107 protein-coding genes, 1 tRNA gene and 1 pseudogene (1 of these 109 cut by a window edge) are annotated in these 112,008 nt (G+C 66.5%); 61 read left to right on the top strand and 48 right to left on the bottom strand.

The annotated features are described in order from the left end of the window. Positions 1–763 carry the 3' portion of a cobaltochelatase subunit CobS gene (gene cobS / locus C7I55_RS05615; RefSeq protein ID WP_106511924.1) on the top strand. It extends 242 nt beyond the left edge of the window, so 763 of the gene's 1,005 nt are visible here — the last part of the coding sequence; the start codon falls outside the window, past its left edge; the stop codon is at positions 761–763. After that, a complete protein-coding gene (gene cobT / locus C7I55_RS05620) occupies positions 764–2,596 on the top strand; it encodes a cobaltochelatase subunit CobT (protein ID WP_106511925.1) in 1,833 nt (610 codons plus the stop codon). Between the two features lie 123 nt (positions 2,597–2,719). Here the strand turns inward: cobT and C7I55_RS05625 are convergent, their stop codons facing one another. Next, positions 2,720–3,172, bottom strand: coding sequence for a glycine zipper 2TM domain-containing protein (locus tag C7I55_RS05625; protein ID WP_106511926.1), 453 nt, complete (start codon positions 3,170–3,172; stop codon positions 2,720–2,722). 180 nt (positions 3,173–3,352) lie between these two features. Between C7I55_RS05625 and C7I55_RS05630 the strand changes: the two genes are divergently transcribed. Next, on the top strand, positions 3,353–4,312 hold the full coding sequence (locus tag C7I55_RS05630; RefSeq protein ID WP_158266299.1) for an esterase-like activity of phytase family protein: 960 nt from the start codon (positions 3,353–3,355) through the stop codon (positions 4,310–4,312). 123 nt (positions 4,313–4,435) lie between these two features. Here C7I55_RS05630 and rpmB read toward each other — a convergent pair whose 3' ends face one another. Then, a complete protein-coding gene (gene rpmB, locus C7I55_RS05635) occupies positions 4,436–4,732 on the bottom strand; it encodes a 50S ribosomal protein L28 (protein ID WP_106511928.1) in 297 nt (98 codons plus the stop codon). A gap of 168 nt (positions 4,733–4,900) precedes the next feature. Here rpmB and C7I55_RS05640 point away from each other — a divergent pair, with 168 nt between their 5' ends. After that, positions 4,901–5,134 carry a hypothetical protein gene (locus C7I55_RS05640; RefSeq protein ID WP_106511929.1) on the top strand — a complete coding sequence of 78 codons (234 nt, stop codon included), beginning with the start codon at positions 4,901–4,903 and terminating at the stop codon, positions 5,132–5,134. 41 nt (positions 5,135–5,175) lie between these two features. Beyond that, positions 5,176–5,628 (top strand): nucleoside deaminase, encoded by a 453-nt coding sequence (locus tag C7I55_RS05645; RefSeq protein WP_199192741.1) that lies wholly within the window; start codon positions 5,176–5,178, stop codon positions 5,626–5,628. A 116-nt stretch (positions 5,629–5,744) separates the two neighbouring features. Here the strand turns inward: C7I55_RS05645 and C7I55_RS05650 are convergent, their stop codons facing one another. Beyond that, the gene (locus C7I55_RS05650) at positions 5,745–6,431 is read right to left on the bottom strand and encodes an OmpA family protein (protein ID WP_106511930.1); all 687 of its coding nucleotides are present in this window, start codon (positions 6,429–6,431) and stop codon (positions 5,745–5,747) included. A gap of 140 nt (positions 6,432–6,571) precedes the next feature. Here C7I55_RS05650 and C7I55_RS05655 point away from each other — a divergent pair, with 140 nt between their 5' ends. Then, positions 6,572–7,897 (top strand): hemolysin family protein, encoded by a 1,326-nt coding sequence (locus tag C7I55_RS05655; protein WP_106511931.1) that lies wholly within the window; start codon positions 6,572–6,574, stop codon positions 7,895–7,897. A 103-nt stretch (positions 7,898–8,000) separates the two neighbouring features. On the opposite strand, the gene C7I55_RS05660 is transcribed toward C7I55_RS05655, so the two are convergent. From C7I55_RS05660 to purD, 4 genes are all read right to left on the bottom strand, one after another. Beyond that, positions 8,001–8,516 carry a hypothetical protein gene (locus tag C7I55_RS05660; protein ID WP_106511932.1) on the bottom strand — a complete coding sequence of 172 codons (516 nt, stop codon included), beginning with the start codon at positions 8,514–8,516 and terminating at the stop codon, positions 8,001–8,003. After that, on the bottom strand, positions 8,513–8,701 hold the full coding sequence (locus tag C7I55_RS05665; protein ID WP_106511933.1) for a hypothetical protein: 189 nt from the start codon (positions 8,699–8,701) through the stop codon (positions 8,513–8,515). Before C7I55_RS05665 ends, C7I55_RS05660 begins: the two co-directional genes overlap by 4 nt. An 11-nt stretch (positions 8,702–8,712) precedes the next feature. Next, positions 8,713–9,144, bottom strand: coding sequence for a hypothetical protein (locus C7I55_RS05670; RefSeq protein WP_106511934.1), 432 nt, complete (start codon positions 9,142–9,144; stop codon positions 8,713–8,715). 65 nt (positions 9,145–9,209) lie between these two features. Next, complete coding sequence (gene purD / locus C7I55_RS05675) at positions 9,210–10,505, bottom strand: phosphoribosylamine--glycine ligase (RefSeq protein WP_106511935.1); 1,296 nt, start codon at positions 10,503–10,505, stop codon at positions 9,210–9,212. Between purD and xseA the strand changes: the two genes are divergently transcribed. Next, complete coding sequence (xseA, locus tag C7I55_RS05680) at positions 10,504–11,934, top strand: exodeoxyribonuclease VII large subunit (protein ID WP_106511936.1); 1,431 nt, start codon at positions 10,504–10,506, stop codon at positions 11,932–11,934. The two genes, purD and xseA, sit on opposite strands and share 2 nt — an antisense overlap. A 65-nt stretch (positions 11,935–11,999) precedes the next feature. Continuing rightward, positions 12,000–12,200 carry a DUF2093 domain-containing protein gene (locus C7I55_RS05685; RefSeq protein ID WP_106511937.1) on the top strand — a complete coding sequence of 67 codons (201 nt, stop codon included), beginning with the start codon at positions 12,000–12,002 and terminating at the stop codon, positions 12,198–12,200. A 293-nt stretch (positions 12,201–12,493) separates the two neighbouring features. On the opposite strand, the gene C7I55_RS05690 is transcribed toward C7I55_RS05685, so the two are convergent. After that, on the bottom strand, positions 12,494–13,027 hold the full coding sequence (locus C7I55_RS05690; protein WP_146150935.1) for a hypothetical protein: 534 nt from the start codon (positions 13,025–13,027) through the stop codon (positions 12,494–12,496). A gap of 246 nt (positions 13,028–13,273) precedes the next feature. On the opposite strand from C7I55_RS05690, the gene C7I55_RS05695 reads away from it, so the two are divergent. The 4 genes from C7I55_RS05695 (at position 13,274) to C7I55_RS05710 (ending at position 21,273) form a co-directional block, all read left to right on the top strand. Then, positions 13,274–16,492: a TonB-dependent receptor domain-containing protein gene (locus C7I55_RS05695; RefSeq protein WP_106511939.1), complete on the top strand. Its 3,219-nt coding sequence runs from the start codon at positions 13,274–13,276 to the stop codon at positions 16,490–16,492. 121 nt (positions 16,493–16,613) lie between these two features. Continuing rightward, positions 16,614–18,623 carry a tetratricopeptide repeat-containing sulfotransferase family protein gene (locus C7I55_RS05700; protein WP_106511940.1) on the top strand — a complete coding sequence of 670 codons (2,010 nt, stop codon included), beginning with the start codon at positions 16,614–16,616 and terminating at the stop codon, positions 18,621–18,623. Then, positions 18,620–19,777, top strand: coding sequence for an aspartyl/asparaginyl beta-hydroxylase domain-containing protein (locus C7I55_RS05705; RefSeq protein WP_106511941.1), 1,158 nt, complete (start codon positions 18,620–18,622; stop codon positions 19,775–19,777). Before C7I55_RS05700 ends, C7I55_RS05705 begins: the two co-directional genes overlap by 4 nt. Then, on the top strand, positions 19,774–21,273 hold the full coding sequence (locus tag C7I55_RS05710; protein ID WP_233222068.1) for a putative 2OG-Fe(II) oxygenase: 1,500 nt from the start codon (positions 19,774–19,776) through the stop codon (positions 21,271–21,273). The genes C7I55_RS05705 and C7I55_RS05710 overlap by 4 nt, the downstream gene beginning before the upstream one ends. A 53-nt stretch (positions 21,274–21,326) precedes the next feature. On the opposite strand, the gene clpB is transcribed toward C7I55_RS05710, so the two are convergent. Together clpB and C7I55_RS05720 are read right to left on the bottom strand one after the other, a co-directional pair. Further along, positions 21,327–23,930: an ATP-dependent chaperone ClpB gene (clpB, locus tag C7I55_RS05715; RefSeq protein ID WP_106511942.1), complete on the bottom strand. Its 2,604-nt coding sequence runs from the start codon at positions 23,928–23,930 to the stop codon at positions 21,327–21,329. Between the two features lie 67 nt (positions 23,931–23,997). Continuing rightward, a complete protein-coding gene (locus C7I55_RS05720; protein WP_106511943.1) occupies positions 23,998–25,608 on the bottom strand; it encodes a M28 family metallopeptidase in 1,611 nt (536 codons plus the stop codon). Between the two features lie 102 nt (positions 25,609–25,710). Here C7I55_RS05720 and C7I55_RS05725 point away from each other — a divergent pair, with 102 nt between their 5' ends. After that, positions 25,711–28,740: a M16 family metallopeptidase gene (locus C7I55_RS05725; RefSeq protein ID WP_408640583.1), complete on the top strand. Its 3,030-nt coding sequence runs from the start codon at positions 25,711–25,713 to the stop codon at positions 28,738–28,740. Between the two features lie 50 nt (positions 28,741–28,790). On the opposite strand, the gene C7I55_RS05730 is transcribed toward C7I55_RS05725, so the two are convergent. Next, a complete protein-coding gene (locus C7I55_RS05730) occupies positions 28,791–29,858 on the bottom strand; it encodes a 5-(carboxyamino)imidazole ribonucleotide synthase (protein ID WP_106511945.1) in 1,068 nt (355 codons plus the stop codon). Further along, entirely contained in the window at positions 29,855–30,331 is a 477-nt protein-coding gene (purE, locus tag C7I55_RS05735) for a 5-(carboxyamino)imidazole ribonucleotide mutase (RefSeq protein ID WP_106511946.1), read from the bottom strand. The genes C7I55_RS05730 and purE overlap by 4 nt, the downstream gene beginning before the upstream one ends. A 184-nt stretch (positions 30,332–30,515) precedes the next feature. Here purE and C7I55_RS05740 point away from each other — a divergent pair, with 184 nt between their 5' ends. Then, positions 30,516–31,100, top strand: a complete 585-nt coding sequence (locus tag C7I55_RS05740) for a GGDEF domain-containing protein (protein ID WP_106511947.1) — start codon at positions 30,516–30,518, stop codon at positions 31,098–31,100. Positions 31,101–31,112: 12 nt separating this feature from the next. Here the strand turns inward: C7I55_RS05740 and C7I55_RS05745 are convergent, their stop codons facing one another. The 4 genes from C7I55_RS05745 to C7I55_RS05760 form a co-directional block, all read right to left on the bottom strand. After that, positions 31,113–33,350, bottom strand: coding sequence for a xanthine dehydrogenase family protein molybdopterin-binding subunit (locus C7I55_RS05745; RefSeq protein ID WP_106511948.1), 2,238 nt, complete (start codon positions 33,348–33,350; stop codon positions 31,113–31,115). After that, the gene (locus C7I55_RS05750; RefSeq protein WP_106511949.1) at positions 33,350–34,336 is read right to left on the bottom strand and encodes an FAD binding domain-containing protein; all 987 of its coding nucleotides are present in this window, start codon (positions 34,334–34,336) and stop codon (positions 33,350–33,352) included. The genes C7I55_RS05745 and C7I55_RS05750 overlap by 1 nt, the downstream gene beginning before the upstream one ends. Continuing rightward, entirely contained in the window at positions 34,333–34,854 is a 522-nt protein-coding gene (locus tag C7I55_RS05755) for a 2Fe-2S iron-sulfur cluster-binding protein (RefSeq protein WP_106511950.1), read from the bottom strand. The genes C7I55_RS05750 and C7I55_RS05755 overlap by 4 nt, the downstream gene beginning before the upstream one ends. 203 nt (positions 34,855–35,057) lie before the next feature. Next, positions 35,058–36,173 (bottom strand): hypothetical protein, encoded by a 1,116-nt coding sequence (locus tag C7I55_RS05760; RefSeq protein WP_106511951.1) that lies wholly within the window; start codon positions 36,171–36,173, stop codon positions 35,058–35,060. Positions 36,174–36,387: 214 nt separating this feature from the next. On the opposite strand from C7I55_RS05760, the gene C7I55_RS05765 reads away from it, so the two are divergent. Both C7I55_RS05765 and C7I55_RS05770 read left to right on the top strand, forming a co-directional pair. Further along, positions 36,388–39,081 carry a TonB-dependent receptor gene (locus C7I55_RS05765; protein ID WP_233222069.1) on the top strand — a complete coding sequence of 898 codons (2,694 nt, stop codon included), beginning with the start codon at positions 36,388–36,390 and terminating at the stop codon, positions 39,079–39,081. 3 nt (positions 39,082–39,084) lie between these two features. Beyond that, positions 39,085–40,173: a Ca2+-dependent phosphoinositide-specific phospholipase C gene (locus tag C7I55_RS05770; protein ID WP_233222070.1), complete on the top strand. Its 1,089-nt coding sequence runs from the start codon at positions 39,085–39,087 to the stop codon at positions 40,171–40,173. A 178-nt stretch (positions 40,174–40,351) separates the two neighbouring features. Here C7I55_RS05770 and C7I55_RS05775 read toward each other — a convergent pair whose 3' ends face one another. Next, positions 40,352–41,521 (bottom strand): Yip1 family protein, encoded by a 1,170-nt coding sequence (locus tag C7I55_RS05775; RefSeq protein ID WP_233222071.1) that lies wholly within the window; start codon positions 41,519–41,521, stop codon positions 40,352–40,354. Positions 41,522–41,752: 231 nt separating this feature from the next. Between C7I55_RS05775 and C7I55_RS05780 the strand changes: the two genes are divergently transcribed. Beyond that, positions 41,753–43,339, top strand: coding sequence for a Na+/H+ antiporter (locus C7I55_RS05780; protein WP_106511952.1), 1,587 nt, complete (start codon positions 41,753–41,755; stop codon positions 43,337–43,339). 18 nt (positions 43,340–43,357) lie between these two features. Here C7I55_RS05780 and C7I55_RS05785 read toward each other — a convergent pair whose 3' ends face one another. Genes C7I55_RS05785 through C7I55_RS05800 form a run of 4 tightly spaced genes read right to left on the bottom strand, consistent with a single transcriptional unit; the run spans position 43,358 to position 46,148 of the window. Next, positions 43,358–43,708: a YbaN family protein gene (locus C7I55_RS05785; RefSeq protein ID WP_106511953.1), complete on the bottom strand. Its 351-nt coding sequence runs from the start codon at positions 43,706–43,708 to the stop codon at positions 43,358–43,360. Positions 43,709–43,753: 45 nt separating this feature from the next. After that, a complete protein-coding gene (gene gpmA, locus C7I55_RS05790) occupies positions 43,754–44,440 on the bottom strand; it encodes a 2,3-diphosphoglycerate-dependent phosphoglycerate mutase (RefSeq protein WP_106511954.1) in 687 nt (228 codons plus the stop codon). Then, the gene (locus C7I55_RS05795) at positions 44,440–45,573 is read right to left on the bottom strand and encodes a M14 family metallopeptidase (RefSeq protein ID WP_106511955.1); all 1,134 of its coding nucleotides are present in this window, start codon (positions 45,571–45,573) and stop codon (positions 44,440–44,442) included. Before C7I55_RS05795 ends, gpmA begins: the two co-directional genes overlap by 1 nt. Further along, positions 45,570–46,148: a DUF4136 domain-containing protein gene (locus C7I55_RS05800; RefSeq protein WP_106511956.1), complete on the bottom strand. Its 579-nt coding sequence runs from the start codon at positions 46,146–46,148 to the stop codon at positions 45,570–45,572. The genes C7I55_RS05795 and C7I55_RS05800 overlap by 4 nt, the downstream gene beginning before the upstream one ends. 97 nt (positions 46,149–46,245) lie before the next feature. Between C7I55_RS05800 and galE the strand changes: the two genes are divergently transcribed. From galE to C7I55_RS05825, 5 genes are all read left to right on the top strand, one after another. Further along, a complete protein-coding gene (gene galE, locus C7I55_RS05805) occupies positions 46,246–47,250 on the top strand; it encodes a UDP-glucose 4-epimerase GalE (protein ID WP_106511957.1) in 1,005 nt (334 codons plus the stop codon). Between the two features lie 139 nt (positions 47,251–47,389). Then, complete coding sequence (gene ykgO, locus C7I55_RS05810) at positions 47,390–47,515, top strand: type B 50S ribosomal protein L36 (protein ID WP_006833921.1); 126 nt, start codon at positions 47,390–47,392, stop codon at positions 47,513–47,515. Positions 47,516–47,587: 72 nt separating this feature from the next. Then, the gene (locus C7I55_RS05815) at positions 47,588–48,247 is read left to right on the top strand and encodes an HAD family hydrolase (RefSeq protein WP_233222072.1); all 660 of its coding nucleotides are present in this window, start codon (positions 47,588–47,590) and stop codon (positions 48,245–48,247) included. A gap of 33 nt (positions 48,248–48,280) precedes the next feature. Then, positions 48,281–49,045, top strand: a complete 765-nt coding sequence (locus tag C7I55_RS05820; RefSeq protein WP_106511958.1) for a histidine phosphatase family protein — start codon at positions 48,281–48,283, stop codon at positions 49,043–49,045. Beyond that, positions 49,042–49,920 carry an NAD(P)H-hydrate dehydratase gene (locus C7I55_RS05825; RefSeq protein ID WP_106511959.1) on the top strand — a complete coding sequence of 293 codons (879 nt, stop codon included), beginning with the start codon at positions 49,042–49,044 and terminating at the stop codon, positions 49,918–49,920. The genes C7I55_RS05820 and C7I55_RS05825 overlap by 4 nt, the downstream gene beginning before the upstream one ends. Before the next feature lie 104 nt (positions 49,921–50,024). Here the strand turns inward: C7I55_RS05825 and pyk are convergent, their stop codons facing one another. Beyond that, positions 50,025–51,524 carry a pyruvate kinase gene (pyk, locus tag C7I55_RS05830; RefSeq protein ID WP_106512443.1) on the bottom strand — a complete coding sequence of 500 codons (1,500 nt, stop codon included), beginning with the start codon at positions 51,522–51,524 and terminating at the stop codon, positions 50,025–50,027. 124 nt (positions 51,525–51,648) lie between these two features. On the opposite strand from pyk, the gene C7I55_RS05835 reads away from it, so the two are divergent. The 13 genes from C7I55_RS05835 (at position 51,649) to pal (ending at position 61,089) form a co-directional block, all read left to right on the top strand. Continuing rightward, positions 51,649–51,891 (top strand): DUF2312 domain-containing protein, encoded by a 243-nt coding sequence (locus C7I55_RS05835; protein ID WP_106511960.1) that lies wholly within the window; start codon positions 51,649–51,651, stop codon positions 51,889–51,891. Positions 51,892–52,026: 135 nt separating this feature from the next. After that, positions 52,027–52,770 (top strand): YebC/PmpR family DNA-binding transcriptional regulator, encoded by a 744-nt coding sequence (locus C7I55_RS05840; protein ID WP_106511961.1) that lies wholly within the window; start codon positions 52,027–52,029, stop codon positions 52,768–52,770. A gap of 148 nt (positions 52,771–52,918) precedes the next feature. Further along, on the top strand, positions 52,919–53,416 hold the full coding sequence (gene ruvC, locus C7I55_RS05845) for a crossover junction endodeoxyribonuclease RuvC (protein ID WP_106511962.1): 498 nt from the start codon (positions 52,919–52,921) through the stop codon (positions 53,414–53,416). Next, positions 53,413–54,015: a Holliday junction branch migration protein RuvA gene (gene ruvA / locus C7I55_RS05850; RefSeq protein ID WP_106511963.1), complete on the top strand. Its 603-nt coding sequence runs from the start codon at positions 53,413–53,415 to the stop codon at positions 54,013–54,015. The genes ruvC and ruvA overlap by 4 nt, the downstream gene beginning before the upstream one ends. Beyond that, a complete protein-coding gene (locus C7I55_RS05855; RefSeq protein WP_106511964.1) occupies positions 54,012–54,359 on the top strand; it encodes a hypothetical protein in 348 nt (115 codons plus the stop codon). The genes ruvA and C7I55_RS05855 overlap by 4 nt, the downstream gene beginning before the upstream one ends. Continuing rightward, a complete protein-coding gene (gene ruvB, locus C7I55_RS05860; protein WP_106511965.1) occupies positions 54,356–55,378 on the top strand; it encodes a Holliday junction branch migration DNA helicase RuvB in 1,023 nt (340 codons plus the stop codon). Before C7I55_RS05855 ends, ruvB begins: the two co-directional genes overlap by 4 nt. A 17-nt stretch (positions 55,379–55,395) precedes the next feature. After that, positions 55,396–56,583: a DUF3089 domain-containing protein gene (locus tag C7I55_RS05865; RefSeq protein WP_106511966.1), complete on the top strand. Its 1,188-nt coding sequence runs from the start codon at positions 55,396–55,398 to the stop codon at positions 56,581–56,583. A 79-nt stretch (positions 56,584–56,662) separates the two neighbouring features. Beyond that, a complete protein-coding gene (locus C7I55_RS05870) occupies positions 56,663–57,115 on the top strand; it encodes a YbgC/FadM family acyl-CoA thioesterase (RefSeq protein WP_106511967.1) in 453 nt (150 codons plus the stop codon). 2 nt (positions 57,116–57,117) lie between these two features. After that, entirely contained in the window at positions 57,118–57,807 is a 690-nt protein-coding gene (gene tolQ, locus C7I55_RS05875; RefSeq protein WP_408640584.1) for a protein TolQ, read from the top strand. Positions 57,808–57,809: 2 nt separating this feature from the next. Further along, entirely contained in the window at positions 57,810–58,253 is a 444-nt protein-coding gene (locus C7I55_RS05880; protein ID WP_106511968.1) for an ExbD/TolR family protein, read from the top strand. Further along, positions 58,253–59,200, top strand: coding sequence for an energy transducer TonB (locus C7I55_RS05885; protein WP_106511969.1), 948 nt, complete (start codon positions 58,253–58,255; stop codon positions 59,198–59,200). Before C7I55_RS05880 ends, C7I55_RS05885 begins: the two co-directional genes overlap by 1 nt. Next, positions 59,197–60,531, top strand: a complete 1,335-nt coding sequence (gene tolB, locus C7I55_RS05890) for a Tol-Pal system beta propeller repeat protein TolB (RefSeq protein ID WP_106511970.1) — start codon at positions 59,197–59,199, stop codon at positions 60,529–60,531. The genes C7I55_RS05885 and tolB overlap by 4 nt, the downstream gene beginning before the upstream one ends. A 21-nt stretch (positions 60,532–60,552) precedes the next feature. Continuing rightward, positions 60,553–61,089 (top strand): peptidoglycan-associated lipoprotein Pal, encoded by a 537-nt coding sequence (gene pal / locus C7I55_RS05895; protein WP_106511971.1) that lies wholly within the window; start codon positions 60,553–60,555, stop codon positions 61,087–61,089. A 109-nt stretch (positions 61,090–61,198) separates the two neighbouring features. Here the strand turns inward: pal and C7I55_RS05900 are convergent, their stop codons facing one another. Next, positions 61,199–62,044 (bottom strand): S1/P1 nuclease, encoded by an 846-nt coding sequence (locus tag C7I55_RS05900; RefSeq protein ID WP_106512445.1) that lies wholly within the window; start codon positions 62,042–62,044, stop codon positions 61,199–61,201. Between the two features lie 71 nt (positions 62,045–62,115). Further along, a complete protein-coding gene (locus tag C7I55_RS05905; RefSeq protein WP_106511972.1) occupies positions 62,116–63,042 on the bottom strand; it encodes an isoaspartyl peptidase/L-asparaginase family protein in 927 nt (308 codons plus the stop codon). 143 nt (positions 63,043–63,185) lie between these two features. Between C7I55_RS05905 and C7I55_RS05910 the strand changes: the two genes are divergently transcribed. The 6 genes from C7I55_RS05910 to C7I55_RS05935 all read left to right on the top strand — a co-directional run bounded on the left by C7I55_RS05910 (position 63,186) and on the right by C7I55_RS05935 (position 68,831). Beyond that, entirely contained in the window at positions 63,186–64,097 is a 912-nt protein-coding gene (locus C7I55_RS05910; RefSeq protein WP_106511973.1) for an SPFH domain-containing protein, read from the top strand. A gap of 7 nt (positions 64,098–64,104) precedes the next feature. After that, entirely contained in the window at positions 64,105–64,323 is a 219-nt protein-coding gene (locus C7I55_RS28720) for a toxin-antitoxin system HicB family antitoxin (protein ID WP_106511974.1), read from the top strand. A gap of 79 nt (positions 64,324–64,402) precedes the next feature. Further along, positions 64,403–65,545, top strand: a complete 1,143-nt coding sequence (gene ispG / locus C7I55_RS05920) for a flavodoxin-dependent (E)-4-hydroxy-3-methylbut-2-enyl-diphosphate synthase (protein WP_106511975.1) — start codon at positions 64,403–64,405, stop codon at positions 65,543–65,545. After that, positions 65,542–66,186 carry a cation transporter gene (locus tag C7I55_RS05925; protein WP_332888410.1) on the top strand — a complete coding sequence of 215 codons (645 nt, stop codon included), beginning with the start codon at positions 65,542–65,544 and terminating at the stop codon, positions 66,184–66,186. The genes ispG and C7I55_RS05925 overlap by 4 nt, the downstream gene beginning before the upstream one ends. Positions 66,187–66,278: 92 nt before the next feature. Then, complete coding sequence (locus C7I55_RS05930) at positions 66,279–67,676, top strand: M20/M25/M40 family metallo-hydrolase (RefSeq protein WP_106511976.1); 1,398 nt, start codon at positions 66,279–66,281, stop codon at positions 67,674–67,676. Between the two features lie 36 nt (positions 67,677–67,712). Continuing rightward, positions 67,713–68,831 carry a YihY/virulence factor BrkB family protein gene (locus tag C7I55_RS05935; RefSeq protein ID WP_106511977.1) on the top strand — a complete coding sequence of 373 codons (1,119 nt, stop codon included), beginning with the start codon at positions 67,713–67,715 and terminating at the stop codon, positions 68,829–68,831. Between the two features lie 15 nt (positions 68,832–68,846). On the opposite strand, the gene C7I55_RS05940 is transcribed toward C7I55_RS05935, so the two are convergent. Continuing rightward, positions 68,847–71,288 (bottom strand): ligase-associated DNA damage response DEXH box helicase, encoded by a 2,442-nt coding sequence (locus C7I55_RS05940; protein ID WP_269845197.1) that lies wholly within the window; start codon positions 71,286–71,288, stop codon positions 68,847–68,849. A gap of 65 nt (positions 71,289–71,353) precedes the next feature. After that, positions 71,354–71,539 carry a hypothetical protein gene (locus C7I55_RS05945; protein WP_106511978.1) on the bottom strand — a complete coding sequence of 62 codons (186 nt, stop codon included), beginning with the start codon at positions 71,537–71,539 and terminating at the stop codon, positions 71,354–71,356. Positions 71,540–71,605: 66 nt separating this feature from the next. Between C7I55_RS05945 and C7I55_RS05950 the strand changes: the two genes are divergently transcribed. Beyond that, entirely contained in the window at positions 71,606–72,607 is a 1,002-nt protein-coding gene (locus C7I55_RS05950) for a ligase-associated DNA damage response exonuclease (protein ID WP_106511979.1), read from the top strand. Between the two features lie 31 nt (positions 72,608–72,638). Here the strand turns inward: C7I55_RS05950 and C7I55_RS05955 are convergent, their stop codons facing one another. From C7I55_RS05955 to C7I55_RS05970, 4 genes are read right to left on the bottom strand one after another with little or no spacing between them, the layout of a single operon-like run. Continuing rightward, complete coding sequence (locus C7I55_RS05955; RefSeq protein ID WP_106511980.1) at positions 72,639–72,884, bottom strand: hypothetical protein; 246 nt, start codon at positions 72,882–72,884, stop codon at positions 72,639–72,641. Continuing rightward, on the bottom strand, positions 72,884–74,266 hold the full coding sequence (gene pgmG / locus C7I55_RS05960) for a phosphoglucomutase/phosphomannomutase PgmG (RefSeq protein WP_106512448.1): 1,383 nt from the start codon (positions 74,264–74,266) through the stop codon (positions 72,884–72,886). Before pgmG ends, C7I55_RS05955 begins: the two co-directional genes overlap by 1 nt. Positions 74,267–74,295: 29 nt before the next feature. Next, on the bottom strand, positions 74,296–74,715 hold the full coding sequence (locus C7I55_RS05965) for a J domain-containing protein (protein WP_106511981.1): 420 nt from the start codon (positions 74,713–74,715) through the stop codon (positions 74,296–74,298). Positions 74,716–74,723: 8 nt separating this feature from the next. Next, positions 74,724–75,530, bottom strand: a complete 807-nt coding sequence (locus C7I55_RS05970) for a division plane positioning ATPase MipZ (RefSeq protein ID WP_106511982.1) — start codon at positions 75,528–75,530, stop codon at positions 74,724–74,726. A gap of 87 nt (positions 75,531–75,617) precedes the next feature. Here C7I55_RS05970 and panC point away from each other — a divergent pair, with 87 nt between their 5' ends. After that, the gene (gene panC / locus C7I55_RS05975; protein ID WP_106511983.1) at positions 75,618–76,475 is read left to right on the top strand and encodes a pantoate--beta-alanine ligase; all 858 of its coding nucleotides are present in this window, start codon (positions 75,618–75,620) and stop codon (positions 76,473–76,475) included. Positions 76,476–76,593: 118 nt separating this feature from the next. Beyond that, positions 76,594–76,893 (top strand): SEL1-like repeat protein, encoded by a 300-nt coding sequence (locus C7I55_RS05980; protein WP_106511984.1) that lies wholly within the window; start codon positions 76,594–76,596, stop codon positions 76,891–76,893. 9 nt (positions 76,894–76,902) lie between these two features. On the opposite strand, the gene C7I55_RS05985 is transcribed toward C7I55_RS05980, so the two are convergent. Beyond that, the gene (locus tag C7I55_RS05985; protein WP_106511985.1) at positions 76,903–77,589 is read right to left on the bottom strand and encodes an alpha/beta fold hydrolase; all 687 of its coding nucleotides are present in this window, start codon (positions 77,587–77,589) and stop codon (positions 76,903–76,905) included. Next, positions 77,576–78,835, bottom strand: coding sequence for a serine--tRNA ligase (gene serS / locus C7I55_RS05990; protein ID WP_106511986.1), 1,260 nt, complete (start codon positions 78,833–78,835; stop codon positions 77,576–77,578). Before serS ends, C7I55_RS05985 begins: the two co-directional genes overlap by 14 nt. 230 nt (positions 78,836–79,065) lie before the next feature. Here serS and C7I55_RS28035 point away from each other — a divergent pair, with 230 nt between their 5' ends. The 3 genes from C7I55_RS28035 to C7I55_RS06000 all read left to right on the top strand — a co-directional run bounded on the left by C7I55_RS28035 (position 79,066) and on the right by C7I55_RS06000 (position 81,519). Beyond that, positions 79,066–79,212 carry a hypothetical protein gene (locus C7I55_RS28035; RefSeq protein WP_158266300.1) on the top strand — a complete coding sequence of 49 codons (147 nt, stop codon included), beginning with the start codon at positions 79,066–79,068 and terminating at the stop codon, positions 79,210–79,212. Positions 79,213–79,295: 83 nt separating this feature from the next. Further along, positions 79,296–80,891, top strand: a complete 1,596-nt coding sequence (locus tag C7I55_RS05995) for a PAS domain-containing protein (RefSeq protein ID WP_106511987.1) — start codon at positions 79,296–79,298, stop codon at positions 80,889–80,891. 214 nt (positions 80,892–81,105) lie between these two features. Then, positions 81,106–81,519, top strand: a complete 414-nt coding sequence (locus tag C7I55_RS06000) for a hypothetical protein (RefSeq protein ID WP_106511988.1) — start codon at positions 81,106–81,108, stop codon at positions 81,517–81,519. A 43-nt stretch (positions 81,520–81,562) separates the two neighbouring features. On the opposite strand, the gene C7I55_RS06005 is transcribed toward C7I55_RS06000, so the two are convergent. The 6 genes from C7I55_RS06005 to C7I55_RS06030 form a co-directional block, all read right to left on the bottom strand. After that, a complete protein-coding gene (locus C7I55_RS06005; RefSeq protein WP_158266301.1) occupies positions 81,563–83,257 on the bottom strand; it encodes a glycoside hydrolase family 36 protein in 1,695 nt (564 codons plus the stop codon). Further along, positions 83,254–84,228, bottom strand: coding sequence for a Gfo/Idh/MocA family protein (locus tag C7I55_RS06010; protein ID WP_106511990.1), 975 nt, complete (start codon positions 84,226–84,228; stop codon positions 83,254–83,256). Before C7I55_RS06010 ends, C7I55_RS06005 begins: the two co-directional genes overlap by 4 nt. Further along, a complete protein-coding gene (locus C7I55_RS06015; protein WP_106511991.1) occupies positions 84,225–85,277 on the bottom strand; it encodes a zinc-dependent alcohol dehydrogenase in 1,053 nt (350 codons plus the stop codon). Before C7I55_RS06015 ends, C7I55_RS06010 begins: the two co-directional genes overlap by 4 nt. Beyond that, positions 85,274–86,530: an MFS transporter gene (locus C7I55_RS06020; RefSeq protein WP_106511992.1), complete on the bottom strand. Its 1,257-nt coding sequence runs from the start codon at positions 86,528–86,530 to the stop codon at positions 85,274–85,276. Before C7I55_RS06020 ends, C7I55_RS06015 begins: the two co-directional genes overlap by 4 nt. Beyond that, positions 86,527–87,849 carry a glycerate kinase type-2 family protein gene (locus C7I55_RS06025; RefSeq protein WP_233222113.1) on the bottom strand — a complete coding sequence of 441 codons (1,323 nt, stop codon included), beginning with the start codon at positions 87,847–87,849 and terminating at the stop codon, positions 86,527–86,529. The genes C7I55_RS06020 and C7I55_RS06025 overlap by 4 nt, the downstream gene beginning before the upstream one ends. A 121-nt stretch (positions 87,850–87,970) precedes the next feature. Then, positions 87,971–88,876, bottom strand: coding sequence for a LysR substrate-binding domain-containing protein (locus tag C7I55_RS06030; protein ID WP_106511993.1), 906 nt, complete (start codon positions 88,874–88,876; stop codon positions 87,971–87,973). Positions 88,877–89,034: 158 nt separating this feature from the next. Between C7I55_RS06030 and C7I55_RS06035 the strand changes: the two genes are divergently transcribed. The 4 genes from C7I55_RS06035 (at position 89,035) to C7I55_RS06050 (ending at position 95,353) form a co-directional block, all read left to right on the top strand. Continuing rightward, a complete protein-coding gene (locus C7I55_RS06035) occupies positions 89,035–91,536 on the top strand; it encodes a TonB-dependent receptor (protein WP_106511994.1) in 2,502 nt (833 codons plus the stop codon). 58 nt (positions 91,537–91,594) lie between these two features. Then, entirely contained in the window at positions 91,595–92,863 is a 1,269-nt protein-coding gene (locus C7I55_RS06040) for an MGH1-like glycoside hydrolase domain-containing protein (protein WP_106511995.1), read from the top strand. 47 nt (positions 92,864–92,910) lie between these two features. Further along, entirely contained in the window at positions 92,911–93,453 is a 543-nt protein-coding gene (locus C7I55_RS06045; protein WP_146150937.1) for a hypothetical protein, read from the top strand. 706 nt (positions 93,454–94,159) lie between these two features. Then, positions 94,160–95,353, top strand: coding sequence for a GGDEF domain-containing protein (locus C7I55_RS06050; protein ID WP_106511997.1), 1,194 nt, complete (start codon positions 94,160–94,162; stop codon positions 95,351–95,353). A 105-nt stretch (positions 95,354–95,458) separates the two neighbouring features. Here the strand turns inward: C7I55_RS06050 and C7I55_RS06055 are convergent. Next, positions 95,459–95,551 (bottom strand) — tRNA-Ser (locus C7I55_RS06055). Between the two features lie 193 nt (positions 95,552–95,744). Here C7I55_RS06055 and C7I55_RS06060 point away from each other — a divergent pair. Then, complete coding sequence (locus tag C7I55_RS06060; RefSeq protein WP_106511998.1) at positions 95,745–96,485, top strand: DUF1134 domain-containing protein; 741 nt, start codon at positions 95,745–95,747, stop codon at positions 96,483–96,485. Between the two features lie 51 nt (positions 96,486–96,536). On the opposite strand, the gene C7I55_RS06065 is transcribed toward C7I55_RS06060, so the two are convergent. The 4 genes from C7I55_RS06065 to C7I55_RS06080 form a co-directional block, all read right to left on the bottom strand. After that, a complete protein-coding gene (locus C7I55_RS06065; RefSeq protein WP_106511999.1) occupies positions 96,537–98,135 on the bottom strand; it encodes a cisplatin damage response ATP-dependent DNA ligase in 1,599 nt (532 codons plus the stop codon). Positions 98,136–98,192: 57 nt separating this feature from the next. Further along, positions 98,193–100,157, bottom strand: a complete 1,965-nt coding sequence (locus tag C7I55_RS06070) for an alpha/beta hydrolase family protein (RefSeq protein WP_106512000.1) — start codon at positions 100,155–100,157, stop codon at positions 98,193–98,195. A gap of 62 nt (positions 100,158–100,219) precedes the next feature. Next, on the bottom strand, positions 100,220–100,786 hold the full coding sequence (locus C7I55_RS06075; protein ID WP_146150938.1) for a TMEM165/GDT1 family protein: 567 nt from the start codon (positions 100,784–100,786) through the stop codon (positions 100,220–100,222). Positions 100,787–100,790: 4 nt separating this feature from the next. Beyond that, positions 100,791–101,123 (bottom strand): hypothetical protein, encoded by a 333-nt coding sequence (locus C7I55_RS06080; RefSeq protein WP_106512002.1) that lies wholly within the window; start codon positions 101,121–101,123, stop codon positions 100,791–100,793. Positions 101,124–101,318: 195 nt separating this feature from the next. On the opposite strand from C7I55_RS06080, the gene rpmG reads away from it, so the two are divergent. Beyond that, positions 101,319–101,486, top strand: coding sequence for a 50S ribosomal protein L33 (rpmG, locus tag C7I55_RS06085; RefSeq protein WP_106512450.1), 168 nt, complete (start codon positions 101,319–101,321; stop codon positions 101,484–101,486). A gap of 116 nt (positions 101,487–101,602) precedes the next feature. On the opposite strand, the gene C7I55_RS06090 is transcribed toward rpmG, so the two are convergent. From C7I55_RS06090 to C7I55_RS06100, 3 genes are read right to left on the bottom strand one after another with little or no spacing between them, the layout of a single operon-like run. Beyond that, complete coding sequence (locus C7I55_RS06090) at positions 101,603–102,268, bottom strand: glutathione S-transferase family protein (RefSeq protein ID WP_106512003.1); 666 nt, start codon at positions 102,266–102,268, stop codon at positions 101,603–101,605. Between the two features lie 10 nt (positions 102,269–102,278). Next, positions 102,279–103,019: a DUF899 domain-containing protein gene (locus tag C7I55_RS06095; protein ID WP_106512004.1), complete on the bottom strand. Its 741-nt coding sequence runs from the start codon at positions 103,017–103,019 to the stop codon at positions 102,279–102,281. Next, positions 103,019–104,266, bottom strand: coding sequence for a serine hydrolase domain-containing protein (locus C7I55_RS06100; protein ID WP_106512451.1), 1,248 nt, complete (start codon positions 104,264–104,266; stop codon positions 103,019–103,021). Before C7I55_RS06100 ends, C7I55_RS06095 begins: the two co-directional genes overlap by 1 nt. 84 nt (positions 104,267–104,350) lie before the next feature. Here C7I55_RS06100 and C7I55_RS06105 point away from each other — a divergent pair, with 84 nt between their 5' ends. After that, positions 104,351–104,818, top strand: coding sequence for a MarR family winged helix-turn-helix transcriptional regulator (locus tag C7I55_RS06105; protein WP_106512005.1), 468 nt, complete (start codon positions 104,351–104,353; stop codon positions 104,816–104,818). A gap of 235 nt (positions 104,819–105,053) precedes the next feature. Here C7I55_RS06105 and C7I55_RS06110 read toward each other — a convergent pair. Beyond that, positions 105,054–105,413: pseudogene (locus tag C7I55_RS06110) on the bottom strand (response regulator); the annotation flags it as partial. A 16-nt stretch (positions 105,414–105,429) separates the two neighbouring features. Here C7I55_RS06110 and C7I55_RS06115 point away from each other — a divergent pair. Genes C7I55_RS06115 through C7I55_RS06145 form a run of 7 tightly spaced genes read left to right on the top strand, consistent with a single transcriptional unit; the run spans position 105,430 to position 111,553 of the window. Further along, entirely contained in the window at positions 105,430–105,696 is a 267-nt protein-coding gene (locus C7I55_RS06115; protein WP_106512007.1) for a DUF3572 domain-containing protein, read from the top strand. Beyond that, a complete protein-coding gene (locus C7I55_RS06120; protein WP_106512008.1) occupies positions 105,693–106,346 on the top strand; it encodes a hypothetical protein in 654 nt (217 codons plus the stop codon). Before C7I55_RS06115 ends, C7I55_RS06120 begins: the two co-directional genes overlap by 4 nt. After that, on the top strand, positions 106,343–107,104 hold the full coding sequence (locus tag C7I55_RS06125) for an SDR family NAD(P)-dependent oxidoreductase (RefSeq protein WP_106512009.1): 762 nt from the start codon (positions 106,343–106,345) through the stop codon (positions 107,102–107,104). Before C7I55_RS06120 ends, C7I55_RS06125 begins: the two co-directional genes overlap by 4 nt. Before the next feature lie 33 nt (positions 107,105–107,137). After that, positions 107,138–107,599 (top strand): RidA family protein, encoded by a 462-nt coding sequence (locus C7I55_RS06130; protein ID WP_106512010.1) that lies wholly within the window; start codon positions 107,138–107,140, stop codon positions 107,597–107,599. After that, entirely contained in the window at positions 107,571–108,314 is a 744-nt protein-coding gene (locus C7I55_RS06135; RefSeq protein ID WP_106512011.1) for a glycerophosphodiester phosphodiesterase family protein, read from the top strand. The genes C7I55_RS06130 and C7I55_RS06135 overlap by 29 nt, the downstream gene beginning before the upstream one ends. Beyond that, entirely contained in the window at positions 108,307–109,449 is a 1,143-nt protein-coding gene (locus C7I55_RS06140; protein WP_106512012.1) for a GNAT family N-acetyltransferase, read from the top strand. Before C7I55_RS06135 ends, C7I55_RS06140 begins: the two co-directional genes overlap by 8 nt. Before the next feature lie 28 nt (positions 109,450–109,477). Next, positions 109,478–111,553, top strand: coding sequence for an alpha/beta hydrolase family protein (locus C7I55_RS06145; protein WP_106512013.1), 2,076 nt, complete (start codon positions 109,478–109,480; stop codon positions 111,551–111,553). 37 nt (positions 111,554–111,590) lie between these two features. Here C7I55_RS06145 and C7I55_RS06150 read toward each other — a convergent pair whose 3' ends face one another. Further along, positions 111,591–111,983 (bottom strand): acyl-CoA thioesterase, encoded by a 393-nt coding sequence (locus C7I55_RS06150; RefSeq protein ID WP_106512014.1) that lies wholly within the window; start codon positions 111,981–111,983, stop codon positions 111,591–111,593. Positions 111,984–112,008 lie beyond the last annotated feature (25 nt).

Raw genomic sequence — 112,008 nt, forward strand, 5'->3', positions numbered from 1 at the left:
CGGCACCGGCAAGTCGACCCACATCGAGCAGGTCGCGGCCCGTCTCAACTGGCCGTTGATCCGGATCAACCTCGATGCGCATATCAGCCGCATCGATCTGATCGGTCGCGACGCCATCGTGCTTCGCGACGGGCAGCAGGTCACCGAATTCCGCGAAGGCCTGTTGCCCTGGGCGCTGCAGACCCCGACCGCGCTGGTCTTCGACGAATATGATGCCGGCCGGCCGGACGTTATGTTCGTTATCCAGCGCGTGCTGGAAACCGAGGGCAAGCTCACCCTGCTCGATCAGAACCGGGTGATTCGCCCGCACCCCTATTTCCGCCTGTTCGCGACCACCAACACGGTCGGCCTCGGCGACACGACCGGCCTCTATCACGGTACCCAGCAGATCAATCAGGGCCAGATGGACCGCTGGAACATCGTCGTCACCCTGAACTATTTGCCGGCCACGATCGAGGCGCGGATCGTGCTCGCCAAGTCCGGCGAATATGATCACGAAGGCGGCCGTCAAGAGGTCGAGCGGATGATCAAGGTCGCGGAGCTCACCCGCGCAGGCTTCATGAACGGCGACATCTCGACCGTGATGAGCCCCCGCTCGGTGATCAGCTGGGCGCAGAATGCTTTGATCTTCAACGATGTCGGCTTTGCCTTCCGTGTGACCTTCCTCAACAAGTGCGACGAGGCGGAACGGCCGATGATCGCCGAATATTACCAGCGCGTGTTCGGCAAGGATCTGCCGGAAAGCATCGTCGGGAAGGCGTGATTGCCACACAATGATTCCCCTCTCGAAGCCTTCCGCCAAGCGCTGAACGGCACCGCGCGGGCGATCGCGCGCGAGCCGGAGCTTGAGCTCGGCTTCACCGCCGATCCGCCCGGCACGGTCGGCAAGTCGGTCAAGGTGCCGATGCCCGGCCGTACCCTGCCCGAGCGCGATGTCGCGGAAGCACGCGGCTATGCCGATGCGGCAGCGCTGAAGCTGCGCCACCACAATGCCGGCGTGCATGCCCGTCATGCACCCGCCGATGATATCGCGCGTGCCGTGTTCGACGCCGCCGAGCAGGCGCGGGTCGAGGCGCTCGGTTCGCGCGGAATGGACGGCGTCCGGGCGAATCTCGGTTCCATGGTTGAGATGCGGATGCGCACCGATCCGATCACCCGCGCCCGCAACCGTGCCGAGGTGCCGCTCGGCACCGCACTCGGCCTGATCGTGCGCGAACGCCTGACCGGTCAGGCGCCGCCCGAAGCCGCCCGCGAGGGGCTGAAGCTCGTTTCCGAGTGGATCGAAGCCAAGGCCGGCAAGGATCTCGATGCGCTGGGGCTGGTGCTCGACGATCAGGCGGCGTTCGCCGCCCTGGCAACGCGGGTGCTCGAGGATCTCGAGCTCGTCGAGAAAGACGTCGAAGCGGAACGAGACCCCGAAGGCGATCTCGAGTCCGAGGGCGATCAGCAGGATCAGGGCGACGAGAGCGAGAACCAGGACGAGGATCAGGATGGCGGCGGCGAGGGCGAAGCCGACATCCGGGTCGAGCAGGGCGATGCCGAGGGCGAGCAGACCGAGAGCGACTTCACCGAGGAGGAGATGGCCGAAGGCGAGGATGGCCTCGGTCAGGACGGCGAAGACGGGATGATGCCGGTGCGGCCGAATCGGCCGCTCTCGGATCTTCCGCCCCATTTCGACTATCGCACATTCACCGACAAATATGACGAAGTCGTCGAGGCGACGGAGCTTTGCGACGACGCCGAGCTGACCCGGCTGCGGGCCTATCTCGACCAGCAGCTCACCCACTTGCAGAGCGCGGTGACCAAACTTGCCAATCGCCTTCAGCGCCGGCTGATGGCGCAGCAGTCGCGAAGCTGGGATTTCGATCAGGAAGAGGGCATCCTCGATGCCGCGCGGCTGGCACGGGTGATCGTCAACCCGGCCCATTCGCTGTCCTACAAGATCGAGCGGGACACCGATTTCCGCGACACCATCGTCACCCTGCTGATCGACAATTCGGGTTCCATGCGGGGACGGCCGATCTCGATCGCCGCAATCTCCGCCGACATCCTTGCCCGCACGCTCGAACGGTGCGGGGTCAAGGTCGAGATCCTGGGCTTCACCACCCGCGCCTGGAAGGGCGGGCAGGCGCGCGAGCAATGGCTTTCCGCCGGTCGTCCGGCGACGCCCGGGCGGCTCAACGATCTCCGGCACATCGTCTACAAGCAGGCGGACGAGCCCTGGCGGCGCGCTCGCAAGAATCTCGGCCTGATGATGCGCGAAGGCCTGCTCAAGGAGAATATCGACGGCGAAGCCCTGCTCTGGGCCCACAATCGCCTGATCGCCCGTCCCGAGGAGCGCCGCATCCTGATGGTGATCTCCGACGGCGCTCCGGTGGACGATTCGACCCTGTCGGTTAATTCCGGTACCTATCTGGAGCGCCACCTGCGGCAGGTGATCGGGTGGATCGAGGATCGATCACCGGTCGAGCTGATCGCCATCGGCATCGGCCACGACGTCACGCGTTACTATCAGAGGGCGGTCACCATCATGGATGCCGAGCAGCTCGGCGGGACGATGATCGAGCAACTTGCCGGATTGTTCGACACGGCCTGAGCGCGCGGTGCGAATCGCGGTCGCAAAGCCGGCGATTGCGAAAAGGCCGCATGGAAAAGGCCGGTGCTCCCTTTCGGAAGCACCGGCTGCCCTCGCTACGCTACAGGAGGGAACGCAAGCGGCTTAGCGGTAGTAGCGATTGTCGCAGCTGGACTTGTCGACAGCCCGGCCCGCGAGCGCACCAAGCGCACCACCGATGATCGCGCCGGTCGTGCCGCTGTCCCGCCGGCCCCAACGGCCGCGGTCGCTGCGATCGATCGCGCGGCCGGTCAGAGCGCCGGCGACGCCGCCGATGATCGTTCCGGTGGTGCCGCTGCATCCGCGGTCCCCACGATAGCCGTAGCGGTCACCGCGGCGGTAGCGGCGATCATAATTGTCGTAGCGATCGTAGCGGCCGTAGCGATCACCCCGCTCGTAACGATCGTAGCGGTCACCGCGATCGTACCGGTCGTCATAGCGCGAGCTGTAATAACCATCATTGTAATAGCCGCCGCGAGGCCGCGCTTCGGCGGCGGCGGGGATGGCGCTCAGCGCGGTCACAGCCGCAACCGCGGCGAGAGTGGCTTTCCTGAACATGATCGAACTCCTTTCGACTGCTTCGGTCGGCGCGTCGCTTTCGGTAAGTCGCCAGCGCCGGCCCTTGGTCGTTGAACGCTTTATGCCCCGATTCGTTTGAGCCGGTCCTGAATGGAGGTGTCAGCCAAGGTTCAGGCAAAAAGCGGGTGCCGTGGGCGCGCTTGGGTTCTAGAATGAACCGTGCGTATTCTGTTCTGCCTCGTGGCACTCCTCCTTCTTGGCACCTTCGCGCCGATCCGGATCACGCCTCCCGCACCGCCGCCGCTGGTCAGCCTGATCGATTTCCAGCCCGTTCCTGTGGAAGCGGGACGGCCCGGCGACGTGTCCGTGGGCAAGCTGGTGTTCCTTGCCGGCTGGAACATGGAGAGCAACGATTGGCGCTTCGGCGGCATTTCGGCGATGCATGTCGAGGGTGACAGGGTGATCGCGGTCAGCGATTCGGGCTGGCTGGTCCGCTTCCCGGTTCCTTCGGGAGCAGGCACCCGCCGGGCGAGTGTCCAGCCGGTGCGAACGGGATCCGGCGCCCCCGTGAACAAGGCGCAACGCGACGTCGAATCATTGATCGTGAACGGCAGAACCGCCTGGGTGGGGCTTGAGCGCCAGAATGGCGTGTGGCGATTCGCACTTCCGGAGTGGCGTGAGCTCGGTGGCGGCCGTCCAGCCGCAATGCGCCAATGGGAGGAGAATAATGGGCCGGAAGCGATGGTGCGGCTTCCCGACGGCCGTTTCATCGTCTTCTCCGAAGGAGACGGCGGAACGACCGACGTCCTGATGTTCCCGGGCGATCCTTCAGTGCCGGGAGCACGTGCGCTCAGGATGCGCTACCGTCCCCCGGCCGGATATCGGATCACCGACGCGACACTGCTCCCCGACGGGCGCCTGCTGCTGCTCAACCGCCGGATCAGCTTCGTTTCCGGCATGAAGGCGAAGCTCGCGATCGCCCCGGTGCCGCCGCCGCGCGCCGGGTTCCTGATCCAGCCGCAGGAGATTGCTGCCTTCGCGCCGCCGCTCACCGTCGACAACATGGAGGCGGTGAGCGTGACCCGGGAGAACGGCCGGACCATCGTTTGGCTCGCCTCCGACGACAATTATATGCCGCTCCAGCGAAGCCTGCTGCTCAAGTTCGCGCTTGAGGCGTGAACCCGGCGACGTGCTGCGATGCCAGAACATCAAAACATATTGCCAACGCCGAAAGCGTCGCCGCACGATGTGCAGCGACGCTTCAGAAGCTCGAACGCGGGGACGGCCTTTCGGCCGTCCGGTTCAGGCTGCGACGGTTTCCGAGACCTTCTTGGCGATTTCGCGCTTCAGGCGACGCGCCTTCAGGCTCAATTTCTCGTCCGAGGTCTTGGTCAGCCAGTTGTCGAGGCCGCCGACATGCTCGACCGAGCGCAGGCCATTCATCGACACGCGCAGCTTGACGCCGCGGCCGAGCGAATCGGAAATCAGCGTAACGTTCTGCAGGTTCGGCAGGAAGGTACGCTTGGTCTTGTTGTTGGCGTGGGAAACATTGTGACCCACCTGCCGGCCCTTGCCGGTCAGTTCGCAAATGCGCGACATAGTCTCTCGTCCTGATTGATGCGGGGAGACATGTCCCCGGAAAACCGGGCGGCGGATAACCTTGGAGGCGCTTTCAGTCAACCCGATTCCCGGTCTCACCCGATCGTTGCGGATGTGCAACCGATTTGCCGGACGTCCGTTATCGAGCAATTGGAGGAAGCATAACCCATGTTGCGCGCGATCCTGATCATCGTCGCCCTGATCATTCTGGTTCTTATCGGAATGACTGCGACCGGCTGGCTTACCTGGTTCCAGACGCCGAACGGCCAGACCACGAGCCTTAACCCCAAGGTCAACGATCTTGAGGTCGGCACGACGACGGCCAACGTTCAGGTGCCGAACGTCGGCACCACCACCAAGCAGGTGGATGTTCCGGTCGTGACCGTCGACAATCAGCAGTAACCCGCTTCCGGCCGCCACCGCCGCCTTGTAGCAGGAGCGGCATGGTCCGGCCGTTCACCGATCCGATGCATGCCGCGCTCGAGGAAGCGCGCGCGGCCGCGCAAGCGGGCGAGGTTCCGGTCGGCGCCGTGGTGACCCGCGCGGGCGAGATCGTTGCGCGCGGCCGTAACCGCATGCGCGAAGGCGCCGATCCCACCGCGCATGCCGAGATGGTCGCGATTCGCGCCGCCGGCGCTGCCCTTGGGACCTCGCGTCTCGATCAGTGCGATCTGTGGGTCACCCTGGAGCCATGCGCGATGTGCGCCGGCGCGATCGCCCTTGCCCGTATCAACCGGCTCTATTTCGGTGCGGGCGATCCCAAGGGCGGGGCCGTGCTGCACGGCCCGCGATTGTTCGGCCAGCCGACCTGCCACCACGCACCCGAAGTGTTCCCAGGCATTGCCGAAGACGCGTCCGGCGACCTGCTCCGCACCTTCTTCCGCGACCGCCGGTAAGCAAGCTTGGGGAGGTGGACCGCAGGAATGCGGTGGAGGGGCCGCCGTCATTGGCCCCTCCGCCATCCGATGACCCGCCGACGGGAGCGCCATGATCAGGCGCTCCCCGGCTCAGCTCACGCCCCTTGCTGCTCCAGCGGGACGATCCGGATCTCGACCCTGCGGTTGGCCGCACGTTCCGATTCGGTGGCGTTGGTGTTGCCCTGAAGCGGCCTGCTCGATCCGAAGCCCTGGGTGGCGATCCGCTGCATCTGAACGCCGCGCTGGCCGAGATAGCCCGCCACCGATTGCGCCCGCTGCTGCGACAGCGGAATATTGATCGCGTCGCCGCCCGAGGGATCGGTATGGCCGTAGACGTCGATCAAAGTCGAGGGATAGGACGACAGGGTCTGCGCGACCTGGTCGAGCGTTGTGTGGAATTGGGGCTGAATCTGCGCGCTGTTGACCGGGAAGGTGATTCCGGACGGCATCGTCAGCAGCAACTCGTTACCCTGCCGATCGACCTCGACGCCGGTGCCGGCAGTGTCCTCGCGAAGCTTCTTTTCCTGCCGATCCATATAGGTGCCGACCGCGCCGCCGGCGACGGCGCCGATGCCGGCGCCGACGATCCGCTCGGTGCGATCGCGCTTGCCGCCGATCACGTCACCGGCAAAATAGCCGGCAACCGCGCCGAGTACGCCGCCGATCGCCCCCTTGGTCGAAACCTGCCGTTCGCCGGTTTCCGGATTGGTGACACAGGCCGCGGTGCTGCTGAGCAGGGCCGCGGCGGCAAGGCTGCCGCACAGCCGTTTGGAGATACGCATACGCATTCCTTTCCCTGAAAGGGGTTGAATGGCGTTGTGAACCGCTCGGCGCAGCGGGTTGTTCCCTAGGGGACGTTGCGACCCTCTGCGCGGAAGAGGTTGTGGGACCTTGGGATATGCGGCTATGGGGAGCGCGCGCTATGCCGCCTTCCGCGCTCTCCCCCTTTCCGTGGATCGACGTGATCGTCATCCTCCTGCTGATCGCGCTCAACGGCGTGTTCGCGATGGCGGAGCTTGCCATCGTCTCGTCGCGCAAGCCGCGGCTGCGGGCGATGGCGAAGGCCGGTCGGCGAGGCGCCCAGACCGCACTCGATCTCGCGGCCGATCCCGGCCGGTTCCTGTCCGCCGTCCAGATCGGAATCACCCTGATCGGCATCCTGGCAGGCGCCTATTCGGGCTCCAGCCTCGGCGGCCCGGTCGGCGAGCGGATCGCCCGGCTCGGAATTGCCCCCGAGACCGCTGCAACGATCGGCTTCAGCATCGTCATCCTGATCACCACCTACGCGTCGCTTGTGATCGGCGAATTGGTGCCCAAGCAATTCGCGTTGCGCGCGCCCGAGCCGATCGCCGCCGCAATGGCGACGCCCATGCTGTGGATCGCGCGGATCACCGCGCCCTTGGTGTGGCTGCTCGATCGCACCAGCGCCCTCATCTTCCGCCTGCTCCGCCTCCGCCGCGAGGAATCGAACAAGGTCACCGCCGAGGAACTCCAGATCGTCGTCGCCGAGGCGCACAGCGCCGGGGTGCTCGAGGAATATGAGCGCGCCTTGATTTCCGGCGTGGTGCGGCTGGCCGATCGCCCCACGCGCGAGGTGATGACACCGCGCACCGATGTCGACTGGATCGACGTCGATTCCTCCACCGAGGAATTGCGCGAGGCGCTTCGCAACGCGCAGCACAGCCGGCTTCCGGTGGCGGAAGGGTCGGTCGACACATTGCTCGGCGTCGTTCAGGCGCGCGACATCGTCGCCGCCTTCATCGACGATCGCGCGCTCGATCTTCGCGCCTTGGTTCGCGAGGCGCCAGTCGTCGCCGATCAGATGGACGCGATGGATACCCTCGCGGTGCTGCGCGATGCCGATGTGCCGATGGCGTTCGTTCATGACGAATATGGCCATTTCGAAGGCGTCGTCACCCCGGCCGACCTGCTCTCCGCGCTCGCCGGCGTGTTCGCTTCGAACTTCGATCCCGGAAGCGAGGCGCCGCTGGTCGAGCGCGAGGACGGCAGTTGGTGGGTGTCCGGATCGCTGCCCGCCGACGCGATGTCGGACCGCCTCGGCATCAATCTTCCTGAAGATCGCGACTATGCCACTGCGGCGGGGTTCGCGCTCTCCGTGCTCAAGCACATTCCTGAGGTCGGCGAACGCTTCTCCTTCGGCAGCTGGCGCTTCGAGATCGTCGACATGGACGGCTTCAAGATCGACAAACTCCTCGCCAGCGAAGTCGTCCGCGGCCGCAGAGGGTAATCGGCAGCTCTCCAGCGAAAGAGTGGCGGGGCCAGACCGCGAAGCTTGAAGTGGAGCCTGAACTCCTGCGCTCACTCTCCAAACGTGCCGGAGAGCATCGGGATCAGGCGGTCCCGCCCAATTTCCCGAATTGCGCTTCGAACCCGTCGGTGTCGCCGCGTGCCAGATAGGCGGCCTGATCGCCGACCCGGTCGCGGGCGAGGCGGCCCTTGAACGCACCCATGCGGTCGTCGAGAAGCGCAAGCTCGTTGGCCGACAGCCGGGCAAGCTGGTCGAAGCGGGTGATCCCTGCGGCGTTCAGCTGGGCGGCGAGCTTCGGACCGACTCCCTTCAGCTGCTGGAGATTGTCCGGTGGACCGCTCGCTTCGGAGACGATCGGATGGGCCTCGACGCCAAGAATCTCGCCAGCGACATCCTTCGCCGCGGCTGCGCCCTCGTCGGCGACCCCGCGTCCCTCCGCGAGGTCGATCGCGCGCGCCGTGGTTGCTGCCACCGGACGCGCATCCTGCTGGGTGACCTGCACGCGCTGTTTGGAGCTGCGCGCGATCAGGATGATTGCGAGCACGAGCAGGACGAGCGCGCCGGCGATGATCAGCAGGGTGTTGGTGTCGAGGTTCATGGCAGCGGCGTCTCCGTATCGTTCGTGTGCGGCCGATCTTCGGCGCTGGTGGCGCTTTGGCCGACGCTGCCGTCGCTCTCGGGCGGGAGCCTCCGTCCCAGCTTGAAGACCCAGAAAGCGACGACGAGGCCGATCAGCAGCCCCAGACCCAGCGCAATGAGATTGGAATTGGCGACGAACAGCATCGGTCTATCCTTCAGTCGAGGAAGCTCTGGCGCTTGCGCCTGCCGAAGATCAGGGCCCCGATCACGAGGCCTGCGAAATAAGCCAGCGCGACCACGATCAGGGTCTCGGCGAGCAGCGGCAGGCCGTTGCCGCCCGGCTCGTCGTCCCAGCGCACGCGGGCGACGCCGGGCACGGCGCGGACATAATCCTTGATGCCCCATTGGCTGCCGAGGCCTTCGCGCTGGAGATCGTTGGCGGTGCCGCTGACGATTACGGTGCGGCTTAGCGGCTCCCGCACCATGCGCACGGAAATACCGGGCAGCTCCGCTTGCGCCGCTGCCGCTTGCGCCGCCCGCTCGATCCCGCCGACCAGGGCGTCACCCTGGCCACCCGGTCCGTGCCAGATCCACCCCATCGCCAGCGCGGCAAGCAGCCCGATGAGGATTTTCACATGTGTCTTCATGTCGCCTCCTCCTCCCCAAAACCTAGTCTATGGCAGAAAGCTCCGCTGTCCAGCGCTCCCGGCGCTCAGGCGTTGGTCCCGCCGTGGCCGCGGAGCCGCGCGATTTCTCGCCAGCCGATGTCCTTGCGGCAGAAACCGGTCGGAAAGTCTATCTGCGCAAGGGCGGCATAAGCCGCGTCGCGCGCCGCCGCGACGTCCCCCCCGAGCGCGGTCACCGCGAGTACGCGGCCGCCGTTCGCGACGAGCTTGCCGTCTCGGACGGCAGTGCCGGCATGGAAGATCTTGACCGCCCCGGTTTCCGCCACGTCGAGGCCGGCGATGGTACCGCCCTTGTCCGGAGTGCCGGGATATCCGTCGGCCGCCATCACCACCGTGAGTGCGGCCTCCTTCCGCATCCGGGGCGGGACGACCTCTTCGAGACGGCCGCGCGCAACCGCCTCGAGCAGTTCGAGCAGATCAGTTTCCAGCCGCATCATCAGCACCTGGCATTCGGGGTCGCCGAACCGCGCATTATACTCGATCAGCTTGGGGCCGTCGTCGGTAAGCATCAGGCCGGCGAAGAGCACGCCTGAAAAGGGGGCGCCGCGCTCCGCCAGCGCCGCGACAGTCGGGCGGATGATTTCGTCGATCACCCGCGTTTCCAGCGCGGGGGTGAGGATCGAGGCCGGGCTGTAGGCGCCCATGCCGCCCGTATTGGGGCCGGTGTCGCCGTCGCCGACCCGCTTGTGATCCTGCGCCGAGCCCAGCGGCACGATCGCCTTGCCGTCGGTCAGCACGAAGAAGCTGACCTCCTCGCCGGTCATGAACTCCTCGATCACCACCGATGCGCCGGCACCTCCGAAGCCGCCCTGGAACATCGAATCGAGCGCCGCCTGGGCCTCGGTGTCGGTTTCCGCGATGATCACACCCTTGCCGGCGGCAAGGCCGTCCGCCTTGATCACCACCGGCAGCGTGAATTCCGGCAAAGCGGCCTCGGCGGCGAGGCGGTCGGACGCGCGGACGTAGCGTGCCGTCGGGATGCCGTAGCGCGCGCACAGATCCTTGGTGAAGCCTTTCGAGCCTTCCAGCTGGGCCGGCACCTTGTTCGGCCCGAACACGGCGTAGCCCATCGTGCGAAGATTGTCGGCGAGGCCGTCGACCAGCGGCGCCTCGGGCCCGATCACGATCAGCTCGATCGCTTCCTTGCGGCAGAAATCCACCACGGCGCGATGATCTGCGGCATCGAGGTCGACCAGGGCGGCATGGTTCGCTATGCCCGGATTCCCGGGCGCGGCGAACAACTTGCCGAGCCGCGGCGATTGCGCGAGCTTCCAGGCGAGCGCATGCTCGCGGCCGCCCGAGCCAAGCAGCAGGACATTCATGGACGATTTCCCTCCAAGCGGCCCCGGATTTCCAGGTGAGGGGGGGCTCCTAGCAACTGAGGCGCCGGGCGACAACGCACCAGCCATGACCGTGTCGGACCTGTCGATGCGCCTGAAGCGCACCGTCGAGGACGCGTTCGGCTTCGTTCGGGTCCGCGGCGAGATAAGTGGCTGGAAACGCGCCGCCTCCGGCCATTGCTACCTTTGCCTCAAGGACGACAAGTCGGTGATCGACGGCGTCCTGTGGAAGGCCAATGCGGGGGCCCTGCAATTTCGGCCCGAAGATGGCGTCGAAGTAATCGTCACCGGCAAGCTCACCACCTTCCCGGGGCGATCGCGCTACCAGATCGTGATCGAGCGCATGGAGCTTGCCGGGCAGGGCGCCCTGATGGCGCTGCTCGACAAGCGCCGCCGGGCCCTCGCCGCCGAGGGGCTGTTCGACGCCGCCCGCAAGCAGCGCCTGCCGTTCGCGCCGCGGGTGATCGGTGTCGTGACCTCTCCGACCGGCGCCGTGATCCGCGACATCCTCCACCGTCTCGAGGATCGCTGCCCGACCCACGTCATCGTCTGGCCGGTTCAGGTTCAGGGTGAGACTGCGGCCGGGCAGATCGCTGCTGCGGTACGGGGCTTCGATGCTCTGCGCCCGGGCGGGCCGGTGCCGCGGCCGGATCTGGTCATCGTTGCCCGCGGCGGCGGTTCGATCGAGGATCTGTGGGCGTTCAACGAGGAAGAGGTGGTGCGCGCCGTCGCCGCCTGCTCGATCCCGATCATTTCGGCCGTAGGCCACGAGACCGACACCACTCTATGCGATTTCGCTGCCGACATCCGCGCGCCGACGCCGACCGCCGCCGCCGAGATCGCGGTGCCGGTGCGGGTCGAGCTCGTCGCCCAGTTGCGCGAGATCGGTCAGCGGATCGGCCGCTGCGCGATGCGTGCCGCCGAACGCTCGGCCGAGAAGCTCGAGACGTGCCTGCGCCATTTTCCGGCCCGGGATCAGTTGCTGGCGCCGCAGCAACAGCGTCTGGACGAGCTCAGCGATCGTCTGCCGCGCGCCCTCGGTACCCGCCTCGGCCATGCCCGCGGCGATCTCGGACGTGCGGCGGGCGCGCTCCGCCCAAGCCTGCTTGCCGCCACCGTCCGGCGCTCGCGCGAGCGTCTGGACGGCCTCTGGCGGGTGGCGCAGCTCGCTCATCCCAACAGGCCGCTCGAACGCGGCTATGCCCGCGTCGAGGATCGCGGCGGCAAGACCCTGATTTCGGCCGCCGCCGCGCGCGATGCCGGGCGCCTCCGCCTGGTCTTCGCCGACGGCGAAGTCGAGGCGGCGGTCGGCGACGAGCCGCCTCCGGTGCTCTCGGCGCCGCCGCCGGAGCGTCCACGTCGCGAAGCGCGCCGGCCCGGCAAGGCGCCGGAACAGCCGACCTTCCTCTGACGACGTGTCAACAGATTGAGCGATATCGCCGCGGCCTCTAGATCCCGCGCGAGAAGGACGAAACGATGCTGATGTCGAACAAGGGCCGCGAGGCGCGGATTCATTACATGGCGGGGACGTTCCGGGTGCTGAGCCCGGGCGATCATGTCGTCTGCGCCGTTTCGAAGCAGCCGATCGCACTCGAGGCGCTGCGCTACTGGAGCGTCGCGCGGCAGGAGGCTTATGCCAGTGCCGAGATCGCCACCGAAGCCGAAGGACGCGGTTGAATCCTGCGTTAGGCTGCGCATCGTCGTTGGCCCTCGCCGAAGCGCCCGGTGCCGCAATTCTGACACTAGGGAAGGCCCGGCGCAGCAGACCAGCCCCGTCGCTTCGCGATCGCCCGTGATCAGCGGCGCCGCATGCCGGTCGATCCGATCGGCATCGTAGGTGCGACCGGACCGCAGCTGTACTGGGGCTCGCATTGGCAGGATGCCCGGATCGATCCGGCGCGCTTGGCTGGGCCAATACGCTGAGGTCGGTCGGCGCTGCCGTCCCGGTCTCGCATTCTTGCGAAAGCGGATCAGTTGACCCGCTGGACCTTCACGCCCGGCTGCCCGGCCACGCTCATCATGTAACTGCCCAGGCTGCCCCGTTTGACGACCACCTTGTGGCCGGCCTTGGGCGCAACTGCGATCGGTTTCCCGTCGATCTGGCTCCAGCGCGCTCCATCGGCAAGCAGGAAGGTGTAATAACCGTCGCGGTTGGAGCCGACGTTGGTGAGGACGCCTTCGATCTGCTTCAGTTCCTCTTCGCCTTCGTCGTTGCCGCCGAACAGGCCGAGATCGGGCATCGTGAGCCCGAACAGGCTCTTTCTGGCTTCCCGAACCTGCGTCTTGTCAACGACGACGAGGTCCCGCCGATCGGCGGCCTGCTGCAGCATGGCCGTCGTGTCGTCGAAGCATTTCAGCCGGGCGGCGGACTCGCTGACCCCGCGACATCGAACCACCGCTTCGAAAAGCTCGGGACGCGCCTGCTGTTTCTGTGGCTTCGCCGCAACGCTCGTGACCGGAAACAGCGCGGCGAGCGCTCCGAGGGCAAGCAACTTACGGTTCACGGCGACGACCCTCCCACTTGATGTCCGCATAATGTTCCAACGACTTGCGGTGTGCAACCGACAAGAGACTGCTGCTGCTTCTGTGGTAAATTTGCCACGTCAGCGGAAATTGGCCGTTCCGCGTCAGCGGCGGCAATTGCTTCCGATTTGTTACATCCCGTAAACAGATCCCGGTTTGCCGGCCTTTGCGTCGGCACGAGGGATGAGAAGAGGAATCGCGGCAAACGCCGCAACAAGGGGACGGACATGAAGAAGACCCGAATTCTTAATCAGTTGCTGGCGACCACCTTTATCTGCGGGTCGCTCGGCATTGCTGCACCAGCCTTCGCGCAGGACGCAACCGACGTGGCGGAGCCCACTGGCCCGGCCGAAGGTCAGGCGACCCCGACCACCTCCGCCGAAGGCGAGCCGGTCGAGCGGGAGCAGGACATCGTCATCACCGGGTCGCGCATCCCGCAGCCCAATCTCGAATCCACCGCTCCGGTCACGGTCGTCAGCAGCCAGGACATCAAGCTCCAGGGCACGACCAAGGTCGAAGATCTCCTCAACTCGCTGCCGGCGGTGTTCGCCAGCCAGGCCTCCACCCTTTCCAACGGCGCCGACGGCACCGCCTCGGTCGATCTTCGCGGCCTGGGCACCAGCCGTACCCTCAGCCTCGTCAACGGCCGTCGCCTGCTCCCGGGCGATCCGAGCCCGACCAGCGGTTCGGCCGCGGACATCAACATCATCCCGGCCTCGATCCTGAAGCGGGTCGAAGTCCTCACCGGCGGCGCCTCGTCGACCTACGGTGCGGACGCGGTCGCCGGCGTCGTCAACTTCATCGTCGACACCGATTTCACCGGCATCCGCTTCGACGGCCAGTACAGCTTCTACCAGCATGAAAATCGCAACGACTTCATGCGCGGCCTGCTCGACACGCGCATTGCTCAGGGGCTTTCCGGTTACACCTATCCGGGCGGTAACGTTGCCGATGGCGGCACATTCGACGGCACCGTTTCGATCGGCACCCAGTTCGACGACGGCCGTGGTCATGCCGTGGTCTATGTCGGCTATCGCAAGGCGAACGCGGTTACCCAGCGCCGCCGTGACTACAGCGCCTGCGTGTTGCAGAATACCGGCGGCGGCGCCCCCCGCTGCGGCGGTTCGGCGACCTCGGACAACGGCAACGCGCTCGTGTTCGAGAACGGCACCTCGACGATTTACACCTTCACGCCGAGCGGCGGATTCCTCAACACCAGCACGCTCTACAACTTCGCGCCGACCAACTATTTCCAGCGTCCGGACGAACGCTACACGGCCGGCTTCTTCGCGAATTACGAGATCAACGACCAGTTCAAGCCGTATCTCGAATTCATGTTCATGGACGATCGCACCGTCGCCCAGATCGCTCCCTCGGGCAATTTCGGCAACACGCTGACCGTCAATTGCGGCCCCCCCGCTAGCCCAACCAGCGCGACCGGCGGAAACCCGCTGATGTCACAGGCGCAGCGTGACGTGATCTGCGCCGACGAGAACCTGATCAACGGTTTCCTCGGGACCTTCCCGCTGGCTGTGGGCGCGCCGTATAACGACACGCCTGGTGCCCCTGCGATCGATTTCACCGATCCGACGACCGGTCTCACCTACAATCGTGGTTACTTCCAGCTGCTTCGCCGCAACGTGGAAGGCGGCCCGCGTCAGTCCGATCTGCAGCACACCAACTATCGCACCGTGATCGGCACGCGCGGCGACATCGATGCGGCATGGTCGTACGACGCTTATTATCAGTACGGTCGTTCCAACTATTCCCAGGTCTACTCGAACGAATTTTCGGTGCAGCGTCTTGGCCGGGCACTCGACGTCGTCGACGATCCGCGCGTGGCAGGCATCAATCCGATCTGCCGCTCGGTGCTCGACGGCACCGATCCGAACTGCGTCCCCTACAACGTCTTCGTTGGTGCCGGCGGTGCCACCCAGGCCGCGATCAACTATCTCTCGGCGACGGGTTTCCAGAAGGGCATGACCTCCGAGCAGGTGGCGAACATCTCGTTCACCGGCCTTCTCGGCAATTACGGCTTCCAGACTCCGTGGGCGGAGGACGGCGTCGGCGTGAACTTCGGCGCGGAATGGCGGCGTGAATCCCTGGATCTGCAGACGGACAATGCCTTCCAGACCGGCGATCTCACCGGCCAGGGCGGCGCGACCCTCCCGCTGTCGGGCAACTTCCGCGTCTATGATCTGTTCGCCGAAGCTCAGATCCCGCTGATCCAGCGCAACTTCATCCATGATCTCTCGCTCAACGCGGGCTATCGCAAGTCCTATTACAAGACGAGCGCCGACCGGAGCTACGACACCGACACCTACAAGGTCGGCGTCGATTTCGCGCCGATCCGCGACATCCGCTTCCGCGGCACCTACAACCGTGCGGTTCGCGCTCCCAACATCCAGGAGCTGTTCGCGACCAACACCGTCGGCCTGAACGGATCCGACGATCCCTGCGCCGGGATCACCATAACTGCGACGGACTATGGTTGTCTTGCGCAGGGACTGCGGGTCGGTCAGCGCACTGCCGCCAACCCGGCGGGCCAGTATAACGGTCTGATCGGCGGCAATCCGGATCTGCAGCCGGAAAAGGCAACCACCAAGACCGTCGGGGTCGTGCTCCAGCCGACGTTCCTGCCGCGCTTTGCTCTCACCGTCGACTATTTCGACATCAAGGTGGACAACGCGATCCGTTCGTTCGGGCAGGACGCCATTCTCGCGCACTGCATCGACAACGCCACCGCCAGCGTCACCCCGGAATCGTGCGACCTCGTCAATCGCGACGCCGCCGGCTCGATCTGGTTGACGCCGGGCGGCTTCGTTCGCGACTTGCCGAACAATGTCGGCCAGTTGCAGACCAAGGGAATCGAGGTTAACGGCTCCTACTCGGTTCCGCTCGGCGGCATGGGTAATCTCGCCTTCAGCGCGATTGGCACCTATCTCGACAAATATCGTGTCGATAACGGCCTGACCGAGCCGTATGACTGCGCCGGTCTCTATGGTCCGACCTGTAGCATCGGCGGCACCACGGACAGCGGCGCGCCGCTGCCCAAGTGGCGCCACAAGGTCCGCGCTACTCTGAACACGCCGCAGGGTGTCGGTCTGTCGCTGCAATGGCGCCACATCGGTAAGGTCAGGGCGGAGACGACCACCGATCAGGCATCGCTGACCGCGCCAGCTGCGTCGCTCTTCGATCCGGGTCTGCGGATCAAGGCGCAGAACTATTTCGATCTCGCGGCGTCCTTCACGATCGGCGACAACTACAACTTCCGCATCGGTGCCAACAACATCCTCGACAAGCAGCCGCCGCTGGTCACGTCCGGCAATGGCAGCCGTACGGGCTCGAACCTCTGCCCGACCGGTCCGTGCAACGGCAACACCTACCCGGCGACCTACGAAGCGCTTGGCCGCTACATCTACGCCGGCATCACGCTCGACTTCTAAGTCGCGCCGATACTGTGTCGAATCGGGGCGGTTGGTCTTTGGACCAGCCGCCCTTTTTTCTTCTGTCCCCGCCGGCAAACCCTGGTTGCCTTGCGGTCACGAGGTAGCCAGACTTCCCGCAATGACTGACAATGCCGCGCTCGATCCGGTCACCGCCGACACGCTCCGCACCGCCGTCTTCGCGGCGCGAACAGGTGATCTCGGACGCGCCCGCCAACTCGCCGAATCCGGTCTCTCCAACGGCGGCGACGTGGTTGCGCTCAACGCCTTCCTCGGAATGGTCTGTGCGCGCGCCGGTGAGCCCGATCGCGCCATCGCCCATTTGCGCAAGGCGCATGAGGGACGGCCTCAGGACATCACCATTGCTTGCAATCTGATCGCTGCGCTGATCGACGCCGGCAGCCTCGAAGACGCGATCGCGGTTGCGACGCCGGGTCTCGCCATGGCCGACGCTTCCCACCGCGTCGGCCGCTATCGCGGGTTCCTAGCGCAATCGCTGGGTCGCTTCGCCGACGCCGTGCACGCTTATGAGCAGGTCGTCGCCGCCGTACCGGGGGACTTCGAAAGCTGGAACAACCTGGGGAATGCCCGCCGCGCTACCGGTGATCTCGACGGCAGCGTCGCCGCGCTGCTGCGCGCCAACGAACTCGATTCGTCCGCACCGTTGCGCCTCAATCTTGCCTCGGCGCTGATCGCTGCCGGCCGGGCCGATGAGGCAGAGCGAGTGTTGAAGCGCACCGGCATCGATTTTCCCGACGACGCCAAGGCGCTGACTGAATTGTACGTCCTGCTGAAGCAGCAGGGCCGCGATGACGAGGCATTGCAGGTCATCGGACAGGCGATCGGGCGTGACCCCGATGATGCCGGGTTGCAGCTCAAATATGCGATCGAGCTCGGGCAGTTCATGCGGGCGGAGGAGGCGGAGCGCGCCTATCGCCGCGCCATTGCCGGCGATCCGCGCCTCAACGACGCCTATCTCGGGCTCGCGATCAATTACGAGCACACCAATCGCGAGGAGGAGTTCGCCGCGCTTGCCGAATTGGCCCGGGCGAACGGAGTCGATGCGGGTATCGTTTCGTTCATCGAAGCCCTTGCGCTTCGCCGCGCCGGCCAATGGCAGGCGGCGCTGGACTCGCTCGATCGCGTGCCCACCCTCGTCGAGCCGGAGCGCAGCGCCCACATTCGAGGCACTCTCCTGGACCGGCTCGGCCGTTCGGACGATGCATTCGCCGCTTTCTCGAAGGCTGCGCGGTTGCACGCCGCCCATCCTTCGGAGCCGGTGAACCGAGCGCGGCAGTTGCGCGACAATCTGCGGCGGGAGATGGATGCGCTTACCCCCGAATGGCGGGCCAACTGGGGCGCCGGCGCACCCGCCGCAAGCCGCCCCGCCCCTGTCTTCCTGGTCGGCTTTCCGCGCTCCGGGACGACGTTGCTCGACACGATGTTGATGGGCCATCCCGAGACCCAGGTGATGGAGGAACAGCCGCCGCTTACCTCGGTGAATGCCGAGATCGGCGGGTTCGATGCAGTCGCGGGGATGGATGAACGGGCAATCGTCGCGGCCCGGGCCCGCTATTTCGAACTCGCCGGTGCGCATGTCGATCTCGGCCGCGGGGGCCTGATCGTCGACAAGTCGCCGCTGCACATGAACAAGGTGCCGCTGATCCATCGGCTCTTCCCGGACGCGCGGTTCATCCTGGCGTTGCGCCATCCCTGCGATGTCGTGCTGAGCTGCTTCATGAGCAATTTCCGGCTCAATGCGGCGATGTCCAACTTCCTCCGGCTCGAGGACACCGCCGAGTTCTACGATCTGAACTTCGCCCATTGGGAGCGAGCCCGCATCCTTCTGCCGATTTCGGCCTACACCGTCGTCTACGAAGAGATGATCGAGGATCGGGAGGCGGTGCTGCGGCCTCTCTTCGATTTCCTCGGGCTCGACTGGCGGGCCGAGGTGCTCGATCATCAGCGCACCGCCGCCGCGCGCGGGCTTATCACCACCGCGAGCTATTCGCAGGTGCGCGAACCAATCTACAAGCGGGCCGCCGGTCGCTGGCTGCGCTATCGCGACCACCTGGCGCCGGTCCTCCCGACCCTGCGGCCGTGGATCGATAAATTCGGCTACGCCCTGTGAGCGGCAACGCCGCCGCTTTGGTGGCAGAGGCCGATCGCGCTTCGGCGGCACAGGATTTCGTGCAGGCGCAGGCGCTGCTGCGTCAGGCCGCAGAACAGGCGCCGGACGATCCATCTATCTTCCTGCGCCTCGCGGGCATCAGCCGTGCCCTGCGCCAGCCACGTGTCGCTCTCGATGCCGTCCACCGTGCACTCGCGCTCGCGCCGCTCGATTTCATGGGCCTATTGATGCGCGCGAGCCTGCTCGATCAGGTCGGCCAAGATGCGGGCGAAGCGTGGAGCCATGCGCTGGCGCAGAAACCGTCCGGTGAAATGCCGCCCCAAATAGCGGCTGCGGTAGCGCAGGGCGAGAAGCGTCTCGCAGCCTGGCTGGAAGTGCGCGAGGCGCGGCTGCGGACCGGCATGGCGCGGGCGGAAGCGCGCGCCGACGACGAGCAGCGGCGGCGCATCGACCGCTTTCGCAGCAATGTCCTCCGCAAGACCCGGCCCTATCACAGCGAGCCGACCCATTTTCATTATCCGAGCCTCATCGAACACGAATTCCACCCCCGCTCCGCTTTTCCGTGGCTCGCCGAGCTCGAGCAGGCGACAGAGGCGATCGCCTCCGAGCTCCAGGCTGTAATGGCGGCGGAGCGCGCCGAACTGGTCCCCTACATCCAATATGAAGACCATTTGCCGCTGGCGCAGTGGCAGCCGCTCAACCGCAACCCCGATTGGACGGCGATCCACCTCCTTCGCAATGGCAGGCGCGTCGAGGCCAATGCGCGTCATTGCCCTGGCACGCTCGCCTTGCTGGAGCGCCTGCCGCAGCCGGAGATCGCCGGCGCCTCTCCCAATGCGATGTTTTCGCTGCTGGCGCCGGGAACCGCAATTCCCGCCCATGTCGGCGTCAACAACACGCGCCTCGTCTGTCATCTGCCGTTGGTCGTACCGGATGGATGCTGGTTTCGAGTCGGTGCCGAAACCCGCTTCTGGAAGCGTGGCGAGGCCTTCGTCTTCGACGATACGATCGAGCATGAGGCACTCAACCCCACCGACCAGCTCCGCATCGTCTTCATTTTCGACGTCTGGCATCCCGGGCTCGGCCTCGTCGAGCAGGACGCCGTCGCTGCGCTGATCGCGGCGGACGGCGGGACACCCGCGGGCGAGCGGTGAGCTTCTCACAGGCGCTTGCCGATGTGCAGACGGGGCGCTCCGATCCCGACGCACTTGCCGAGCTCGCCCGCGCTGCCCTGGGCGAGGGAGAGGAAGAGCGGGCGCTTCCCTATCTGGCTGCGGCGACCGCATCGGCGCCGAGCGCGCGCTTGTGGCAATGGAAGGGCCTGCTCGAGCGCGGCCTCGATGCGCATGACGCGGCGCTTTCTTCCTTTGCCGCGGCCGCGCGTCTGGCGCCGTCGGATCCGAGCATCGCCCATGGCCGGGCGCAGGTCGCGCTCGAGGCGGGGGTGAATGCCGTCGCCTTCTTCGAGCAGGCTAACCGCTTCGCGGGCGTAAAATCCGACATTCTGCTCGGGCTTGCCGCCGCCCGCGCCGCGGCGGGGCGAGGAGACGAGGCTGCGGCGGAGCTGGAAAAGATTCTCACGCAGGCGCCCTTGTGGATCCAGGGCCATGTCCAGCTTGCGCAGTTGCGCGCGACCCTCGGTCGACCGGAACTCGCGACCGCCTCGATCGAGCACGCGCTCGCGCGGTTGCCGGGCGAGGCGGATCTCTGGCGCTGCCTGTGCGATCTCCACCTGAAGCGCGAAGACTATCCGGCGCTCGGTGCATGCGTGGCGCGCGCAACCGCCGCGGGTCAAGGATCAGCGGTGACCCAGGATTATTCGGCAATTGTCGCCGCCGAGACGGGAGACGTCGAGCGTGCCGACGCGCTGTTCGCATCCGCGGCGAGTGACCTCCTCGCCGTCTGGCAGGTGCGGCATCTCCTCAGGACACGCCGCTTCGCAGAGGCCTCCTGGCTGATCGACCAGGTGCTGGAGACGGATCGTGCGCCGGCGATCTGGCCCTATGCCGCGACCGCGTGGCGGCTGACCGGCGATCCACGGAGCGCGTGGCTTGAGGTGCCCGGCAGCGTGGCCTTCGTCGATCTGCGGAAGGAGCTGCCGGCGCTGGACCGCCTCGCCGCCCTTCTGCGCTCGCTGCACCGCGCCCGGGGCGAGTATCTAGATCAGTCGGTGCGGGGCGGCACGCAGACCGACGGCCCGCTGCTCAGCCGGATCGAGCCCGACATACGGATCCTGCGAGCAGCGATCGTCGGGGCTGTGCAGCAATACCTCGATCGCTTGCCGCCCGTCGATCCAAGCCATCCGCTGCTCGGCCCCAGGCGCGATCGCCGCATCCGCTTTGCCGGCAGCTGGTCGGTGCGGCTGCGTGGACACGGGCACCATGCCAATCACGTCCATCCGCAAGGCTGGATAAGCTCGGCTCTCTATATCGCGCTGCCCGATCGCCAGCCCGGAGACCACCCGCATGCCGGCTCGCTGTCGCTTGGGGTGCCACAAGCCGAACTCGGGCTCGATCTGCCGCCCGCCCAGATGATCGCTCCGCGGCCGGGATACCTCGCCCTGTTTCCCTCGTGGCTGTGGCACGGCACCCATTCGTTCCCGGCCGGCGAAAGGCTCACCGTCGCGTTCGACGTCGCGCCCCCGCGATGAGCGACCGGAGGACGGAGCACCCGCTCCGCCCTCCTATCTTAGATGCGATACGCTCAGGCCGCCGCCGCGGTCTCCGGGCCCTCCGTTCCGAGCACCAGCCCACCTTCGCCTTCCTCGACGCGCACCAGCGTGCCGTCGCGCACGTCGCCGCGCAGAAGAGCGTCGGCGAGCGGATCCTGCAGATATTTCTGCACCGCCCGCTTCAGCGGCCGCGCGCCGTAGACTGGATCGTAGCCGACTCGGCCGAGCCAGGCGCGCGCGCCGTCGGTGAGATCGAGCCGGATCTTGCGGTCGGCGAGCAGCTTCTGGACCCGCGCCACCTGGATGTCGACGATCGGCCCCATATGCTCCGCAGCGAGGCGATGGAAGAGGATGATTTCGTCTAGGCGATTGAGGAATTCCGGCCGGAAATGGGCGCGGACCACCTCCATCACCTGCGGCTCGACCTCCTCGACCTTCTGCCCGTCGGACAGGCTGGTCAGATACTGGCTGCCAAGGTTCGAAGTCAGGATGATGATCGTGTTGGTGAAGTCGACGGTGCGGCCCTGTCCGTCGGTCAGGCGGCCGTCGTCGAGCACCTGGAGGAGGATGTTGAACACGTCGCCATGCGCCTTCTCCACCTCGTCGAACAGCAGTACCTGGTACGGCCGGCGCCGCACCGCTTCGGTGAGCACCCCGCCTTCCTCATAGCCGACATAGCCGGGTGGCGCGCCGATCAGCCGGGAGACGCTGTGCTTCTCCATGAACTCCGACATGTCGATCCGCACCATCGCGCTGGGATCGTCGAACAGGAATTCGGCCAGTGACTTGGTGAGCTCGGTCTTGCCGACGCCCGTGGGCCCGAGGAACAGGAACGAGCCGAGCGGCCGGTTGGGATCCTGGAGCCCGGCGCGCGAGCGGCGGATCGCCCGCGACACCGCGGCGACCGCATCGGCCTGGCCGATCACCCGGCGGCCGATCTCCTGCTCCATCTGCAGCAATTTCTCGCGCTCGCCCTCCAACATCCGCTCCATCGGGATACCGGTCCAGCGTGCAACGACCGAGGCGATGTCCTCCGGCGTTACTTCCTCGCGCAGCATCGCGCTCTGGCTTGCGGCCTGGGCAGCGGCAAGCTGCTTCTCAAGATCGGGAATGCGGCCATATTGGAGCTCGCCCGCCTTGGCGAGATCGCCGGCGCGCTGCGCCTGCTCGAGCTCCAGCCGCGCAGCGTCGAGCTGCTCTTTCAACTTGCCCTCGGCCGCGATCTTCTCCTTCTCCGCCTGCCAGCGCTGGGTGAGCTCGCCCGATTGCTGCTCGAGATTGGCCAGCTCTTCCTGCAGCGCGGTCAGCCGTTCCTTGGAGGCACGGTCGGTCTCCTTTTTCAACGCCTCGCGTTCGATCTTCAGCTGGATGATGCGCCGGTCCAGCGTCTCGATCTCCTCCGGCTTCGATTCCACCTCCATACGAAGCCGCGATGCGGCCTCGTCCATCAGGTCGATCGCCTTGTCGGGCAGAAAGCGGTCGGTGATGTAGCGGTTGGACAAGGTTGCAGCAGAGACCAGCGCGCCGTCGGTGATGCGGACGCCGTGGTGAAGTTCGTATTTCTCCTTGAGGCCGCGCAGGATCGAGATCGTGTCCTCGACGGTCGGCTCTCCGATGAACACCGGCTGGAAACGCCGCTGCAGCGCCGGGTCCTTCTCGACATATTTGCGATATTCATCGAGCGTGGTCGCGCCGATACAGTGCAGCTCGCCGCGCGCCAGGGCGGGCTTGAGCAGGTTGCCCGCATCCATCGCGCCTTCCGATTTTCCGGCGCCGATCAACGTGTGCATCTCGTCTATGAACAGGATGATGTCGCCCTCGGCGCCCTTCACCTCGTCGAGCACGCCCTTCAGCCGCTCCTCGAACTCGCCGCGATACTTCGCGCCGGCGATCAGCGAGCCCATGTCGAGCGCCATCAGCTTGCGGTCCTTCAGGCTGTCGGGCACGTCGCCATTGGCGATGCGCAGCGCCAGACCTTCGGCGATCGCGGTCTTGCCGACGCCGGGGTCGCCGATCAGCACCGGATTGTTCTTGGTGCGACGGGCGAGGATCTGGACGGTGCGGCGGATCTCCTCGTCGCGGCCGATCACCGGATCGAGCTTGCCGTCGCGCGCCGCCTGGGTGAGGTCGCGCGCGAACTTCTTCAGCGCGTCATAGCGGTCCTCGGCGGTCTGGGTGTCGGCGGAGCGCCCGCCACGCAGCTCGTTGATCGCTGCATTGAGCGCTTCGGCCTTGACCCCGGCATCCGCCAGCGCCTTTCCCGCTCCGGTGTTTGCGGCCAGCACCAGCGCCAGCAGCAGCCGCTCGACGGTCACGTAGCTGTCGCCCGCTTTCTTGGCGATCTGCTCGGCTTGATCGAGAACGCGGATCGAGTCCGCGTGGAGGCCTGGCGCGCTTCCGGCGCCGCTGCCGGTGACGGTCGGGATCTTGGCGAGCGCCTCGTCCGTTTCCCGCCGTGCCGCTTCCGCGCTGCCGCCGGCGCGGGCGATCAGGCCCGCCGCCATGCCCTGCTCGTCTTCCAGCAGGGCTTTCAGGATGTGCTCGGGGTCGATCCGCTGATGGTTCATGCGTGCCGCGACGGTCTGCGCCGACTGCAGGAAACCCCGCGCCCGATCGGTGAATTTCTCCAGGTTCATACGCCCCTCTCTTGGTTCGGACGGGATATGGTGTGGCTTTTTAGCAACACAAGAGGGGCGACGCCCCTCAGGGGCGCGCCGCGTTCGGCTGCCCCTGCGCCAGCGTCTTGCCGAAGAAGCTGTCTTCATACCAACGCGGCGCTTCGGCGCTGTCGGCGATTTCGCGCGCGATCAGATAGTTGATCCGCGCGAACTTGGCCCCGGCCTGCCAATCGATCGGCTGCGCGAGATCGTCCTTCGGGCCGTGATAGACCTTTTCCAGGAAGCCGGTGAATTTCTCTTTCCCGCCATTGGCGAAGCCGGTCATCAGGAACACCGACGGGACGCCCTTCTGCACGAAGCGGTAATGGTCGGAGCGGGTGAACAGGCCTTCCTGAGGCAGTGGATCGGGCGCAAGGGCAACCCCCATCTTCGCTGCGGCCCGCGCCACGATCGGGCCCATCGTGCTGTGCTCGGCGCCAAAGGCGATCACGTCCTGGAAATCGTAGAGCAGCACCGGCATGTCGAGATTGACCACGCCGACCAGTTTCTCGGCGACGGGATTGTTGGCGAGATATTGCGCGCCGAGCAGCCCGTCTTCCTCGGCGGTCACGGCGGCGAACAGGATCGAACGCTTCGGCCGGCTTCCGCTCTGACTCATCGCGCGGGCGACCTCGATCATCGTGGCGACGCCGGTGGCATTGTCCATCGCACCGTTGTTGATCTTGTCCTCGCCATCGCCATGAATGCCGAGATGGTCGAGATGGGCCATCAGCAGCACCGTCTCGCCAGCCAGCGCCGGATCCGACCCGGGCAACATGCCGACGACGTTCTCGCTCATTGTCGCGCTGCGCGTGTTCGCTTGCTCGAATCTGACGGTCGGCTTCAGCGCAAAGCCTTTCGGCCGACCCCGGGAGCGGTCGGCCTCGGCGAGCACCTTCTTCAGCGGGGTGCGGGCGCCGGCGAATAAGGCTTCCGCCGCTTCGCTGTCGAACGTGGCACGGAAGCGGATCCCCGGCGCGGGCGAATAGGGCGCATCGTCCTTGCCGATCCAGGTCAGCATCGGCTCGCCCGCGCGGGCGAGCACGCGCGCCCACGGACGGTTCTTGGCTTCGGCGTTGGTGCGCAGCGTGATGATGCCGATCGCGCCATTCTGCTCGGCCATGCGGCGCTTCTCGCTGTTGAGATGCGCACCGACGTCGCTCGGCATGTCCTTGGGATAGCCGCCGAGCATCGCCACGATCTTGCCGCGAACGTCGAGCCCCTTGTAGTCGTCAATGCCGGCCTCGGGCGCGTCGATGCCGTAGCCGACGAACACAACCGGCGCCTCGCCGGTCTGCGCGCCCTCGGCCGGTGCCGGATTGACCACCACGCCCTCGCCGTGCGCGAAGCGGCGGCCGCCGAAAGCCACTGCAGAGGCCGCGCCGTCGATGGTGAACTGCGCGAACGGCACCTTCTGGTACCAGCCGCCGTCGCCCGCCGGCTTGAGGCCCAGGCCCTCGAACTGGCTGGCGACGTACAGCGCGCCAAGATCGAAGCCGCGCGTGCCCGCGTCGCGTCCTTCCAGTCGGTCGTCGGCAAGGAAGGCGACATGCCCGCGGAAGCGTTCCGGCGTAAAGGTCGGCTCGGTCGTCTGGGCGGAAACGGCGGCGGAGAGGAGCAGAGAGACGGCGGAAGTGGCGAAAAGAAAGCGGCGCATGAACGATCCCGAAAACGAGCGATGACGCGCCGTGCTACCGCAAAGGCGCGCGACCCGAAAGCGCTTGCGCCTCCGCATGTTGCGCGCTGCGCCGCGCTTTGTATGGTGCGCGCACATCAGACTCGGAGATTGCCGATGCGCCGGATTGTTCTTTCTCTCGCGCTCCTCACCGTCATGGCCCTGCCGGCCTGCACGACGGCGTCAGGAGGCGGGGAGCCGCAGACGGCAAGCGCCGCGTCGCCCGAAGCTGCTTCCGCCGAACCGGCCAAAGCGGCACCGGCGCCGATCGCCTCGCTCGTCCGCCAGGTCGAGATACCGTATGAACAATTCACCCTCGACAACGGCCTGCGGGTCATCGTCCACGAGGATCGCAAGGCGCCCGTCGTCGCGGTATCAGTCTGGTACAATGTCGGATCCAAGGACGAGCCCGCCGGCAAGACCGGGTTCGCGCACCTGTTCGAGCACCTGATGTTCAACGGCTCCGAGAATTCTCCCGGCGACTATTTCGAACCGCTCGCGGAGATCGGTGCCACCGATTATAACGGTACCACCTGGTTCGATCGCACCAACTATTTCGAGACGGTGCCGCGGCCGGCGCTCGATCGCATCCTGTTCCTGGAGAGCGATCGGATGGGCCATCTGCTCGGCGCCGTGACTCAGGAAAAGCTCACCAACCAGATCGGCGTCGTCCAGAACGAGAAGCGACAAGGCGATAACGAGCCCTTCGGACTGGTCGAATATGCCCAGCTCGAAGCGCTGTTCCCGAAGGGCCATCCGTATAACCACTCGACGATCGGCTCGATGGCCGATTTGGACAAAGCGAGCCTTGCCGACGTCAAGGCCTGGTTCCGTGAGCGCTACGGCCCCAACAATTCGGTGCTGGTGATCGCCGGCGACGTTTCGGCGGCAGAAGCGCGACCGCTGGTCGAGAAGTATTTCGGCGACATTCCGCGCGGTCCGGTGAATCGCCCCGCCGAAGCCGACGTGCCGACCCTTCCGGCGCCCAAGACCCAATTGATGCACGACCGCGTCGCCAACACGCGCCTCTACCGCAACTGGGCGGTGCCCGGTCTGCTCAGCCCGGACATGGTGACGCTCGACGTCGCCGCCGGTGTGCTCGGCGGTCTCGCCAGCTCGCGGCTCGACAACGAGCTGGTGCGCAAGGATCAGAGCGCAGTGCGGGTCTCCGCCTCGCTGCAGCCCTTCCACCGCATCAGCATGTTCGAAATCACGGTCGACGTGAAGCCGGGCGTCGATGCGGACGGCGTCGCCCGCCGCCTCGATCAGATCCTGGCCGATTACATCGCCAACGGCCCGACCGAGGACGAGGTCCAGCGTTTCGTCACCAACGACGTCGCTGGCCGCATCCGCGGGCTGGAGTCGGTCGGCGGCTTCGGCGGCAAGGCGGTCGCCCTCGCGGAGGGTGCGCTCTACGCCAACGATCCCGAATATTATCGCAAGCAATTGCTCGCTTACGCCCGCACCACCCCGGCCGAGGTCAAGGCCGCGATGCAGAAGTGGCTGACCCGCCCGGTCTACGCGCTGCGGGTCGATCCCGGCGAGCGCGAAGCCTATGAGGAAGCCGCCGGCTCCCGCGGCACCGCCGCCAGTCAGCGGCCGCGTTATTACTGGCAGCCGCAGCCCGGCGAGAAGCCGATGGCCCCGCTGCCGTTCGTCGCCGACGATGCTGCCGGTGCTGGCGGCGGTGCTGCCGCGGCGCAGCCGGCAAAGGCCCCGGCCCGTCCGCTGCCGCCGCTCGGCACGATCGAGAATCTCGATTTCCCCGACGTGGAGCGCGCGCGCCTCTCGAACGGCATCCCGATCGTCTATGCCCGCCGACAGGCGGTGCCGGTGGTCCGGATCGCGGTCGAGTTCGATGCCGGCGTCGCCGCCGATCCGGCAAATGCGCTCGGCACCCAGGTGCTGACCTTGCGGCTGCTCGAGGAAGGCACCACCAGCCGCAACTCGATCCAGATCGCCGAGGAGCAGGAACGGCTCGGCGCCGACGTGTCGCCGAGCGCCTCGCTCGATCGCACCGCAATCCAGCTGACCGCGCTCACCCCAAATCTCGGGCCGTCGCTCGATCTGCTCAGCGACGTCATCCGCAACCCGGCCTTCGATCCGGGCGAGGTCGATCGCATCCGCGCCCAGCAGCTGGCGCAGATATCGCAGGAGCTGACCCAACCCAGTGGGCTTGCGTCGCGGACGCTTCCGGTCGCGCTTTACGGTCCCGGCAGCCCCTATGGCCGCTCGCCGAGCGGCAATGGCGATCCGGCGGTGGTCGCACGTCTCACCCGCGACGATCTGATCCGTTTCCACCAGACCTGGATCCGGCCGGACAATGCGACGATCTTCGTCGTGGGGGACCTCCCGCTTGCCGAGATCGTGCCCCAACTCGAAGCCCGCTTCGGCAATTGGACGGCTCCCGCCGTGCCGAAGGGCAGCAAGGACTTCGCTGCCGCTCCGGCCGCGCCGAAGCCCCGGATCATCCTCGTCGACCGGCCGCAATCGCCCCAGTCGCTGATCGCGGCCGGCTACGTCCTGCCGGTCAGGGGCACCGATGATCCGTTCCTGCTGCGCGCGGCCAACGAAGTGCTCGGCGGTGACTTCCTGTCGCGGATCAACATGGATCTGCGCGAGACCAAGGGCTGGTCCTATGGCTCGGGCAGCGCGGTGAGCCTGCGTGAGCATCAGGTTCCGTTCGTAATCAACGCGCCGGTCCAAGCCGACAAGACGGGCCCGGCGGTCAAGGCGATCATGGACGATATCGGCGCGTTCACAACCCGGCAGGGCGTGACCGCAACCGAGCTCCAGCGGGTGATCAACGGCAATACCCGCGAGCTTGCCGGACAGTTCGAAACCTCGGATGACGTCCTCGGCGCCCTCCGCTCCAACGCCCTCTATCGCCGCCCCGACAATTATTGGGAAACCATTGCCGAGCGCTACCGCGGCCTCACCGCCGCGCAGCTGGATCAAGCCGCCCGCCAGATGATCGATCCGAAGAAACTCGTCTGGGTCGTCGTCGGCGACGCCACCAAGGTCGGCCCCCAGCTCAACGGCCTTGGCCTTCCCGTCGAAGTGGTGAAGCCCGCCGCCGCGCCGACATCGGCGGCAACGCCCGCCGCGCAGTAAGCGCCGCCTCTTGTTTCCCCTCCCTTTTCGGGGAGGGGGCAACAGGCAGGCTACCGCACCAGCCGGGTCACATGCCCCATCTTGCGCCCGGGCCGGCCCTCGCCCTTGCCGTAGAGATGTAGATGTGCGGTCCGGTCGGCCAGGATCTCGCACCAGCGCCCGGCATCGTCGCCGAGCAAATTCCACATCTCCACCCGCGGTGCGGTAAGATCGACCGCGCCGAGTGGAATTCCGCATATCGCACGGATGTGGTTCTCAAACTGTGAGGTCAGCGCGCCTTCGATCGTCCAGTGGCCGCTATTGTGCACCCTCGGTGCCATCTCGTTGAACATCGGACCCTGGGACGTCGCGAAGAACTCCAGGGTCAGCAGCCCGACATAATCGAGCGCATCGGCGACGGTCCGCGCGAGTGCCTCGGCCTCTGCGATCTGCGGCCTCAGCTCGGCCGGCGCCGGCACTTCGGACCGGGCGAGAATGCCGCCGTCATGGCTATTGCGCGGCACCGGCCAGGTCACGGTCTCGCCGTCGGCGCCGCGGCAGAGCAGGATCGAGAACTCGGCGGAGAAGTCGACGAACGCTTCCAGGATCGAGGGCGCGCTTTGAACGGCCTCCCACGCGGCCTCCGCGTCGGCCGGAGTCATGATCCGCGCCTGGCCCTTGCCGTCATAGCCGAACCGGCGCGTCTTCAGCACCGCCGGAACGCCCACAGCCGCCACCGCCGCGTCGAGCTCTGCGCGGGTCGAAACCTCCGCGAACACCGGCGGCCGTCCGCCGAGGTCGCGCACGAAGCTCTTCTCCGCAACCCGGTCCTGCGCGATCTCGAGCGCGCGTCGTGGCGGGTAGAGCGGCGCTTCTGCCGACAAGGCGGTCAACGGCCCTGCCGCGATATTCTCGAACTCGTAGGTGGCGACATCGACGCTTCGTCCGAACCGCGCCAGTGCCGCCTCATCGTCCCACGCGCCGCGCGTGAACAGGGCTGAGACCTCGGCCGCCGGGGGCGCCTCGTCGGGCGCATAGATATGGCATTTGTAACCCAGCTGGGCGGCGGCGATGGCGAGCATCCGGCCGAGCTGGCCGCCGCCGACGATCCCGATCGTGGACCCCGGCGCAATCGTCATTCGGGCTGTTCCGAAACGCTTTCCGTCTGCGCTTGCCGCCAGGCCTGCAGTCGCTCGGCAATGGCCGTGTCGCTGGTCGCCAGGATCGACACTGCGAACAGGCCGGCGTTGATCGCCCCCGCCTTGCCGATCGCGAGCGTGCCGACCGGGATCCCGCCGGGCATCTGGACGATCGACAACAGGCTGTCCATGCCCGACAGGGCCTTGGATTCCACCGGCACGCCGAGCACCGGCAAATGGGTCATAGACGCGGTCATGCCCGGCAGATGCGCAGCGCCGCCGGCACCGGCGATGATCACTTTCAGGCCGCGGCCGGCCGCGCCTTTGGCATAGTCGTAGAGCCGGTCCGGAGTCCGGTGGGCTGAAACGACCCTGGTCTCATGCGCGATCCCGAGCGTCTCCAGGATCTCCGATGCATGGCGCATCGTCTCCCAGTCCGATCGACTGCCCATGATGATCCCGACCGCTGTCATGCCCCACCCTCTCTCTCCGGCGAAGCGGCACCTCTTAACCGCGGGTACGGACACGCGCAATTGCATGCCGCCGGTTGTCCGGAACTTGCGGCGCTGTCGTGGGCAAGGCCTATGCACCGTTCGCCCAAGGGTTGCGCCGTCCGCTTTCGCTCTCTGTTAACTGCCTGGTGTCTATAAGAGTCGGATGACCGACCAGTCCGATCGCTTCGCCGGCACCGCCGCCGCATCGCCTGCCGAGGAGAATGCCCTCCTTCGCGCCGCACTCGCCGATGCGCAGCGCCGCATCGAGGAGCTCGAGGCGCTGGCCGAGGCCGATCCGCTGACCGGCCTCGCCAACGCCCGGCGCTTTGCCCGCGAGGTGGAACGGGCCACCGGCCGCGCGACCCGTCACGCGACGCCAGCCGCTCTGGTCGGCTTCGATCTGCGCAACCTCGCCGTCATCAATGCGCGCCATGGCCGCGCCGTTGGGGACGCCGCGCTCGCCCATCTCGCGCGCACCCTCTCAAGCCTGATCCGCGCCAGCGACCAGCTCGCCCGCACTGGCGGCTCGGAACTCGCCTTGCTGTTCGATCACTTCGATTCCGACAGCGCGATCGAGACGTCCGAGCGCCTGCAACGCTGCATCGCCCGGACCCCGCTCGATCTCGGCAGCGACAAGGTGCCGCTGGAAGTGGTGGTTGCCACCACCGGGATCATGCCCGGCGACGAACCGGAGGGCGTGCTTGCCCGCGCGGCCCGCAACATCGCCCGGGCGCGCGATGAGGCCTGACCGCTCCTCCGTTTAAAGGTCCGGCAGCCCCGGCAGGATCTTGTCGAGCGTCAGCGGGTAATCGCGGACCCGAACCCCACAGGCATTGTAGATTGCGTTGGTGATCGCCGCGCCGGCCCCCGAGATGCCGAGCTCGCCCAGCCCCTTCGCGTGGAGCGGGTTCGAATGCTGGTCGCGCTCGGCGACGAACAGCACCTCGAGCTGAGGTACATCGGCGTTGACCGGGATATGGTATTCGGCAAGGTCGCGATTGACGAGCTTGCCGGTGCGCCCGTCGTGCAGCAATTCCTCGGTCAGCGCCGCGCCGATGCCGAAGGTCATGCCGCCGAGACATTGCGATCGTGCCGTCTTCTCGTTGAGGATCCGCCCCGCTGCGAATACGCCCAGCATCCGCCGCACCCGCACCTCGCCGGTGACCGCATTCACCGCCACTTCCGCAAAATGCGCGCCGTACGACGCCTGGGTGACCGCATCCTTCTGCTTGCCCGGGCTGATCGCGCCCATCGCCTCGATGCCGTCGCCGACCAGCTCGGCGAGCGGCATCGACTTGTTCTGAGCGATGGCGAGGCCGTCCTTCAACGTCATCGCCCCGGGCTCGACGCCGAGCGTCTTCGCAAGCTGGCGCCGCAATTCCTCGCAGGCGAGATAGACCGCCGATCCGGAGCCGCAGGCCCCCCAGGATCCGCCGGATCCGCCCGATGCCGGCATGTCGCTGTCGCCGAGCCGCACGTCGACCGATCTGGGATCTAGGCCGAGCAGCTCGCCGGCGATCTGCGACAGGACCGAATAGGTGCCGGTGCCGATGTCGGTCATCGCCGTCTCGATCACCGCACGTCCCGACGGCTCGATCCGCACCTTCGCTTCTTCGCTCTGCAGCAGGTTGCTGCGCGCCGCCGCGGCCATGCCCATGCCGATCAGCCATTCGCCCTCACGCCGCTGAGCTGGTCTCGTCTCGCGGGCGTCCCAGCCGAATGTCTGCGCCCCGAGATCGAGGCATTCCCGGAGCGAGCGGGACGAGTAGGGGACGTTCTTTTCCGGATCGAGCAGCGGCTCGTTGCGGCGCCTAAGTTCGACCGGATCGATCGCCATCTGCTCGGCGAGCATGTCCATCGCGGTCTCGAGCGCCAGCATGCCCACCGCTTCCCCCGGGGCGCGCATCGATCCCGACAGCACCAGGTTCAAGCGCACCTGATCGTGGGTGATGAGCCGGTGCTCGCCGGGATAGAGGAAGTGGGTGCCGATCCCCGCCGGCTCGAAATAGTCCTCGCCCGGCAAGTTGGACGTCAGGGTCTCGTGTCCGATGCCGATCAGCCGCCCATGGGCATCGGCGGCGAGCCGGATACGCTGCTCGGTGTTGGAACGGCGCACGGTCGCGTCGAACACCTGCTGGCGCAGCATCACCGCCTTCACCGGTCGGCCGAGCCGCTTGGCAGCGATCGCCGCGGCGGTGGTCTCGGGCGCGATGCCGAGCTTCGATCCGAAGCCGCCGCCGACGAAATGCGAAACGATCCGCACCTGGTCCTTGCCGACGCCCAGCGCATCGGCGAGCTGCATCGCATCCTTGGTCGGGATCTGGTAGGATCCGTACAGCGTCAGCCTGTCCTCGTCCCACATCGCCACCGAGGCGTGCGGCTCCATCGCCGCCGAGTTCTGGCTTGGCGTGGTGAAGCTCGCATCGACGGTGAACGCCGCCTCCGCCATCGCCTGGTCGAGATCGCCCTGGCCGAAATGGGCCGGCGTGTTGTTCTCCGGCGGCACATCGGTTTCGTGCTTGTGCGCGGCGAAATCGAACCGTCCTGCCGCTTCTTCATATTCCACCGGAAGCCGGATCGCGGCGTCGCGCGCCGCCTCGTAGCTCTCGGCGAGGACGATCGCGATCACCTGACCGAAATAGACGATCTCCTCCACACCCTGGGTGGGCGCCTCGGTCTCCCCGCCCTGGCCGGGATTGCGGATGAAGGTCTTGAAGTCGGTGACGACGTCGATCACGCCGGGCAGCGAGGTCACCGCCTCGGCATCGATCGAGACCACCCGCCCGGCACCGCGGCGGGCGCCGACCAGCACGCCATAGGCCATGTCGGGGAACACGTACTCCGCGGAATAGAGTGCCCGTCCGCTGACCTTGAGCGGACCTTCGTAGCGGTCGAGCGGCTTGCCGATCACATTCTGCGCGCCGATGTCGAGCAGACTGGTCGGCTGCGGCGCGTCCATGCGCAGGCTATTGGTGTGGCTCTTGCCCAATCCGAACATCAGCGGCCTCCCGTCAGATCTTGCAGGGTCGCGATCAGCGTTCGCCGGGCGAGCGGGATCTTGAAATCATTGTGGCCGAAGCCGCGTGCGTCCCGGACCAGTGCGTCGGCCGCTGCCTCGAACAGCGCCTTGCCGGGCGTTTGGCCGATCAGGATGTGCTCGACCTCGGGATCGCGCCAGGGCTTGTGGGCGAGACCGCCAAAGGCGAGGGCGGCCTTGGCGATGCGCCCGTCCTCCACTTCGATCACGGCCGCGACTGAGACCAGCGCAAAGGCATAGGATGCACGGTCGCGGACCTTGCGATAGGCATGGCGGCCGCCCGGCGGCGGCGACGGCAACTCGACATGGGTGATCAGTTCGCCTTGCTCCAGGATCGTGTCGATGTGCGGCCTGTCGCCCGGAAGCCGGTGGAACTCGGCCATCGGGATGCGCCGGCGGTCGCCGTCCGCTTTCACCGTCACGATCGTCGCGTCGAGCGCGCGCATCGCCACCGCCATGTCGCTCGGGTGGGTTGCGATACACTGGTCGCTGGTCCCGAGGATGGCGAGGATCCGGTTGACGCCGCCGATCGCGGAGCAGCCGCTTCCCGGTTCGCGTTTGTTGCAGGGCGTCGCGACGTCGTAGAAATAGTAACAGCGCGTCCGTTGCAGCAGATTGCCGCCGGTGGTCGCCTTGTTGCGCAGCTGGCCGGTCGCGCCGGCGAGCAGGGCGCGGCTCAGCACCGGGTAATTTCGGATCACGTGGGGATCGGCGGCGAGATCGGAATTCGGCACCATCGCCCCGATCGTCACGCCACCATCCTCGCGGGTCTCGATCTTCGCCAGCTCGAGCCGGCTGACGTCGACGAGCCTTTCCGGGGTCTCGACCTGCAGCTTCATCAGATCGAGCAGGTTGGTTCCGCCGGCGATGAATCGCGTGCCCGGTGCAACGGCGCTCGCTGCGGCCTGCTCCGGCGTGTCGGCGCGTTGATAGTCGAACAGCTTCATGCGCCCACGTCCGATCCGGTCCGCGCGTCTGCGCCGGCGACTTCGCGGATCGCATCGACGATGTTCGGATAGGCTGCGCACCGGCAGAGATTCCCGCTCATCCGCTCGGAAATTTCGGCATCGTCTAGCGACACCTGCTCGAGATCGGTCGAAGCATGGCTCGGCCAACCCTTGGCGATTTCGTCGAGCATGCCGACCGCCGAGCAGATCTGCCCCGGTGTGCAATAGCCGCATTGATAGCCGTCATGGTGGAGGAAGGCCTGCTGCATCGGGTGCAGAGACCCGGGTTCGCCGAGGCCCTCGATGGTGACGATCTCGTCCTCCTGATGCATCACCGCAAGGCTGAGGCAACTGTTTACCCGTCGCCCGTTGACCAGGATCGTGCACGCGCCGCACTGGCCATGATCGCAGCCTTTCTTGGGGCCGGTGAGGCCGAGATGCTCCCGGCAGAGATCGAGCAGGCTCGTCCGGATATCGGGCTCCACCTCGTGAAGCCGGCCGTTTATCGTGAAGCGCATAGGTCGAACATCCTCATCCGCGCATTTCCGCACGGCCGCTCGACGCGAGCGGATCAACGGGCTAACTCGCAATTCCCGGAGGAGTTGCCCGCCGGAATGCGACCTCGTCCTTTTGCGGTACTCTCGCGCCCAGTACGCGCCCAGTAGGCGCCGATGCCCGGCAGATCCGCCCGCCGCGCTGGCGCGCGCGCGCCGCCGGCGGGTTACGTCTTCTTTCGTCCGAACACGGGTCGTTGGCCGATGCGGGGCGCAGGCGGAGGAGGAGCGCTCGAAGTCGGCCCTTTCGCCCGCACTGTGAACCTTGCGCCGATCCGCTCCGCCATCGCGCGCTTCTCGCGCCATTCATTCGCGAGGGCCATTTTGGCTTCGGCATCTCCCGGCATCAGTTCGGGCGGGGGCATGCGGTCGTCGAAGATCCGGTCGCGCGGCACATAATCGGCCGACACGAAGCCGTGCTCCCGGTGCAGCAGGGGCGTCAGCACATAGAGCGGGAGATCGTCGGCCTCGGCGTCGCGATGCACCACGCGATACGACACGCTGTGATCTTCCGGTCCGAACGTGTCGCCGTCGGGAATGACATAGCCGTTGTCGATCGTGGCGATTCGAAGAAAAGTGAGGATGATTTCGTAATTGGCTGCCCAGGGAAGCACGCTCGGTTCGACCAGTACCTCACGGCCGAGGAAGTGGCGCACCCCGAACGTTCGGATGCCGACTTTCGGCGCTTCCCCGCTACGCCCGCGCTCGCCGAACAGATAGGGGTGAACGTGGAGCGGGCTCGGCGTTTTGGGGGCAGCATAAGCGTCGAACGTCTCGCCCGGGATCAATTGGTTGCTTTGAGTCCAGTGCACCACGCTCGGAGGCGCGTGGTCGCAAGCAATGCGTGCCGCCAGAGCGCAGAGCTCTAGCCGGGCCTTGAACTGCGGCAGCGACTGGCCCTCCATCGGCAGTCCAATCAGCGCCAGCGCCTGCATCGCCTCGGGTGAGTTTCCCAGAACCCCGTGGGATACGTTGATCAGGATCATCGACCGGTTCCGGACCAGCCTTTCGCGGACGTCGGGGCACAGCAAGCCGGTGACCCTGGACGCCAGCGGTTGCTGGAAAAGCGCCATGTCGGCTGCGCGATCGACATATTCGAACGTGATCGTCATCTCGTCGGCGCCGAACAGCCGATAGAAGAGGCCGGGCTTCGATTCCGGCACGTTGAAACGGGTGCCGGAACGCGCCTCCTCGATGCGGAGGAAGGTGCGTACGATCGATTCCAGATCGTCGACCCGCCGCTCGAACAGCAAGGCTGCCTGGATATCGTTGGGAAATTGCATCGCGACCCCTCACCACGAAATCGAGGGCTGGCCTAACTATATCCCGTTGGGATTTGGTAAACTCGGCGACTCCCGAGCGCCACCCGTCCGTAACCGGCCGTCACGAGACCGCCCCGAGACCGTAACGGATTCGCAACGAGTGCGCCGCCAAACCGAAACGGCCGCGCCCTAAGGACGCCCCCGACGGCCACATGGCCCGGGGGAGATTATTGAAATGTCGAACTGTTGCCGCCTGCTCTGGGCGACCCTTCCGTTCACCATGGTCGCACTGGCGCAGCCCGCCCATGCGCAAGCCGCGACCGAGACTGCGCCCGATCAGCAGGGGCCTGATCGACTGGTAGCCGCCGAACAGCCACCCGCCACGCCCGAGCAGCAGCTCGCCGCGGAGGAGGAAATCGTCGTCACCGCTTCTTATGCGCGCAGCCTCGCCGCTGCGACCGAGACCAAGCGCCAGGCTGCCTATGGCGTCGATTCGATCGCTTCCACAGACATCGGCAAGTTCCCGACCCAGAATGTCGCCGAGGCTCTGCAGCTGGTCAGCGGCGTTGCGATCACCCGACCGCGCGGTGAGGGGCTTTATGTCAGCGTCCGCGGCCTCGGTCCGCAATTCCAGAGCACGTTGATCAACGGCCGCACCGTCGCGCTCAACGATCTTATCGAGAATGGCGGCGCCAACGGTCGCCAGTTCCGCTTCGAGATGCTGCCGGCGGAATTCGTCTCGCGTATCGACGTGGTCAAGACGCCGACCGCCGACATGACGGAGGGCGCTCTCGGCGGCAATATCGAGGTGCTGACCTTTCGTCCGCTCGACGTCGGCAATCGCACGACGGTCAATCTGCGCGGCACCTACACGACCCTTACCGAGAAGGTGAAGCCGAACGCCACCATCCTGTCGAGCTACAAGAGCGACGACGAAACGTTCGGTATCCTCGCTGCTGCGCAATATTGGGGCAAGGAGGTCCGCAACGACCGCTTCATGAACTTCGGCTGGAACCTCGACAAGTTCGCTTCGGTGCTCGGAACCGGCTTCTACACGCCCACCCGCACACGGCCGACGATCGAGACCGAGGATCGCAAGCGCATTTCCGGTCTCTTGTCGGCGCAATGGCGCCCGTCCGAGGAACTTGAGACCACGATCGATATCATGGCGACGCGTCTCGACGTCGCCTATGACGAGTTCGGGATCGACATCTACCCGGACGACACCAGCGTCGCCGGACACAGGCCTGTGCTGGTTCCCGGATCGGTCAAGCTCGACGGCAACACCGTGGTCGGCGCGACGATCAACGACGTCCGCTTCATGGCATCACGCGAGTACAGCCTGAACCGCCACGATCTCCTGACGGTGGGGCTGAAGCAGCTGTGGACACCGGACCGCTGGACGGTGACGGCCAATTTCAATTACTCCTACGCCCACAGCTTCCATCCGAGCTATGCCGAAGGCACGGTGCGCAGCCGCGCGATGTTCTTCGCGCCGCTCACCTACGATGCCTCGGGCGGCTACAAGGTGCTGCCGACGATCACGACCACGAAGGATCTCACCGATCCCGCGAACTACATCATCTACCCGTTCAACATCGCGCCCAAGAACAGCAAGGACTGGGACGCCTACGGGCGTCTGGACGTGGCGCGCGCGCTGGACGGATTTCTCACCAAGGTCGCTGCCGGCGGCGAATATCATTGGCGCAAGCGCGATTACCGGCGCCGCGACTTCAACGTGAATTCGGCCAACAACCAGCCGCTGACCGGGTTCGGACCGGGCGCCTACGAGACCATCCCCTACGACGATTTCCTGGACGGCGTTTCCGGTAACACGCCGCGCAACTGGCTGGTGCCGATCACCGCGGCTTTCTACGATCGCCTGTTCACCGATGCGGTGGCGAGCGCGCCGCGGACGCCAGGCGACCTGCGGGCATCTTACATCGTCGAGGAGAAGATCGCGGCCGGTTATGTTCGGGCCGATTGGGCCTTCCCGCTCGGCAGCGTCGATGTCACGGGCAATCTCGGCCTGCGCTATGTCCACACCGATCAGGTGGCGAGCGGCACCCTGACGATCGGCACCGCGCCGACTCCGGCCAGTTTCCCAAAAACGTTCAACAACTGGCTGCCGAGCTTCAACCTGCGCGCCGCCCTGACGCCCGATCTGATCGCGCGTCTCGCCGCCAGCCGCGTGCTCACCCGTCCCAACGTCACCCAGAGCGCGCCGCAAATCAGCGTCTCCACCGACGCGCCGACCGCGAGCGGGGGCAATCCGGATCTGGAGCCGTTCCTCGCCACGCAGTTCGATGCGTCGTTGGAATGGTATTTCAACCGCAAAGGCTCGTTGACCGGTGCCATCTTCTACAAGGCGATGGACGATTACATCACGGCCCAGAACATCAATATCGACATCCCGGGGCGCGGCACCGTCCTGCTCAGCACCCAGGTCAATGGCGGCAATGCCAAGGTCTACGGCTTCGAGGCGGCCTACAACCAGGTGTTCGATTTCCTGCCGGCGCCGCTCGACGGCCTCGGCATGCAGGCCTCTTACACCCACACGTCGGTGAAGGCGGATTACACCGCGGGTGCGCGACCGATCGTCGACCAGCTGATCGGCCTGTCGAAGAACAGCTTCAACCTCGTCGGCTTCTACGAAAAGGGACCGTTCGCCGCCCGGCTGTCCTACGTCTGGCGCGACAAATATCTGGCGGGCACCGGCAGCACCACCCAGGCGCCAACCTATGTCGCGCCGGTAAGCTCGCTCGACGGCAATCTCTCCTTCCGGGTGACACCTTCGATTCTGCTCAGCCTCGAGGCGATCAACATCGCCGGCAGCAAGGTCTACACCTACAATGACGACGATCTCCGCTTCGGCGAGATCAATTATTACGGCCGCACCTTGCTGTTCGGCGTCCGGGCGGAGTTCTGATCGGTGCAGGCGATCCTCTTCGCCGCCGCGCTGGCGTCCGCCGTCGCGGCGGCGCCACCGTCGGCGATGAACGATGTCCAGGTCGTCGGCTCGCACAACAGCTTCAAGGCGCCCATCCCCGCCGCAGTGATGGCAAAGCTGCGCGCCGCCGATTCCAAGCTCGCCGACGGCCTCGATTATTATCACGTGTCGCTTGCCGCGCAGCTGGAAGCCGGCGTCCGCCAGCTCGAACTCGACATCTTCGCCGATCCGCAGGGCGGCCGGTATGCCGAGCCGAAGGGCGAGGCTCTGGCGCGCGCGGCCGGTGAGCGCACCGGCTTCGATCGAGAGGCGATGCGGAAGCCCGGCTTCAAGGTCTTCCATATCCCGGACGTCGATTATCTCAGCACGTGCGCGACCCTGGTCCGCTGCCTTGGCGAGGTTGATCGCTGGTCGCGGGCACATCCCGATCATCTGCCGATCATGATCACGATCAACGCTGCCGACACGCCTTCCAATCGTTCCGGCATCGCCAGTCCGCTGCCGCTCGACGACGCGGGTCTGCTCGATGCGCTCGATGCGGAGATCCGTTCCGTGCTGCCAGGCAAGCGCCTGATCACGCCCGACGATGTCCGCGGCACCGCGGCCACCCTCAGGGACGCGGTCCGGACCCGTGGCTGGCCTGCGCTCTCGGCAGCGCGCGGCCGAATCTATATTCTGCTGGACGTCCGTCCCGCCGTCTCCGATGCGTATCGCGCCGGCCATCCCTCGCTCGCAGGACGCGCGATGTTCGGCTGGTATGCCGACGATCAGCCCGAATCGGCGGTCCAGATCGTCCAGGATCCCCTCGTCGACGGCGATCGCATCCGCGCCTGGGTCTCTGGCGGGATCATCGTGCGCACCCGCACCGACGCCAATACGCGCGAAGCCCGCGCCCGCGACTACAGCAAGGCCGAGGCCGCCCTCGCCAGCGGCGCCCAGGCGGTCAGCACGGATTATTATCCCGGCGCCCCCGATCCGCTCGGCACCGGCTTCGTCGTGACCTTGCCCGATGGAGCGATGGCGCGGTGCAGCCCGGTCCGGGTGAACCAAGGCTGCGCGCTTCGACCCTGAGCCACTTCGCACGAGAAGAAGAGCCACCCCCGCCCCCTCCATGAAGTCGCGGATGGGAGGCCATCTGAGATCGACGAAAACTGAGGACCTCCCCCTTCAGCACTTGCTGGAGGGGGTGGGGGGCCTTCTCCGTTCCTGAAGCGCTAGGCATTCACCGGGTCTTGAGACCCTTCGGATCCTATTTCGCCAGCGCTTCCAGCCGCGCCAGATCGACGCTTTCCACCATCGCCTTCAGCGTCGCGGGATCCGGAGCGTTGCCGTTGGCCTCTACCGTGAAGCGGCCTCCGACGATCACGCTGTAGCGGCCGTTCTTGCCTTCATTGTCCCAGCTTTCTGTGATCATCCGCCCATCGACGGTGTTCACCCGCTCGTAGCCGGTCTCGGTCGTCTCCTCGCGCTGGACGTTCATCGCCGCAGCCATGGAGGTGAGACCGCTCATCGCCGCCATGTCGACGACCGACAGCGTGACCGTGTCGGTGCCCGACGTGAATCGCGCCTCCGCCTGCGATCCGCCGATGCCGCCCGCGGCCGCGCTGCTGCTCTCTGTGCCGCTGCGCGTCCATCCCGCGACCGAGGCGGGCAGCAGGGCGGCGAGCTTGTCCGCCGCGATCGCCGGCGGTGGACCCTGCTCGGCTTTCTTGGCTGCCTCCTCGAGCTTGCCGAGATCGACCGACCCAAGCCCCGGAACGGTGGCAGTGCCGCTGACGCTGCCGCGGTCTGCAAGGGCCGCCGGACCGGCGCCGACCAAACCTCCGACGCTGAGTGCGATCATGCCGCCGACCAGTGAGAGCACGAGCGTACAGACGATGGTGACGATCGTATATCCTGCCGCCTTCTCCTGCGGGGCGCCCATCAGGCGCGGCAGGCCGAGATAGAGCAGATAGAAACTGTACAGGCTCAGCAGCAGGCCGATCATCGCCAGCATCGGCACAATCTGGAAGATCCCGCCGACGTAGCTCGCCGTCATTGCAAAGGCCGCGACCTTCAGCGCCTGAATCTTGTTCTTCGTGCCGCCGAAACTCGGCGCCAGCGCGTTGATGATCAGGCTGATCAGGAACAGGCTGACGATCGACAGGACATAGCCGATGACCGCCGTGGACACCGCTGAGACGATGCCGGGACGGATCGTCCCGACCAGCGGAATGGTGATACCGAAGACGAGCTGGCCGATGGCGCCCGCAACGGGTCCGATCGCCGCCAGCGGCAGCACCCATCCGGTCAGGATTCCGCCCGTCGACATCGGCTCGGCATCGATCCGTGGCCATTCTTCCTTGGGCGTCGTGATGATGCGCTTGATCCGGGCGATCATGCCCGGCTGAAGCGGCTTGTCGTCGAACTCCGTAGCCATCTTGTCCCCCTGTCGTGATACGATGTGAAACCCGTTCCGCTCTTAGCCAAGCTTATCACGCAGCGTCGATCCCAGTCGTTCTTTTCGTCCATTTGCATCCGGGGATCGTCCAGGTCGGTGACCGGGCCGCCGGAAGCACCGGCACGCGATGATGAAAAATCGTAGGCCGCCGCCGCGCGCCGCGATAACGAAGACTGGGCCGCCGTCCTGCGGCCAGGGGAAGGGGGACGCATGCATCCTGTCGAGACGTTCGAACTGGTCCTCGTCCTGCTCGCCGCCGTGGTCGCGCTGCACTGGGCGGCGGTGCGGCTGTGTCTGCCACCATCGGCCGCCTTGCTGGTCGGCGGCGGTGCGCTCGCCTTCCTGCCGGGCCTGCCGCAGATCGCGCTCGATCCGGAACTGGCGCTCGTCTTGTTCCTGCCGCCGCTGCTGTGGGACGGCGCCTATTTCACCGCCTTCGGCCGTTTCCGTCGGCACCTGCCCGGAATCCTCTCGCTGGCCGTCGGGGCGGTTTTGTTCACCACCCTCGTCGTCGGTGTCGTCGTTCACTGGCTGCTCCCGCAGCTTCCATGGGCAGCCTGTTTCGCACTCGGCGCGATCGTGTCGCCGCCGGATGCGGTGTCGGCCCGCGCGGTGCTTCAGCGCGTAACGTTGCCGCGGCGACTGCAGGCGCTGCTCGAGGGCGAGAGCCTGCTCAACGACGCCACCGGCCTGGTGCTCTTCCGTTTCGCGGTCGCGGCGACCCTCAGCGGGATGTTCGACGCCGGCGCCGCGGCGGGCAGCTTCGTTCTGCTCGCGATCGGCGGCGCGGCGATCGGGATCGGCGTCGGTTTCGCGGGAATCTTCGTCGTCCGCCGTATGCGCGACCAGACACTGGTCGTCGCCACTTCCACCATGCTCTGCTGGGCCGCTTATCTCGCGGGGGAGGCGCTCCACGTCTCCGGCGTGATTGCCACCGTTGCCGCCGGCCTGTTGTTCGGCTGGTGGCAGCACGTCATCCTGCCGGCGCGGGTGCGACTGCAGGGCAGCGCCTTCTGGCGCATCCTGGTATTCTCGCTGGAAGCGCTCGTGTTCATCCTGATCGGCTTTTCGCTCCGCGGCGTGCTCGATCGGATCGGTGGAGTCGAGGCGGTGCTCACCACCTTCGCGCTTCCCATTCTAGGCGTCGTCCTGGCGGTGATATTCGCGCGCTTCGTCTGGGTGTTCGGCAGCGATCTGTTGCTGTCGGCGCTGCACCGGCTCGGGCTCGACCGCGCGCGGCCGCTCGGCTGGCGCCAGGCGAGCGTGCTCGGCTGGACCGGGATGCGCGGCGTCGTCACCCTGGCGGTGGCGCTGACCTTGCCGGCGGCGATGCCCGGGCGCGACCTGATGCTGGTCGCCGCCTTCGCGGTGATCCTGGTGACGGTCATCGTCCAGGGTGGAAGCCTCGGCGCCCTGATCCGACTCGTCCGGCCGGTCGACAGCGATCCGCCGCCGCCGATGGGCCTCGCTTCTTCCGAAGCCCGCGTCGCCAATGCCAAGCGCGAGGCGGTCGAGGCGCTTGCTTATGATGGCGACGGCACCCTCATCCACCCGCAATTGCTCGATTCCTACCGCAAGCGCGCGGCCGCAACCGAGCGATACGCCGACGATGCCGACGCGTTCATGGAAGGGATCCAGTCCCATTTCGAGGTCATGCTCGCCGCCGTCGCCGCCGGCCGAGCCGAGCTCATCCGCCTCCACCGCCGAGGCGAGATCGAGGATGACGTGCTCCACAATCTCGAACGCGATCTAGATCTCGAGGAGATGGGCATCATCTTCCAGCGCGGCGATGATTGAGAGGATCGCGCGATTGGCTCAGGCCTCCGGCCGGGTCCACACCCAGCTGCCGCCGATCAGCGCCGCCGCGACCGGGGCAAGCATCCATGGCCAGGGCGCAAAAGCGAGGCCAAGCGCCGCGCTGACGGCGAATGCGGCGATCGCCGCCTGCTTGCCGCGGCGGCTGATGGCGCCGCGCTCGCGCCAGGCCCGGATGTGCGGGCCGAAGCGCGGATGCCGGAGCAATCGTGCTTCGAACGGCGGGTGGCCCCTGCCGAAGCAATAAGCGGCGAGAAGGACGAACGGCACCGTCGGGAGCAGCGGCAGCACCGCACCGGCGATGGCGAGGCCGAGTGAGATGAAGCCGAGGAGGAGCCAGAACAGACGCACTCCGCCTCGCTCCTCAGGTTCAGGCGTCGACCAGCGGGCAGCCGCTCAGCGTTCGCGCAGATAGTAGCGGTCGGTGGCGGCGAGACTGTCGTCGAGCTCGTAGACGATCGGTTGCCCGGTCGGGATCTCGAGGGAGGCGATCTCCTCGTCCGAAATCCCCGAAAGATGTTTGACCAGGGCGCGCAGCGAATTGCCGTGGGCGGAGATCAGCACCCGCTGGCCGCCTTGCAGCGCCGGTCCGATCCGCGCCCGCCAATAAGGCAGCACCCGCGCGATCGTGTCCTTGAGGCTCTCGGTCGCCGGAACGTCGATGCCGGCATAGCGGCGATCGTTCGACAGATCATATTCACTGCCCGGCTCGATCGGAGGCGGCGGGATGTCGAACGAACGGCGCCAGATATGGACCTGCTCGTCGCCATGTCTGGCCGCCGTCTCGGCCTTGTCGAGGCCGGTGAGGCCGCCATAATGGCGCTCGTTCAGACGCCAGTCCTTCTCGACCGGCAACCACAGACGGCCCATTTCCTCAAGCGCGAGGTTCAGCGTCTTGATTGCCCGGGTCTGCAGGCTGGTGAAGCAGAGGTCGAAATCCAGCCCCCTGTCCTTCATCAGCCGGCCGGCGTCGCGCGCCTCTTCGACACCCTTTTCGGTGACGTCGACGTCCCACCAGCCGGTGAAACGATTTTCCAGATTCCAGGCCGATTGGCCGTGGCGAATGAGTACGAGTGTTGGCATCAGCGCTTCCGGTAAGGGAGTTCGTCGAGGATTGCGTAGAGCCCGTCGATGCACGCGCGGGCGAGCAGGCGACAACGGTCGGGCGACCAGCCGTAGACCGGATCGGGCAGATCCGCATTGTCCTTGAACGGCATTTCGAGGGTCATCGAAACCGCCCCGAACCGTTCCGCCAGCTGGGCCGTCGACATCGACATGTTGGCCTGGCCCGGCTTGGTGATCTCATAGCCCTGCTTGGTCTGGAAATCCGGGGTGATCTGGACCAGCTCTTCGCTGAACCGGTCGAACAGCCCCTGCTGGCGCTCGTTCCAGCTTGGAATGCCCTCGAAGCCGGCGAGGAAATTGTTCGGGATCGCCTCGTCGCCATGCACGTCCATGGCGAAATCGACTCCGGTTCGGTCCATCTCGCCGAGCACGTAGAGCACTTCGGGGCTGCGCTCGGCTGACGGCGCGTGCCATTCGCGATTGAGATTGGTGCCGGCAGCGTTGGTCCTGAGATGGCCGCGGCGGGTCCCGTCCGGGTTCATGTTGGGGATGATGTGGAAGGTCGCACGCTCGCGCAGACGACGCGAGACCGGATCCGAATCATCGAGCAGGCGCTCGATCGCCCCCTCCATCCACCATTCGGCCATCGATTCGCCGGGGTGCTGACGGGCATAATACCAGATTTGCAGCGGCCCCTCGCCGATCGACAGATAGTCGATCTCCTGTCCGTCCAGGCTCTGGCCAAGCGAGCGGTAGCGCACCGCCGGGTGGGCCATGGCGGTGGCGACGAGATCGTGGTGCATCTCCATCGTGAACGGCGCGAAATAGGCGAACCAGACGCTGTTCGCCTCCGCAGTCACCCGGATCGTCAGGATGCCGTCGGCGTAATCGGTGTCGACGCGCTGCCAGTCCTCGCGATCATAGGACATGCAGGCGCGGTAATTCTCCCAGCCGAGCGGATAGGCGGCGTCGGCGCAGTTGAGGATACGAAGCTCCACCGCCTCGCCGGCGGCGCCAGTCAGCCGGAAATAGAACCATTGATAGAAATCGGATTGGTGGTCCTTGGCGATCTCAAGGTCCACGCGGTTGCCGTCGATGGCGACCAGGCGAATGTTGCCGCCGTCGAAGGCGCTCGAAATGGAGAAGGTCATCGAATCCTGATAGTGCGGCCGGACTCGCCGGGGAAGTCCTGAAACAATGCCGGGGCGAGGCGGCCGACGGCGGCGACAGGGGCGGCTTCGGCCGATCCGGCTTGTGCTTCGGCTACGGCCCGGCCTTCCCAGAAGACGGTTGCGTCGGAGCGCCGGCGCAGCCCAACTTCGAGCAGGGTCGCGGTCATCCCCGCCGAACTTCCCGATGCCGCCGGCGGCGCGATGCCGCGGCCGATCCGCGCGGCCGTCAACGCTGCGATCGATTCGCGGCTGCCCTGCTCTACGTCGATCAGCGCAATCTGCTCGGACGTGCCGCCTGCCGGCGCCACCGTCCAGCCGAGGCGGGTCAGCTCCCGCGCCACCGCCGCCGCAACGGCCGGATATTCGGGGCGGCTCGCATCGGCGCGGTCGAACGGCTCGATCGCGATCTGCGCCTTGGCGATCGTCGCCTGGCCGAGGTGGAAGCGGGCAACGTCGACACCGTCGGGAACGGGGCGGTCGCTGCCGCGGGAGGCGCAAGCCGATACGGCGAGGGCGAGCAAGATCGCACCCCCGCGCAGAAAAGCTGTTTTCATCAATGCACCTCCTGGGTTAGCGGCGCGTTTCGTACAGACCTGTAACGATCGCTCAGCGCTTTCCTAGCTGAACTGTTCCCCGGGGGAAAAGATGGACATGAACGGATCGAAACCGACGGTGCTCGTGACGGGCGGCGCCGGCTATATCGGAAGCCACGCAGTGCTTGCCCTTCTCGACGCCGGCTGGCCGGTGGTCGTCATCGACAATCTCACCACCGGCTTCGAATGGGCGGTGCCGAAAGGCGTCGTGTTCGCGCGCGGCGACATTGCCGATCAGGATCTGGTCGCGCGGCTCATCGCCGAGCACGGCATCCGGGCGATCATCCATTTCGCCGGATCGATCATCGTCCCCGAATCGGTCGAGAACCCACTCAAATATTATGAGAACAATACGGTGAAGAGCCGCGCCCTGATCGAGAGCGCGGTGAAGGGCGGAGTGAAGCACTTCATCTTCTCGTCCACCGCGGCGACCTACGGCATCCCCGAATCGGTGCCGATCCGCGAATCGGCCCGTACCCAGCCGATCAATCCCTATGGCTGGTCGAAGCTGATGACCGAACGCATGCTCGCCGATGTCGCCTTTGCCCACCCGATCAACTTCTGCGCATTGCGCTATTTCAACGTTGCCGGCGCCGATCCCAAGGGGCGCTCGGGCCAGTCGACCGCAGGCGCCACCCATCTGATCAAGGTCGCGGTCGAGGCGGCGATCGGCAAGCGCAGCCACGTCGCCGTGTACGGCACCGACTACGACACGCCCGACGGCACCGGCGTGCGCGATTACATCCACGTCAGCGATCTTGCTGCCGCCCATGTGGATGCGCTCGAGAAGCTGATCGAGGATCCGGAATCCAGCCACATCATGAATTGCGGCTACGGCCGCGGCTTCTCGGTGCTCGAAGTGCTCGATGCCGTCGACAGGGTGACCAATCTCACCATCGAGCGCAAGCTCGAGCCGCGCCGTGCCGGCGATCCCGGCAGCCTCGTCGCCGACAACGGCAAGATCGTCGAGACCCTGCCATGGCGGCCGAGGCTCGACGATCTCGAGACGATTGTTCGGGACGCACTCGCCTGGGAGCGCAAGCTCGCGGAGCGCCGCGGCTGAAGCGGGGAGAGGCTCCGCGCTTCTCCGCGAAAGCCGTTTGGAGCCTCTCCCGGCTTGACTTATCCGGCGGCCGCCCATAGGGGAGCGCCTCGATTTTCCACCATTTTTGAACTCGAAAGAATAGGCAGGTCGTTCGGCCATGAAGATCCGCAACTCGCTGAAGTCCCTCAAGTCGCGTCACCGCGACTGCCGCGTGATCCGTCGCCGGGGCCGCACCTACGTCATCAACAAGACGAACCGCCGCTTCAAGGCGCGCCAGGGCTAAGCCTCTCGCGCTCCGCGCGGTGACGCCCGCCCGTGTGACGCGGCGGGCGTTGTCATGTGCGGGGCACAAGGCTTGGTCCTGCAGGTTCGCTTCGGCTCGATGACGCGCGACTCCGCACCCGCAAATCGCCCGACCGCCGTCGTCTTCGACGTCGGCAACGTCCTCTACGGCTGGGATCCGGAAAGCTTCCTCGCGCGGCAATTGCCCGAGGATGAGGCGCGCCTGCGCTTCATCGAGGATGTCGGCCTTTGGGAATGGCATGACAGCTTGGACGGCGGCCGCGACTTCCAGGAAGCGGCGGCCGAGCTCAGCGGCAAGTTCCCCGAATATGCGCATCTGATCTCCGCCTGGGGCGAACGCTTCGGCGAAACGATCAGCGACCCGGTCGAGGGCGTGCACGAGATCGTCGGGGAACTCGACGAGCGCGGTATACCGCTGTTCGCGATCACCAATTTTTCGGCCGATTTCTGGGCTCCGTTCCACGCCAAGGAACAAGCCTTCTTCCGCCGCTTCCGCGACATCGTCGTGTCGGGCGCCGAGAAGGTGATGAAGCCGGATCCGGCAATTTACTTCCTCGCGCTCGATCGGTTCGGGCTGCGTCCTGACCAGGCCCTCTTCGTCGACGACCGTCTGATCAACGTCGACGGCGCGATCGCCGTTGGCATGCACGCCCACCTCTTCACCAGCGCCGAGGATCTCCGCCGCCGGCTGGAGCACGAAGGCCTGATCTGAACCTTTCGGCCGGTTCGGGCTTTTGATGTCCCGATGAGGCAAAGATGGCCATCCCGAATCTGGCTGGTGCGGCACGGACAGAGCGCCGGCAATGTCGCGCGCGACGCTGCCGACGCCGCCGGTCTTCCCGTCATCGATCTCGCACTGCGCGACGTCGACGTGCCGCTCAGCGATCTCGGCCGGGAGCAGGCGCGGGCGCTTGGCGAATGGTTCTCCAGGCTCCCGGAGAGTGAGAAGCCGCAGGTCGTCCTCTCCTCGCCCTATGTCCGCGCGCAGGAGACCGCCCGGGCGATCTGTGCCGCCAAGGGCGTGACCCAAGATGCCAAGCCCCTGGTTATCGACGAGCGGCTCCGCGAACGCGAATTCGGCATCCTCGACGGTCTGACGACGATCGGCGTTCGCGAGAAATATCCGGATCAGGCGGAGCATCGTGCCTTGCTCGGCAAATTCTATCACCGCCCGCCCGGCGGGGAGAGCTGGGCCGACGTCATCCTGCGCCTGCGCAGTGCGCTTGACACGATCAGCCTCCATTATGCCGACAAGAGAGTGCTGATCGCCTGTCACCAGGTCGTCGTGCTCTGCTTCCGCTACATCCTCGAGGAAATGACTGAGGCGGACGTGATCGGCATCAGCCGGGAGAGCAATGTGCTCAATTGCGGTATCTGCGAATATGAATTCCAGCCGGACGATGATGCCCTCTGCGCACCCAAGCTCGTTCGCTACAATCACGCCGCCCCGCTGATCGAGGAGAAAGCGCCGCTCACCGCCGAACCCGAGGCGATCGTCGGCGTCCGATGAGCCAACCGGAGACTCTCGACCGGGATCTGCTCCGACGCTTCCCGCTGCCGCACCACCCGGACGACGGCGACAAGGAGGAGCGCGGCCGTGTGCTCGTCATCGCGGGCAGCCGCGAGCTTGCCGGCGCCGCCTATCTCGCGGGCATCGGCGGACTCCGTGCTGGCGCAGGCAAGCTCCAGATCGCCACCGCCGCGAGCATCGCCGTCCACCTCGGCATTGCGATCCCCGAAGCGCGCGTGATCGGCATGGAAGAAACCGAAGAGGGCTGCCTCGCGCCGAGCGGCATCGACTCCCTGCTCGGCTGGGCCGAAGGCGCCCAGGCGATCATGATCGGCTGCGGCCTTCAGCACGGGCCGCCGCTCGATGCCCTGCTCGACGCTTTGCTCGGTGCCCGCCTCGATCGTCCGATCATCCTCGACGCCGCCGTGCTCGGCTCGCTTGCCCCGCGCGCCGAAGCGCTGCGGGCCTGGCCCGGCGGCGCGGTCGTGCTGCCGCATGCCCGGGAGATGGCACGGCTGCTCGAATGCGATCCGGAAGAGGTCGAGGCCGATCCACGCGCCGCCGCAAGAACCGCGGCCGAGCGGTTCAACGTCGTCGCGCTGGTCAAGGGACAGTTCAGCCATATCGCCCATCCTGACGGCCGCTCGTTCCGCTTCCGGGGCGGCGGAGTCGGTCTCGCGACCTCAGGCTCCGGCGACACTCTTGCCGGAATCGTCGGCGGCCTCGCCGCCCGCGGCGCCGATCCGCTCACCGCCGCTTTGTGGGGCGTCTATCTGCACGGCGAAGCCGGCCGGGTGCTCGCCAACGAGGTCGGCCGGATCGGCTTCCTCGCCCGGGAATTGCTGGATCAGATCCCGAAGCTGCTCGAGAGCTGATAAAAGGCGCTCCTCACCAGACACCGTCCCCCGAACGGCTTTCGCTCACTCGGCTCCCGACACGCGGCTCTCGCCCGAACGGCTTTTGCCGACGGCGCGCGCGCTTACTCTGCAGGGCGTCTGCCCTCGCCGCTGCGATACCGGTCGAGCTCGTCACCGACCAGGCGGACGATGTGGATGACGTTGGTCGACCCCGGGGTGCCGAACGGAACGCCGGCCGTGATGATGATTCGCTGGCCACCTTTGGCGATGCCGTGACGGAGTGCCATGCGCTTGGCCTTGGCGATCATTTCCTCGAAGCTGGCGACATCGCGGGTGCGCACCGCATGCGCGCCCCACAACAGGCCGAGGCGGCGCGCGGTCTTCTCCGACGGGGTGAGCACCAGCATCGGCACGGCTGGCCGCTCGCGCGACAGGCGGCGGGCGGTGGAGCCCGACGAAGTGAAGCAGACGATCGCTGCCGCGCTGACCGTGTCGACCATCGTGTTCACCGCATGCGCGATCGCGTCTGCGGTGGTCGATTCGGGCAAGGTCTCGGTGAAGTGGACGCGGGCGGAATAGCTCGGATCCGCTTCGACGGTAGTGCCGATCCGGTCCATGATCGTCACCGCCTCGATCGGGAAGGATCCCGATGCGCTTTCCGCCGACAGCATCACCGCGTCGGCGCCGTCATAAACGGCGGTCGCGACGTCCGAGACTTCGGCACGGGTCGGCGACGGCGAGGTGATCATCGATTCTAGCATCTGCGTCGCGACCACCACGGGGCGGCCGAGCCGGCGCGCGGCCTCGACGATCCGTTTCTGGAATGGCGGTACTTGCTCGGGCGGCAACTCGACGCCGAGATCGCCGCGCGCGACCATGACGGCGTCCGCGAGCTCGAGAATGCCTTCCAGCCGCTCGATTGCGGCGGGCTTCTCGATCTTGGCGAGCAAAGCCGCTTTGCCGGCGATCAGCCGGCGCGCTTCGGCGACGTCCTCGGGCCGCTGGACGAACGACAAGGCGATCCAGTCGACGCCCTGTTCGAGCGCGAACACCAGGTCCGCGCGATCCTTCTCGGTCAGCGCCGCCAGCGGCAGCACGACGTCGGGAACGTTGAGGCCCTTATTGTTGGAAATGCGACCGCCGACTTCGACCACCGCTTCGATTCGGTCCGGCGTCGCGCTGACGACGCGCTGGACGATCTTGCCGTCGTCAATCAGCAACCGGGTGCCGGGCTCGACCCCCTGGAAGATTTCCTTGTGCGGCAGATTGGCGCGGGTGGCGTCGCCGGGTGTCTCGTCGCGGTCGAAGACGAAGGTCTGACCGTTCTCCAGCATCGCGCCGCCGTCGACGAAGCGGCCGACCCGCAGCTTCGGTCCCTGGAGATCGGCGAGGATCGTGGTGGGACGATCGAGCTCCTTCTCGAGCGCGCGGATCGTCTCGATTCGGCGGAGGTGATCCTCATGGTTGCCGTGGCTCATGTTGAGCCGGAACGCATCGACGCCCGCCTCTGCAAGCTTGCGGATCATCTCCGGCGAGTCGCTCGCCGGCCCGATCGTGGCGAGGATACGGACCTTGCGGGTCCGCGGGGTGAATTTGCTCGGGGTCGTTTCGCTGTTCGGCATCGGCCCGGCCAATAACCACTCTTGTGGGCGTTTCAACCCGCCGTGATCGTGCAATCCCCGTCTTGAGCGCAGGCGCGGCTGCGCTTAGACGGCCGCTTCATCTCATTCCATCGGGGTAGGGCACATGGCAGAAGGTACGGTTGCGGCCGAAGAACTGAGGCTGCTCATCGAGCGCATCGAGCGTCTCGAAGAGGAAAAGAAGGCGATCGCGGACGACGTCAAGGACGTCTATCTCGAAGCCAAGTCGCGCGGCTACGACACCAAGACGATGCGGACGATCATTCGTCTGCGTAAGATGGAAGCGCATGCCCGCCAGGAAGCGGACGCGCTGCTCGAAACCTACAAGGCGGCGCTCGGCATCGAATAAGCGCCCTCCCGGGGGGAAGGAAAGGGCCGGCGAGCGGAGACGTTCGCCGGCCCTTTGCGCAGGCATTGCGCGCCGCACCTCCCGTCCTCTAGAGAGCGGGCACATTTCCATTCCTAGCGAAGGTGAGTTTCGGCGATGGCCGGCCACAGCAAGTACAAGAACATCATGCACCGCAAGGGCGCGCAGGACAAAAAGCGCTCGGCGATGTTTTCGAAGCTCTCGCGCGAAATCACCGTCGCGGCGAAGATGGGCACGCCCGATCCGGCGATGAACCCGCGGCTGCGCGCGGCAGTGCTCGCCGCCAAGGCGCAGTCGATGCCCAAGGACAATATCCAGCGTGCGATCGAGAAGGCGTCAGGCGGCGACGCCGAGAATTACGAGGATGTGCGCTACGAGGGCTTCGGCCCGGGCGGCGTGTCGCTGATCGTCGAGGCGCTCACCGACAATCGCAACCGCACCGCCACCAACGTGCGAACCAGCTTTTCCAAGAATGGCGGCAATCTCGGCGCGTCGGGCTCGGTCAGCCACGGCTTCGACCGCCTCGGCCTGATCACCTATCCGGCAACCGCCGGCAGCGCCGACGCGGTGCTCGAGGCGGCGATCGAGGCCGGTGCCGAAGATGTCGAATCGGACGAGGACGGCCACCAGATCTGGACCGCTCAGGAAAGCCTGCATGAAGTCGCCAAGGCGCTCGAGGCGGCGCTCGGCGAAGCCGAAAGCACCAAGCTCGCCTGGCGCCCGCAGACCCCGGTCGACGTCGATTTCGACGATGCCGGCCAGCTCTTCAAGCTGATCGACGCGCTCGAGGAGGACGACGATATCCAGACCGTCTGGGGCAATTACGAAGTCTCCGACGAAGTGATGGAGAAGTTGGGGTAGCGCCAGGTCTCGGGGTTCCAGATCCTCCCCGGCATGGGGAGGGTTTATAATCGCTTCACGCGCGAACTCTCCGAGGGCATCATTCGAAGATGGCGACCACCACCCTCTCGATTTCCTACGACGCAGCGGACCAACTGGAACGCCGCGCATGATCATTCTCGGTCTCGACCCCGGGCTCGGCTGCACCGGCTGGGGGGTGATCCGCGCCGAGGGCAATCGGCTCAGCCATGTCGCCAACGGACATGTCCGAACCGATGCCAAGTCGGCGCTGCCGGCGCGGCTGACCAGTCTCTATGAATCGCTGCTCGCGATCCTCGATGCGCACCATCCCCAGGCGGCGGCCGTGGAAGAGGTGTTCGTCAACGACAATCCGCAATCCACGCTCAAGCTCGGCCAGGCCCGCGGCGTGATCCTGCTCGCGGCGGCGCGGAACGGGCTCGGCGTGGGCGAATATGCGCCGCGGCTTGTCAAGAAAGCTGTGGTCGGCACCGGCGGCGCCGACAAGGTCCAAGTCCATGCAATGGTCGGGCGGCTGCTGCCGGGTGTGAAGATCGCTGGGGCCGATGCCGCCGACGCGCTCGCGGTCGCGATCACTCACGCTCACCATCTCGCCAGCGCCCGCGCGCTCGGGAGCCACGCCGCATGATCGCCAAGCTTCGCGGCCAGCTCGACAGCTTCACCGCCGATCATGCGGTGATCGACGTCAATGGCGTCGGCTATCTCGTCTTCGCCTCCTCGCGCACCCTTTCCGCATTGGGCGCGATCGGCAGCGATGTCGTCGTGCACACCGAGATGCAGGTCTCGGAGGACGATATTCGCCTGATCGGCTTCGCCACGGGCGAGGAGCGCGACTGGTTCCGCCTGCTCACCTCTGTCCAGGGGGTCGGCACTCGGGTCGCGCTCGCTCTGCTCTCCGCGCTCACTGGCGACGAGATCCACCGTGCGATCGCCAGTGGCGACCACCGTATGCTCGGCCGCGCCAACGGTGTCGGTCCGAAGCTGGCGCAGCGCATTGCCCATGAGTTGAAGGACAAGGCCGGCGGAGTCGTGCTCGGTGCCGGGGTGCCGGGCGTCGCCCCGCCGCCGCCAGGCAGCGTCAGCGCCGACGCCGTCTCGGCCCTGTCCAATCTCGGCTTTCGCCCGGCCGAAGCCGCGTCCGCGGTCGCCAAGGCGGAGGCTGAACTCGGGCCCGGGCCGACCCTCGACGCGCTGGTTCGCACCGCGCTCAAGAAGGCGGCGAAATGAGCGATCGCGGGTTCTGGACAACCTATCGGCGAGGCGTCGCTGTTGCTTTGGTGTTCTGGCTTTCGAGTGCAGGAGGGATGATCTGGCTGTTCTGCGCCCTCACGCAAGGCGGAAGCGTCCCGCTTTGGCCGGTCCTTCCTCTTCTGATCGTCGCCGGCATTACCGGAGCCATGGTGAGTCCCAGCGACGCGATCCCCAACGGTCCTCCTTACTGTCCCACATGCGGTAAGTCGGTCTTCCATGCCTTCGGGATTGAAAGCATCGGATTGGGCGCGGCGCCGATGTGGCCGGAAAAGGACTGTTCGCAGTGCGGCTATGATCTCACGGAGCCTCGCAGCGCATGAGCGACGACGAACGCCTGCTGAGCGGCAACCGCAAGCCCGAGGACATCGACGTCGCGCTGCGGCCGAAGACGCTCGACGAGTTCGTCGGGCAGAAAGCGGCCCGCGAGAATCTTCGGGTGTTCATCCAGGCGGCGAAGAGCCGCGGCGATGCGCTCGATCATGTGCTCTTCTTCGGTCCCCCAGGGCTCGGCAAGACCACGCTCGCCCAGATCATCGCCCGCGAGCTCGGCGTCGGCTTCCGCGCCACCTCGGGCCCGGTGATCGCGAAATCGGGCGATCTCGCGGCCTTGCTGACCAATCTCGAAGATGGCGACGTGCTGTTCATCGACGAGATCCACCGGATGAGCCCCGCCGTCGAGGAAGTCCTCTATCCGGCCATGGAGGATCGCGCGCTCGATCTGATGATCGGGGAAGGGCCCTCGGCGCGATCGGTACGGATTGATCTGCCGCGCTTCACCTTGGTCGGCGCGACGACGCGGCAGGGCCTCATCACCACGCCGCTGCGGGATCGCTTCGGCATTCCTGTGCGGCTGCAATTCTACACGGTCGAGGAGTTGGAGCAGGTCGTCGGCCGCGCCGCGCGGCTGCTCGATCTGCCGCTGACACAGGACGGCGCCCACGAAGTCGCACGGCGCTCGCGCGGCACGCCGCGGATCGCGGGCCGGCTGCTGCGGCGGGTGCGCGATTTCGCCCATGCGGCGGGCGCGGAGCAGGTCGATGCCAGAGCCGCCGATCTCGCGCTCAACCGCATGGAGGTCGATCAGCTCGGCCTCGACGCGATGGACCGGCGCTATCTCCACATGATCGCCGACATCTACAAGGGCGGTCCGGTCGGCGTGGAGACGCTCGCCGCCGGCCTGTCCGAGCCGCGCGACACGATCGAGGAAGTGATCGAGCCCTACCTTATCCAGCTGGGTTTGGTAGCGCGTACGGCCCGGGGCCGGTGCCTGACCGGGCGAGCGTGGACGCACCTCGGCCTGACCCCGCCGCGCACGGCGCAGGACGGATTGTTCGACTGACGAAAGGAATGCGGTCCATGAGGTTCATCATCGCGGCCGCAGCCGCGCTCGCGGCGGGCACGCCGCTTTCAGCCCAACCGGCTGCAACGCCGGTCTCGGCGCAACCCGCGCCCGCCGCAGCCGCGGCACCCGATTATGGCAAAGACGCGGCCTGGCTCTGCCTGCCGGGCGCAAGCGATGCTTGTTCGCGGCCGCTCGGCACCGCCGCACTGAACCCCAACGGCTACGGCTCGGTCGGCCAGGTCGTGCCCGCCAAGGATCCGCCCGTCGATTGCTTCTACGTCTACCCGACGGTGTCGCGCGATCCGGGGTTGAGCAGCGATCTCTCTCCCGGGCCCGAGGAAGCCGCCGCCGCGCTGACCCAGCTGGCCCGCTTCGGCACCGTCTGCCGAACGTTCGCGCCGCTCTATCGGCAGGCGACGCTCGCCTCCATCCCGCGCGCCCTTGCCGGGGAGAACGTGCAGCCCGCCTTCGCGCTCGCTTACGGCGACGTGCTTGCCGCCTGGCGCGAGTTCCTTGCCCGCCGCAACCAGGGCCGGCCGTTCGTGCTGATCGGTCACAGCCAGGGATCGATCCTGCTGTCGAAACTGGTGGCCGAGGAAATCGACGGCAAGCCGATCAGCAGGAAGATGCTCTCGGCCATGCTGCTCGGCTGGACGGTCGAGGTCCCGCAGGGCAAGACGGTGGGCGGTACGTTCAAGGCGACGCCGCTCTGCACCCGCTCCGGAGAGACCGGCTGCGTCATCACCTACATGTCGTTCCGCGCCGACGCGCCGCCGCCGGCTGGAGCGCTGTTCGGGCGTGCGCCGCGGCCCGGCATGACCGCCGGCTGCACCAACCCGGCCGCGCTCGCGGGCGGAAGCGCGCCGCTTGATTCCTACTGGTTCACGATGGAGTCGCCGCGGCCCGGCGGCCAGGCAATCGCCTGGTCGCGCGAGGGCGCTCCGCCGACGCCGTTCCTGCGCACCGAGGGGCTGGTCAGCGCGGCCTGCGTCCATGACGGCCAGGCGGGCTATCTGGCGGTCACCGTCAATGCCGATCCCGCCGACGCCCGCACCGATACGATCCCCGGCGACATCTACATGCTCGGCAAGATCAACCCGGGCTGGGGGCTGCACCGGATCGACGTCAACGTCGCGCAAGGCGATCTCATCCGCCTCGTCGAAGCCCAGACGAGCGCGCTCGGCAGCAGGAGGGCCGACTAGCCGCGCGAAGCGCATTTTCGTTCATCGGGGCCGTTAACCCTTTCGCCTGCGTGCGCGGGTGGTTAGAGCCGCCGGGGTGATGATCGGAGAGAGCTTGCGCCCGGCCGAAGGCAGGTTCGAGGGGGGGACCCATTATTTTCCCCTGCGCGTCTACTTCGAGGACACGGACGTTGCCGGCATCGTCTACTACGCCAATTATCTGAGGTTCATGGAGCGCGCGCGGTCGGACCTGCTGCGCGCCCTGGACGTCGATCAACGCGCGACCCTGGAGGCGGGTGAAGGCGTCTATGCCGTCGCCGACGTCTCGATACGCTACAAGCGGCCGGCCAAGCTCGGTGACGATCTTCTGATCGTTACCGAGCTCAAGGAGATCCGGGCGGCGAGCGTGCTCATTCATCAACGAGTCATGCGCGCGGACGAATTGCTCACCGACGCATTGGTGACGGCTGCCTTCCTCAGCCTGGAAGGCCGTCCCAAGCGCCAGCCGCGTGCGTGGGTCGAACGGTTCGAGCGGTTGCAAGGAGAGGTTTGAGAGTGGCCAATGTCGAACTGGCGGGCAGCGCGGTGTCGCCCGTCGCCCTGTTTCTTCAAGCGGACATCATCGTCAAGTCGGTGATGATCGGTCTTTTGCTCGCCAGTCTGTGGACTTGGGCGATCATCATCGGTCATTGGTTGAAGGTTCGCCGTCTCTCGTCCGAGAGCGAGCGGTTCGAGAAGGAATTCTGGAAGGCCGACGACATCGATCGCTTCTACGAACAGCGCGGCAAGGCCGATATTCCGAGCGCCAAGGTGTTCGCGGCCGGAATCGCCGAATGGCGGCGCTCCACTGCCGGCACCAAGGTCGACCGCGAAGGCACCCGCGCACGCCTTGCCGTCGCGATGCACTCCGCCGTCGGCGCCGAGGTCGATCGCATCGCCAGCCGGCTCAACATCCTCGCCACGGTCGGTTCGGTGGCGCCGTTCGTCGGGCTGTTCGGTACCGTGTGGGGCATCATGCGCAGCTTCACGTCGATTGCCGGCGCCAACAACACCAGCCTGGCGGTGGTCGCCCCCGGCATCGCCGAGGCCCTGTTCGCGACTGCGCTCGGTCTGTTCGCGGCAATTCCCGCCGTGATCGCCTACAACCGCATGACCTACGGCGTGAATCGGATCGAGGCGCGGCTGCAGCGTTTCGCCGACGGCTTCCACGGCACGCTCAGCCGTGAGCTGGACCAAGAGGGCTGAGCATGGCGATGGGCCCCATCCATAGCGGCGGCCAGCGCGGGCGGCGGACTCCGATGGCGGAGATCAATGTCACGCCGATGGTCGACGTGATGCTGGTGCTGCTGATCATCTTCATGGTCACCGCGCCATTGCTCGTCGCCGGCGTTCCGGTCGACATGCCCGAAAGCAAGGCGGGGGCGCTCGATCAGGAGCAGGAGCCGATCTCCATTTCGCTCGATCCCGCTGGCGCGATCTTCATCGGCGATCAGGAAGTGCCGGCCGAGGAGCTCGGCGCCCGGCTCGCGACCCTCGCCGGCAATTCGAAAGAGGAAGGCGGCCCCCGCGTGTTTCTCCGCGCCGACCGTGGGCTCGATTACGGCCGGGTGATGTCGGTGATGGGCGAGATCAACGCCGCAGGCCTCCGTAAGGTCGCGCTGGTCAGCGTCGCGTCGGGCGAAGGGCAGTAATGGATCGGGCGGAAGCAACCGGCTTCGGCATTGCCTTCGCGGGGCACGCCGCCCTGCTGGCGGTGCTCGCGTTCGGCCTTGCCACCGCCAAGATCCCGAAGCCGCAGGCCGATCCGATCGAAGTGTCGTTCGTCGACGAGGTTGCGCTGGAAAGCCAGTCGCCGACGCCGACCGCCGAAGCGCCGGCGCCCCTGCTCGCCGAGGAGGAAGGCCCCGCGGAGCCCTCCGCGCCCGCCCCCATGCCGGAGCCGACACCCGCGCCCCCGGTCGAGCCGCAGCCACAGCCGCGGGTCGAGCCGCGGCCTCTGCCGCCGGCGCCGACGCCGACGCCGCGGCCCACCCCGAAGCCGACACCACCCTCGAGGCCGGTGCCGCGCCCGCAGCCCAAGGCCCAGCCACCCAGGCCGGCACAGCCGGCGCAGCCAAAAGCGTCTCAGCCCAAAGCGGCCCCGAAAGCCGCTGCGCAGAAAGCGCCGCAGCGGCCGACCCCGAAAGCCGGGAGTGGCAGCGGCGGTGCCCAGCAAAAGGCGGCGCCCAACGCACGACCGACCGGCCGCCTGAGCGGGCTGTTGAACGGAATCAGCGACAGGCCCTCCGAGAGCCGCTCGACCACTCCGCCGGCAGCAAAGGCGGGGCCTGCAGTGCAGGCGTCTCTTCAGCGCGCGGTTCGAGACCAACTGCGGCCGTATTGGAAATCGCCGACGGGAGCCGATGCCGACCAGCTTCGCACCTTGGTGACTGTGCGGCTCTCGCGCACCGGCGCCGTGCTCGACGTCGGCGACGTGCAGACCACCGGGATTACGCCGAGCAACCGTGCTCAGGTGAAGCTGCACCAGGAGCAGGCGGTCCGTGCCGTACGGCTTGCCGCCCCCTTCAAGCTTCCGGCAGAATATTACGACGCCTGGAAAGTGATCAGGCCCGCATTCGACAAGAGGCTCTCGCAATGAAGACCGCACGCTCCCTGCTCGCCGGCCTTACCGCCGCCTTGGTCGCAACCGGCGCGGCCGCCCAGGATACGCCGCTTAGCGTCGACGTGACCGACACCAGCGCCGAGGACATGACCATTGCCGTGCCGGTGATGCCGACCCCGGCAGTGGCCAATACCGTGGCGGGCACTACCGAGGCGCTGGGGCGTCAGGTCGCCGAAGTCGTTGCCGGCGATTTGTCGCGCAGCGGCCTGTTCAGGCCGGTCGGGCCGAACGGCGTTCGCGCGGTCAGCTTCCCGGAAGTAACCGCCCCCGCTTATGACGCTTGGACTGCCAGCGGCGCCGCGGCCCTGGTCCAGGGCTTCGTCCGCGCCAATGCCGACGGGCAGCTGACCGTCGGCTGCTATCTGTACGATGTCGCGCTGAAATCGGAGCTTACCCGTCAGGGCTATGTCGTCGCGCCGCGCGACTGGCGCCGCGCCGCCCACAAGTGCGCCGATGCGATCTACGCCCGCCTTTCCGGTGAGAGCCCGTTCTTCGACAGCCGCATCGCCTACATTGCCGAGAGCGGGCCCAAGAACCGCCGGATCAAGCGGCTCGCGATCATGGATTCGGATGGCGCCAACCACCGCTTCCTGACCAATGGTCAGTCGACCGTGCTGACGCCGCGTTTCTCGCCCGATTACAAGCAGATCGTCTATCTCAGCTATATCGAGAACCGGCCGCGCATCTACGTTTACGACATCGGCACCGGCCGCCAGCGCGTGGTGACGGAGAGCGCCAATCAGACGTTCGCGCCGCGCTTCTCGCCAGATGGGCGCTGGATCCTCTATTCGATGGCGGTTGGCGGCAACACCGACATCTATCGCATATCGGCCAATGGCGGCCAGCCGCAGCGGCTGACCAACACGCCGGGGATCGACGTCGGCGGCAGCTATTCGCCCGACGGATCGAAGATCGTCTTCGAAAGCGATCGTTCGGGCAAGCAGCAGCTCTACGTGATGGATTCCGACGGTTCCAACCAGCGCCGGATCAGCTTCGGCGGCGGATCCTATGCGACCCCCGAATGGAGCCCGCGCGGCGACCTCGTCGCCTTTACCAAGATCGCCGGCAATTTCCGGGTCGGCGTGATGACTCCGGATGGCGGCGGCGAGCGCCTGCTGACCAACAGCTGGCAGGACGAGGCACCGACCTGGTCGCCGAACGGCCGGGTTATCCAGTTCTTCCGCACCAGCCAGGGACGCAGCGGTGGCTCGAGCGTCTGGCAGGTCGATCTCACCGGCGTCAACGAACGCCGCATCCCGACCCCGCTGGAAGGCTCGGACCCCACCTGGGGACCGCTGCTTCCGTAAGATCAACGCAAGGAGAAGACGATGAACTCAGCCAGCCTCAAGATCGTCGCGATCGCCGCGGCGCTCGCAATGACCGCCGGCTGCGGCAAGAAGGCGCCGAAGGAGCTTCCGCCTGCCCCGGTCTCCGACGGCACCGGTGCCGATGCCGGCACTGGCGATCCCAATGGCGGCGTCGGCGATGCCGTCGTGCCCGGCTCCCAGGCCGATTTCGTTCGCACCGTCGGCCAGGGCCGCGACCGCATCCTGTTCGAGACCGACAGCTATTCGGTCGACGCCGAGGATCGCGCCGTACTCGACGCGCAGGCTGCCTGGCTGCAGGCCAATCCGAACGTCCGCGTGACCATCGAGGGGCATGCCGACGAACGCGGCACCCGCGAATATAATCTCGCACTCGGCGAACGCCGGGCGAATTCCGCCGCCGCCTATCTGCAGAGCCGCGGCATCTCGGCGAGCCGGATGAACGTGATCAGCTGGGGCAAGGAACGCCCGGAATCGCTCGGCTCAGACGACAGCGCCTGGGCCCAGAACCGCCGCGCGGTGACGGTGGTCCCGCAATAAGACGGTTCCTCTCCCCTTCAGGGGAGAGGCTAGGAGAGGGGGCAGTCGGTGCGAGACTCACGTTCGAGATTCTCCCAGACTCACCCTCTCCCCGGTGAGGAGAGGGTGATCAGGACAGCGCCTCGTCGAGCAACCGTGCGAGCCTGATTCCGCCACGCGCGATCCGCGCCCGAACAACCGGGATCAGCCGCCGGGTCGTCGCCTCGTCCACGGTCGGCCGACCGGTCGGTGTCGGGCCGCACGGATCCGCCATCAGCGTGCCATAGGCGAATTCCCGCGCCGCCTCCCAATTCTCGCGGCTCCAATCCTCAACCGTTCCGGCCGCGATCGCCGGCCGCTCCGCCGTCGGCACTTCGGCGATCAGCGCCGCCGGACCGCCGGGCGGGTTGGAGATCCCGCGGTCGGCGAGATAGCCATCCCAGATCGTGTGGAGGTTGGTGCGCCCCGCGATCACGCCGTAATTGGCGCCGAAGCGGTTGCCGCCGAGATCGGCCTTGTCGCCGGCGTGGAGCGGCATGTGCAGATCGCCGACGAAATGGGCGAGGAAGGCGAGCGCCATCACCCGCTCCCGCACCGGCAGGCTCTCGTCTGCGAGCAGCTTGGCGTTGCGGGTGATCTGGGCGGAGACGCAATTGCCGTCGGCGCAAGGCGCCTTGAGGTCGAACGGCTTGCAGATGTCGACATTCTGGTAATGCCACGACGAGGAGTAGCTGAAGCGCTCCTTCAGCCCTTTCGCGCAGTCCGGCCAGTAAGCCGCATCCTCGATGGTGCGGATCGGGCAGGTTGGCGTCTCGAGGGTGCGGGAATGCGCGATCAGCCTATCGATCTTCGCGCGGGTTCCGGGCTTGGCCAGCATGTAGCCGATCCGGCCGACGCTGTGATGGCCATATTCCCACCATGCAGCGGCAGGAGAGGCGGCGAGCAGGAGGGCGAGAGAGACAAGGAGACGCTTCAACATTCGTCGGATACTCATACGCTGCGGCACGCCGCCCATGCGCGGCGGTCATGACGCTTTGATGTCGAATTTCACTCGTCGGCGTAGATGGCGACCTGCCGTCCGGCGGCCGAGGCGACGCCGCGATACATACCGGGCGTGTTGAAGGCAAAGGCGGCCTCGCCGGACGAAGTCACCACGATCACGCCGCCGGTGCCGCCGAGCGCGCCGACATCGGCGATCACCGTATCCGCCGCGGTCTGCACGTCCTCGCCGAGCATCCGCATCCGCGCGCAAATTTCCTGCGCCACCGTCGCGCGGATGAAATACTCGCCCGCCCCGGTGCAGGAGACCGCGCCGGAGCGATCGTCGGCGTAGGTGCCGCAGCCGATCAGCGGCGAGTCGCCGATCCGTGCCCAGCGCTTGCCGGTCAGGCCGCCGGTGGAGGTCGCCGCGGCGACATGTCCGTTCCGGTCGACGGCGACCGCGCCCACCGTCCCGTATTTGAGGTCCGCGTCGAACACGTCCGGCTGGGCGCGCATGTCTTCGAGGGCGGCGCGGCGCTCGGGCGTCGCGAAATATTCGGGCGGCGCCTGCTCGAGATCATTGTCCCGCGAATATTGGTCGGCGCCTTCGCGGCTGAGAAAGACGTGCGGGCTGCCCTCCATCACCATGCGGGCGAGGCTCACCGGATTCCGGGTCGCGCTGACCCCGGCGACGGCGCCAGCGTCGCGGTTGCGCCCGTCCATGATCGCGGCGTCCATTTCGATCGTGCCCTGATAGGTGAAGACCGAGCCGCGGCCGGCGTTGAAATGCTGATCGTCCTCAAGCTCGCGGGCCGTAGCCTCGACCGCATCGAGGGCGCTGCCGCCCGCATCGAGAATCGCTGCTCCGGTGCGAAGCGCATGATCGAGCGCAGCTCGCACGGCGCCTTCCTGATCGGCGGAAAGAAGGTGCCGTTCGATGACTCCGGCCCCCCCGTGAATGACCAGCTTCCAGGGAACGGACGGATCGGACATCTTCAAGCTCCGCAAAGGACTTAGGCGCAACGCGTCCGTCCCTATCCGTGCCGCCCGGGAGCGGCAAGCGCGGCGACTTCCGATTTCTCTTGCCCGATCATATCGATATAAATATGATATCATCATTCAGGAGGGAGAATGACATGAACGTGTCCCAGGGGAGTTCGGATCTGCGGGCGCTACGGCTGTCGCGGGAAATGCCGGCGCAGACGTCGAGCGGCTATGGCATGTTGCTGGTGGTGCTGCTCACCATCCTTGCCATCGGCGGCGGGCTGGCGGTCACCGCCTCCGGCGCCAGGTTGCTCGGCGTGCTGATCATGGGCGGATCTCTGCTGATCGGCCTTTTCGTGGCGTGCGGCTTCTATTTCCTGCAGCCCAACCAGGCCGCCGCGATCCTGCTGTTCGGTGATTATCGGGGAACCGATCGCACCACGGGCCTGCGTTGGTGCCTGCCCTGGCTGACTCGGACCAAGATCTCGACCCGGGTGCACAATGTCACGTCCGACCGGCTCAAGGTCAACGATCTGCGCGGCAATCCGATCGAGATTGCCTCGAACGTCGTCTTCCGGGTCACCGATACGGCGCAGGCGCTGTACGACGTCGACGATTACAACAAGTTCGTGTTCGTGCAGATCGAAAGCGCGGTACGTGCGATCGGCGCGCGCTACCCTTATGACGATATCGAGCATCAGGAGACGACCCTGCGCGGCAATGCCGACGTGGTCAGCGAGGAGCTGAAGGTCGAGCTTCAGGACCGGGTCGCGGTCGCGGGCATCACCATCGACGAATGCCGCCTGACCCATCTCGCTTACGCACAGGAGATCGCCCAGGCGATGCTCCGCCGCCAGCAGGCCGAAGCGGTGATCGCGGCGCGCCAGAAACTGGTCACCGGCGCGGTGACGATGGTCGAGAGCGCGCTGCAGATGCTGTCGGAGAAGCAGGTCGTGGAGCTCGACGATGAGCGCAGGGCGGCGATGGTTTCGAACCTGATGGTCGTGCTCTGCTCGGAACGCGACACCCAGCCGGTCGTCAATACCGGAACCCTCTACCAGTAGAACGACAATGGCGCCGCCACCCAAAAAGGCCTTTCCGCTGCGCATCGAGCCGGCCCTGTGGGACGCGCTTGAGCGCACGGCGGGGGCCGAGTTCCGGAGTGTCAACGCGCAGATCGAGTGCCTCCTTCGGGAGGCGCTCCAGCGTCGCGGCGTCCGCATCGCGCCTCCGGAGCCACGTCGCCGCGGCCGGCCGCCTCGGGAAGAGAGTGGCGAAACCGAGGAGTGACGATGCTGTTCGGGTGCAGGAAAGGCTACCGCACTCTGCCCGGCTTTCGCCTTCGGACTCAAACCTCTATATGGGGTCCATGTCAGTACGTCCGTGGCGCGACATCGCGCGTCGTCCTTCCCGTCAGATCATGGTCGGCAACGTCGCCGTCGGCGGCGATGCGCCCGTCACCGTGCAGACGATGACCAACACCATCACCGCGGACGTCAAGGCGACGATCGACCAGATCCGCCGCTGCGAGGAAGCAGGCGCCGACATCATCCGCGTCTCCTGCCCCGACGAAGCGTCGACCGCGGCGCTGAAGCAGATCGTCCGTGCCGCGCACGTCCCGATCGTCGCCGACATCCACTTCCACTACAAGCGCGCGCTCGAGGCGGCCGATGCCGGCGCTGCCTGCCTGCGCATCAATCCCGGCAATATCGGCTCGGACGACCGGGTCCGCGAGGTCGTCAACGCCGCCAAGGCCAATGGCTGTGCGATCCGGATCGGCGTCAACGCCGGCAGCCTGGAACGTGATCTGCTCGAGAAATATGGCGAGCCCTGTCCCGAGGCTCTGGTCGAGAGTGCGCTCGATCATATCCGCCTGCTCGAGGATCATGATTTCCGCGAATATAAGGTCGCCGTGAAGGCCTCCGACGTCTTCCTCGCAGTCGCCGCCTACCAGCAGCTCGCCGAAGCCGTCGATTGCCCGCTCCATCTCGGCATCACCGAAGCCGGTGGCCTGCGCGGCGGCACCGTCAAGAGCGCGATCGGTATCGGCGCGCTGCTCTGGTTCGGGATGGGCGACACGATTCGCGTCTCGCTCTCGGCCGAGCCGGAGGAAGAGGTCCGCGTCGGCTTCGAGATCCTGAAGGGTCTCGGCATCCGCAACCGCGGCGTCCGGGTCGTCTCCTGCCCGTCCTGCGCCCGTCAGGGCTTCGACGTCATTCGCACCGTCCAGACGCTGGAGGAGCGGCTGCAGCATATTCGCACGCCGATGTCGCTGTCGGTGCTCGGCTGCGTCGTCAACGGTCCCGGCGAAGCCCGCGAGACCGACATCGGCATCACCGGCGGCGGCAACGGCAAGCACATGGTCTACCTGTCGGGCGTCACCGATCACCATGTCCGCGACGATGACATGGTCGAGCATATCGTCCGCCTGGTCGAAGCCAAGGCCGCAGAGATCGAGGCGGCGCGCGTCGCTGCCGACGCAGCGGGGCTAATCGGGGTCGCCGCGGAGTGAGCGGCCATTGTTGCCACGGCAAGGGCCAGGAGCTCGAGCGGATTGCGCTTCACAAGGATATCAGGCGCGTCCTCGTCGTGGTGATGATGCTCAACCTGATGATGTTCGTGGTCGAGTTCGGGGCTGGCCTGGTGGCGAATTCCGCGGCGCTGATGGCCGATTCGGTCGACATGCTCGGCGATGGCCTGGTTTACGGGCTGAGCCTCTACGCGCTCGACCGGTCGCTTCGCTGGCGGGCCGGATCCGCCCTGATCAAGGGCGGCTTCATCCTGTTGCTCGGTCTCGGCGTGATCGTCGAGATCGTGGTGAAGCTCATCATGGGTGAGCCGCCGGCCTCGGGGCTGATGCTGGTGTTCGGAACCATGGCGCTGATCGTCAACCTCAGCTGTGTCGGTCTGCTCTGGCCGTACCGCCGCCATGATGTAAACCTGTCGAGCACTTTCGAATGCTCGCGCAACGACGTCCTCGCCAATCTCGGCGTCCTCGCTGCGGCGGGGCTTGTCGCCGTGACGAGCTCGCCTTGGCCCGATGCCGCGATCGCCGCGATCATCGCCTTCCTGTTCATCCGCTCGTCCATCCGCGTGATCCGCGAGGCCTGGCCGCAATTCCACCATCGACACGCCGCCGCCGCGGCCGAATAAGGCTGTCGGCGCCGGGGCAAGATTTCGTCCTTGCGACGGCGCCCTTGGACCGGCGAAAAGGTGGCTTCCGTTCGCTCGAACCGGGGAGCCCGATGCGCCTCAACCTGACCTTGGCGGCTGTTGCCACCTCCCTGCTCTTCGTTTCTGCCCCCGGCGCCGCGCAGACCGGCGCACCGCATGAGAAACAGGCCCGCGACCTGCTCGAGCGAGTGACGAGCTTCCGCTCGGCCGAGGGGCAGGGCCAGGTCCCCGCTCTCGCGAACTACCTCAAGGGCGTGCTGCGTGCCGGCGGCGTCGCCGAGGCGGACATCGTCATGCTGCCCAAGGGCGAGACCACGGGCATGCTCGTCCGCATCCCCGGTCGCAAAGGCGGCGCCAGGCCGATCCTGTTCTCGGCGCACATGGACGTGGTCGATGCGCGTCCCGAGGATTGGACCCGCGATCCGTTCAAGCTCGTCGAGGAAGACGGCTATTTCTTCGGCCGCGGCGTTCTCGACAACAAGACCGGGGTCGTCGCTCTCGCCTCGACGATCCTGCGCCTGAAGTCCGCAAGGCGGCCGCCCGAGCGTACCCTGATCTTCGCCTTTGTCGGCGACGAGGAGACCACCTTTGGCACCACGGAGCTGATCGCCGCTCATCCCTGGGTCAAGGGCGCCGAATATGCGATCAACACCGATGCCGGCGACGGCCTGTCAGGCCCTGACGGCAAGCCGCTCATCTACCTCGTCCAGGGCGCCGAGAAGACCTATGCGACCTTCGACGTCACCGTCACCAATCCAGGTGGCCACAGCTCGCGTCCGCGCCCGGACAACGCCATCTACGAACTCGCCGCCGCGCTGACCAGGATCGGCCAGTACAGGTTCCCGGTGATGGATTCGCCGCTCACCCGCGCCCATCTCGGCGCCGTTGGACAGGTGACGCCCGGCAAGACCGGCGAGATGCTGCGGCGCTTCTCGGCAAATCCGCAGGACAAGGAGGCTGCCGACGCGCTGTTCGTCGATCCCTCCTTCGTCGGCACCACCCGCACCACCTGCGTGGCAACGATGCTGGACGGCGGCCATGCCGAGAATGCGCTTCCGCAAAAGGCGAGCGCCAAGGTGAATTGCCGAATCTTCCCGGGCGTTCCGGTAGAGGAGGTGCGCAAGGAACTGGTGCGTGCGATCGGCAACGACGCGATCATTGTGAAGACGACGGGCAACCCGCTCGAAAGCCCGATTTCCGAGCCGCGTGCGGACGTAATGGCCGCGATCACCAGGGACATCCATGCCCGCCATCCCGGCATCCCGATCGCGCCCTATTTGGAATCGGGCGGCACCGACGGGGTGATCTACCGCCGGGCCGGTATTCCGACCTGGGGCTCCTCGGCAATTTTCATCAAACCGGAGGAGATGTTTGCCCACGGCCTCAACGAGCGCATTCCGGTGAAGAGCTTCTACGAGTCCGTCGACCACATATATGGACTGGCCGTGACTCTCGGCGGCGCACGGTAAAGGGAACCGGCGCATGCGGGCGCGGTTGTCGCCCGCATGGCAATCAAACCGGTCGCATGGCCCGCATTCTCTGAGTGGCGCCAGGTCCTCACGAGGACCTGGAAGGAAAGCGGCGACGACAATGTCGGCCTGCTCTCCGCCGGAGTCGGCTTTTACCTGTTCCTCGCTTTCGTACCCCTGCTCGCCTCGGTGGTGCTGACCTACGGCCTCGTCGCCGATCCCGAGACGGTCGCGCGGCACATCCAGACGCTGGCGCGGACCCTGCCGCGCGAAGCCGCAACGATCATTGCCGACCAGCTCCACGCGATCACCGGTGAGAAGAGCGGCCAGGGGCTAGGGCTGATCATCGCCATCGCCATCGCGCTCTACGGCGCGAGCAAGGGGGCCGCGTCGATCGTCACGGCGCTCAACATCGCGTATGAGGTGAAGGACACCCGCAGCTTCATCAAGCGCACCTTGTTGTCGCTGGTGATCACGGTCGGCATGGTGGCATTGCTTCTGATCGGCGCGCTCGCCATTTCCGCAGTCGGCTTCATCGAGCGGCTGCTGCCGTTCAGCTCGCCTGTCGTCCACACCGTGCTGCAGATCGTCTTCCTGCTGCTCGCCGCCGCGATCATCAGCACCGGCATCGCGCTCCTCTACCGCTATGCCCCCAATCGGCCGGATGCCCCGTGGCGCTGGATCACGCCGGGCTCGGCGGCAGCGACCCTGGTCTGGATCCTCGCCAGCCTCGGCTTCAGCCTCTACGTCTCCAATTTCGGCGATTACAACGCCACCTACGGCTCGCTCGGCGGGGTCATCGTCTTCCTCACCTGGCTCTATCTGACCGGCTACATCCTGCTGATGGGCGGCGAGCTCAATTCGGAGCTGGAGCGGCAGCAGGCCGCGAAGGATCCGGCGCTTGCCGCCATGGCCGGCCCGCAGCCCGGCAATGAAGTCGGCGGCGCCGCCGCGGCGGCGCCGGTGGGGAACAGCGGCAATCCGGCCACCGTCGCAACCGCCACGACATCGCCAGTCGCCAGAAAGAACCGGATTGCCCCCCTGGCGTTGCTCGCGGGAGGCGCAGTGCTGGGTGCTCTCCTCAGGCGTCGGCCGAAGCCGCCGGAGCCGAAGCACTTCCACTATCCGAACCAGGGCGGCGCGGTGCGGCTTTAGCGCTCCGCGACCCTCTCAGTCCCTCCGCATGGCCATGGCGGCGAGGCTTTCCGCCTCTATCAGCAGCGAATCTTCCGAATGGCCGGTCGACGTCGCTTCGCGGCCCACGATGACCAGCACCGGCACCGCCATCGGCGACACCCGGTCGAGGTCGACATGGACCATCGTTCCCTGTGCGCGGTCGAGCAGGCGGGCGAGACGGCCGACATCGGTCAGCCGGGTGCGGGCATCCTCCCATGCCGCGCGAAGCAGCAGGTGATCGGGCTCGTAACGGCGCAGCACGTCGTAGATGAGGTCGGTCGAGAAGGTGACCTGCTTTCCCGATTTGCGCTTGCCCGGATGGTGGCGCTCGACAAGGCCGCCGATCACCGCCACCTCGCGGAAGGCGCGCTTCAGCAGGTTCGATCCCTGTACCCACTCGACGAATTCGTCCTCCAATATGTCGGGCGAGAACAGGGCCGCCGGATCGGGGATCGGCTCGAGCCCATAGCAGGCGAGCGCATAATCGTTGGAGACAAATCCGAGCGGCTTCAGCCCGGCACTCTCCATGCGCCGGGTGATCAGCATGCCGAGCGACTGGTGCGCGTTCCAGCCCTCGAAGCTGTAGGCGACCATGTAGTGCCGGTGCTCGTGCGGGAAGGTCTCGACCAGCAGCTGATCGGGCTGCGGCAGGATCGAACGGTAGCCCTGGACATCGAGCCAGTCGCGCACATCCTCCGGGAAACGGGGCCACTGGCTGCGGTCGCAGAGGAAGTGACGGACCCGGTCGGCAAGGTTGGTCGACATTGCCATGCGCGCGCCCACGTAAGTCGGGATCCGGGCAGACTTGGACGAGGCCCGGACAAACATGTCGGTGCCGTCGATCCGCTCGACCTCCACCACCAGGCCGGCGAAGAAGAAGGTGTCGCCCGGCGACAGCGTGGAGGCGAAATATTCCTCGACGGTGCCGAGCTTGCGGCCGTTGCGGAACTTGACGTCAAGCAGTGGCGCATCGACGATGATCCCCGCATTCATCCGGTGCTGCTGGACGAAGCGCGGATGCGACACGCGCCAGGTGCCGTCCGCCTCCCGCGTCAGCCGTCGGAAGCGATCGTAGGCGCGCAGCGAATAACCGCCATTCTCGATGTAGGAGAGCACCTGCCCGAACAGTTCGGCCGACAGCCCGGCGTAAGGCGCTGCGGAGCGCACTTCGTCGAGCATCTCGGCCTCGCCGAACGGCCCTGCGCAGGCGGCCGCCATCACATGCTGGGCAAGCACGTCGAGCGCCCCGGGGCGAAAGATCTCCGGATCGAGTTCGCCGTCGCCGATCGCGTCCAGCGCCGCACGCGCTTCCAGATATTCGAATCGGTTGCCGGGGACGAGGATCGCCTGGCTCGGCTCGTCGAGGCGGTGGTTGGCGCGGCCGATCCGCTGCAGCAGGCGCGACGAGCCTTTCGGCGCGCCCATCTGGATGACGAGATCGACATCGCCCCAGTCGACACCGAGATCGAGGCTGGCCGTGCAGACCAGCGCCCGGATCTTCCCCGCGGAGACTGCCGCCTCGACCTTGCGTCGGGCTTCGAGCGATAGCGATCCGTGATGGATGCCGATCGGCAGATGCTGCTCGTTGGCCGTCCACAGATCCTGGAAGATGAGCTCGGCGAGGCTGCGCGTGTTGCAGAAGATCAGGGTCGTCTTGTGGCGCTCGATCTCGCGCATCACGTTCTCGGTCGCCCACCGGCCCGAATGGCCCGACCAGGGGATTCGTTCGTCCTCCGGCAGCATGATCGCGATCTCGGCCTCCGCGCCGGCATCGCCGAGGACCAGATCGACCGTCTCGATGTCGGCATGCGGCGCCAGCCAACCCTGATAGGCCTCGGGATCGGAAACCGTCGCCGAGAGCGCCACGCGGCGCAGGCCGGGTGCCAGCTTCTGCAGACGAGCAAGCGCCAGAGAGAGGAGATCGCCGCGCTTGCCGGTGGCAAAGGCGTGGACCTCGTCGACGACGATGGTCTTGAGGCCGGCGAACAGGAACGCGCTATCCTCGTGGCTGAGAAGCAGGCTGAGGCTCTCGGGCGTGGTCAGCAGGATCTGCGGTGGACGCACCCGCTGCCGCGCCTTGCGGTCCGCCGGGGTGTCGCCCGTGCGGGTCTCGACCCGGATCGGCAGGTCCATCTCCGCGATCGGGGTGAGCAGATTGCGCTGGACGTCGACCGCAAGCGCCTTGAGCGGGGAGACGTAGAGGGTGTGAAGGCCGTCCACCGGATTGTCGGCAAGGTCGATGATGCTCGGCAGGAAGCCGGCGAGGGTCTTGCCGGCGCCGGTCGCGGCGACGAGCAGGGCATTGCGCCCGCGCTGCGCGGCTGCCAGCATGTCGAGCTGGTGCCGGCGCGGCCGCCAGCCCTTGGCGGCGAACCAGTCGGCGACGACAGCCGCCAGCGCAGGCGCATCGGCCTGCTTGTCGGCAAGGTCACTCAAGGTGCGCGCAGATCCGGCATGCCGCCGATCTAGGAACTGCGAGGCCTCTTCGCGAGGGGCGCCGGTCAGATGCCGTCGCGGTCGCGGCGTTCCCGCTCCTCGGCGTCATAGGCATCGCGCGTGCTGCGCTCCGTCCGGTCGATGCCGCCCCGCGCCTTGCGGTTGCGCAGGAACGCCCAGCCGAGGACGAGAAGCAGCAGCAGTGGCCCGACGATGTTGATGATCGCCCAATTCGCTCCACCAAGATCCATGGTCCGCTCCTCATATTCGTTATCGCTGCCGTTGCGGCGGCGAGGTTTCGGACCATATAGCTCTCAATGGCCCGTCTCGGTTCCTGGATCGAGCCTTTTCCCGAAGGCATCTACGTCAAGCCCGCGGATGCGTGGGTGGATCCGTCGACTCCGAAGCCGCGCGCGCTCGTCACCCATGGGCATGCCGATCATGCCCGCGGCGGCCATGAGGATGTGTGGGCGACGCCCGAGACTCTGGCGATCATGGAATGCCGCTACGGGCCCCAGCCCGGCGGCCGATCGGTCGCCTATGGCGAGGTGGTCCGCATCGGAGAGGTCGACATCAGCTTCGTGCCCGCCGGCCATGTCCTCGGATCGGCGCAGATCGTCCTCGAACATGGCGGCGAGCGCGTGGTCGTCTCCGGCGATTACAAGCGTCGGCCGGATCCCACCTGCGCGCCGTTCGAGCCGGTGCCATGCGACGTGTTCGTCACCGAGGCGACCTTCGGCCTTCCGGTGTTCCGCCACCCCGACACCGGCAGCGAGATGGACCGGCTGCTGCTGCGGCTCCACGAGAATCCGGAGCGCTGCGTGCTCGTCGGCGCCTACGCGCTCGGCAAGGCGCAGCGGCTGATGGCGGAGCTTCGCGGACGCGGCTACCGCGATCCAATCTACATCCACGGCGCGCTCCAGCGTCTCTGCGATCTTTACCAGGAGCAGGGTGTCGACCTGGGGGACATCAGGCCAGCGACCGGAGTCTCCAAGGACGAACTTCGCGGCCGAATCGTCGTTGCGCCGCCGGGCGCGCTCAACGATCGCTGGTCGCGGCGCCTCCCCGAACCGATCACCGCGATGGCGTCCGGGTGGATGCGAGTCCGCCAGCGCGCGCGGCAGCGCAATGTCGAGCTGCCGTTGATCGTCTCCGATCACGCCGACTGGGACGAGCTGACCGACACGATCACCGAGCTTCAGCCGCGCGAAGTGTGGATCACCCATGGCCGCGAGGACGCGCTGATGCACTGGTGCATGACCCGCCAGATCAAGGCACGCGAACTGAACCTGGTCGGGCGCGAGGACGAGGACGATTAGGCCCGCCTCTCCTTTTCAGGGGAGGGGAGGGTTATCCCAAATCCGCCAGCGAGAGCGTGATCAGCGCCGCGACGATCAGGATCGACCAGCGCACGCCGCGCTCGATCGCGAAATTGCCGGTGCGCGACAGGGTGTAGGCGCTTGCCGGCATGATGATCACGAACAGGCCGAGGGTCAGCGCCGCGGCCGCCTGCCAGCCGACCCGCGACCAGCCGAGGAAGGCGAGCGCCGCCCAGAGAATGCAAAAGAGCAGGGCTTCGGGGTAGAGTTTCGGCATCAATGGTCCGCCTCAGGCCCACGCTCGAGCCCGGATAGGGCAAGCTGGCGGTCGATTTCGGCAAGCAGCCGGTCGAGCCCCGCCTGGTCCTGCGCTTCGGCGCGGGCGACGAGCACGTCCTGGGTGTTGGACGCTCGCAGCAGCCACCAGCCGTCATCGGTGCGCACGCGGGCACCGTCGGTGCGGTCGATGGTGACGCCGTCGGCTTCCAGCCGCGCGAGGACTTCCTCGACGACGGCGAATTTGCGGCTCTCGTCGACCTGGAAGCGAAGCTCGGGCGTGTTGACCAAAGCCGGCATCGCCGAGCGCAAGGCGGTCAGCGAACCGCCGAGCTGCGACACCGCCTCGATCAGCCGGATCGCCGCATAGAGTGCGTCGTCGAAGCCGTACCAGCGATGGCCGAAGAAGATGTGCCCGCTCATCTCGCCCGCGAGCGGTGCGCCGGTCTCCTTCATCTTCGACTTGATCAGGCTGTGCCCGGTCTTCCACATCAGCGGCGTGCCGCCCAGGGCGGCGATGCGGTCGAACAGGATCTGGCTTGCCTTGACGTCGCCGATGATCGTCGCGCCGGGCAGCGCGGCAAGCACCGGCTCGGCGAGGATCGACAGCAATTGATCGCCCCAGACGACCCGTCCTTCGCCATCGACCGCGCCGATGCGATCCGCGTCACCGTCGAATGCCACGCCGAAATCGAGCCCCTTCTCGGCGACAAGCGCCTTCAGGTCGGCGAGATTCTTCTCGACGGTGGGATCGGGATGATGGTTCGGAAAGCGGCCGTCGAGTTCGGTGTAGAGCGTGAAATGCTCCCCGGGCAGGCGTTTCACCAGGCGCTCGATGATCGCACCGGCGGCGCCGTTGCCGGCATCCCACCCGATCCGGAAGCCGCGGCCTTCGAAATCCTGAAGCAGCCGCTCGAGATAGGCGTCGCTGACATCCTGCTCGGTGACCGTGCCGGCGCCCTCGTCCCAGTCGGCTGCCGCGCTCATCCGGCCAAGCGCCTGGATGCGCTCGCCGAAGAAGGCGCCGTGGCCCAGCACCATCTTGAAGCCGTTGTAGGTCGACGGATTGTGGCTGCCGGTCACCATGATGCCGGCGTCGACGCCGAGTGTCGCCTCGGCGAAATAGAGCATCGGGCTCGGTCCGACCCCGATACGGACGACGTCGATGCCGCTGTCCGTGAGCCCGCGAACGAGATTGGCTTCGAGGCCCGGCGAACTCAGGCGGGCGTCGCGGCCCACGGCAACCCGGGTGCCGCCGCCGCGCCGGACCACCGTGCCGAAGCTGCGGCCGACCGCATAGGCGTCCGCTTCGTGCAGCGTCTCTCCGTAGATGCCGCGAATATCGTACTCGCGGAGCGCGGTCGGGTTCAGGATACGGGTCATGATCTCTTTTTCGATTGGATTGGCTGCCATCAGGATGCACGCGGCGTCCTGCGGTTCATCTCGGCGACGAGGGTGTCGCGCGCCACGTTGACGCGCTCGGCGAGTTCGGCGGAGCCGCCGGTATCCGGATGCACGCGTGCGATCAGCCGCCGATGCGCAGTTCGAATCTCCTCCAGCGTCGCATTTTCGGCCACGCCGAGCAGGCGTCGCGCATCCTCCACCGGCATGGTCGCCGATCGGGAGAGCTGGCGTCGCCGGTGCGCACCCCACAACAGGGCTCCGGCCATAAGGCCGGCGCCGATCAGCAGCTTGCCGGTGGTCAGGAAGCGAAGGCCGAGCAGGAACAGGATGGCGGCGGCGCCATCCTCATAGGTGAAGTTCTTGAGCCGCCCGGTGGCATAGGCCCAGAGCAGTGCGCCGGCGGCGAGCAGAATGAGGAAGCCGGGCATGTTCGGGTTCAGCCCGCGACCGCGGTGCGCGGCGCGGCGGCATCGCGTTCCTGCGCCGGCAGACCGAGGGCGGCGACCATCTCGCGCAATTCCTGCCGTGCCGCGATATGGCCGATTCCGACTTCGCCGATCTGTGCCAGATCGAGCAGAGTAAGGCCGCGCGGGAAGAGCTCACGGTAGATGACCCGCTCGCCGAGGCCGGGGATGATGCGGAAGCCGACCCGGCGGGAGAGCTCACCCAAGGCTTCGCCGACGCGGCGCATGTTGCGCGCTTCGATATGCTGCATGCGGTTGCGCAAGACGACCCAGTCGACACTGGCATTGTGGGTTTTGGCGCGCTGCGTGCGGCTGTTCCAGACCAGCTCCGCATAGAAACTCGGACGCTTGACCCGGTAGGTTTCGGGATCGACCTGGCCGATCAGATCGAGATCGACGAAGCTGTCGTTGATCGGTGTGACGAGCGTGTCGGCGCGCAGCATCGCCTGGCGGGCGTAGGGATCGTCGCGGCCGGGCGTATCGATGACGATGATGTCGACAGCCGTTCCGAGCTCCTCGATCAGCGCGTCGAGTTCCCCCTTTGCGGGATCGAAGGTCGCATGCTTCGGCATCGGCAGGGCGATGCCGGTGCGCTTGATCGTGTCGGCACGGTTGTCGAGATAGCGTCCGAGCGTTCTCTGCCGCGTGTCGAGATCCAGCGCGGCGACGCGCCGCCCGGTCGCCTCGAGCGCCACGGCGGCATGGACGGCCGTCGTCGACTTGCCGGTGCCGCCTTTCTCATTGGCGAAAACGATGAAATGCGGCGTTGCGCCAGCCATGGTCGGAATGCTTCCTCTTGATCTTGCTCGTCGCGACCCGCAAGGGGCCGTTCTCTCACCAGATTCTCTATCGGAGGCCTCTCGGCGGTGCAAACGGTCCGTGACATCGATTCGCTGCGGCAAGCGATTGCCGCGCTGCGTGCCGACGGCGGGACGATCGCGTTCGTGCCGACGATGGGCGCACTGCACGCCGGGCACATGGCGCTGGTTGCTGAGGGGCGCAGGCGCGCCAAGCATGTCGTCGCGTCGATCTTCGTCAATCCGACCCAGTTCGGACCGAACGAGGATCTCGCGACTTATCCCCGCCGCGAAGCGTCCGATGCGCGGATGCTGGAAGAGGAAGGCTGCGAGATCCTGTGGGCGCCGGACGTGGGCGTGATGTACCCCGAAGGACACGCCACGACGATTCTGGTCGGCGGCGGCATCACCGAGACTCTCGACGGCGCGGCGCGGCCGGGTCATTTCGCGGGAGTCGCGACCGTGGTCGCGAAATTGTTCAACCAGGTTCGGCCCGACATCGCCTTGTTTGGCGAGAAGGATTTTCAGCAGCTCGCCGTCATCCGGCAGATGGTGCGCGACCTCGATCTGCCGGTGGAGATCGTTGGAGTGCCGACCCAGCGCGATGCCGACGGCCTGGCTCTGTCCTCCCGCAATGCCTATCTCACCGAGGACGAGCGCCGCGCCGCACGCGCGCTGCCGCGGGCGCTCGGCGAAGCCGCCGGCGCGATCCAGTCCGGCGGGGACGTCGGGGCGGCACTGGCCGGCGCGCGCGACAAGCTCGCCAAAGCGGGCTTCGATCCGATCGACTACGTCGAACTGCGCGATGCCGAGACGCTGGTGCCGGTCGGCCAGGTTGATCGGCCGGCCCGCCTGCTGGCTGCGGCGAGGCTCGGCCGGACCCGCCTGATCGACAATCTTCCGGTCGGTGGATCGCCCTCGCGCTGAGGATCAGCCCCGTCGGCGGTCGATCGTAAGTAAAGAAGGTGATCGCCGCGTTAACCTTTTCTTCGTAGACGCAGGCGCACTCTGTCCCCGGACACGCAAGAACCAACGGGGGCATGTCATGGCCATCAGTTTCAAATCTGCCGCATTTCTGCTCAACACCCGCCTTGCCGACGCCGCGCAGGGCGACGTCGACGCGCTGTACGAGCTGGGGGTCGCCTACTCGACCGGTTCGCACGGCATCACCGTCGATCTGATCGAAGCGCACAAATGGTTCAATCTCGCCGCGCTCAACGGCAGCAGCGAAGCGCAGATGTGCCGCGCCGACATTGCCGACGAGATGACCGCGCGCGAGATTGCCGAAGCGCAGCGTCAGGCGCGTGCCTGGCTTGCCGAAACCTCGATGCGCCGCGCTGCCTGAGACTTGGCGTCAGCCGTCCCGAACGGCGGCGACGACGTGCGGCCACGCCTTTGCGCTGACCGCGAATGCCATGTGGCTGCACTCCAGCTCGATCGCCCGGTCACGCTCTCCATCCTGTCCGCGCGCGGCCGCGGGCGCGACGATACCGTCCTTCCTCGACCACAAGGCGATCGTCAGAACCGGCGGCTTCTCCGCGAGATCCGTTTCGATTGGCGGCGCATCGACGGGATGCCGAGCGATCAGTTCATAGAGCCGCCACACGTTGTTGGCCCGCGGATGCGCGGAGAATGGTGAGCCCATCGTCACCACCTTTGCGACCAGATCGGGGCGTCGCTTGGCGACCTCGCGCGCATAGATCCCGCCAAGACTCCACCCGACCAGGATCGTCGGCACACCGCCGCCGAATTGTTCTACCTGAGCGACGATGTCGTCGATCGTGCGCGCCTTGACGCCCCGGTTCATGCCCAATCCCCAGCCGGTCACGCGGTAGCCGGCAGTCGCCAGCGCCTTCTGCAGGCCGAGCGTGCTGCGATCGGTGGCAAGGAAACCGGGAAGAACCATCAACGGTGCGCCGTCCTCAGGCCCGAACGGACCTAAGGGGCCGAACGCCCGGTGGAAGCGGCTGAGCAGGGCCAGCGGCTCCCGAACCAGGAGCCGGAGCGGCGGCGGCCGGCTGTCCGCCTCAGAGATATTCACCGCCCATCAGGCCCTGCAGGGCCTCGGGAAGACGAACGCGGCCGTCTTCCTGCTGATGATTTTCGAGCAGCGGCACAAGGATCCGGGGCGAGGCGAGGGCGGTGTTGTTGAGCGTGTGGACGAAGCGCACCTTCCGATCGCCGTCGCGCCAGCGCAGATTGGCCCGCCGCGCCTGCCAATCGTGCAGGGTCGAGCAACTGTGGGTCTCGCGATACTTTCCGAGCGACGGCACCCAGCTCTCGATGTCGTTCATCCGGAACTTGCCGAGGCCCATGTCGCCGGTCGAGGTCTCGACCACCTGATAGGGAATTTCGAGATCCTGGAGCAGCCCCTCGGCATTGGCGAGCAGCCGCTTGTGCCAGGCGGCGGAGACTTCGTCGTCATCCTCGCACAGGACATATTGTTCGAGCTTGTAGAATTGGTGGACCCGCAGCAGCCCGCGAACGTCCCGCCCGGCGCTGCCGGCCTCACGGCGGAAGCAGGGCGAGTAGCCGGCATAGAGGATCGGAAGCTGCGCCGCGTCCAGGATCTCGCCCGTGTGCAGCGAGGTCAGCGCGATCTCGCCGGTGCCGGCGAGATACAGGTCGTCCTTCTCGATCTGATAGGCTTCTTCCTCATGGCCCGGGAAATGGCCGGTGGCGACGAAGGCCTGCGGACGCGCAAGGGCGGGCACGGTCATCAAGGTGAAACCCTCGGCCGCGAGTTTCTGCTGGGCGTGGAACATCAGCGCCTGCTCGAGCAGCGCCAGGCGCCCTTTCAGGCAATATTGCCGCGATCCCGACACCTGGGTGATCCGGCCGAGATCGGCCCAGTCGTTCATCTCGACGAGCGCGACATGGTCGCGCGGCTCGAATTCGAACTGGCGTGGGGTTCCTTCGGTGCGGACGACGACGTTCGCGCTCTCGTCGGGACCCACCGGCGCCCCGCTCCAGGGGATGTTGGGCACCCTCAGCAGCAGCGCGTTCAATTCGTCCGACTTCCCCGTGAGCGCCGTCTCGGCCTCGGCGGCCTCCGCCCCGAACGCCTTCGCCTTTGCCCCCAGCGCGGGGCGCTCGGAAGGATCGGCGGTCTTGAAGCTGGCGCTGATCTCGTTGCGCTGCCGCCGCAACTCGTCGATCCTGCTCTTGAGGCTGCGCACCTCGCCATCGAGCTCGATCAGCCGATCGACGTCGACGACAGCGTTCTTCTGGGCCGCGGCGGTGCGAACCGCTTCGGCATTTTCGCGAATGAAGGTGAGGCTCAGCATGGCGAGCGCCTAGCAGGGCGAAGCAGCCTCTGCCAATCCTCTCGCCGCCGAGACAGGACGATGCGCCTCGGATCCTCGCAAATACAGGCAGATACGGTGTTCGCCACAGCTAGAGAATCAGCGTAAGCTATAGCATAGAAATCGCACGATTATTCCCGGACGGCGAGTCGCTGTCGATTCAGCGGGCACGCGAGGCCGGTTCGGGAATGCCGTTCGGAGTTGTGCTTTCTATGCGTAGCCTCGCCGAAGCGAACCTGCCCCCCGAGTTGCAGCGTTATACGGTCACGCCCGTCTGGATGGACAGGCAGATGGATGACGAGCGCCGACAGCGCGCGCTGAAGGAATTCCAGGCGCGGCTTTCCGCCCCCGCTCGCTGAGTCGCGAGCGTCGCTGTTGCGGCTCCGCTCTGGACGCCGGGCGACGCAGATTCTAACAGCCAGGGGCTTCGACCGGAGTCCCGATGACTGCTCACGACGTGCTGGACACGGCCTTCATCGAAGCCGTCCACAATCACGATTGGCGATCGACGTCCCTCGGCCCACGCGCCGACTGGCCGGCTCCTTTTGCCGGCGCGGTCGAGATCGTGCTGCGCACCCATCATCCGATGTTCGTCTGCTGGGGGCCCGATCTGCCGATCCTGTTCAACGAGGCGTTCGCCGAGATACTGGGGCCACAGCACCGCTCCGCCCTCGGCGTGCCGCTGCGCGCCTTGTGGGCCAATGAATGGCATCGTTTCGGCAGCTTCGTGGAGGCAGCGATGGCCGGCCGCAGCAGCCATGCCGAGGACGTGCCCTTCCTGACATGGCGGAGCGACTATACGCAATTCGGCTATTTCAGCTTCTCCTACACCCCCCTGCTGCACGAAGGCCGGGTTGGCGGGGTGCTCTGCGTCTGCACGGAAACGACCGAGCGCGTGCTGGATCGGCAGCGGGTCCTCCAGGAACGGGATCGGCTCCACGCTTTCTTCGAGCAGAGCCCGAGCCTCGTCGCTATTTCCCTTGGTCCCGATCACGTCTACGAGTTCGTCAACTCGGCCTATGAAGCCTTCGTCGGCCGTCCGCGGGAGCAGCTTCTCGGACGGGCGCTCGCGCAGATATTCCCCGAAGTGGTGGGGACTCCGCCGCTCGCGCGGATGGATGAGGTTTTCCGTACCGGTCGGCCGGTGACGGTGCCGGAGGTTCATGTTCAGGTGCCGGAGCGGCCCGGGCAGCGGGGGCTGGAGCGGATCGTAAACTGGGTTGCGCACCCTTACCGTGCCGTCGATGGCAGCGTTGCCGGCGTCTTTCGCCAAGGTCATGACGTCACGGAGCAACGCACCGCCGAGCAGAATGTCCAGCAATTGACGGCCGAGCTGATCCACGTTTCCCGGCTGAGCGCGATGGGCACGATGGCCTCGACCCTGGCCCACGAGCTCAACCAGCCGCTGACCGCGATCGCAAATTACGCCTCGGTCGGGACGAGGCTGCTCGGCCGCCGCGGCGCAACGCCCGACGACCCGCTGGCGGAGGCGCTCGCCGCCATTCGAAGCGAAAGCCTTCGCGCCGGCGATCTCATCCGGCGGCTTCGGCAGATGTGCATGCGCGGGCCCTCGGCAACCGAGCGCGTCGACGTCGAACGCCTGGTCGCCGATGCGCTGAGGCTCGCCTTGCTCAGCTTCGGCGAGCCGCCCGAGCTGAACATCGACATTGCGCCCGGCCTTGCAGTCCTCGGCGACCCCATCCAGCTGCAGCAGGTGCTCATCAACCTGGTGCGCAACGCGGCGGAGGCGATGGAGGGGCGTAGCGAACGACGCCTCGGCATCCGTGCTTCCGAGCATGAAGGGAGTGCGGAGCTCTGCGTCACCGATACCGGGCCCGGTCTGTCGAACGAAATTGCCGCACGCCTGTTCGAACCATTCTCGTCGACCAAGTCCAACGGCATGGGCGTGGGGCTGTCGATCACCCGAACGATCGTCGAGGCGCATGGCGGACGGATCGATGCGGTCGAAGTGCCGGGCGGTGGCTGCGCATTCTGCTTCACGCTTCCGATCGCCCATCGACCCGATCGGGCCGCCTGACCGGCGGCGCCGTGTTCGCGTGATTCGTCCCCGGCCAGCCGCCGTATCTGCCTGTTCGGCAATGTGGGAAATCGGTCCGTCGACGGGCTGCCGCGGCTTGTCGTGGAGCCCTTTCAATTCGGCCCCGTAACCGACCGGCGCGCCGAAAGGCGGCATACAGTCTCGAAATGGGACAGTAGCCGAAGGGTCCCTTCCACAGGAGATCCGTTGGATCATGCTACGCAACATCGCCATCATTGCCGCCGCCGCTCTCGTCCCCTTCGCTGCCGGCCATGCACAGGAGACACCGAGCAGCGGCACTGCGGGCCAGTCGACGACAGGTGATGTTCAGGCGAGCACCACTCAGGGTGCCTCCGCTGGCTCTCCCGCGTCCGACGCAAGCGCCGCCGCCGCGATCGAAGTCGGCGCCACCGTCAAGGACAAGAGCGGTGCCGCCGTCGGCACCGTCAAGGAGGTGACCGCGCAAGGTGTCGTGATCTCGACCGACAAGGGCCTCGTCCAGGCGCCGGCGGCAGGCCTTGCGAAGGTACCTGGCGGCTATGCCGTCGGCCTCACCAAGGCCGAAATCGATGCCGCGGTCCGGTGGACCCCAATAATCAGTCGCAAGCCGCACCAGAATAGTCGGTAAGATGGGACCGCCCGGTTCGCCCGGCGCGGTCCTTTTCTCGTCTTCAGCCGATGATGCCGGCATCTTCACCGAGCCGGAAGCGCTGAAGCATGCCGGGACCGCGCTCCGTCCGCAGCTGCTGGGAAGGCCGGAGGGTTTCGGATCCCAGTTCCGGGAAGTCGCAGCCGGTCACCGAAGACCCGAGGAGCGCGACGAACAAGGCCTCCCGGTCCGGCCTGAGTTCGCCCAGATGATCGCTGGTCATCGTCACGCCGCCGGCGCCGGCCGCGAACCGGGCGAGCAGGTCGATCTGATCGTCGCTGAGCGCATGGAAGCGGTCGCGGAGCAGGATGCAGTCGGGGTCCGCCTGCCAGAGAATGCCGTTCGCATGGTTGCGGCTCTGCAGGTCCCGCAGCAGGCTCTCGGCGGAATAGTCGCCGTTCCAGGTGACGCCGATGTCGCGCCCGATCCGAACCGCGTCCACAATCCCGACGCCTGCCCACAGCGGGCAACCGCAGCCGGACAGGATCACGTCGGGCCCGATCGCTTCGCGGATGAGGATCATCATCCTGCGCCACACCGCGATCCGGGAGAGGCCTGGCTCATGCCAGATCGCGCGCTCCGGGCCATATTCCGCGCCGTGCAGCAGGAAGTCGGCCTTGATATAGGCCGCGCCCCACTCCTTGACCCAGGTCCGGAACACCCGAGTCACATAGGCGGCCGCATCCGGATGGGTGATGTCGAGGACATGATATTCCTCCGAGCGCTTGTGCCAGCGGAATTCGCCGTAGAATTGCATCGCCACCAGGGCTCGGCCGGTCAGGCGATCCTGCACCACCCAATCGGGATGCTCGGCGAACAGGCGGCTCCGGTTGCCGACGAGGAAGGGTGCGATCCACAATCCCGGACGGAATCCCGCCGCCGCGATCTCGGCGAGCAGCGGCTTCATCCCGGCGGGGAATTGCGGCTTCACAGCAAGCCAGTCACCCATTTCGGGCGTAAAGCCGTCGTCGATCTGAAAGATGTCGAGCGGCACGCCGTGTCGGTCGCGAAAATCCCGGGCAGCATGAAGGTGCTCGCGGATCACGCCTTCGTCGATCGCGGCGTAGAGATTGTACCAGGAACACCATCCGGTCAGCCGTGCCGGGGTTCGCGGCGGCAGCGGACTGGCGGCGGCGACCCGTCGCGACCAGTGTCGCAGGCTCTCCTCGACGGCGTCGCCGTCGAACAGGGTCAAAGTCTCGGTCCGCGTCTCGCCCGTGCGATCGAGCACCGTCTCGACATCCATTCGCATCAGGTCGGCGGTACCGGCGAAGCGGAAGCGCGTCTGATAGCGGTCGTGGCGGTCGGCTCCGAGCACGATCGCACCCGCTGAGCCGCCTGTCGGGAGAAAGGCGGTCATCGCAAAGCCGAGGGTTGGCGCCTTGGCAGCAGGACCATCGCCGGGCGGCGTTCCGGGTTCGACGAACCAGCTGCCGTCCCAGCTCTGGTAGCCGTTCCGCAGGTAGCGGCGGACGCCGCCAATGCCTTCGAAACGCAGGCCGAGCGAGTCGAGCGGCCGGCCGAGGCCCTCGACACGAAGATCGATGCGGACCGCGTCATCGTCGGCGACGATGTCGAGGAAGATCCTGCCGCCTTCGGCAAGAGTCCAGATCGTGCGGCCTTCCTCCTGGCGCCCTCCGTCATGGGCCGGGACGGATCCGTCGATGAGCGGTTGTGGCGCCGGGAAGCGCACGCCGCGGCGGTCGAGCAGCCTCATGTCAGACGCAACTCCCCGCCCTCGTCCGCCGCCCGTCGTGCCGCCAGGGCCAGCCTCAGCGTTGCGGCGCCGTCGGCAAGCGGCACCGCCGGAGCACGGCGATCGCGGATCGCTCCCACGACGTCGGCGAGCTGGGCGACGAACGGATCGGTGGTGCCGGCGACGACTTCGGCCAGGCCTCCTGGAACATGGGGAACCAGCTCGGCGTCGTTCCAGCCGGTGAATCGGCCGGTCATGCGCTCGGCAACGACCGACCATTGCTTGTGCCACAGGCCGGGAACCGAGACGTTGGAGGCCGTGATCGTCGCGATCCGGCCATCGTCCCAGCCGAACAGGATCGCCGAGACGTCCTCGATGTCGTAGCGCTCGACGTCGCGGTGGAAGAGGTTGGCGCGGCGGGCGTAGACGCTGTCCGGCTCGCCGACGCAATAGCGGACGAGATCGATCAGGTGGATGACCTGCTCGAGCATCTGGCCGCCGGACCTGGCCTCCTCCCGCCACCAGTCGGCGTGGAGCGCATTGCAGTGGAAGGCACCGGTGAACATGGCCGCGCGCCCGGTATCCAGCGCTTTCCAGCGCCGAACAGCGTCGCCGAACCGGTACATGAACCCGTTCGCGGCAATGATCCCGGCGCCGTGCGCGGCGGCGACGATCCGATCCGCGGTCTCCTTGTCGAGCGCAAGCGGCTTCTCGACGAGCAGGTGAATGCCCCGGGATGCTGCCTGCTCGGCCTCGCCGCGATGCGCGAAGGGCGGGAGAGCGACGATCAGCAGATCGGGTGCCAACGCGTCGATCATCCGATCGAGGTCGGTAAACGGCGCGCCGCCATGCGTCCGCGTGAATGCCGTCGCTCGCACCGGATCGCGGCCGCAAACGCCGACCAGTTCCAGATCCGGCGCGAGCGCCCGCGCCGCCGCGGCGTGGCGGGCGGCGATGCCCCCGGGACCGAGAATGGCGACGCGGAAAGTCATGCGGCCTCGCCGAAGTCGAGGACGGCCTGGAGGAGGCCGGGTTCGCCCCGATCGAGGCGGGCGAACAGATCCGGCGCGTCCTCGAACGCGGCGCGATGGGTGATCAGCGGCAGCAGGTTGAGGGTGCCGGAATGCTGCAGCTCCACCGCCGTCCGCCACAGTCTTGGCTTCGACCAGCGGTGCGACGCCTCGGGCGCAACGCCGGAGATTTGCGAGCAGATCAGCTCCACCCGATTGTGATGGAATTCCTCGCCGAGCCGAAGGCCCGGCACCTCGCCTTGGAAGAACCCCATGGCGACCACGCGCGAGGCGTAAGCGACGGCGCGGATCGCGTCCGCCAATGCAGAGGCGGCACCGGAAACTTCGATGCAGACATCGGCGCCCCGCCCGCCGGTCATCGCCTTGATCCGCTCCGCCGCCCCACCGGCAGGATCGAGCGTCTCGTCGACACCGAGCCGGCGGGCGATATCCCGGCGAGCGGGATCGGGGTCGATGGCGATCACCCGGGCACCGCTGGCGCGGGCGGCCTGGGCGACGATCTGGCCGGGAACGCCGAGCCCCCAGAGTGCGACCACATCGCCGATTCGCAGCCGGGCATCGTGAACCCCGTTCAGCGCGACTGCACCGATATGCGAGAAGATTCCGATCAGGGGATCGGAACCGGCCGGCATCAGCCGGTCCCGCGCCCAGCCCGCGTCCGCGACATGGTGCGTGCGGTGGCCCCAGGTGCCGTAGACGCGGTCGCCGACGCGCACGCCAGCCACATCCGGGCCGGTCCCGACGATCTCGCCGACTTCCTCATACCCGAGATTGCGCACCGGGTAGGGCCAGCTCGCTTCCTCGGCAGGAACGAACAGGCGCCGCGCCTCGTCGAAGGCCTTGTGCATGAACGGGTTGGTGCCACGATATTGCGACAATTCGGTGCCGGCCGAGATGCCTGAATGGAGGGTGCGGATCAGCACTTCGCCGGCGCCCGGGCTGGCCGGCGCCAAGGGTTCGAAGGCGAGCGCCCGCGGGGCGTCGAGCCGGAGGGCCGAAGGATTCATCATGCCACCTCGTGCGCATTGGCGAGCGCCGCCCGCCGGATCGAGTTCCGCATCAGCAGGATCAGCACGACGGCAACAACATAGAGAGCGGCGAGTGACGTCATTCCGGCCGCCATGCCGAAGCGCTCTGCTGCGGCCGCGACCGCGATCGGCGTGATCCCGGCGCCGATGAAGCCGCACAGGGTCATCATGCCCACAGCCGTCGCGCGCGCCTGCGGTGGCACCACGTCGTGCATCGACGCGTAGATGCAGCCGTCGAACAGGCCTTTGCCGATGCTGGTGGCGAGCAGCACAACGCCGACGCCGATCGCCGTGGTGACCCAGGCCAGCGGCAACAGCAGAATGGCCGCGGCCGAAAGGCCGATCGCGAGCGTGTAGAAGCGGCCGACCGGCGTTCGCCGGGCAAGGGTGTCGGCCAGCAATCCCCCCAAGGGCACCGAGAGGAAGCCGGCGAGATTGATGGTCGCCGAGCCCCAAAGGGCTGAACTGCCGAGATCGAGACCGAGGGCGTCGTGAACATAGGTCGGCGCCCAGAAGGTCAGGCCCGTCGAGGCACCCGTTCCCAGAAAGAAGACCGCGCACAGCATCACCGCCGGCGGTGTCCGCAGGACGATCCCGATCGGCTCGCGTCCCTTCCCCGCAACGGCGGCGGTGCGGCGAATCGGGGCATCGCGCAAAAAGCGGACCAGGACGAATGCATGCGCCAGCCCGATCACGGCGAACAGCACGAACGGCGCGTGCCAGCCGACGCGATCGGCGATCATGCCGGCGAAGAGGGCGCCGAGGCCCGCACCGGCGAACACCGCCGTCTGGTGCAGCGACAGAGCGCGGCTGCGCATTTCCGGCCGGTGCCAGTCGCCGATCAGCGCGGTCGCGGTGGGATAGTAACTGGCCTCGCCCAGCGCCACGAGGCCGCGGAAGGCGAGCAGCATGACGAACCCGGTGGACAGCGGCGTGAGCCCGGTCGCGATGCTCCAGAAGATGAGGCCGTAGAGGATGACCCGGGAGCGCCGGGCACTGTCTCCGGCTCGGCCGAAGAAGAAGGCAGCGACCGCGTAGATCCAGAAAAACACCGATCCGAACAGCGCCAGCTGGGTCGGGGTGAGCCCGAATTCGGTGCGCAGCTGGGGCAGCACGGCGGGAAGGATCGATCGGTCCGCCGAGTTGAGGAAGGCCACCATCCACAGCAAGGCGACCAGCGCCCATGGGTAGCGAGGATGTGCGGGGCGCGGTGGATCGGCGGCCAGGCTGCTCATGAGTCGATGCCTCCGGCCGGGTGAATCAGGATCGCCCGGAAATCGTTGACGTTGGTGAGGGTCGGTCCCGTCACCACCAGATCGCCGAGTGCTTCGAAGAACAGGAAGGCATTGTTCTCGGCAAGGTGCGACGCCGGATCGAGCCCGGCCTTGGCGGCACGTACGAGGGTGGTCGGAGTCACCACGGCACCGGCGGCATGCTCGGTGCCGTCGATCCCGTCGGTATCGCAGGCCAGCGCCCAGATACCGGGTTCTCCGTCGAGGGCGACGGCGAGGCCGAGCAGATATTCGAGGTTGCGGCCGCCCCGTCCCGCTTTGTTGACTACGGTCACGGTCGTCTCGCCGCCGGAGAGCACGGCCCGGCGCGGCCCGCCGGCACGGGCGAGACGGCGCGACAGCGCGGCATGGCTGGCGCCGAGGTGCCGCGCTTCCGCCTGCAACTGATCGCCGAGATCGGTGACGTGATAGCCGATCTCGCCGGCGAGCCGCGCGGCGCCGGCAAGCGCGTCGCGCGCCCTGGCGATGACCAGGGTCTCGCAGCCGGCAAGGCCGAGGCTGTCGGCAGAGGGAGTCTCGTTCGCCGGATCCTGCAGCGCGGCGGCAACCTCGGCGGGCGGGCGAATGCCGTAGCGATCGATGATCTCGCGCGCCATTTCCAGGCTGCTATTGTCGGCCACAGTCGGCCCGGAGGAGACGAAGGAGGGGTCGTCGCCGGGCACGTCCGAGATGATCCAGGTGGTCACGGCCGCGGCGCCGGCGGCCACCGCGAGGCGGCCGCCCTTGATCGCGGAAAGGTGTTTTCGCACCCGGTTGATCTCTTCGATGGTCGCGCCGGACTGAAGCAGCGCGCGCGTAATCGCCTGCTTGTCGGCGAGATTGAGGCCGGGCGCCGGTGCCGCCAGCAGGGCCGAGCCGCCGCCGGACAGCAGCACCAGCATGCGGTCACCAGCCTGCAGCGTACCGGCGAGTTCGAGCGCACGATGGGCGGCACGCACGCTGTTCTCGTCCGGATAGGGATGCCCGGCCTCGATCACCTCGACATTCGGCCAGTTCACGTCGCCGGGGGGCAGATGGCCGTGGCGGGTGACGACCAGACCCTGCATTGCCGGATCGGTCGTCCGTTCGAGCGCGATCCGCATCATGTCGGCGGCACCCTTGCCTACCGCGATCACGATGGTCCGGCCATGCGGAGAGGCCGGCAACCTGGAGGGCATCGCAACTTCGGCCGACACGGAGCGGACCGCCTCGCCGAACAGGGCGGTAAGATCGGCACGCATTCTGTCGTCGGCTTGCGCCGCGGCGGTCATGCCGATGTCCATGCTGCTCACTGCCGATCGCCCTCCCGACCGGTCTCGCTGCCGGCTCGACCACAAAGCTGACGGCTAGGTCATCGCGCGGATAGAGGCCGTGAATGCAACGCTGTGTTCCAGGATCGGCAACTCAGATCAGGTCCCAGGACAATGTCGGCCGGAGATGCTCGACCAGATAATCGATGAGAGTGCGCACCCGCACCGGCACCCCTTTGGGATCGGCGAAGAGCGCGAAGAATTGCATGTCGGCCGCCTGCCAGCCGGGCAGGACTTCGACGAGCCGGCCATCGGCGAGATCGCGCTTGCACAGGAAGGCGGGCAGGCTGGCAATGCCGAGTTCGCTGAGCACCGCCTGTCGAAGCAGCAGCAGGTCGTTGCACAGCAGGCGCGGCAGGAAGTCGACGGAGACTTCGAGATCGTCCTTGTGCAACGCCCAGCGGTGGCGGCGATCGACCGTGCCGCTGGCGAGCAGATCGAAGCGCGGCAGCTCGACGTGGCTTTGCGGCATGCCCTTGCGTTCGAAATAGCCGGGTGCGCCGAAGACACCGCAACCGGTGCTGCCGAGCTTGACCGCGATCAGGCCTGAATCGGGGAAGGGGCCGACGGCGAGGGCGACGTCGAACCCGGCCCGCAGCAGCCCGATCGCATCGTCGGAGAGCACGCTGACCAGGCGGACGTCGGGAAATTGCTGCAGGAATTCGGCGAGCAGCGGCCCGATCAGGCTTTGGCCAAGCACATAGGGAATGGCGATCCGGACCACGCCCTGGGGCGTGCTGCGTCCGTCGAGCAATGCCCGCTCGCCGTCGCGCAGCACGCCCATCGATCGCAGGCAATATTGGAAGAAGAGCTGACCTTCCTGGGTGGGCGTGACCGCACGCGTCGACCTGTGGAGCAGCTGGACGCCGAGATGCTCCTCGAGCCGTGTCAGTCGACGGCTCACCGTCGACTTGGGAAGACCCAGCGCCTGCCCCGCCCGAGTCAGATTTTCGGTCTCGACCACTTTCGTGAAGACCATCAGATCGCCGAGATCGAGCATCCTCGAACGCTAGAGCTTCGTTCCGGATACGGCAACACATCGTTGCACGATGACGGGCTAGCGACTGGAAGGACGAACCATCACGCTTGCAGAACGACAGCGGACCAACGCTGCGCAGCCGGCACGACACTCGGCCATGCTTGAGGAGGGGAAGGATTATGAAGAGGCTCCATCACGGGCTCCGCGCCGCCTATCTTGCGGCCACTGCTCTGACGATGCTCGCGCCCGTCGCTGCCTTTGCCCAGGCTCCGGCGGAAGGCGACGCTGGCGCGGACCCCGTCGCGGCGGCCCCGGCGGACGAGATTGCCCCGGTGCCCACCGACGAGGAAGAGATCATCATCACCGGTACGAGCGTCGGGCGCCCCGCGCTCGATACGCCGCTTGCGGTGACCACGATCGGCGACGAGCGGCTGCAGAAGCTGAGCGTGAGCAGCCAGGCGGACATCCTCAACACCATCCCGACGATCAAGGCCGATGCAAGCGGCGGCGAGGTGGCGTCGAACGTGTTCGTCGCCGGCCTGCCTTCGGGCGGCCAGTATCAATTCACTCCGCTCATGTATGACGGCATGCCGATCTTCAGCAGCTTCGGCCTCAACAGTTCGGCTTACGACGTCTATGCGCGCAACGATCTCGGCATCCAGCGGCTCGAATTCGTCCGCGGCGGCGTTTCCAACCTGTTCGGCCCCGGATCGGTGGCCGGCCTGATCAACTACATCTCGGCGACGGGCGGCCCCGAGCATCACGGAATCGCCCAGCTCGAATGGGCGGAGCGCGGCCGCATGCGCGCCGATTTCGCCGTGAACGGGCCGGCCGGAGGCAATCTCTTCTACGCCCTCTCTGGTTTCGTGCGCACCGACGAGGGGCCGATCCGTACCGGCCTCCCGACCGAGGGTTTCCAGCTTCGCGGCAACCTCAAATACGAATTCAACAGCGGCCGGGGCTCGGTCACTGTGTTCGGCCAATATATCGACGATCAGACCCAATTCTATCTGCCGATCCCGCTCGACGGGACGACCCGCAATCGAGTGCGCGGCAATGACGGCAAGATTGTCTACTCGGTCCAGGGGCCGGAGGCCGGCCGCCTCGGCTTCAACACGCCCGACGGGCGGTTCCGAACCGAGATCACCGAAGGCGTGACTACCAAAGGCGGCATGGTCGGCCTTGCCTTCGACAATGATTTCGGCGGCATCGGGATCAATGGCCGCGTCCGCTATGCCGATTACAAGCACAGGTTCGGCCTGTTCTCCGACGGCGACGGAATCATCAACGTTCCCGAATCCCTGCAGGGATTCCTCACCAACCGAGGTCTTGGATCCCTCGCGAATGCGAGCTTCACCTTCGCCGACAACGGCGTAGCGGTGCCGTCCGACTATCTGCTGTTCGCCAATCGAACCACCGACCGGGATCGGCCCGCAACGGATTTCAGCGCCGAGCTCAACCTGACAGCAAAGGCGACCACCGGTGCAATCCAGCACAATTTCACCCTCGGCGGCTTCTATGCCAACGCAAAGGCGCGCGACGTCAACGTGACGTCCACCTACTTGGCGGAGTTGAACAACCGGCCGAGGCTGATCAACCTGTCGGTGCGTAATCCGATCACCGGCGCCGTCACCATCGTGTCGGCTGACGGACTGATCAACGCGGGGGCCGGCTACGTCAACAACCGCCACCAAGCGGAGCGCTATGCCGCCTACGTCGCCGACCAGATCGAAGCCGGGCGTTTCTCGCTCGACATCGGCGCCCGCGTCGAACATTTCAAAGGCGACATCCGCCGCGAGCGCACCGCCACGTTCGTCACGGACACCGCGACCCCGAACCTCGCAACCGCATTGCGCGATGTGATCTGGGGCAACGACACCTTCCTCGCCGCCGAGGTCGACACGACCGAGTGGGCGGTCGCGGCCGGCGCGCTGTATCGTATCAGCGACAATTTCAGCCTCTACGCCAATGCGTCGCGAGGCTACTTCTTCCCGGAAATCCGCTCGGTGACCTTCAATGCGCTCGGCGAGGCCGCATCCTATGAAGGCGAGATCATCAAGCAGGCTTCGGCGGGCCTCAAGTTCGACGGCGGCCGCTTTGCCGGAACGATTGCCGGTTTTTATACCAAGCTCGACAACCGGCGGCAGGTGCTGTTCGTCAATGACGGTGCCGGCGGGCTTACCGAGCGGGTCAATCTGGTCGGGACCGAGAGCTATGGGCTGGAGGCGACGGCGCTCATACGGTTGTTCAGGAATTTGCGGATCGAGGGCAATCTCACACTCCAGGACCATAAATATACCGATTTCGACACCACCCCCGCGAACATCGGCAACGAGCTCGAGCGCCAGCCCAACCTCCTCTACAATGCCGGCCTGTTCTACGATGACGATCGCTTCGATTTCTCGCTGTTCACAAACTATACCGGCGACACTTTCACGGCCGCGAACAACGCCATCGAACTCGAAGGCTTCAACGTCGTCAACCTCGACGCGGGCGTGAAGTTTCCCGTGCGCGGAGTCGCCGTGCGCGCCGCGATCAACGTCTTCAACCTGCTGGACAGCGACGCCACCACCGAAGGGTCGCCGCGGCAGGATTCCTCGCAATCGGCCGGCGGCGCGTTCTTCGTCGGGCGTCCGGTGCTGCCGCGCCGCATCACCGCGCGGCTCAGCATCGCCTTTTGAGTTCTCCCCTGGCGGGACGGCGCAGGTCGTCCCGCCATTTTCTCGTACCGAGGCAGGTTTGACCCAGGATTCCAACACGGCACGCGCGATTCTAAAGGCCAATGATCGCGGCGGCTACACGGTGCCGAACGGCCGGGTCTATCCGTTCCAGTGGAACTGGGATTCGGCTTTCGTAGCGCTCGGCTTCGACACCTTCGACCGGGATCGCGCCTGGACCGAAATCGAGACCCTGTTCCGCGCGCAATGGCCGGACGGCTTCGTCCCCCACATCGTGTTCTGGCAGGAGGATGACGGCTATTTCCCTGGGCCGGGTGTCTGGGACAGCGGGCGGACGCCGCCGACGTCGGGGATCACCCAGCCACCGGTCGCGGCGACTGTCGTCCGCACGCTGTGGGACAGTGCCGCGGCCGCCGGACAATCCGAACATTATCGCCCGCGCGCCCAGGCGCTGTTCGATCGCCTGCTTGGCTGGCATCGCTGGTTCGCCGAGCATCGCGATGCCAATCGCAGCGGCGTCGTCGTGGCGATGCATCCGTGGGAAACCGGCCGCGACAATTCCCCGGAATGGGATGTGCCGGGCGTCCCGATCGATGTCTCGAACGTCGGTGAATATACAAGGCGCGACACCGGCCATCTCGACGCCAAGATGCGCCCGACGAAGCTGGAATATGATCGCTATCTCGCCCTCGTCCAGTTCGGGCGGGCCGCGGGATGGGACCATGCGGCGATCGCGCGCAGCAATCCATTCCGGGTCGCCGACGTCGGCATGTCGATGATCCTGCTGCGCGCCAACCGGGATCTGCTCGCTCTGGCACAGGCGCTCGGCCGGAACGGCGACGAGATTGCGAGGTGGATCGCCGACGCCGAAGCCGGGATCCACATTCTCTGGGACGCCGAGCGCCGCACCTGGTGCTCGCGCGATCTGCTCACCGGGCGGCATTCGGGTTATGTCACCAGCGCATCCTTCCTGAGCTTCTACGCGGGGCTTCGCGATCCCGAGCGGGATGAGGCGATGATGGCCCATTTCGACCGCATCGCGGAGCGGGTGCGCTACATGGTGCCGAGCCTCGATCCCGACGATACCGGGTTTCAGATGATCCGCTATTGGCGCGGTCCGGTCTGGGCGGTGGTCAACTGGATGATCGGCCAGGGCCTGGCGGAAGCTGGCCACGAAGCGCGCGCGAAGCGGGTGCGCTCGGATACGCTCGCCCTTATCCAGGGCAGCGGCTTTTACGAGGCGTTCAACCCACTCGACGGCTCCGGCAGTGGCGGCGACGATTTTTCCTGGACTGCCGCGATCGCCCTTGCGTGGCAGACGCCGAGCTGATCGACTTTGCGCTGGCGCGGCGCCGAATTGTCGGCAATTCGCCGCGCATGAGCAGCAGATTTGTGTCGATCGCCCTCGTGGCAGCATTTTTCGTCGGGAGTTCCGGGGCGGCTTACGCCGCTGAGGAAGACGAGTTCGACCCGCTCAAGGTCGACGTCGTCGATGCGATCGAATGCCGCCTTGACCCAGGCACCTATACAGGCTTCGCCTTCGCACTCGACTCCGAGGAGGCCGGATACAAGGCGCGAGGCTGGAAGAAGCAGGAATCGGGCAATTCCTTTCTCGCCCAATATCAACTGCCGGAGCCGGTCACCGTCGCCGGGCAGGCAACCCGCACGATCGTCTTCTCGAGCTCGGCAATCATGGCGCTGCTCGATGGCGATCCTCAGAGCTTCGCGGCTGCCGAAAAGATCAACAATGCGGTTCCCGGCGGCGCGAAGTTCTTGGGAGAGCGCCTCGTCCACAGCGAGAGCGAAACGGCCGAAGGCATGAAGATCACCTCAACCGTCAAACGCGTCCTCTCCAACGTGACCAGCCATCCGGGAAAGACCTTGCTGGGCTGTTCCTACACGTTGGAGATCGAGGATTAGCGCGCGGTTCCAGTCGCCACGCATCGGCGCGCAAGATTGACCCTCGAGCGGGCGTGGCCTCATCCTCCGAGGCTCTTGCCGCCTGACCGTCCGCGATCGGCGGGCGCTGCTTCGCAGATAGAGTTCGAGAAATGCCGAAGCAAACCTCTGCCGGCCGCAACAGATGCGCCGACTCGGAGTCGGTCGGCACGTCGCGCGGGACGAGATGGATCACGCGGAAGGCTTCTTCTGCGGCTCCTTCGAGGATGATTGAAGTGCCGGCATGGAATCGGATGTGCGGCGACCCGATCACCGGTGGGCTGTCGGCCAAAGGCTGGCCCTCCAGCGCGTTGGGAACCCCACAGGAAGGTGCCGCGCTCCCTGGTCGTGTGCCCGCAGAATGCCTGGGAGCGGGGCGTGGTCTCCGTGCCCAGACCCAAGGCCGCGAGCTATTGGCGAGGTCCGTCGAGAATGATGAGGGCTGCGATCGGCGCCGCCAACATGCGCGCCGCCTCCTCCTCCAGCAGGTCCAGCCCGGATCTGTCGAGATTCGAATCGAGAAGCGCCATTTGTTGAGGCCCTTCCAGGATTGCTGTCCTGGAATTCGCCTCCAGCCGGCTGATATCCTGTGGATAATACGGGGTCGGCAATGACTCGTTAACCACTTTCCGTTAGCAATGTGCAGGGGCGCCGGTCCGGGGGGAGCGGCCAAGATGCAGGGCCGATCGTGATTGAGAATGGCGAACATTCCGCCTTGCCGCGGTGGCGGGCGACACGGTGGCTCGTCGAAACGAAGGGCGACATTCGGGAAGAGATCCAGCCGTCACTGGTCAAGGGCCTGTACGGTGGCGTGCCGATCTTCCTTGGCGGCGTCGTCAACACCATCGCGGTGTCGACTCTGATCGGACTGCGCATCCCGACAATTCCGTTCCTGATCTGGGCGGCGATCGAGATCGCACTGGCCTGCATAAGGTTGCCGTTGCTGGTTCACGCGCATCGGGCGATCGCGCGCGGTGCCCGGCCCCGCACCGATCTCTACATCGCGCTTGCCGTCGCCTGGGCGGCGTCGGTCGGCTACGGCGCGCTGATCAGCCTCGTCAGCGGTGATTTCGTTGCGTCGACGCTCGCCTGTCTTTCCGCCGCGGCAATGGCCGGCGGCATCGCCTTCCGAAATTTCTCCGCTCCGCGGCTCGTAGCGGTGATGATCGCACTCAGCCTCGGGCCGTGCATGATCGGCGGCTTCCTGTCCGGCGAGCCGATCCTGTCGGTTATCGCGCTCCAGATACCCGCTTACGGCTTTGCAGTGACGCTCGCCGCCTTCCGGCTGCACGGGCTGCTGGTGCGGACGATGGAATCGGAACATGCCAACCGTCAGCTAGCGCTGCACGATCCGCTGACCGGCCTCAGGAATCGGGCAGGGCTGGAAGAGGAAGTCGAGCGGCGACTGACGCTGTCCGATGTCCACGGTCAGACCGTCTTGCTCTATCTCGATCTCGACGGCTTCAAGAGCGTCAACGATACCTACGGTCACGCCGCCGGTGACGCCTTGCTCCGCCAGCTCGCGCATCGCCTGCGCAACGCGACAGGGCCGGACGATCTGGTGGCGCGGATCGGCGGGGACGAATTCGTCGTCGTGACCAGCGGTCTCGACGCCGCTGCGGCGGTGCAGGCCGGGGAACGGATCGGCGCGGAGCTTTCACGCCGCCCCTACGATCTCGGCCGCGACACCGCGCGCGTGGGCGCCAGCGTCGGTCTGGCCCTTCACCCGATCCACGGCCGCGATTTCGAAACCCTGTTTTCGGCGGCCGACGCGGCGCTCTATCAGGCAAAGGCGGTCGGCAGTGCCGCCTGCTTCGTTGCGGCGACACCGCCGCCGGCCGCCCCGCGCGCCGAACCGAGGCGGGCACGTGCCTACGGCTGATTCGAGTCCGCGCGTGGGGAAGCGTCTTCGGGAGTGTGGTCGTGGGGGAGCTGGCCCGGCCCTGCACCTTCATGCGCCAGGCAAAGTGATCCGTTCGTATACGGATGGCGGAGACGGAGGGATTCGAACCCTCGGTAGGAGTAATCCCCCTACGGCGGTTTAGCAAACCGCTGGTTTCAGCCACTCACCCACGTCTCCGGATGCGCCGATGCGCGGCTATAGCGAGGGCCGGGCCGCGGTTCAACCGGTCCTGGAAGGCTTCCTGCTCTCTTTGTGGTCGTTCCGGCTCGATATCGATTCGCTCTGTCGCGCCGGCCCTGCGCGTTCATTGTGATGAAACCTCGCCGGGGTTACCGTTCGCTAACTATTTTAGCGGGGCCGAGGGGCTAACATGTTCAGGACTCACCTTTTGACGCTTGCCGCTGCGGCGGCGCTCACGCTCGGCGGCGCGGCCGCCAATGCACAGATCACCACCGTCGATCCGAACACCAGCGTCACGCCCGAGGGCGAAGCGGCACCGTCCGGCGAATGGGCGCCGGTCGATGCCGGCGAGGTCGACAGCGAAGCGACGACATCGACGCCGTCGACCTATGACAGCCAGCCCGCGGGGCAGACCGCCAGCGAGCGTGCCAGCGCTGCATCGAGCGGGGACACGGTGCCGCGCAAGGACGTGTTCAGCGCCGCCGAGGGCGTGTTCGGCAAGGGCGCCGAGGGACTTGGCGATCTGATCGAGAAACTGCTCAAGGAGCAGGGCGAGCCCAGCGCCTATATCACCGGGCGCGAGGCCGGCGGCGCGTTCGTTGCCGGGGTGCGCTACGGCTCTGGAACCTTGCACCACCAGGTGGAAGGCGATCGTCCGATTTACTGGACCGGCCCATCGATCGGCTTCGATTTCGGCGCCGATGCGAGCAAGGTCTTCGTGCTCGTCTACAATCTTCATGACGGCGAGCGGATCTTCCGCCGCTACCCCGCGGCCGAAGGCAATGCCTATGTCGTCGGCGGCTTCACCGCCAGCTATCTGCGCCGCGGCGACACCGTGCTGATCCCGGTTCGCCTTGGCGTCGGTGCGCGGCTCGGAGTCAATGCCGGCTACATGCGCTTCAGCCAGAAGAATCGCTGGCTGCCGTTCTAAGCCTCTGACTGCCGTCTCCGTCGCCTGCGTACAGGGAGGGTGGCGGACGGTTCACGTCACGAGCCGCTTCATGCCCTCGATCGTATCCGCTTCCGCCGCCGGCTTGTCGCGCCGGATGCGGGAGATGCGGGGAAAGCGCATTGCGAGACCGGACTTGTGGCGTTTTGATTCGTGGATTGAATCGAACGCCACTTCGAGCACCAGGCTCTTCTCGACCTCGCGCACCGGGCCGAAGCGCTGGAGCGTGTTGTTGCGCACGAACCGGTCGAGCCACATCAGCTCCTCGTCGGTGAAACCGAAATAGGCCTTGCCGACCGGTGACAGCTCGCCTTCCGCGGTCCAACAGCCGAAGGTGAAATCCGAATAATAAGAGGATCGCTTGCCGCTGCCGCGCGCCGCATACATCAGCACGCAGTCGGCGGTGAGCGGATCGCGCTTCCATTTGTACCAAAGGCCCGTCTTGCGCCCCGGAAGATAGACGCTGTCGCGGCGCTTCAGCATCACGCCTTCGATCGCGACATCGCGCGCCCCGGCGCGGATCTCCTCGAGCGCCTCGAAGCTGTCGGCCTCGATCAGCGCGGAGACGTCGAACCGACCAGGATCGAGATCCTGCGCGAACCGCTCCAGCCGCAGCCGCCGCTCCGACCATGGATGCTGGCGCAGATCCTCCGTCCCGTCGAACAGGATGTCGTAGAGCCGGACGAAGGCGGGGAAATCGCGCAGCATCTTCGGCGAAACCGTCTTGCGGCCGAGCCTCTGCTGGAGCGCGTTGAAGCTGGCGGCGGCCCCGCCATGCTCGTCGGCGCCCTGCGCCTCGCCCTTGACCAGCAATTCCCCGTCGAGGACGCCGGCTTGGGCGAAGGCTTCCGCAACTTCGGGGAAGCTGCCGGTGATGTCGTCGCCGGCGCGGCTGTAAAGGCGGGTCTCGCCCGCGACTCCGACGATCTGGACGCGGATCCCGTCCCATTTCCACTCGGCCGCATAATCCTCGAGCGACACCCGCAGATCCTCGAGCGGGTGGGCCAGCATGAAGGGACGGAAGACGGGTACGTTCTCGGACGTCGGCTGGGCGCCTCGCCCCTCCGCCCAGGCGAAGAGCGGCAGATAGGGCGGGCCGATCCCGTGCCATACCTCCTCGACGGCATCGACTTCGAGGCCGAAAGCCTGCGCCAAAGCCGTCTTGGCCAGCCGGGCGGAGACTCCGATGCGGAGCTCGCCGGTGGCGAGCTTGAGCAAGGCATATCGGCCGCTCGCATCGAGATGGTCGAGCATCTGGGCGAGCGCGCCCGGAGCGTCGGCGCGGCCGAGACCCTGCAGGCGTTCGATCACGGCGGAGATGCCGAGGGTGCCGTCGTCGATCTCCGGCGGCTGATCGACCGGCTTCGGCCACAGCAGCGACGCGGTCTCGGCGAGATCGCCGACATAATCGTAGCTCATGTAAAAGAGCGCGGGATCGACCCGCTCCTCGACGATGCCCCGAATCGCTGCGCCCTTCACCGCGGGCAGGTTGAGCTCGCCTGTCAGCGCGGCGAGTGCATAGCCGCGATCCGGATCGGGCGTGCGGCGAAGGTAATCGCCGATCAGCTTCAATTTGCCATTGCGCGAGCGCGTGTAGACGAGGGCGTCGAGGAGCTGGGAAAATTCGCGCATCGCGACCGTAACGACCGGCGGAGCCGCAGTTTCCCGCGATCCCGATTTCGATCGTCCTCAGTCGGCCGGATTGTGCTTGGTGAGGAAGGCCTCCAGCCGGTCGAAATAATCCTTGCGGTTCTCGGGGTTGGTCAGACCGTGCCCCTCGCCGGGATAGACGTGATATTCGAACGGCTTCCCGGCCTTCTCGAGCGCCTTGGCATAGAGCGCCGATTGCTTTAGCGGCACCCGCTGATCCTTCGCGCCATGGGTGATCAGGACGGGCACGGAGAGACGCGGGACCTGCCCCATCGGCGAGATGTCGCTGAGGTTGAAGCTCTGCTCGCCGCGCACCCGATCCTTCCACTTTCGCGCGGACTTGGCGTTGATGAAGAAGTCGCGCGAATATTTGAGCTGACGGGGCACGTCCATGACGCCGGCGAAGCTCGCCGCGCACCGGTAGCGTTCGGGGTTGCGGGTGGCGCCCCACATCGCTGCATAGCCGCCGTAAGACGCGCCGACGATGCAGACACGCTTGGGATCGGCAATGCCCTGCTTGACCAGCCAGTCCATGCCGTCGTCGAGGTCGTCCTGCATCGCGCGGCCCCATTGGCCGGTGCCCTTGTCCTCGAACGATCGGCCGTAGCTTTCCGAGCCGCGGTAATTGGGCTGGAGCACGGCATAGCCGCGGTTGGCGAGAAGCTGCACTTCCGCATCGAAATCGCCGCGGTCGCGCACCCCGTAGGGGCCGCCGTGCGGCATGATGATCAACGGCAGGTTCTTGGCCTCGCGTCCGACCGGCAATGTCAGATAAGCGGGGATCTTGAGGCCATCGCGGGCGGTATAGGAGACGGCCTTGGAGGCGGCGAGCTTGAAGGCCCGGATCTTCTCGTTGACCATCGCCAGCCGCTGCATCACGCCGTTGGCGGTCTGGAAGATGTAATAGGTGCCGGGATCGTTGGTGCCGGTGACGAGGACGACCATCTTCGAACCGTCGCGGCTCTGCGAGACGATCCACGCCTCCTTGTTGCCGACAGCCTTGTCGATCGCTGCCTGGACTTCTTTCCGCTCCGGGTCGAACCACTCCACCCTGTCACGGACATCGGTATAGTAAGCGGCCCTGATCCCGGACCCGTCCGGCTGCAGCGTGAAATCGGAGACGTCGTTCTCCGGTGCTGCAAAGACGAGCTCACCGGTCTGCAACGTAGCGTAATCGAACCGGTAGACGGCGTCGCGTCCGGTCTTCTCGCTGGACAGGATATAACCCTTGTCGCTGTCGAGTGCGAAGCGCATCAGACCGAGCGATGCCTTTACGTCGTCGATCTTCGCCCTGCCGGCGTAGCGGAAGGCGTTGGACCCGGGGCTGCGGTAGACCATCACCCATTTGTCGCCTTCGATGCCGGTCCCGGCACGGACGAAGCCGTTGCCGTCGGCATACCATTCCCAGATGCCCTTGCGCTCGGCGACGACCTGCTTGAAGCCGTCGCCCTCCAGGTCGACCCGGTAAACCGAGGGCCAATCGTAGACGGTGCGCTGAATCGACAAGAGCAGCCATTTGCCGTCGGGGTCGACGTAGAGGATGTCGTCACCCTCGAGCCCCTGCTCCCTCTTGCCGACGAACCGCGTCTTGCCAGTGGCAACATCGTGGGCGAGCAGGCGCGTCATATAGGCTTCGTCGTCGAGCCAGGGCGTCGTCTTGCCGGCGCTGATCAGCACCGTGCCGTTGCCGGCCCAGCGATAGGAGGCGATTTCCCAATCGTCAGGCAGCCTGAACGAGTTGATCTTGGCGGTCGTCGGATCGATGATGCCCAGGGTAGACTGGCCTGGCGTGCCGAGCATCGCCAGCAGCAGCTTGCCGTCCGGCGAAAGCGAGGGCCCCGAGATCAGCGGCGTGCGGGCGAGCTCGGCGGTGGGGATGCGGACCGGCCCGGCGTCCGCTTTGACTTTCGCCCCGGCCTCGTTCGCAGCAAGTGCCGCAGCCGGTGACACAGCATTGACGATCGCCGCGCCGACGAGCGCGGCGGCGAACCACCTTGTGATCATGAGCAGCCCCCTGCTTCCCTGTAGAGGCTGGATCCTAACGCAAACTCCTCGAAAGGCCAGCCCTAGACGAGCGTCAGGGCGTTCAGCGCCAGGATGATGCCGAACAGCAGAAAAAGCGCGGCGGCGCTGAGCCGGATTGCGCGAACCGGCACGACAGCGACCAGGCGATCGCCAAGCATCACCGCGGGCACACTTGCAGCCATTACGCCGGCGAGGGCGCCCAACGAGGCGAGAGCGGCGGAATCGAACCGCGCTGCGATCGAAAATGTGAGGAACTGGGTCTTGTCACCGAATTCGGCGATGAAGAAGCAGGCGAAGCTCGCTGCGAACGCGCCGACGCGCGGGCCGATGAGAATGTTCGGCGGCTTGCGTGCAAACAGCCCTGCGCCGCCGGCGAACAGCAAGGCGAGCGCGGTGAGCAGGGTCAGCGCCCGGATCGTCATCCAGTCATTGACAAGGATGCCGCCGAAGCCGGCGATCGCGGCGTGGATCGCCGCCGCCAGCGCAACCCCGACAAGGATTGGCAGCGGTCGGCCGTGGCGTGCGGCGAGCGCGGCGACGAGCAACTGGGTCTTGTCGCCCCACTCGGCGAGCCCCGCGGCGACGAATGCGGAGACGAGCGCGTCCAAGCGCTCAGGCGCCGAGCCGCACCGATACCGACGCGAGCAGCGCCTGGCTCGCTTTCTCGTCCAGTTTCTCGCAGCCGATCGCGTCCTGAAGGCGCGCAAGATAGAGTGCGGTGGGGCAGGCGCGGATGTCGGAAGACGTCTCAGCGACCGCCCGCTCGAGCGCCTCGGCGACCCGCACCACCGGAGTCAGTCCATAAGCCGCCGCGAGGGTCCGAATCGTCTCCACCCGGGCTGTGAAATCGCGCGGCGAGAGCCTGCGGGTAAGATTGGACAGCGTTTCGAGCCGGTCGCAGAGCTCCGCCCGTACCAGCAGCATCGCGTCGTTACCGTGTTGCATCTTACCCTCCGCCTTGCCTGCACACCATGCGCCGACATGGTTACCGGACCATGAAGCCGCGGGCGGTGACGAATGCGGAGACTGAGAAATGACGCGCGGCTTGACATCCTCCTGTCTTCGGGGCAGAGGCATCACCGCATGAAAGCGGCGTCTGCGCCGCTTTTTTTCATCCATTTCCAATCTGAAGAGGCTGTCATGGCCAAGCCGACAACCGTCAAGATCAAGCTCGTCAGCACTGCCGACACCGGCTTCTTCTACGTCACCAAGAAGAATCCGCGGAACATCACCGAGAAGATGACCTTCCGCAAATACGACCCCGTCGTGCGCAAGCACGTCGAGTTCAAGGAAGCGAAGATCAAGTAAGGCGCTGCGGGGGCAATCGCCCTCGCGCATGGCCGGCTTGAGAGGCGTCCCCGCGTAAGCGGCCGGCGCCTTTTTCGCGTGGACTCCCTCTCCCAGGCCGGGAGAGGGATTTTCCGTTATTCCGCAGCCTGGGCCGTGGGCGCGTTCTCGGCGAAGGGCGCGAGCTGCGCGGCGAGGGCCTTCTGGAATGCAGGCCGCGATTCGCAGCGCTGCTGATAGGCCGCGAGTGCCGGTCGCCGCGCGACGAGGTCGGTGTGGCGCAGGATGCGCAGCACGGTTGTCATCATCAGGTCGCCGGCGGTGAACACGTCGCTGTCGAGATAGTCACGGCTGCCGAGCCGCCCTGCAAGGGAATCGAGCCTCTTCTCGACCATCTGCTCCGCGCCGGGCCGACGCAGCTTCGCCCACTCCTCGTTGGGATAGAACAGGTCGATCAGCGAGAGGTTCTGGACGTGCGGTTCGATGCTGTTGATCGCTGCGAATATCCACTGGATCGCATGGCCACGCGCGGCTGGATCGCGCGGCAGCAGCACGTCCGACTTCTCGCCGATGTGGAGCAGGATCGCCCCCGATTCGAACAGGGTGAGGCCATCCTCCTCCAGCACCGGAACCTGACCGAACGGCTGCATCGCGCGATAGTCCGGGCTGTCCTGATCGCCCTGGCCGATCAGCCGTTCTTCATAAGCGATGCCGGCCTCCTCGAGCGCCCAGCGGACACGGAGATCGCGCACCAACCCGGCGGCGAATGGCGGCACCCAGCGAAATGCGGTGAGTCTGATCATCTGGTCTCTCCTACTCTGCGGCCTGCTGCACGGCGCAGCAGGTGTGGGCCTGGGGCTGGTCCCCATATTCGTCATGGCGGCGCAGCCAGCCCATGATTTCGTCACCCTCGTTGCGACCCTTCGGCGTCATGTCGAGCCAGCCGAAGGCGCCCGCCACCGCCTCTGCGCCCCGCGCGTACGTCGAGTAGGTGTGATAGATTCGTCCGTCCTCGTCCTTGGCGAAGATGCTGTGGCCGTGGAGGTCCTCCATCGGAGAATTGGTGGTGCCGTAATTGTAGGGGGCCTCACCGGCCGCGATCTGCTCGAGTGTCCAGGAGACGCCGTAATCGTAGTTGAAGCTCGATCCACCGGACGAGACCCACGCGAAGGTCCAACCCATCCGGCGTTTCGCGGCCTCGATCTCGGTCACCGGTGCCCGTGAGACTGCGATGTAGCTGAGATCGGCATGCTCGAAATGGCGTCGGGAGGGATCGACGTCGTCAGCCGTGGAGGCGCAGCCCGGACAGATATCGCCGCCGGGCGGCAGCATGAAATGCTGGACGGCAAGCTGGCTGCGGCCCTGAAAAAGGTCGGACAGGTGCATTGGCCCGGTTGCGGTATCGAACACATAATCCTGATCCACCAGCACCCACGGCAAGGCGCGGCGTTCTTCGAGCAGGGCGTCTCGCGCCCGGGTGAGCGCCTTTTCGTTCCGCAGATGTGCCTTGCGGGCGGTGAGCCATTCCTCGCGGCCGACGATACGCCTTTCCATCATGCTTCTCCCTTCAGTGCCTCTCTCAAGAATTCGTTGCTGACCGCGGTGTCGTCCGCGCCGGTCATCAGGCGCTGGAACATCAGCACGGCGACCGTGTCGGTCCTCGGGTCGGCGAAGAAGGTGGTGCCGGTACCGCCCCACCAGCCAAATCGGCCCGGATGCGCGGAGACCGGATCGGGCGCGGTGACCACCGACATGCCGAGGCCCCAGCCGTTGGTCTTCCAGAAATCGGGGAAGAACGGAGAGGCGGCCTTGACCTCGGCCGGGATCTGATCGCGCCGCATCTCCGCAATGCTGTCGGGCTTGAGGATGCGCTTGTCTCGATAGGTGCCGCCGGCGAGGAGCATACGCCCGAACGCCGCGAAATCATCCACCGTGGAGGCAAGTCCGCCACCGCCAAGTTCCATCGGCGGCACTCTGGAGACGTCGAAGCCCTTGGGCCACGGTTGCAGCGCACCGCTCTCCGGATTGCGGGCATAAAGCGTCGCCAGCCGATCCTGCTTGGCGGGCGGCACGAAGAAGGCGGTGTCCTTCATCCCGAGCGGCACGAAGATGCGCTCGTGCAGGAAGGCGCCGAGCGTCTGGCCGCTGGCCCGCGCGATCAGCACGCCGGCAACGTCGAGGCCGGTATGATAGAGCCAGCGCTCGCCCGGATGGTAGGCAAGCGGGAGCGTCCCGAGCCGGCGCATATATTCGTCCTGCGAATGGGCGAACAGGGTCGGTCCCGGCGCGAGCTCGAGTGCGTTGAAACGGGTGAGCAGCGGCGAGCTCGAAGGGTCCGTGAAGACGGCACCCAGCCCCATGCGCATCGTCAGGAGATCGCGAAGTGTGATCGCGCGCTTGGTCGGCACTGTCGCGTCGATCGGCCCCTCTAGGCTGCGCACCACCTGGCGGTCGGCCAGTTCGGGAAGCCAGCGGTCGACCGGATCGTCGAGCCGGACCTTGCCCTCCTCGACGAGGATCATCGCGCCGGCCGCCGTCACCGGCTTGCTGATCGAGGCGACCCGGAAGATCGTGTCGCGCTGCATCGGAGTCCCGGATTCGAAGCTCTGCAGGCCCGCGACATGGACTTTGGATGATCCGCTGCGATCGACCAGCGCCACCAAACCGGCAAGCGAGCGATCGGTGACATGGGCGTCGAGCGCGGCGCGCAGGGGGCTGATGTTGGCCGCGACCGCGTCGGATCCGATGAACGCGGTGCCGCAGAGCGCTGCCGCGCCGGCGCCGAAATCTCGCCGAGTCATCACCATCCTGCTCCGTCCTTGCCGCGGACGCGAATCGCCGCGTCCGGTCTTGTCGCCCAGAATAGTTGCATATACAAGTATCCGATGAATGCCTTCGAAGTGGCCCATGCCATCCGTGCCGATTGTCTCTGCTTCCGCGCCCGCCGGGTCGCCCGGGTGATCACCCGCGCCTATGACGAGGCGCTGCGGCCGCTCGGACTTCAGGCGACCCAACTCACCTTGATGAGCGGCATCGCCGCGGCCGGCGACGGCGGCCAGCCGATGGGCCGCCTTGCCGACATCCTCGCGATCGATGCTGCCACCCTGTCGCGAAACCTGAAGCTGATCGAGAAAGCGGGGTTCGCCGAGATCGGGCGCGACCCCCGTGACAAGCGCGTGCGAATCGTCCGGCTGACCGGCGAAGGCGAACTGATGCTCCACCAGGCGTTGCCGCGATGGCAGCAGGCGCAGCGAGAGGTGGTCCGCAGTCTCGGCGGCGATTCGGCGGGCGCGGCGCTGTGCGGGCAGTTCGACGATGCGACCCGAGCCGTGCAGGCTGCCTTCGACTTCTAGAGCCTGATCATCTTAGGTTGGAGCGTTTAGCTCCGACCTGAGGTGTGAATCAGGCTCTCAACCAGTGACGAGAGCATGATTCACGGATCAGGCTGATTCAGCCTGACCCGATCATGCTCTAGGAGTGGGTATCGTTCTCGAGCGAGGTCGGTGCCTGCGCTTCCGGAGCGCCTTGCTCGGGAGGTGCCGGAGCGGCGATCTCCGCCTCTGCTGCGTCCCTCTCGGCCGCAGCTTCCAGCAGCCCTGCAACGGCTGCGACGAACTTCATCACCGAGATCGGCTTGGAGACATAGCCTTCCGCCCCGGCGTCCCGGATTCGCTCCTCGTCGCCCTTGGCCGCATAGGCGGTCACCGCCATGATCGGCGTGCGCTTCAGCTCGTCGTCCTGCTTGAGCTGCTCGATGAGCTCCAGACCGCTGATATGCGGCATCTGGATGTCCATCACGATCAGATCGGGCGCGAAGTTTCGCGCGCGCTCGATTGCCTCCCGGCCGTCGCGAACGGGCTCGGCCGCATAGCCGTGCGCCCGCAACAGGTCGCAGAAGAGTTTCAGGTTGAGTTCGTTGTCCTCGACAACGAGGATTTTTTGTACCACCGGCCCCCATTAGGCGATGACGATTCCCGACACAAACAATCCCGAAGCTCTTGGCCTTGCCGCACTCGGCTGGGCGCTGAGCGATCAGCCGCGTGCCGAGAGGCTGCTGGCGCTGACCGGTCTCACCCCGCAGGATCTGCGCGAACGGATCGACGATCCAAGCCTGCTCGCGGCCGTGATCGGCTTCCTCGAATCCTACGAGCCGGATCTGGTCGCCTGTGCCGACGCGCTCGGAGTCTCGCCCGCCACCCTTGTCGAAGCCGGACGGAGACTTGGATCATGAGCCGCCCCTTGCTGATTACCGATTGCGATGAAGTGCTGCTCAACATGATCTCGCACTTCGCCGAATGGCTGGAGGAGGCGCACGATCTCTCGTTCGATCTCTATACCGACAGCTTCCAGAAGGCGATCCGCACCCGCGCCGGCGAATCGCTTCCGGAGGAGCGGATCTGGCCGCTGCTCGACGGCTTCTTCCGAACCGAGATGGAGCGGCAGAATATCGTTCCCGGTGCTGCCGAGGCGCTGGCCGCGATCGGCGCACACGCCGACATCGTGATCCTGACCAACGTCGGCGACGAGCACGAGGCGGGGCGGGTCGAGCAGCTCGGCCGGTTCGAGATCCATCATCGGGTGCTCTGCAACCGCGGCGGCAAGGGCCGGCCGGTCAGGGAACTGGTCGAGCAGATGCGTCCTTCGGCCGTGGTGTTCGTCGATGATCTGCCCGTTCACCATGAATCGGTGGCGAATCACGCCCCGGAAGTCTGGCGGCTGCACATGATCGGAGAACCGAGGCTTGCCGAAGTCGTGCCGCCGGCACCCCATGCGCACGCGCGAATCGACGACTGGAGCGAGGCGGCACGATGGATCGAGGCCCGCTTCGCAGAAGGGCCCGCTTCGCGGGAAGCGGAACAGGTCAAAGAGGAACAGCAATGACGTCCATCATCCTCATCACCGGCGCGACCTCCGGAATCGGCGCCGCCGCCGCCCGCCGCTTTGTCGGTGCCGGACACAAGGTCATCGCGACCGGCCGGCGGCAGGCGCGGCTCGACGCTCTTGTCGCCGAGCTCGGCGAGGAGAATGTACATGCGATCACGCTCGACATGCGCGACGAGGCTGCGATCCACGGCGCGGTGGCCGAGATCCCCGAAAGCTTTCGAAACGTCGACATATTGCTCAACAATGCCGGCCTCGCCCGCGGCATGGAGCCGGCGCAGGACGCCGATCTGGGCAAGTGGCGCGAGATGATCGAGACCAACGTGCTCGGGCTCGTCACCATCACGCACGCCTTGCTGCCGACCCTGATCGCCCGCAGGGGTGCGATCATCAACCTGAGCTCGATCGCCGGCACCTATCCCTATCGCTTCGGCAACGTCTATGGCGGCACCAAGGCGTTCGTTACCCAATTCTCGCTCAACCTGCGCTGCGATCTGCAGGGCACCGGCGTGCGGGTGACCTCGATCGAGCCTGGCATGGTCGAGACCGAATTCACCGTCGTCCGTACCGGCGGCGACCAGCAGGTGTCGGACGAGCTTTACCGAGACATGGATCCGCTGACCGCCGACGACATCGCCGAGACGATCTTCTGGGTCGCGACCCAGCCGCCGCACGTCAATCTGAACCGGATCGAGATCATGCCGGTCAACCAGAGCTTCGCCGGCTTCGCCATCGCCCGCAACACGCCCACGGCTTGACCCGTCTCCCCGCCACTGCTTGAGGCCGACACCATGACCGACATTGCTTCCCGCCTCGCCGAACTCGGCATCACCCTTCCCGAAGCGGCGGCGCCGGTCGCGGCCTATGTGCCGACCGTGCTCGCCGGAAACCTGCTCCACATTTCGGGCCAGGTGTCGTTCGAGGCGGGCAGCCTCCTCACCGGCCGCCTCGGCGAAGATCGCGATCTCGATTACGGCGTCCGCGCAGCGCGCGCCTGCGGCCTGATGCTCCTCGCCCAGATCGAAAAGGCGGTGGGGCTCGATCGGGTCGAGCGGATCGTGAAGCTCGGAGTCTTCGTCACCAGCGCCGACTCGTTCACCGATCAGCCGAAGGTCGCGAACGGCGCGTCCGAGCTGATGCAGCAGGTGTTCGGGGATGCGGGTCAGCATGCACGGAGCGCGGTCGGGGTGCCGGCCCTCCCGCTCGGCGCAGCGGTCGAGATCGATGCCGTCGTCGCCGTCCGGCCGGCCTGATCCTTTCCTCCTCGCCGACCGGCCGATCGCCCATCGCGGGCTGCACGGCGCCGGTCGGATCGAGAATAGCCGCGCCGCCTTCGAAGCGGCGATCGCGGCCGGCCATGGCATCGAGCTCGACGTCCAGGCGAGCCGGGATTGGGTTCCGATGGTCTTCCACGACGCGACCCTGGACCGCCTTACCGGTGAGGGTGGTGCGCTCGTCGAGCACGAAGCCGAGGCGCTTTCCAGGATCCGCCTGCGCGGCAGTGCCGACGGCATCGAGCCCTTGTCCAGGATCCTGGAAATGATCGGCGGCCGCGTGCCGCTGCTGATCGAAGTAAAGACGACGCGAGAGGGAGCGGCGCGCCTTGCCGGCGCCGTGGCATCCGAGCTCGCCTCCTATTCCGGCGCAATTGGGATCATGTCCTTCAATCCCGAGGTCGCGGCCTGGCTTGCGCGCAACGCTCCGCATCTGCTTCGGGGCCTGGTCGTCAGCGAGCAGGGCAAGCAGGGCTGGCGCGGCCGCATCGAGCGTACCGTGTCGCTTCGTCGTGCACGTCCCGATTTCCTCGCCTGCGACGTCCGCGATCTCCCGTCGGCGTTCGCGGCCGCCTTTCGCGCGCGCGGCAAGCCGGTCTTGACCTGGACGGTGCGAAGCGCGGCCGATCGCAGCCGTGCTGCAGTGAGCGCGGACCAGATCATCCACGAATTGCCCGAGTTGCTGCATGTCTGACGTGGTCGCGCGCATCGCTCCCGGGGTTGCAAGCTTCGAGGCGGAGGCCTGGGATGCCTGCGCCGGCGCGGGCAATCCGTTCGTCCGGCACGCCTTCCTGTCCGCGCTCGAGCAATCGGGCAGCGCGACCGCGCGGGCCGGCTGGCAGCCGCTGCCGATCGCCATTGATGCGCCGGATGGGAGCCTGGCGGCGGTGACGCCGGCCTATGTCAAAAGCCACAGCCAGGGCGAATATGTGTTCGACCACGCCTGGGCCTCGGCGTGGGAGCGCGCCGGCGGGGATTATTATCCCAAGCTGCAGATCGCGGTGCCGTTCACGCCGGTGCCGGGCCCGAGGTTGCTGACCCGCGATCCGGAGCTTGCACCGGCGCTGATCCGCGCGGTCGAGACGGTGGTGCGGCAGAACGATCTCTCTTCGGCGCACGCCACCTTCCTTAGCGCCGACGACGTGACAGCCTTCGAGGCGGCCGGCTGGCTGATCCGCACCGACAGCCAGTTCCATTGGCAGAATGAGGATTATCGGAGCTTCGACGATTTCCTGGCCGCACTCTCTTCGCGCAAGCGCAAGACGATCCGCAAGGAACGCGCCGCGGCGCTCGACGGGCTGACGGTCGAGCATGTCACCGGCGCCGCGATCACCGAGGCGCATTGGGACGCCTTCTGGGCCTTCTATCAGGATACGGGCGCTCGCAAATGGGGGCGGCCCTATCTGACCCGCAGCTTCTTCACGATGCTCGGCGAGCGCCTGTCGGAGCGGATCCTGCTGATCTTCGCCCTGCGCGAAGGCGTACCGATCGCCGGCGCGCTGAACATGATCGGCGACGATACGCTCTACGGCCGTTACTGGGGGGCGACCACCGAAGTCCCCCACCTTCATTTCGAAATCTGCTATTATCAGGCGATCGACGCCGCGATTGAACGCGGCCTCTCCCGCGTGGAAGCGGGTGCGCAGGGATCGCACAAGCTCGCCCGCGGCTATCGCCCGGTGCCGACTTATTCGGCCCATTTCATCCCGAATTCGAGCTTCCGCAAGGCGGTCGCCGATTTTCTGGAGATGGAGCGCGACGCGGTTGCCGACGAGATCGCCCAGCTCGCGGATTTCACGCCTTTCCGGAAAGGGGAGCCTTCCGCATAAAGGGCGCAATACACGCAAGGGGAAGAAGATGCTGAGACTGTCCTGCGCCTTATTGCTTGCCTGCACGGCCACGCTTCCGGCGGCCGCCGCCCCGGCTGAGGGGCCGTCCCGCACGTTCGAGGCGCGGGACCTGTTCTCGCTCGAAGCCGCCACTGATCCGCAGATCAGCCCCGACGGATCGAAGATCGCCTATGTACGCCGCTCCGGGGACGTCATGACCGATCGCATGCGCCCGTCGATCTGGCTCGTCGACACGCGCAGCGGCGAACAGATGCCGCTCGCGGCGGGACCTGGCGCACATAGCCAGCCGCGCTGGTCGCCGGACGGCAAGCGCCTCGCCTATGTCTCGTCCGGCGAAGGCGGCGCCGCGCAGCTCTACGTCCGCTGGATGGCGAGCGGCGAATCCGTGCGGATCACCAACCTTCCCGACGCGCCGACCAGCGTCGCCTGGTCTCCCGATGGCCGTCACATCGCTTATGCCATGTTCGTGCCCGCCGAGGGGACCAAGCTCGGCTCGCTGCCGCCCAAGCCCGAAGGCGCAAAGTGGGCCGAGCCGCTCGAGATCCATACCGACATCACCTACCGCACCGATGAAGAAGGCTATGTGAAGCCGGGCTTCAGCCACATCTTCCTGGTCTCGGGCGATGGCGGCGCGCCGCGCCAGCTCACCTTCGGTTCGGTGCATGACAATGGCCCGCTCAGCTGGGCGCCGGACGGCCGGACGATCCTGTTCAGCAGCAACCGCTCGCCCGACTGGGCCCGCGAGCCGCTCGACACGGAAGTCTATGCCCTCGATGTCGCCGGCGGCGCCATCACCGCGCTGACCGATCGCGACGGGCCGGACAATCAGCCGGCAATATCCCCGGACGGCAAGCTGATCGCCTTCACCGGATTCGACGACAAACGGCTCGGCTACCAGAATGACGTCCTCTATGTGATGAACCGTGACGGCAGCGGCCGGCGCGCGCTTACCGAACGCCTCGATCGCTCGGCGGATTCGCCGGTCTGGGCCGCCGACGGGCGGTCGATCTTCTTCGCCTATGACGATCAGGGAACCCGTAAGGTGGCGCGCGTCGGCCTCGACGGGTCCCTCCGCACCGTCGCGGAGGGGCTGACCGGCGGCGCGCAGGACAGACCCTATACCGGTGGCAGCTTCTCGGTCGCGAAGGACGGCGCGATCGCGGCGACCAGCGGCAGCGCCATGCGTCCGTCGGACGTCGCCCTCTATCGTGCCGGCGACAAGCGACAGCTGACCCGGCTCAATGCCGAGCTGCTCGACGGCAAGCGCCTCGGCGAAGTTCGCAAGCTCACCGCGACCTCATTCGACAATCGCCGGATCGACTCCTGGCTGACCCTGCCGCCGAGCTGGAGCGAGGGACAGAAAGTGCCGCTGATCCTGGAAATCCATGGCGGGCCCTTTTCCGCCTACGGTCCGGCCTTCGCGACAGACAACCAGCTTTATGCCAGCGCCGGCTATGCGGTGCTGTCGGTCAATCCGCGGGGGTCTACGTCCTACGGCGAGGAGTTCGCCAATCTCATCCACCATGCCTATCCCGGCCGCGACTATGACGATCTGATCGCTTCCGTGGACGCGGCGATTGCCGGCGGCTTCGTCGATCCGGACCGGCTGTTCGTCACCGGCGGCTCGGGCGGCGGCGTGCTCACCACCTGGATCGTCGGCAAGACCGATCGCTTCAAGGCCGCGGCGGCGCAGAAGCCGGTGATCAACTGGACCAGCCAGGCGCTGACCGCGGATGGCCCCGCCTTCTTCGCCCGCTACTGGTTCGGCACCTATCCATGGGAGGATCCGCAAGCCTATTGGAATCGCTCGCCGCTGTCGCTGGTCGGCAACGTCAAGACTCCGACCCTGGTCGTCGTCGGCAGCGAGGATTATCGCACGCCCGTCAGCCAGTCCGAGGAATATTATACCGCTTTGCAGCTGCGCGGCGTGCCGACGGCTTTGATCAAGGTGCCAGGCGCCGGCCACGGCACCATCGCCAGCCGCCCCTCGCAAAGCGCCGCCAAGGCGGCCGCGATCCTCGCCTGGTTCGAAAAGTACAAGGATGGCGCACCCGCCGGCTCGGTGGCCGCCGGGACGGACTGACGTCGCTTTTCTCCTCCCTGGAGAGGAGAAAGAGGCGTCACTTCATGAACGGTGCCGCGACGTCCGGCGGCACCCGAAGGGGGCGCCCGGTCGCCTTGTCGAGGATCGCCCAGGTGGTCTTGGCGCGCACCCGCAATTTCCCGTCTTCACCGATGAACTCGACATGGCGGTCGAACCGCGCGCCGCGCGGGCCGTCCGGGATCCAGGTCCGCCCGGTCACGGTCTCGCCCGGCTGCACCGCGCGCAAATAGTCGATCTCGTGCCGGGTCACGACCCACACATAGGCTTGTTGATGCTCGATCGGCGCGACCGCCGCCCAGTGGCCGGTGGCAATGTCCTGGATCCAGCGCACCCATACCGCATTGTTGACGTGGCCGAGCTCGTCGATGTCCTCGTGCGTCGCCGTGATGCTGAGTTGGAACGGGGTCATAGCGCCCTCGCGTGAGAGTTGAGGG

Source organism: Allosphingosinicella deserti (genome assembly GCF_003012735.1).
Classification (GTDB): Bacteria; Pseudomonadota; Alphaproteobacteria; order Sphingomonadales; family Sphingomonadaceae; genus Allosphingosinicella; species Allosphingosinicella deserti.

Coding starts and splice junctions, on each gene's coding strand:
- C7I55_RS05625 (WP_106511926.1), bottom strand. CDS start 3,172: ATGTTCAGGAAAGCCACTCTCGCCGCGGTTGCGGCTGTGACCGCGCTG.
- rpmB (WP_106511928.1), bottom strand. CDS start 4,732: ATGTCGCGCATTTGCGAACTGACCGGCAAGGGCCGGCAGGTGGGTCAC.
- C7I55_RS05640 (WP_106511929.1), top strand. CDS start 4,901: ATGTTGCGCGCGATCCTGATCATCGTCGCCCTGATCATTCTGGTTCTT.
- C7I55_RS05645 (WP_199192741.1), top strand. CDS start 5,176: ATGGTCCGGCCGTTCACCGATCCGATGCATGCCGCGCTCGAGGAAGCG.
- C7I55_RS05650 (WP_106511930.1), bottom strand. CDS start 6,431: ATGCGTATCTCCAAACGGCTGTGCGGCAGCCTTGCCGCCGCGGCCCTG.
- C7I55_RS05655 (WP_106511931.1), top strand. CDS start 6,572: ATGCCGCCTTCCGCGCTCTCCCCCTTTCCGTGGATCGACGTGATCGTC.
- C7I55_RS05660 (WP_106511932.1), bottom strand. CDS start 8,516: ATGAACCTCGACACCAACACCCTGCTGATCATCGCCGGCGCGCTCGTC.
- C7I55_RS05665 (WP_106511933.1), bottom strand. CDS start 8,701: ATGCTGTTCGTCGCCAATTCCAATCTCATTGCGCTGGGTCTGGGGCTG.
- C7I55_RS05670 (WP_106511934.1), bottom strand. CDS start 9,144: ATGAAGACACATGTGAAAATCCTCATCGGGCTGCTTGCCGCGCTGGCG.
- xseA (WP_106511936.1), top strand. CDS start 10,504: ATGGACGATTTCCCTCCAAGCGGCCCCGGATTTCCAGGTGAGGGGGGG.
- purD (WP_106511935.1), bottom strand. CDS start 10,505: ATGAATGTCCTGCTGCTTGGCTCGGGCGGCCGCGAGCATGCGCTCGCC.
- C7I55_RS05685 (WP_106511937.1), top strand. CDS start 12,000: ATGCTGATGTCGAACAAGGGCCGCGAGGCGCGGATTCATTACATGGCG.
- C7I55_RS05695 (WP_106511939.1), top strand. CDS start 13,274: ATGAAGAAGACCCGAATTCTTAATCAGTTGCTGGCGACCACCTTTATC.
- C7I55_RS05700 (WP_106511940.1), top strand. CDS start 16,614: ATGACTGACAATGCCGCGCTCGATCCGGTCACCGCCGACACGCTCCGC.
- clpB (WP_106511942.1), bottom strand. CDS start 23,930: ATGAACCTGGAGAAATTCACCGATCGGGCGCGGGGTTTCCTGCAGTCG.
- C7I55_RS05720 (WP_106511943.1), bottom strand. CDS start 25,608: ATGCGCCGCTTTCTTTTCGCCACTTCCGCCGTCTCTCTGCTCCTCTCC.
- C7I55_RS05725 (WP_408640583.1), top strand. CDS start 25,711: ATGGTGCGCGCACATCAGACTCGGAGATTGCCGATGCGCCGGATTGTT.
- C7I55_RS05730 (WP_106511945.1), bottom strand. CDS start 29,858: ATGACGATTGCGCCGGGGTCCACGATCGGGATCGTCGGCGGCGGCCAG.
- purE (WP_106511946.1), bottom strand. CDS start 30,331: ATGACAGCGGTCGGGATCATCATGGGCAGTCGATCGGACTGGGAGACG.
- C7I55_RS05740 (WP_106511947.1), top strand. CDS start 30,516: ATGACCGACCAGTCCGATCGCTTCGCCGGCACCGCCGCCGCATCGCCT.
- C7I55_RS05745 (WP_106511948.1), bottom strand. CDS start 33,350: ATGTTCGGATTGGGCAAGAGCCACACCAATAGCCTGCGCATGGACGCG.
- C7I55_RS05750 (WP_106511949.1), bottom strand. CDS start 34,336: ATGAAGCTGTTCGACTATCAACGCGCCGACACGCCGGAGCAGGCCGCA.
- C7I55_RS05755 (WP_106511950.1), bottom strand. CDS start 34,854: ATGCGCTTCACGATAAACGGCCGGCTTCACGAGGTGGAGCCCGATATC.
- C7I55_RS05760 (WP_106511951.1), bottom strand. CDS start 36,173: ATGCAATTTCCCAACGATATCCAGGCAGCCTTGCTGTTCGAGCGGCGG.
- C7I55_RS05765 (WP_233222069.1), top strand. CDS start 36,388: ATGTCGAACTGTTGCCGCCTGCTCTGGGCGACCCTTCCGTTCACCATG.
- C7I55_RS05775 (WP_233222071.1), bottom strand. CDS start 41,521: ATGGCTACGGAGTTCGACGACAAGCCGCTTCAGCCGGGCATGATCGCC.
- C7I55_RS05780 (WP_106511952.1), top strand. CDS start 41,753: ATGCATCCTGTCGAGACGTTCGAACTGGTCCTCGTCCTGCTCGCCGCC.
- gpmA (WP_106511954.1), bottom strand. CDS start 44,440: ATGCCAACACTCGTACTCATTCGCCACGGCCAATCGGCCTGGAATCTG.
- C7I55_RS05795 (WP_106511955.1), bottom strand. CDS start 45,573: ATGACCTTCTCCATTTCGAGCGCCTTCGACGGCGGCAACATTCGCCTG.
- C7I55_RS05800 (WP_106511956.1), bottom strand. CDS start 46,148: ATGAAAACAGCTTTTCTGCGCGGGGGTGCGATCTTGCTCGCCCTCGCC.
- galE (WP_106511957.1), top strand. CDS start 46,246: ATGAACGGATCGAAACCGACGGTGCTCGTGACGGGCGGCGCCGGCTAT.
- ykgO (WP_006833921.1), top strand. CDS start 47,390: ATGAAGATCCGCAACTCGCTGAAGTCCCTCAAGTCGCGTCACCGCGAC.
- C7I55_RS05820 (WP_106511958.1), top strand. CDS start 48,281: ATGAGGCAAAGATGGCCATCCCGAATCTGGCTGGTGCGGCACGGACAG.
- C7I55_RS05825 (WP_106511959.1), top strand. CDS start 49,042: ATGAGCCAACCGGAGACTCTCGACCGGGATCTGCTCCGACGCTTCCCG.
- pyk (WP_106512443.1), bottom strand. CDS start 51,524: ATGCCGAACAGCGAAACGACCCCGAGCAAATTCACCCCGCGGACCCGC.
- C7I55_RS05835 (WP_106511960.1), top strand. CDS start 51,649: ATGGCAGAAGGTACGGTTGCGGCCGAAGAACTGAGGCTGCTCATCGAG.
- C7I55_RS05840 (WP_106511961.1), top strand. CDS start 52,027: ATGGCCGGCCACAGCAAGTACAAGAACATCATGCACCGCAAGGGCGCG.
- ruvC (WP_106511962.1), top strand. CDS start 52,919: ATGATCATTCTCGGTCTCGACCCCGGGCTCGGCTGCACCGGCTGGGGG.
- ruvA (WP_106511963.1), top strand. CDS start 53,413: ATGATCGCCAAGCTTCGCGGCCAGCTCGACAGCTTCACCGCCGATCAT.
- C7I55_RS05855 (WP_106511964.1), top strand. CDS start 54,012: ATGAGCGATCGCGGGTTCTGGACAACCTATCGGCGAGGCGTCGCTGTT.
- ruvB (WP_106511965.1), top strand. CDS start 54,356: ATGAGCGACGACGAACGCCTGCTGAGCGGCAACCGCAAGCCCGAGGAC.
- C7I55_RS05865 (WP_106511966.1), top strand. CDS start 55,396: ATGAGGTTCATCATCGCGGCCGCAGCCGCGCTCGCGGCGGGCACGCCG.
- C7I55_RS05870 (WP_106511967.1), top strand. CDS start 56,663: ATGATCGGAGAGAGCTTGCGCCCGGCCGAAGGCAGGTTCGAGGGGGGG.
- C7I55_RS05880 (WP_106511968.1), top strand. CDS start 57,810: ATGGCGATGGGCCCCATCCATAGCGGCGGCCAGCGCGGGCGGCGGACT.
- C7I55_RS05885 (WP_106511969.1), top strand. CDS start 58,253: ATGGATCGGGCGGAAGCAACCGGCTTCGGCATTGCCTTCGCGGGGCAC.
- tolB (WP_106511970.1), top strand. CDS start 59,197: ATGAAGACCGCACGCTCCCTGCTCGCCGGCCTTACCGCCGCCTTGGTC.
- pal (WP_106511971.1), top strand. CDS start 60,553: ATGAACTCAGCCAGCCTCAAGATCGTCGCGATCGCCGCGGCGCTCGCA.
- C7I55_RS05905 (WP_106511972.1), bottom strand. CDS start 63,042: ATGTCCGATCCGTCCGTTCCCTGGAAGCTGGTCATTCACGGGGGGGCC.
- C7I55_RS05910 (WP_106511973.1), top strand. CDS start 63,186: ATGAACGTGTCCCAGGGGAGTTCGGATCTGCGGGCGCTACGGCTGTCG.
- C7I55_RS28720 (WP_106511974.1), top strand. CDS start 64,105: ATGGCGCCGCCACCCAAAAAGGCCTTTCCGCTGCGCATCGAGCCGGCC.
- ispG (WP_106511975.1), top strand. CDS start 64,403: ATGTCAGTACGTCCGTGGCGCGACATCGCGCGTCGTCCTTCCCGTCAG.
- C7I55_RS05930 (WP_106511976.1), top strand. CDS start 66,279: ATGCGCCTCAACCTGACCTTGGCGGCTGTTGCCACCTCCCTGCTCTTC.
- C7I55_RS05935 (WP_106511977.1), top strand. CDS start 67,713: ATGGCAATCAAACCGGTCGCATGGCCCGCATTCTCTGAGTGGCGCCAG.
- C7I55_RS05945 (WP_106511978.1), bottom strand. CDS start 71,539: ATGGATCTTGGTGGAGCGAATTGGGCGATCATCAACATCGTCGGGCCA.
- C7I55_RS05950 (WP_106511979.1), top strand. CDS start 71,606: ATGGCCCGTCTCGGTTCCTGGATCGAGCCTTTTCCCGAAGGCATCTAC.
- C7I55_RS05955 (WP_106511980.1), bottom strand. CDS start 72,884: ATGCCGAAACTCTACCCCGAAGCCCTGCTCTTTTGCATTCTCTGGGCG.
- pgmG (WP_106512448.1), bottom strand. CDS start 74,266: ATGACCCGTATCCTGAACCCGACCGCGCTCCGCGAGTACGATATTCGC.
- C7I55_RS05965 (WP_106511981.1), bottom strand. CDS start 74,715: ATGCCCGGCTTCCTCATTCTGCTCGCCGCCGGCGCACTGCTCTGGGCC.
- C7I55_RS05970 (WP_106511982.1), bottom strand. CDS start 75,530: ATGGCTGGCGCAACGCCGCATTTCATCGTTTTCGCCAATGAGAAAGGC.
- C7I55_RS05980 (WP_106511984.1), top strand. CDS start 76,594: ATGGCCATCAGTTTCAAATCTGCCGCATTTCTGCTCAACACCCGCCTT.
- serS (WP_106511986.1), bottom strand. CDS start 78,835: ATGCTGAGCCTCACCTTCATTCGCGAAAATGCCGAAGCGGTTCGCACC.
- C7I55_RS28035 (WP_158266300.1), top strand. CDS start 79,066: ATGCGTAGCCTCGCCGAAGCGAACCTGCCCCCCGAGTTGCAGCGTTAT.
- C7I55_RS05995 (WP_106511987.1), top strand. CDS start 79,296: ATGACTGCTCACGACGTGCTGGACACGGCCTTCATCGAAGCCGTCCAC.
- C7I55_RS06000 (WP_106511988.1), top strand. CDS start 81,106: ATGCTACGCAACATCGCCATCATTGCCGCCGCCGCTCTCGTCCCCTTC.
- C7I55_RS06005 (WP_158266301.1), bottom strand. CDS start 83,257: ATGAGGCTGCTCGACCGCCGCGGCGTGCGCTTCCCGGCGCCACAACCG.
- C7I55_RS06010 (WP_106511990.1), bottom strand. CDS start 84,228: ATGACTTTCCGCGTCGCCATTCTCGGTCCCGGGGGCATCGCCGCCCGC.
- C7I55_RS06015 (WP_106511991.1), bottom strand. CDS start 85,277: ATGATGAATCCTTCGGCCCTCCGGCTCGACGCCCCGCGGGCGCTCGCC.
- C7I55_RS06020 (WP_106511992.1), bottom strand. CDS start 86,530: ATGAGCAGCCTGGCCGCCGATCCACCGCGCCCCGCACATCCTCGCTAC.
- C7I55_RS06025 (WP_233222113.1), bottom strand. CDS start 87,849: ATGGACATCGGCATGACCGCCGCGGCGCAAGCCGACGACAGAATGCGT.
- C7I55_RS06030 (WP_106511993.1), bottom strand. CDS start 88,876: ATGCTCGATCTCGGCGATCTGATGGTCTTCACGAAAGTGGTCGAGACC.
- C7I55_RS06035 (WP_106511994.1), top strand. CDS start 89,035: ATGAAGAGGCTCCATCACGGGCTCCGCGCCGCCTATCTTGCGGCCACT.
- C7I55_RS06045 (WP_146150937.1), top strand. CDS start 92,911: ATGAGCAGCAGATTTGTGTCGATCGCCCTCGTGGCAGCATTTTTCGTC.
- C7I55_RS06060 (WP_106511998.1), top strand. CDS start 95,745: ATGTTCAGGACTCACCTTTTGACGCTTGCCGCTGCGGCGGCGCTCACG.
- C7I55_RS06065 (WP_106511999.1), bottom strand. CDS start 98,135: ATGCGCGAATTTTCCCAGCTCCTCGACGCCCTCGTCTACACGCGCTCG.
- C7I55_RS06070 (WP_106512000.1), bottom strand. CDS start 100,157: ATGATCACAAGGTGGTTCGCCGCCGCGCTCGTCGGCGCGGCGATCGTC.
- C7I55_RS06080 (WP_106512002.1), bottom strand. CDS start 101,123: ATGCAACACGGTAACGACGCGATGCTGCTGGTACGGGCGGAGCTCTGC.
- rpmG (WP_106512450.1), top strand. CDS start 101,319: ATGGCCAAGCCGACAACCGTCAAGATCAAGCTCGTCAGCACTGCCGAC.
- C7I55_RS06090 (WP_106512003.1), bottom strand. CDS start 102,268: ATGATCAGACTCACCGCATTTCGCTGGGTGCCGCCATTCGCCGCCGGG.
- C7I55_RS06095 (WP_106512004.1), bottom strand. CDS start 103,019: ATGGAAAGGCGTATCGTCGGCCGCGAGGAATGGCTCACCGCCCGCAAG.
- C7I55_RS06100 (WP_106512451.1), bottom strand. CDS start 104,266: ATGACTCGGCGAGATTTCGGCGCCGGCGCGGCAGCGCTCTGCGGCACC.
- C7I55_RS06105 (WP_106512005.1), top strand. CDS start 104,351: ATGAATGCCTTCGAAGTGGCCCATGCCATCCGTGCCGATTGTCTCTGC.
- C7I55_RS06115 (WP_106512007.1), top strand. CDS start 105,430: ATGACGATTCCCGACACAAACAATCCCGAAGCTCTTGGCCTTGCCGCA.
- C7I55_RS06120 (WP_106512008.1), top strand. CDS start 105,693: ATGAGCCGCCCCTTGCTGATTACCGATTGCGATGAAGTGCTGCTCAAC.
- C7I55_RS06125 (WP_106512009.1), top strand. CDS start 106,343: ATGACGTCCATCATCCTCATCACCGGCGCGACCTCCGGAATCGGCGCC.
- C7I55_RS06130 (WP_106512010.1), top strand. CDS start 107,138: ATGACCGACATTGCTTCCCGCCTCGCCGAACTCGGCATCACCCTTCCC.
- C7I55_RS06135 (WP_106512011.1), top strand. CDS start 107,571: ATGCCGTCGTCGCCGTCCGGCCGGCCTGATCCTTTCCTCCTCGCCGAC.
- C7I55_RS06140 (WP_106512012.1), top strand. CDS start 108,307: ATGTCTGACGTGGTCGCGCGCATCGCTCCCGGGGTTGCAAGCTTCGAG.
- C7I55_RS06145 (WP_106512013.1), top strand. CDS start 109,478: ATGCTGAGACTGTCCTGCGCCTTATTGCTTGCCTGCACGGCCACGCTT.
- C7I55_RS06150 (WP_106512014.1), bottom strand. CDS start 111,983: ATGACCCCGTTCCAACTCAGCATCACGGCGACGCACGAGGACATCGAC.